Origin of the sequence: Bradyrhizobium sp. JYMT SZCCT0428, assembly GCF_018131075.1 — a bacterium.
GTDB lineage: Bacteria > Pseudomonadota > Alphaproteobacteria > Rhizobiales > Xanthobacteraceae > Bradyrhizobium.
The window spans coordinates 1-108,567 of record NZ_JAFCLS010000029.1 but is presented as its reverse complement, the minus strand read 5'-3'; the positions used below and the strand labels follow the sequence as shown (position 1 = coordinate 108,567).

The 108,567-nt window shown below is 61.2% G+C and carries 128 protein-coding genes, 3 tRNA genes and 1 pseudogene (1 of these 132 only partly in view); 68 read left to right on the top strand and 64 right to left on the bottom strand.

The annotated features are described in order from the left end of the window. The 3 genes in view from JQ575_RS27225 to JQ575_RS27215 are tightly spaced (at most 51 nt apart) and all read right to left on the bottom strand, a layout consistent with a single transcriptional unit that may run on beyond the window. Positions 1-171, bottom strand: the 5' end (the start) of a protein-coding gene (locus tag JQ575_RS27225) for an FAD-binding oxidoreductase (protein WP_409364828.1). The gene continues 1,023 nt to the left of window position 1, outside the view; only the first 171 of its 1,194 coding nucleotides appear in the window; its start codon is at positions 169-171; the stop codon falls past the left edge of the window. A 17-nt stretch (positions 172-188) separates the two neighbouring features. Next, positions 189-449, bottom strand: a complete 261-nt coding sequence (locus JQ575_RS45795) for an FAD-binding oxidoreductase (RefSeq protein WP_212036194.1) — start codon at positions 447-449, stop codon at positions 189-191. 51 nt (positions 450-500) lie between these two features. Beyond that, complete coding sequence (locus JQ575_RS27215) at positions 501-707, bottom strand: hypothetical protein (protein WP_212036193.1); 207 nt, start codon at positions 705-707, stop codon at positions 501-503. A 937-nt stretch (positions 708-1,644) separates the two neighbouring features. On the opposite strand from JQ575_RS27215, the gene JQ575_RS27210 reads away from it, so the two are divergent. Then, positions 1,645-1,968, top strand: a complete 324-nt coding sequence (locus tag JQ575_RS27210; RefSeq protein WP_212036191.1) for a nuclear transport factor 2 family protein — start codon at positions 1,645-1,647, stop codon at positions 1,966-1,968. Between the two features lie 71 nt (positions 1,969-2,039). Here the strand turns inward: JQ575_RS27210 and JQ575_RS27205 are convergent, their stop codons facing one another. Together JQ575_RS27205 and JQ575_RS27200 are read right to left on the bottom strand one after the other, a co-directional pair. Then, positions 2,040-2,363 (bottom strand): hypothetical protein, encoded by a 324-nt coding sequence (locus JQ575_RS27205; RefSeq protein WP_212036189.1) that lies wholly within the window; start codon positions 2,361-2,363, stop codon positions 2,040-2,042. After that, a complete protein-coding gene (locus JQ575_RS27200) occupies positions 2,332-2,664 on the bottom strand; it encodes a hypothetical protein (protein WP_212036187.1) in 333 nt (110 codons plus the stop codon). The genes JQ575_RS27205 and JQ575_RS27200 overlap by 32 nt, the downstream gene beginning before the upstream one ends. Between JQ575_RS27200 and JQ575_RS27195 the strand changes: the two genes are divergently transcribed. Beyond that, on the top strand, positions 2,651-3,886 hold the full coding sequence (locus JQ575_RS27195; protein ID WP_212036186.1) for a hypothetical protein: 1,236 nt from the start codon (positions 2,651-2,653) through the stop codon (positions 3,884-3,886). The two genes, JQ575_RS27200 and JQ575_RS27195, sit on opposite strands and share 14 nt — an antisense overlap. Positions 3,887-4,294: 408 nt before the next feature. Continuing rightward, positions 4,295-4,825, top strand: a complete 531-nt coding sequence (locus JQ575_RS27190) for a hypothetical protein (RefSeq protein ID WP_212036185.1) — start codon at positions 4,295-4,297, stop codon at positions 4,823-4,825. A gap of 333 nt (positions 4,826-5,158) precedes the next feature. On the opposite strand, the gene JQ575_RS27185 is transcribed toward JQ575_RS27190, so the two are convergent. The 3 genes from JQ575_RS27185 to JQ575_RS27175 all read right to left on the bottom strand — a co-directional run bounded on the left by JQ575_RS27185 (position 5,159) and on the right by JQ575_RS27175 (position 5,888). Continuing rightward, entirely contained in the window at positions 5,159-5,452 is a 294-nt protein-coding gene (locus JQ575_RS27185; RefSeq protein ID WP_212036184.1) for a hypothetical protein, read from the bottom strand. 75 nt (positions 5,453-5,527) lie between these two features. Then, complete coding sequence (locus tag JQ575_RS27180; protein ID WP_212036183.1) at positions 5,528-5,713, bottom strand: hypothetical protein; 186 nt, start codon at positions 5,711-5,713, stop codon at positions 5,528-5,530. Then, positions 5,706-5,888: a hypothetical protein gene (locus tag JQ575_RS27175; protein ID WP_212036182.1), complete on the bottom strand. Its 183-nt coding sequence runs from the start codon at positions 5,886-5,888 to the stop codon at positions 5,706-5,708. The genes JQ575_RS27180 and JQ575_RS27175 overlap by 8 nt, the downstream gene beginning before the upstream one ends. 664 nt (positions 5,889-6,552) lie before the next feature. On the opposite strand from JQ575_RS27175, the gene JQ575_RS27170 reads away from it, so the two are divergent. The 4 genes from JQ575_RS27170 to JQ575_RS27155 all read left to right on the top strand — a co-directional run bounded on the left by JQ575_RS27170 (position 6,553) and on the right by JQ575_RS27155 (position 8,200). Then, complete coding sequence (locus JQ575_RS27170; RefSeq protein WP_312016035.1) at positions 6,553-7,032, top strand: RNA ligase family protein; 480 nt, start codon at positions 6,553-6,555, stop codon at positions 7,030-7,032. Positions 7,033-7,118: 86 nt separating this feature from the next. Continuing rightward, entirely contained in the window at positions 7,119-7,331 is a 213-nt protein-coding gene (locus tag JQ575_RS27165) for a hypothetical protein (RefSeq protein ID WP_212036181.1), read from the top strand. 40 nt (positions 7,332-7,371) lie between these two features. Then, a complete protein-coding gene (locus tag JQ575_RS27160; RefSeq protein ID WP_212036180.1) occupies positions 7,372-7,728 on the top strand; it encodes a hypothetical protein in 357 nt (118 codons plus the stop codon). An 88-nt stretch (positions 7,729-7,816) separates the two neighbouring features. After that, a complete protein-coding gene (locus JQ575_RS27155; protein WP_212036179.1) occupies positions 7,817-8,200 on the top strand; it encodes a hypothetical protein in 384 nt (127 codons plus the stop codon). 393 nt (positions 8,201-8,593) lie between these two features. On the opposite strand, the gene JQ575_RS27150 is transcribed toward JQ575_RS27155, so the two are convergent. Further along, positions 8,594-8,680 (bottom strand) — tRNA-Leu (locus JQ575_RS27150). A 333-nt stretch (positions 8,681-9,013) separates the two neighbouring features. Here JQ575_RS27150 and JQ575_RS27145 point away from each other — a divergent pair. From JQ575_RS27145 to JQ575_RS27130, 4 genes are all read left to right on the top strand, one after another. Beyond that, on the top strand, positions 9,014-10,471 hold the full coding sequence (locus JQ575_RS27145) for a ferritin-like domain-containing protein (protein WP_212036178.1): 1,458 nt from the start codon (positions 9,014-9,016) through the stop codon (positions 10,469-10,471). A 25-nt stretch (positions 10,472-10,496) separates the two neighbouring features. Next, on the top strand, positions 10,497-12,014 hold the full coding sequence (locus tag JQ575_RS27140; RefSeq protein ID WP_212036177.1) for a LodA/GoxA family CTQ-dependent oxidase: 1,518 nt from the start codon (positions 10,497-10,499) through the stop codon (positions 12,012-12,014). After that, complete coding sequence (locus JQ575_RS27135; RefSeq protein WP_212036176.1) at positions 12,011-13,114, top strand: NAD(P)-binding protein; 1,104 nt, start codon at positions 12,011-12,013, stop codon at positions 13,112-13,114. The genes JQ575_RS27140 and JQ575_RS27135 overlap by 4 nt, the downstream gene beginning before the upstream one ends. A gap of 196 nt (positions 13,115-13,310) precedes the next feature. After that, positions 13,311-13,748 (top strand): twin-arginine translocation pathway signal, encoded by a 438-nt coding sequence (locus JQ575_RS27130; protein WP_212036175.1) that lies wholly within the window; start codon positions 13,311-13,313, stop codon positions 13,746-13,748. A 45-nt stretch (positions 13,749-13,793) separates the two neighbouring features. Here the strand turns inward: JQ575_RS27130 and JQ575_RS27125 are convergent, their stop codons facing one another. Both JQ575_RS27125 and JQ575_RS27120 read right to left on the bottom strand, forming a co-directional pair. After that, positions 13,794-14,993: an FAD-dependent monooxygenase gene (locus JQ575_RS27125; protein WP_212036174.1), complete on the bottom strand. Its 1,200-nt coding sequence runs from the start codon at positions 14,991-14,993 to the stop codon at positions 13,794-13,796. Between the two features lie 10 nt (positions 14,994-15,003). After that, positions 15,004-15,249: a zinc-finger domain-containing protein gene (locus tag JQ575_RS27120; RefSeq protein ID WP_192734038.1), complete on the bottom strand. Its 246-nt coding sequence runs from the start codon at positions 15,247-15,249 to the stop codon at positions 15,004-15,006. 251 nt (positions 15,250-15,500) lie between these two features. On the opposite strand from JQ575_RS27120, the gene JQ575_RS27115 reads away from it, so the two are divergent. Further along, entirely contained in the window at positions 15,501-16,643 is a 1,143-nt protein-coding gene (locus JQ575_RS27115; protein WP_212036173.1) for a hypothetical protein, read from the top strand. 56 nt (positions 16,644-16,699) lie between these two features. Beyond that, entirely contained in the window at positions 16,700-17,452 is a 753-nt protein-coding gene (locus JQ575_RS27110) for an alpha/beta fold hydrolase (protein ID WP_212036172.1), read from the top strand. Here the strand turns inward: JQ575_RS27110 and JQ575_RS27105 are convergent. Beyond that, a pseudogene (locus tag JQ575_RS27105) lies at positions 17,438-18,820 on the bottom strand (hypothetical protein). The gene JQ575_RS27110 and the pseudogene JQ575_RS27105 sit on opposite strands and share 15 nt — an antisense overlap. 214 nt (positions 18,821-19,034) lie before the next feature. On the opposite strand from JQ575_RS27105, the gene cysE reads away from it, so the two are divergent. Both cysE and JQ575_RS27095 read left to right on the top strand, forming a co-directional pair. Then, a complete protein-coding gene (cysE, locus tag JQ575_RS27100) occupies positions 19,035-19,862 on the top strand; it encodes a serine O-acetyltransferase (RefSeq protein ID WP_212036171.1) in 828 nt (275 codons plus the stop codon). Between the two features lie 109 nt (positions 19,863-19,971). Next, a complete protein-coding gene (locus tag JQ575_RS27095) occupies positions 19,972-20,190 on the top strand; it encodes a DUF3126 family protein (protein WP_192734033.1) in 219 nt (72 codons plus the stop codon). A 123-nt stretch (positions 20,191-20,313) separates the two neighbouring features. Here JQ575_RS27095 and JQ575_RS27090 read toward each other — a convergent pair whose 3' ends face one another. After that, a complete protein-coding gene (locus JQ575_RS27090; RefSeq protein ID WP_212036170.1) occupies positions 20,314-21,027 on the bottom strand; it encodes a hypothetical protein in 714 nt (237 codons plus the stop codon). Between the two features lie 222 nt (positions 21,028-21,249). Between JQ575_RS27090 and JQ575_RS27085 the strand changes: the two genes are divergently transcribed. Both JQ575_RS27085 and JQ575_RS27080 read left to right on the top strand, forming a co-directional pair. Continuing rightward, positions 21,250-21,579, top strand: a complete 330-nt coding sequence (locus tag JQ575_RS27085) for a DUF6949 family protein (RefSeq protein ID WP_212036169.1) — start codon at positions 21,250-21,252, stop codon at positions 21,577-21,579. Between the two features lie 105 nt (positions 21,580-21,684). Then, positions 21,685-22,215, top strand: coding sequence for a gamma carbonic anhydrase family protein (locus JQ575_RS27080; RefSeq protein WP_212036168.1), 531 nt, complete (start codon positions 21,685-21,687; stop codon positions 22,213-22,215). 171 nt (positions 22,216-22,386) lie between these two features. Here JQ575_RS27080 and JQ575_RS46580 read toward each other — a convergent pair whose 3' ends face one another. Then, complete coding sequence (locus tag JQ575_RS46580) at positions 22,387-22,914, bottom strand: hypothetical protein (protein ID WP_409364826.1); 528 nt, start codon at positions 22,912-22,914, stop codon at positions 22,387-22,389. Between the two features lie 35 nt (positions 22,915-22,949). On the opposite strand from JQ575_RS46580, the gene JQ575_RS27070 reads away from it, so the two are divergent. Further along, a complete protein-coding gene (locus tag JQ575_RS27070) occupies positions 22,950-23,417 on the top strand; it encodes a hypothetical protein (RefSeq protein WP_312016034.1) in 468 nt (155 codons plus the stop codon). Positions 23,418-23,881: 464 nt separating this feature from the next. On the opposite strand, the gene JQ575_RS27065 is transcribed toward JQ575_RS27070, so the two are convergent. The 3 genes from JQ575_RS27065 to JQ575_RS27055 form a co-directional block, all read right to left on the bottom strand. Next, positions 23,882-24,769 (bottom strand): dienelactone hydrolase family protein, encoded by an 888-nt coding sequence (locus JQ575_RS27065; protein WP_212036167.1) that lies wholly within the window; start codon positions 24,767-24,769, stop codon positions 23,882-23,884. Between the two features lie 475 nt (positions 24,770-25,244). Next, entirely contained in the window at positions 25,245-25,760 is a 516-nt protein-coding gene (locus JQ575_RS27060) for a hypothetical protein (protein ID WP_212036166.1), read from the bottom strand. A gap of 167 nt (positions 25,761-25,927) precedes the next feature. After that, positions 25,928-26,824 carry an alpha/beta hydrolase gene (locus JQ575_RS27055; protein ID WP_212036165.1) on the bottom strand — a complete coding sequence of 299 codons (897 nt, stop codon included), beginning with the start codon at positions 26,822-26,824 and terminating at the stop codon, positions 25,928-25,930. A gap of 168 nt (positions 26,825-26,992) precedes the next feature. On the opposite strand from JQ575_RS27055, the gene JQ575_RS27050 reads away from it, so the two are divergent. Further along, complete coding sequence (locus tag JQ575_RS27050) at positions 26,993-27,334, top strand: hypothetical protein (protein ID WP_212036164.1); 342 nt, start codon at positions 26,993-26,995, stop codon at positions 27,332-27,334. A 160-nt stretch (positions 27,335-27,494) separates the two neighbouring features. Here the strand turns inward: JQ575_RS27050 and JQ575_RS27045 are convergent, their stop codons facing one another. After that, positions 27,495-28,124 carry a transglutaminase-like cysteine peptidase gene (locus JQ575_RS27045; RefSeq protein ID WP_212036163.1) on the bottom strand — a complete coding sequence of 210 codons (630 nt, stop codon included), beginning with the start codon at positions 28,122-28,124 and terminating at the stop codon, positions 27,495-27,497. A gap of 140 nt (positions 28,125-28,264) precedes the next feature. Here JQ575_RS27045 and JQ575_RS27040 point away from each other — a divergent pair, with 140 nt between their 5' ends. Further along, positions 28,265-28,420 (top strand): hypothetical protein, encoded by a 156-nt coding sequence (locus JQ575_RS27040; RefSeq protein WP_212036162.1) that lies wholly within the window; start codon positions 28,265-28,267, stop codon positions 28,418-28,420. A 34-nt stretch (positions 28,421-28,454) separates the two neighbouring features. On the opposite strand, the gene JQ575_RS27035 is transcribed toward JQ575_RS27040, so the two are convergent. The 3 genes from JQ575_RS27035 to JQ575_RS27025 form a co-directional block, all read right to left on the bottom strand. Then, positions 28,455-29,069, bottom strand: coding sequence for a PilZ domain-containing protein (locus JQ575_RS27035; RefSeq protein WP_212036161.1), 615 nt, complete (start codon positions 29,067-29,069; stop codon positions 28,455-28,457). Positions 29,070-29,165: 96 nt separating this feature from the next. Beyond that, a complete protein-coding gene (locus JQ575_RS27030; protein ID WP_212036160.1) occupies positions 29,166-30,329 on the bottom strand; it encodes a CynX/NimT family MFS transporter in 1,164 nt (387 codons plus the stop codon). A 119-nt stretch (positions 30,330-30,448) separates the two neighbouring features. Further along, positions 30,449-30,817, bottom strand: a complete 369-nt coding sequence (locus tag JQ575_RS27025) for a hypothetical protein (protein WP_212036159.1) — start codon at positions 30,815-30,817, stop codon at positions 30,449-30,451. Positions 30,818-31,034: 217 nt separating this feature from the next. Between JQ575_RS27025 and JQ575_RS27020 the strand changes: the two genes are divergently transcribed. Continuing rightward, positions 31,035-31,733, top strand: a complete 699-nt coding sequence (locus JQ575_RS27020; protein WP_249166917.1) for an enoyl-CoA hydratase-related protein — start codon at positions 31,035-31,037, stop codon at positions 31,731-31,733. Here the strand turns inward: JQ575_RS27020 and JQ575_RS27015 are convergent. Next, the gene (locus JQ575_RS27015) at positions 31,720-32,280 is read right to left on the bottom strand and encodes a PAS domain-containing protein (RefSeq protein ID WP_212036158.1); all 561 of its coding nucleotides are present in this window, start codon (positions 32,278-32,280) and stop codon (positions 31,720-31,722) included. The genes JQ575_RS27020 and JQ575_RS27015 overlap by 14 nt on opposite strands. 525 nt (positions 32,281-32,805) lie before the next feature. Here JQ575_RS27015 and JQ575_RS27010 point away from each other — a divergent pair. Next, entirely contained in the window at positions 32,806-33,600 is a 795-nt protein-coding gene (locus tag JQ575_RS27010; protein ID WP_212036157.1) for a rhomboid family intramembrane serine protease, read from the top strand. Between the two features lie 298 nt (positions 33,601-33,898). Continuing rightward, complete coding sequence (locus JQ575_RS27005; RefSeq protein ID WP_212036156.1) at positions 33,899-34,327, top strand: CBS domain-containing protein; 429 nt, start codon at positions 33,899-33,901, stop codon at positions 34,325-34,327. A 5-nt stretch (positions 34,328-34,332) separates the two neighbouring features. Here the strand turns inward: JQ575_RS27005 and JQ575_RS27000 are convergent, their stop codons facing one another. Next, positions 34,333-35,394, bottom strand: coding sequence for a patatin-like phospholipase family protein (locus JQ575_RS27000; RefSeq protein WP_212036155.1), 1,062 nt, complete (start codon positions 35,392-35,394; stop codon positions 34,333-34,335). Positions 35,395-35,637: 243 nt separating this feature from the next. Between JQ575_RS27000 and JQ575_RS26995 the strand changes: the two genes are divergently transcribed. Continuing rightward, complete coding sequence (locus JQ575_RS26995; protein ID WP_212036154.1) at positions 35,638-36,705, top strand: hypothetical protein; 1,068 nt, start codon at positions 35,638-35,640, stop codon at positions 36,703-36,705. Positions 36,706-36,744: 39 nt separating this feature from the next. Here JQ575_RS26995 and JQ575_RS26990 read toward each other — a convergent pair whose 3' ends face one another. Next, positions 36,745-37,443, bottom strand: coding sequence for a Crp/Fnr family transcriptional regulator (locus JQ575_RS26990; RefSeq protein WP_212036218.1), 699 nt, complete (start codon positions 37,441-37,443; stop codon positions 36,745-36,747). A 653-nt stretch (positions 37,444-38,096) separates the two neighbouring features. Between JQ575_RS26990 and JQ575_RS26985 the strand changes: the two genes are divergently transcribed. Then, the gene (locus JQ575_RS26985) at positions 38,097-38,288 is read left to right on the top strand and encodes a hypothetical protein (RefSeq protein ID WP_212036153.1); all 192 of its coding nucleotides are present in this window, start codon (positions 38,097-38,099) and stop codon (positions 38,286-38,288) included. A gap of 222 nt (positions 38,289-38,510) precedes the next feature. On the opposite strand, the gene JQ575_RS26980 is transcribed toward JQ575_RS26985, so the two are convergent. After that, positions 38,511-39,491 carry a sensor histidine kinase gene (locus JQ575_RS26980; protein WP_409364827.1) on the bottom strand — a complete coding sequence of 327 codons (981 nt, stop codon included), beginning with the start codon at positions 39,489-39,491 and terminating at the stop codon, positions 38,511-38,513. Positions 39,492-39,786: 295 nt separating this feature from the next. Here JQ575_RS26980 and JQ575_RS26975 point away from each other — a divergent pair, with 295 nt between their 5' ends. Further along, positions 39,787-40,161 (top strand): response regulator, encoded by a 375-nt coding sequence (locus tag JQ575_RS26975; RefSeq protein WP_212036151.1) that lies wholly within the window; start codon positions 39,787-39,789, stop codon positions 40,159-40,161. On the opposite strand, the gene JQ575_RS26970 is transcribed toward JQ575_RS26975, so the two are convergent. From JQ575_RS26970 to thrS, 4 genes are all read right to left on the bottom strand, one after another. Continuing rightward, positions 40,158-41,156, bottom strand: coding sequence for an alpha/beta fold hydrolase (locus JQ575_RS26970; RefSeq protein ID WP_212036216.1), 999 nt, complete (start codon positions 41,154-41,156; stop codon positions 40,158-40,160). The two genes, JQ575_RS26975 and JQ575_RS26970, sit on opposite strands and share 4 nt — an antisense overlap. A 1,197-nt stretch (positions 41,157-42,353) precedes the next feature. After that, positions 42,354-42,917, bottom strand: a complete 564-nt coding sequence (locus JQ575_RS26965) for a nitroreductase (protein ID WP_212036150.1) — start codon at positions 42,915-42,917, stop codon at positions 42,354-42,356. 100 nt (positions 42,918-43,017) lie between these two features. Then, complete coding sequence (locus JQ575_RS26960; protein WP_192734009.1) at positions 43,018-43,218, bottom strand: hypothetical protein; 201 nt, start codon at positions 43,216-43,218, stop codon at positions 43,018-43,020. Further along, positions 43,218-45,263 carry a threonine--tRNA ligase gene (thrS, locus tag JQ575_RS26955; RefSeq protein WP_212036149.1) on the bottom strand — a complete coding sequence of 682 codons (2,046 nt, stop codon included), beginning with the start codon at positions 45,261-45,263 and terminating at the stop codon, positions 43,218-43,220. The genes JQ575_RS26960 and thrS overlap by 1 nt, the downstream gene beginning before the upstream one ends. Positions 45,264-45,594: 331 nt before the next feature. Here thrS and JQ575_RS26950 point away from each other — a divergent pair, with 331 nt between their 5' ends. Then, positions 45,595-47,415 carry a caspase family protein gene (locus JQ575_RS26950; protein ID WP_212036148.1) on the top strand — a complete coding sequence of 607 codons (1,821 nt, stop codon included), beginning with the start codon at positions 45,595-45,597 and terminating at the stop codon, positions 47,413-47,415. 111 nt (positions 47,416-47,526) lie between these two features. On the opposite strand, the gene JQ575_RS26945 is transcribed toward JQ575_RS26950, so the two are convergent. Continuing rightward, a complete protein-coding gene (locus JQ575_RS26945; protein ID WP_212036147.1) occupies positions 47,527-47,853 on the bottom strand; it encodes a GrlR family regulatory protein in 327 nt (108 codons plus the stop codon). Between the two features lie 171 nt (positions 47,854-48,024). Beyond that, positions 48,025-49,329: an alpha/beta hydrolase gene (locus JQ575_RS26940; RefSeq protein ID WP_212036146.1), complete on the bottom strand. Its 1,305-nt coding sequence runs from the start codon at positions 49,327-49,329 to the stop codon at positions 48,025-48,027. A 329-nt stretch (positions 49,330-49,658) separates the two neighbouring features. Between JQ575_RS26940 and JQ575_RS26935 the strand changes: the two genes are divergently transcribed. Together JQ575_RS26935 and JQ575_RS26930 are read left to right on the top strand one after the other, a co-directional pair. Next, complete coding sequence (locus tag JQ575_RS26935) at positions 49,659-51,032, top strand: APC family permease (protein WP_212036145.1); 1,374 nt, start codon at positions 49,659-49,661, stop codon at positions 51,030-51,032. A gap of 86 nt (positions 51,033-51,118) precedes the next feature. After that, positions 51,119-52,297, top strand: coding sequence for a hypothetical protein (locus tag JQ575_RS26930; RefSeq protein ID WP_212036214.1), 1,179 nt, complete (start codon positions 51,119-51,121; stop codon positions 52,295-52,297). A gap of 47 nt (positions 52,298-52,344) precedes the next feature. Here JQ575_RS26930 and yidD read toward each other — a convergent pair whose 3' ends face one another. Then, positions 52,345-52,656 (bottom strand): membrane protein insertion efficiency factor YidD, encoded by a 312-nt coding sequence (gene yidD / locus JQ575_RS26925; RefSeq protein WP_212036144.1) that lies wholly within the window; start codon positions 52,654-52,656, stop codon positions 52,345-52,347. Between the two features lie 306 nt (positions 52,657-52,962). Here yidD and JQ575_RS26920 point away from each other — a divergent pair, with 306 nt between their 5' ends. Continuing rightward, complete coding sequence (locus JQ575_RS26920; protein WP_249166915.1) at positions 52,963-53,880, top strand: hypothetical protein; 918 nt, start codon at positions 52,963-52,965, stop codon at positions 53,878-53,880. A 134-nt stretch (positions 53,881-54,014) separates the two neighbouring features. Here the strand turns inward: JQ575_RS26920 and JQ575_RS26915 are convergent, their stop codons facing one another. After that, on the bottom strand, positions 54,015-54,458 hold the full coding sequence (locus tag JQ575_RS26915) for an iron-sulfur cluster assembly scaffold protein (protein ID WP_192734002.1): 444 nt from the start codon (positions 54,456-54,458) through the stop codon (positions 54,015-54,017). A 234-nt stretch (positions 54,459-54,692) separates the two neighbouring features. Between JQ575_RS26915 and folE the strand changes: the two genes are divergently transcribed. Together folE and hisI are read left to right on the top strand one after the other, a co-directional pair. After that, the gene (folE, locus tag JQ575_RS26910; protein ID WP_212036143.1) at positions 54,693-55,397 is read left to right on the top strand and encodes a GTP cyclohydrolase I FolE; all 705 of its coding nucleotides are present in this window, start codon (positions 54,693-54,695) and stop codon (positions 55,395-55,397) included. Between the two features lie 67 nt (positions 55,398-55,464). Further along, complete coding sequence (gene hisI, locus JQ575_RS26905) at positions 55,465-55,914, top strand: phosphoribosyl-AMP cyclohydrolase (protein WP_212036142.1); 450 nt, start codon at positions 55,465-55,467, stop codon at positions 55,912-55,914. A 39-nt stretch (positions 55,915-55,953) separates the two neighbouring features. Here the strand turns inward: hisI and JQ575_RS26900 are convergent, their stop codons facing one another. Beyond that, entirely contained in the window at positions 55,954-56,937 is a 984-nt protein-coding gene (locus JQ575_RS26900) for a tripartite tricarboxylate transporter substrate binding protein (RefSeq protein WP_212036141.1), read from the bottom strand. Positions 56,938-57,226: 289 nt separating this feature from the next. Between JQ575_RS26900 and JQ575_RS26895 the strand changes: the two genes are divergently transcribed. The 8 genes from JQ575_RS26895 (at position 57,227) to JQ575_RS26860 (ending at position 63,420) form a co-directional block, all read left to right on the top strand. Then, the gene (locus JQ575_RS26895) at positions 57,227-58,015 is read left to right on the top strand and encodes a FadR/GntR family transcriptional regulator (RefSeq protein WP_192733998.1); all 789 of its coding nucleotides are present in this window, start codon (positions 57,227-57,229) and stop codon (positions 58,013-58,015) included. Then, entirely contained in the window at positions 58,012-58,458 is a 447-nt protein-coding gene (gene rpiB / locus JQ575_RS26890) for a ribose 5-phosphate isomerase B (protein ID WP_212036140.1), read from the top strand. Before JQ575_RS26895 ends, rpiB begins: the two co-directional genes overlap by 4 nt. 50 nt (positions 58,459-58,508) lie before the next feature. After that, positions 58,509-59,303 (top strand): transporter substrate-binding domain-containing protein, encoded by a 795-nt coding sequence (locus JQ575_RS26885; protein WP_192733996.1) that lies wholly within the window; start codon positions 58,509-58,511, stop codon positions 59,301-59,303. Between the two features lie 8 nt (positions 59,304-59,311). Then, the gene (locus JQ575_RS26880) at positions 59,312-60,118 is read left to right on the top strand and encodes a transporter substrate-binding domain-containing protein (protein ID WP_312016033.1); all 807 of its coding nucleotides are present in this window, start codon (positions 59,312-59,314) and stop codon (positions 60,116-60,118) included. 19 nt (positions 60,119-60,137) lie between these two features. Continuing rightward, positions 60,138-60,821, top strand: a complete 684-nt coding sequence (locus tag JQ575_RS26875) for an amino acid ABC transporter permease (protein WP_192733995.1) — start codon at positions 60,138-60,140, stop codon at positions 60,819-60,821. After that, positions 60,818-61,474 carry an amino acid ABC transporter permease gene (locus JQ575_RS26870; protein ID WP_192733994.1) on the top strand — a complete coding sequence of 219 codons (657 nt, stop codon included), beginning with the start codon at positions 60,818-60,820 and terminating at the stop codon, positions 61,472-61,474. Before JQ575_RS26875 ends, JQ575_RS26870 begins: the two co-directional genes overlap by 4 nt. Further along, positions 61,452-62,207, top strand: a complete 756-nt coding sequence (locus tag JQ575_RS26865) for an amino acid ABC transporter ATP-binding protein (protein WP_212036139.1) — start codon at positions 61,452-61,454, stop codon at positions 62,205-62,207. Before JQ575_RS26870 ends, JQ575_RS26865 begins: the two co-directional genes overlap by 23 nt. 178 nt (positions 62,208-62,385) lie before the next feature. Beyond that, a complete protein-coding gene (locus JQ575_RS26860) occupies positions 62,386-63,420 on the top strand; it encodes a transglycosylase SLT domain-containing protein (RefSeq protein WP_212036138.1) in 1,035 nt (344 codons plus the stop codon). A 25-nt stretch (positions 63,421-63,445) separates the two neighbouring features. Here JQ575_RS26860 and JQ575_RS26855 read toward each other — a convergent pair whose 3' ends face one another. Next, the gene (locus JQ575_RS26855) at positions 63,446-64,678 is read right to left on the bottom strand and encodes a caspase domain-containing protein (RefSeq protein ID WP_212036137.1); all 1,233 of its coding nucleotides are present in this window, start codon (positions 64,676-64,678) and stop codon (positions 63,446-63,448) included. 284 nt (positions 64,679-64,962) lie between these two features. Here JQ575_RS26855 and JQ575_RS26850 point away from each other — a divergent pair, with 284 nt between their 5' ends. Further along, positions 64,963-66,132 carry a DUF2336 domain-containing protein gene (locus JQ575_RS26850; protein ID WP_212036136.1) on the top strand — a complete coding sequence of 390 codons (1,170 nt, stop codon included), beginning with the start codon at positions 64,963-64,965 and terminating at the stop codon, positions 66,130-66,132. A gap of 163 nt (positions 66,133-66,295) precedes the next feature. Here the strand turns inward: JQ575_RS26850 and JQ575_RS26845 are convergent, their stop codons facing one another. From JQ575_RS26845 to JQ575_RS26825, 5 genes are all read right to left on the bottom strand, one after another. Next, a complete protein-coding gene (locus JQ575_RS26845; protein WP_212036135.1) occupies positions 66,296-66,874 on the bottom strand; it encodes an Hpt domain-containing protein in 579 nt (192 codons plus the stop codon). 27 nt (positions 66,875-66,901) lie between these two features. Then, complete coding sequence (locus tag JQ575_RS26840) at positions 66,902-67,447, bottom strand: response regulator (RefSeq protein WP_212036134.1); 546 nt, start codon at positions 67,445-67,447, stop codon at positions 66,902-66,904. 180 nt (positions 67,448-67,627) lie between these two features. Further along, a complete protein-coding gene (locus JQ575_RS26835) occupies positions 67,628-68,407 on the bottom strand; it encodes an NAD kinase (RefSeq protein WP_212036133.1) in 780 nt (259 codons plus the stop codon). Between the two features lie 122 nt (positions 68,408-68,529). After that, complete coding sequence (locus JQ575_RS26830; protein WP_212036209.1) at positions 68,530-70,659, bottom strand: adenylate/guanylate cyclase domain-containing protein; 2,130 nt, start codon at positions 70,657-70,659, stop codon at positions 68,530-68,532. Positions 70,660-70,708: 49 nt separating this feature from the next. Continuing rightward, positions 70,709-71,371 carry a hypothetical protein gene (locus JQ575_RS26825; protein WP_212036132.1) on the bottom strand — a complete coding sequence of 221 codons (663 nt, stop codon included), beginning with the start codon at positions 71,369-71,371 and terminating at the stop codon, positions 70,709-70,711. Between the two features lie 298 nt (positions 71,372-71,669). Here JQ575_RS26825 and JQ575_RS26820 point away from each other — a divergent pair, with 298 nt between their 5' ends. From JQ575_RS26820 to JQ575_RS26810, 3 genes are read left to right on the top strand one after another with little or no spacing between them, the layout of a single operon-like run. Then, positions 71,670-73,265 (top strand): S10 family serine carboxypeptidase-like protein, encoded by a 1,596-nt coding sequence (locus JQ575_RS26820; protein WP_212036131.1) that lies wholly within the window; start codon positions 71,670-71,672, stop codon positions 73,263-73,265. Between the two features lie 40 nt (positions 73,266-73,305). Beyond that, positions 73,306-73,770 (top strand): Imm26 family immunity protein, encoded by a 465-nt coding sequence (locus JQ575_RS26815; RefSeq protein ID WP_312016032.1) that lies wholly within the window; start codon positions 73,306-73,308, stop codon positions 73,768-73,770. Positions 73,771-73,777: 7 nt separating this feature from the next. Beyond that, complete coding sequence (locus JQ575_RS26810; protein ID WP_212036129.1) at positions 73,778-74,107, top strand: hypothetical protein; 330 nt, start codon at positions 73,778-73,780, stop codon at positions 74,105-74,107. A gap of 179 nt (positions 74,108-74,286) precedes the next feature. On the opposite strand, the gene JQ575_RS26805 is transcribed toward JQ575_RS26810, so the two are convergent. The 4 genes from JQ575_RS26805 to JQ575_RS26790 form a co-directional block, all read right to left on the bottom strand. Further along, on the bottom strand, positions 74,287-74,583 hold the full coding sequence (locus tag JQ575_RS26805; RefSeq protein WP_192733985.1) for a HigA family addiction module antitoxin: 297 nt from the start codon (positions 74,581-74,583) through the stop codon (positions 74,287-74,289). Between the two features lie 39 nt (positions 74,584-74,622). After that, positions 74,623-75,240: a T6SS immunity protein Tdi1 domain-containing protein gene (locus JQ575_RS26800; protein WP_212036128.1), complete on the bottom strand. Its 618-nt coding sequence runs from the start codon at positions 75,238-75,240 to the stop codon at positions 74,623-74,625. 929 nt (positions 75,241-76,169) lie between these two features. Continuing rightward, positions 76,170-78,803, bottom strand: a complete 2,634-nt coding sequence (locus tag JQ575_RS26795; protein ID WP_212036127.1) for an EAL domain-containing protein — start codon at positions 78,801-78,803, stop codon at positions 76,170-76,172. 309 nt (positions 78,804-79,112) lie between these two features. Further along, positions 79,113-79,652 carry a lipopolysaccharide assembly protein LapB gene (locus JQ575_RS26790; protein WP_212036126.1) on the bottom strand — a complete coding sequence of 180 codons (540 nt, stop codon included), beginning with the start codon at positions 79,650-79,652 and terminating at the stop codon, positions 79,113-79,115. 328 nt (positions 79,653-79,980) lie between these two features. Here JQ575_RS26790 and JQ575_RS26785 point away from each other — a divergent pair, with 328 nt between their 5' ends. Next, positions 79,981-80,247, top strand: a complete 267-nt coding sequence (locus tag JQ575_RS26785; RefSeq protein WP_211998036.1) for a His-rich protein BRANT — start codon at positions 79,981-79,983, stop codon at positions 80,245-80,247. A 207-nt stretch (positions 80,248-80,454) separates the two neighbouring features. Next, on the top strand, positions 80,455-80,877 hold the full coding sequence (locus tag JQ575_RS26780) for a hypothetical protein (protein ID WP_212036125.1): 423 nt from the start codon (positions 80,455-80,457) through the stop codon (positions 80,875-80,877). Positions 80,878-80,893: 16 nt separating this feature from the next. Here the strand turns inward: JQ575_RS26780 and JQ575_RS26775 are convergent, their stop codons facing one another. Then, positions 80,894-81,418 carry a MarR family winged helix-turn-helix transcriptional regulator gene (locus tag JQ575_RS26775; RefSeq protein ID WP_212036124.1) on the bottom strand — a complete coding sequence of 175 codons (525 nt, stop codon included), beginning with the start codon at positions 81,416-81,418 and terminating at the stop codon, positions 80,894-80,896. Between the two features lie 141 nt (positions 81,419-81,559). Here JQ575_RS26775 and JQ575_RS26770 point away from each other — a divergent pair, with 141 nt between their 5' ends. The 3 genes from JQ575_RS26770 to JQ575_RS26760 all read left to right on the top strand — a co-directional run bounded on the left by JQ575_RS26770 (position 81,560) and on the right by JQ575_RS26760 (position 84,081). Continuing rightward, positions 81,560-82,606: an alpha/beta fold hydrolase gene (locus tag JQ575_RS26770; protein ID WP_212036123.1), complete on the top strand. Its 1,047-nt coding sequence runs from the start codon at positions 81,560-81,562 to the stop codon at positions 82,604-82,606. Positions 82,607-82,937: 331 nt separating this feature from the next. Next, positions 82,938-83,648, top strand: a complete 711-nt coding sequence (locus tag JQ575_RS26765) for an outer membrane protein (RefSeq protein ID WP_212036122.1) — start codon at positions 82,938-82,940, stop codon at positions 83,646-83,648. A 193-nt stretch (positions 83,649-83,841) separates the two neighbouring features. After that, the gene (locus tag JQ575_RS26760) at positions 83,842-84,081 is read left to right on the top strand and encodes a hypothetical protein (protein WP_212036121.1); all 240 of its coding nucleotides are present in this window, start codon (positions 83,842-83,844) and stop codon (positions 84,079-84,081) included. Positions 84,082-84,174: 93 nt separating this feature from the next. Here JQ575_RS26760 and JQ575_RS26755 read toward each other — a convergent pair whose 3' ends face one another. Further along, a complete protein-coding gene (locus tag JQ575_RS26755; RefSeq protein WP_212036120.1) occupies positions 84,175-84,438 on the bottom strand; it encodes a hypothetical protein in 264 nt (87 codons plus the stop codon). 207 nt (positions 84,439-84,645) lie between these two features. Between JQ575_RS26755 and JQ575_RS26750 the strand changes: the two genes are divergently transcribed. The 3 genes from JQ575_RS26750 to JQ575_RS26740 all read left to right on the top strand — a co-directional run bounded on the left by JQ575_RS26750 (position 84,646) and on the right by JQ575_RS26740 (position 86,067). Further along, entirely contained in the window at positions 84,646-84,756 is a 111-nt protein-coding gene (locus JQ575_RS26750; RefSeq protein WP_209851245.1) for a glucose transporter, read from the top strand. 97 nt (positions 84,757-84,853) lie between these two features. Beyond that, a complete protein-coding gene (locus tag JQ575_RS26745) occupies positions 84,854-85,222 on the top strand; it encodes a hypothetical protein (protein ID WP_212036119.1) in 369 nt (122 codons plus the stop codon). Next, complete coding sequence (locus JQ575_RS26740) at positions 85,219-86,067, top strand: alpha/beta fold hydrolase (protein WP_212036118.1); 849 nt, start codon at positions 85,219-85,221, stop codon at positions 86,065-86,067. Before JQ575_RS26745 ends, JQ575_RS26740 begins: the two co-directional genes overlap by 4 nt. 64 nt (positions 86,068-86,131) lie before the next feature. Here the strand turns inward: JQ575_RS26740 and JQ575_RS26735 are convergent, their stop codons facing one another. Both JQ575_RS26735 and JQ575_RS26730 read right to left on the bottom strand, forming a co-directional pair. Continuing rightward, on the bottom strand, positions 86,132-86,542 hold the full coding sequence (locus tag JQ575_RS26735; RefSeq protein ID WP_212036117.1) for a hypothetical protein: 411 nt from the start codon (positions 86,540-86,542) through the stop codon (positions 86,132-86,134). 289 nt (positions 86,543-86,831) lie between these two features. Further along, positions 86,832-87,125, bottom strand: coding sequence for a hypothetical protein (locus JQ575_RS26730; protein WP_212036116.1), 294 nt, complete (start codon positions 87,123-87,125; stop codon positions 86,832-86,834). A gap of 556 nt (positions 87,126-87,681) precedes the next feature. Here JQ575_RS26730 and JQ575_RS26725 point away from each other — a divergent pair. Continuing rightward, complete coding sequence (locus JQ575_RS26725; RefSeq protein WP_192733970.1) at positions 87,682-87,957, top strand: hypothetical protein; 276 nt, start codon at positions 87,682-87,684, stop codon at positions 87,955-87,957. A 41-nt stretch (positions 87,958-87,998) separates the two neighbouring features. On the opposite strand, the gene JQ575_RS26720 is transcribed toward JQ575_RS26725, so the two are convergent. Beyond that, positions 87,999-88,262 carry a hypothetical protein gene (locus JQ575_RS26720; protein ID WP_212036115.1) on the bottom strand — a complete coding sequence of 88 codons (264 nt, stop codon included), beginning with the start codon at positions 88,260-88,262 and terminating at the stop codon, positions 87,999-88,001. A 1,728-nt stretch (positions 88,263-89,990) separates the two neighbouring features. Here JQ575_RS26720 and JQ575_RS26715 point away from each other — a divergent pair. Beyond that, positions 89,991-90,230: a hypothetical protein gene (locus JQ575_RS26715; protein ID WP_212036114.1), complete on the top strand. Its 240-nt coding sequence runs from the start codon at positions 89,991-89,993 to the stop codon at positions 90,228-90,230. Between the two features lie 374 nt (positions 90,231-90,604). Here JQ575_RS26715 and JQ575_RS26710 read toward each other — a convergent pair whose 3' ends face one another. From JQ575_RS26710 to JQ575_RS26695, 4 genes are all read right to left on the bottom strand, one after another. Beyond that, complete coding sequence (locus JQ575_RS26710; protein WP_312016031.1) at positions 90,605-91,558, bottom strand: site-specific integrase; 954 nt, start codon at positions 91,556-91,558, stop codon at positions 90,605-90,607. A gap of 423 nt (positions 91,559-91,981) precedes the next feature. Beyond that, positions 91,982-92,137: a hypothetical protein gene (locus tag JQ575_RS26705; RefSeq protein ID WP_212036113.1), complete on the bottom strand. Its 156-nt coding sequence runs from the start codon at positions 92,135-92,137 to the stop codon at positions 91,982-91,984. Between the two features lie 377 nt (positions 92,138-92,514). Continuing rightward, positions 92,515-92,727 carry a hypothetical protein gene (locus JQ575_RS26700; protein WP_212036112.1) on the bottom strand — a complete coding sequence of 71 codons (213 nt, stop codon included), beginning with the start codon at positions 92,725-92,727 and terminating at the stop codon, positions 92,515-92,517. Further along, positions 92,724-93,287 (bottom strand): hypothetical protein, encoded by a 564-nt coding sequence (locus tag JQ575_RS26695; RefSeq protein ID WP_212036111.1) that lies wholly within the window; start codon positions 93,285-93,287, stop codon positions 92,724-92,726. Before JQ575_RS26695 ends, JQ575_RS26700 begins: the two co-directional genes overlap by 4 nt. A gap of 324 nt (positions 93,288-93,611) precedes the next feature. On the opposite strand from JQ575_RS26695, the gene JQ575_RS26690 reads away from it, so the two are divergent. After that, positions 93,612-94,358 carry a hypothetical protein gene (locus JQ575_RS26690; RefSeq protein WP_212036110.1) on the top strand — a complete coding sequence of 249 codons (747 nt, stop codon included), beginning with the start codon at positions 93,612-93,614 and terminating at the stop codon, positions 94,356-94,358. 383 nt (positions 94,359-94,741) lie between these two features. Here JQ575_RS26690 and JQ575_RS26685 read toward each other — a convergent pair whose 3' ends face one another. The 10 genes from JQ575_RS26685 to JQ575_RS26640 all read right to left on the bottom strand — a co-directional run bounded on the left by JQ575_RS26685 (position 94,742) and on the right by JQ575_RS26640 (position 99,926). Beyond that, positions 94,742-95,566: a hypothetical protein gene (locus JQ575_RS26685; protein WP_212036109.1), complete on the bottom strand. Its 825-nt coding sequence runs from the start codon at positions 95,564-95,566 to the stop codon at positions 94,742-94,744. A gap of 271 nt (positions 95,567-95,837) precedes the next feature. Beyond that, positions 95,838-96,179 carry a hypothetical protein gene (locus JQ575_RS26680; protein ID WP_212036108.1) on the bottom strand — a complete coding sequence of 114 codons (342 nt, stop codon included), beginning with the start codon at positions 96,177-96,179 and terminating at the stop codon, positions 95,838-95,840. 91 nt (positions 96,180-96,270) lie between these two features. Beyond that, positions 96,271-96,432 (bottom strand): hypothetical protein, encoded by a 162-nt coding sequence (locus JQ575_RS26675; protein ID WP_212036107.1) that lies wholly within the window; start codon positions 96,430-96,432, stop codon positions 96,271-96,273. 3 nt (positions 96,433-96,435) lie between these two features. Further along, on the bottom strand, positions 96,436-96,828 hold the full coding sequence (locus tag JQ575_RS26670; protein ID WP_212036106.1) for a hypothetical protein: 393 nt from the start codon (positions 96,826-96,828) through the stop codon (positions 96,436-96,438). Between the two features lie 416 nt (positions 96,829-97,244). After that, positions 97,245-97,436, bottom strand: coding sequence for a hypothetical protein (locus tag JQ575_RS26665; protein WP_212036105.1), 192 nt, complete (start codon positions 97,434-97,436; stop codon positions 97,245-97,247). Further along, complete coding sequence (locus JQ575_RS26660; protein WP_212036104.1) at positions 97,433-98,263, bottom strand: hypothetical protein; 831 nt, start codon at positions 98,261-98,263, stop codon at positions 97,433-97,435. Before JQ575_RS26660 ends, JQ575_RS26665 begins: the two co-directional genes overlap by 4 nt. Next, positions 98,260-98,484: a hypothetical protein gene (locus JQ575_RS26655; protein ID WP_212036103.1), complete on the bottom strand. Its 225-nt coding sequence runs from the start codon at positions 98,482-98,484 to the stop codon at positions 98,260-98,262. The genes JQ575_RS26660 and JQ575_RS26655 overlap by 4 nt, the downstream gene beginning before the upstream one ends. A 345-nt stretch (positions 98,485-98,829) precedes the next feature. Beyond that, a tRNA-Thr gene (locus JQ575_RS26650) sits at positions 98,830-98,904 on the bottom strand. Positions 98,905-99,081: 177 nt separating this feature from the next. Then, positions 99,082-99,435, bottom strand: coding sequence for a hypothetical protein (locus JQ575_RS26645; RefSeq protein WP_212036102.1), 354 nt, complete (start codon positions 99,433-99,435; stop codon positions 99,082-99,084). A 146-nt stretch (positions 99,436-99,581) separates the two neighbouring features. Further along, on the bottom strand, positions 99,582-99,926 hold the full coding sequence (locus JQ575_RS26640) for a hypothetical protein (RefSeq protein ID WP_212036101.1): 345 nt from the start codon (positions 99,924-99,926) through the stop codon (positions 99,582-99,584). Positions 99,927-100,076: 150 nt separating this feature from the next. Between JQ575_RS26640 and JQ575_RS26635 the strand changes: the two genes are divergently transcribed. From JQ575_RS26635 to JQ575_RS26620, 4 genes are all read left to right on the top strand, one after another. Further along, complete coding sequence (locus tag JQ575_RS26635) at positions 100,077-100,796, top strand: dienelactone hydrolase family protein (protein WP_212036100.1); 720 nt, start codon at positions 100,077-100,079, stop codon at positions 100,794-100,796. Positions 100,797-100,847: 51 nt separating this feature from the next. Then, complete coding sequence (locus JQ575_RS26630; RefSeq protein WP_212036099.1) at positions 100,848-101,543, top strand: urease accessory protein; 696 nt, start codon at positions 100,848-100,850, stop codon at positions 101,541-101,543. Positions 101,544-101,759: 216 nt separating this feature from the next. Beyond that, complete coding sequence (locus tag JQ575_RS26625; protein ID WP_192733963.1) at positions 101,760-102,218, top strand: hypothetical protein; 459 nt, start codon at positions 101,760-101,762, stop codon at positions 102,216-102,218. Between the two features lie 49 nt (positions 102,219-102,267). Then, complete coding sequence (locus tag JQ575_RS26620; RefSeq protein WP_212036098.1) at positions 102,268-102,738, top strand: hypothetical protein; 471 nt, start codon at positions 102,268-102,270, stop codon at positions 102,736-102,738. 58 nt (positions 102,739-102,796) lie between these two features. Here JQ575_RS26620 and rlmB read toward each other — a convergent pair whose 3' ends face one another. Further along, entirely contained in the window at positions 102,797-103,624 is an 828-nt protein-coding gene (rlmB, locus tag JQ575_RS26615) for a 23S rRNA (guanosine(2251)-2'-O)-methyltransferase RlmB (RefSeq protein WP_212036097.1), read from the bottom strand. 201 nt (positions 103,625-103,825) lie between these two features. On the opposite strand from rlmB, the gene JQ575_RS26610 reads away from it, so the two are divergent. The 9 genes from JQ575_RS26610 (at position 103,826) to JQ575_RS46575 (ending at position 108,478) form a co-directional block, all read left to right on the top strand. Continuing rightward, positions 103,826-103,911: transfer RNA gene (locus JQ575_RS26610), tRNA-Tyr, on the top strand. Between the two features lie 100 nt (positions 103,912-104,011). Then, entirely contained in the window at positions 104,012-104,215 is a 204-nt protein-coding gene (locus JQ575_RS26605; protein ID WP_212036096.1) for a hypothetical protein, read from the top strand. Between the two features lie 86 nt (positions 104,216-104,301). Continuing rightward, positions 104,302-104,451 carry a DUF5989 family protein gene (locus tag JQ575_RS26600; protein WP_192733958.1) on the top strand — a complete coding sequence of 50 codons (150 nt, stop codon included), beginning with the start codon at positions 104,302-104,304 and terminating at the stop codon, positions 104,449-104,451. A 310-nt stretch (positions 104,452-104,761) separates the two neighbouring features. Continuing rightward, positions 104,762-105,112: a hypothetical protein gene (locus JQ575_RS26595; protein WP_212036095.1), complete on the top strand. Its 351-nt coding sequence runs from the start codon at positions 104,762-104,764 to the stop codon at positions 105,110-105,112. Then, positions 105,112-105,513 (top strand): hypothetical protein, encoded by a 402-nt coding sequence (locus JQ575_RS26590; protein ID WP_212036094.1) that lies wholly within the window; start codon positions 105,112-105,114, stop codon positions 105,511-105,513. Before JQ575_RS26595 ends, JQ575_RS26590 begins: the two co-directional genes overlap by 1 nt. Positions 105,514-105,565: 52 nt before the next feature. Further along, on the top strand, positions 105,566-105,937 hold the full coding sequence (locus JQ575_RS26585; RefSeq protein ID WP_249166913.1) for a hypothetical protein: 372 nt from the start codon (positions 105,566-105,568) through the stop codon (positions 105,935-105,937). Positions 105,938-106,277: 340 nt separating this feature from the next. After that, positions 106,278-106,493, top strand: a complete 216-nt coding sequence (locus JQ575_RS26580; protein WP_212036093.1) for a hypothetical protein — start codon at positions 106,278-106,280, stop codon at positions 106,491-106,493. 12 nt (positions 106,494-106,505) lie between these two features. Then, entirely contained in the window at positions 106,506-106,796 is a 291-nt protein-coding gene (locus JQ575_RS26575; protein WP_212036092.1) for a hypothetical protein, read from the top strand. Between the two features lie 1,247 nt (positions 106,797-108,043). Then, complete coding sequence (locus JQ575_RS46575) at positions 108,044-108,478, top strand: Rap1a/Tai family immunity protein (RefSeq protein WP_409364825.1); 435 nt, start codon at positions 108,044-108,046, stop codon at positions 108,476-108,478. Positions 108,479-108,567: the final 89 nt, after the last annotated feature.

The window sequence follows — 108,567 nt, the reverse complement described above, 5'->3', positions numbered from 1 at the left end:
TAGCCAGCCGACGCCACCGCCAAGCGTAGGGCCGGCGATGCCTGTAGGGGAGACAGCGCCCATCGTGGTGGCCAAGGCGAAAACTTGGCAGTTATGGTCGAATTCCGCGAGCGTCAGCCCCGGCTCGGCACGGGCCGTGCGGCGCACCGGGTCGATGCGGCATCCCTTCATCAGCGAGAGGTCGATCATCAGCCCCCATCGATGACCGCCTTGCCAGAGACGTTGTGGCCCCCGCTGCGCACCGAAACAACAAGCCCGTGCGCTTGCGCAAATCCGACGCATGCGCGGATATCGGCGGCCGTCGCGCATCGCGCGACCAGCGCTGGTCTACAGTCGATCATCGCGTTGAAGATCTGCCGTGCGGCGTCGTAGCCGGTGTCGCCGGGCGTGAGCACGGAGCCCCGGAGCGCTGTTCGAAGCTCTGCCAGTGCTGCGTCTTTGACCGTCATGGGGCCTCTCCGATTACAGTTGCGCACACCGGAGCGTCAGGGAAAAGGGATTCAACCCCCTGGTCCCGGAATGAAGCAGCGCCACATAGGCGTCATACTTCCATCGCGGCTGTCGTAGGACGGCGCCCACCAAACCATCGCGATGCCGCTGAGGTTCGGCTGGTCGATCACGACGGAGTATGGCACGTCGAACCATTGCCCGGGTTCGGTTGGCCGATGGGGATGCATCAGCAGGACTCTATAGCCACCTTTCGCCATGTCCCACTCGGCCTCCGCGTGGTGGCCATCTCCGCTGTCACAACACGCTTCGCCCGCCTTGTTCTTGAGACTTTTGAACCACGTGTAAAGCAACCGCACTCCATCCCGCCATGCGAGCTACGATCAACCGATAGAGACGCGTCGGTCGTCCATTCGAGTTGGTCATGGAAACCTCCGTTTCCCCCAAACCCGCTCTCGTAAGTCATCGAGCCTACGCGAGGTTCAACCGGGAGGCAGCGCCAACAAGAGGTACTCCGTATGACCGACCTGACCGGGAACAAGGGACAATCGGCCGGCCAACGATGGCCATGTTCAATTTGAATTGTGAGCACAATTGAACAGAACTCGGGATGCCGTATGCGCATTTATTGATGGGGCAGGGGGTTGGTCTCGAAGCATCGCGAGAGCAGTTGCCGCGGCGGCCGATCGCCGCGCTGGATTAAGATTAAGCACCGGCAACATCCGGCGTTCAGCCGCGTGATGGAGCAGTCTAACTGAAGGCGGTATCTGTTTGCTCAGGGCTCGAATCTGGCCGCCGACTTTTAGGCAAACCGCTCGGCACCGCCCGTTGTGAACTTCACATAGGTGCCACTCTCGTGCAGCCACAGCCATCCACGCGCGATCGCGAGATCTAGGGCGTGTACTCATAAAATCGCAGGAAAGTCTGCTTGGCTTTAGCCGCCCGCGAACAACAGGACTGCAACTAGGCCAATGTTCATGATGCCGAGAGCGATGATAGCTGCTCGATAGAGGAATTCGACTGCCATGGCATGTCCTCGTTGCGTGTATGAAATCACGCTACACCCGCGGGCATCCAGTGGCTTGTGCCGTTTGTGCCACAAGGGCTCGATACCCGTATTTTTGCGGTATCCCGTTTAGCCGTCGTTCATTGGACCCGCTCAAAATCGCGCGTAGATTATGGCATGTAGGCGAGGAAATGGCTTCCTTTGACCCGATGGCCGCTGCGGTCGATTGGCTTGACGCATATCGCGCGGCCGACCTTTCAATTGTGGAAATGTATTCTGCTGATGCCGCGCTGCAATGCGATTGCAATGGGGCGCAACAGTTGCACGGCCGAGCCGCAATTCGGGCTTACTGGCAACAACGCTTTATCGAAAAGCCAGCCGGTGAACTCACTAATTTGAACCTTTTCGACGGTGGCATCGTCGTCAGCTACCGCGTGTCCGGCGGCGTTGTGAACGCGGTTCTATTTTTCGATGGTGATGGGAAAATCCGGCGCAGCCGATGCAGGCCTTCTTGACTTGCTCGACGTTGCGACTCATTGCCAGACTTAGCCCGGCGGCTCGTTTTCAAATCAGGCACTTGTGAGGATTAGTAATGCGTATAGGTGAGAAAACTTCCGTTGATCTGCTGTCCGTCGCAGTCGATTGGCTTGATGCGTATCGCGCGGGCGACCTTTTCATTGTTGATTGTTATGCTGATGATGCTTCCCTGCAATGTGATTGCGGTCGCAGAAAAGAATGGCACGGTACGGACGCTATCACTGCGTACTGGCGTCAATGGCTCATTGAAAAGCCGGCCGGCGAACTCATCGATTTGCAGTGGAAGGCCAACGATGTTGTTCTCGACTTCCGCGTGCCAGGTGGGGTTGTGCGGGCGACGCTCACCTTTGATGCCGACGGGGCGCTTCTGCATAGTCGGTGCGGCCCGTTGGACCATCAGGTCGCGGCATAATGGCCTGATTACATCGCAATCTCTTTTTCTTCGGCACAAACGCCGATAACGCGATCATGCCCTTCGGCGTGACAACCATCGGGTAGCGGGGCTGCTTTTTCGCGCCCGGTGTGTCTGCAATCAGGCCGGCTCGCGCCAATGCCCATAGAGCGTTGCTGCCACATGGTCCGGTGAGTGTGTAAACGCTGCCGGTGTGCGTTCGATAGACTGCGCCGCGCGCCGCGGCTTGCAACGCGAGATATTGGGCCGTGGTCAAGGTCATCATCGTGCTTCGTGTTACTCTCAGTCCCGGCGAATCACCGAGAGGCTCCCGCGCGCCGCGACTGCTTTCGCTCATTAATCCAACATCGACGGGCTGGACAGTTTTTTTAATGACCAACGAGTTGATGCCCCGATTGGCCCAGTTGACCAGAGTCCACGGCATAATTTTGGACGGCAACGACCTCGTGGTCCAGTGCGCCACGGAGGCAGTGGACCGAGCCGACCTGCAAATGCCCATAGCCGAGGCGTTGAAGCTCAGTGAAGGGCTTTCGCGGCTCCCTTATTCGATCTCGTTAGACACAAACGAATATTCGATGACATACGGGTCAATGCCCCAGTTAGCTCAATTGACCAAGGCGCATGGCGTGGTGGTGTTGGACGACAAAGAAGTCTTGGTCCAATGCGCCACGGCCACCGTCGAGTGGACCGACATCGCAATCCCCATAGAAGAAGCACTGAGGTTGCGCGAGACCTTTCGACGTGTCAGTTCGTTCGTGCCTCGAAAAAAGGGTGAGAAAGGAGAGCCCGAGCGCGTGCTCCGTTTCCCTCGGCCAATCAATTTGCAGGCGATACTTGCGATACAGGGATTTTATTACCGCTCAAATCGCTACATGCAAGCTCTCACTAGAGAGGAGCTGGATCAACGCTTGCACGACGTAGCGGCGAACGTGATGAAGCTTCGCGATGACGGCAAGTACACTTTAATTCAGCCGAAGCGGAATGGAATGCATGCTCCAACGCGCAACATCGACTTTTTGCTCCTCTACACCGAATTGGCTGAGGAATTTCTAATACGGGGACTACTTGATGGCGGTGGGAAATCCACCAACCCGCCGGAAAGGATCAGGCGTTTGTCTGGCGAAAGTTGGTGCCGTCGGCCGGACTGGGAAAATGCTTCGCAGTATTCGCGAGAGAGCTATCTCAATAAACCCAAGATGCTCTTCAAATTCGGCAAGGCGGAACACATACGCCCCCTTTACGAACGGGGCGAGGTGTTCGTCAAACCGGCGTCCTTTTTCAAAGTTGCGGAGGCGCGGCTCGTCAAGATGACGAACTTACGATGCGCTGGTATGATGCAGGCCGGAAGGTGGAGTTTACTACCAGCGACTATTTCTGTTGGAGTTGCGCTTCCGTTTATGATGACCGCTTATTTTGGGATTTCCAGAGTGACGGAAGGCCTGCCGATGCATGTTTGGCGATCCACAACCCAGATAGTTTCATAGAGAGATTTTCCGAAGCCGTCCCGAACGCAGTACGCGTGCGTCTCGCGCCCGTAATTTATTACGATCCACTCGCCATTTCAGACGATCCTGCTGAATTCGCAGCCTATCAAGATGAAGCCATTCAATGCGCAAAGCATTTTCGGTTTGCTTACCAATGGGAGTTTCGAGTTGTCATGACACGGTCTATTCAGACCCCCTTCCAGCCCTTCAAATTCGAGATGGGTCCGCTGCGGGACATCGGGGAGCTGATAGTTGCGCCAAGTTAGAAAAGTAGATCAGTCGACACCCATTTGCGCGCAAACTTCGGCCGCAGCTCCGCGCCGCGCCTGCCGCACACATGCTGCAGACGAAGCCCTTGCCCAATAAACCGAGCACCTCACAAATCCTAGTTCAACGCTCGAGGGTGAAATGAAATCCCATCCCATTAGGGACGAGGCGGTAAACGAGATGACGAGGGCGCTGGGGACGGCATTGATGCACTGGCAACAAATCGAGTTCAAATTATTTCTACTCTACAGAACACTCTGCGGGGGAAGGCATCCCCAATCAAAAATCACAGACACAATCTACGGCGCCATGTCACTGGAGACGAAGATGGTTGCTGTTGCTGCCCTGATAAAACTCAGAGTTTCGGACAAGAAATATATGCAGTCTTGGGACACAGTGGCCAAGGCATTCTTCAAGCAAAAAAAGCTCAGGGATAAAATGGCTCATTGGTCTATTGTAGGAACGCCAGATCAGAAGCGTTCGGGTTATTACTACGCCTTTCTCGCTCCGCCGCTCTCGGACCTTGATAGGATGCTTAAGACTGCCGCCAATCCGGGCAACAGCGAGGCTATTTCGGCGGAAACGCTTTTGCGCCGGTCCCTTGATGACTTCAGCATAGTTACTGCGGCAATAGACCAATTTAGGGACAGCCTTCCGGCGCTCGCTGAATAGCCCCACACGTAGACCTCAACTTAAGCCGCACGTCGTCGGCCCAGCCATCGGCATTGATTTCACGTGGTGGTTGCAGCGAGGATCGCGTCAGACCATCGAAGGTTCCGTCAGTGTGCATTTGATCGTAGCGCCCATCTCTCGCGAGGTGGGCGCTTCGCTTTTACGTTCAGTCTTTCTTTGGTGGAATCGGAGTTGCTGTTAGCATTCGGATCTTCCATTTGCCGTCGGCTCGGCGCGAGGTGACACGCGAAAATCAGGGGGAACTATGATCTTGGTGAGGTCACCGGTGCCTGGCGGCTCCGGCCAAATCCCTTGGCTACCTGCACAGGGCGATCACCGGCCCAGGTCCTTTTTTCGCCAAGTGCGGTGTTGCTCCGGTGAACATAGGCCGGCTTCGACGACATCGCCGAATGGCGCGACGATGCCGCCTACCCAATCGAAGAACTCGCTTTGGCTGAGCTCGGTAACGACATCAGCCAGCAGCCAGATCACTTTGCCTTTGTCGTCGATCCAGTCGTCGAGAAACTCGACGTCGAAACCTTCCTCGATCAGCAGAGCCGTCACCTCGTTCAGGTCATTCGGGTTGTCGATGATGAGCTCGGCGGTCATTCGGTTCAGCATCGGCATTTGCCTTTTGCAAACTCGCGCCACGGTCCTCCTCGAACTCGAGACCTCGAGAGCCGTCCGCTCGAGGATTTGCCCTCACTGCAATTTGGCGCCTGGCGGCGGATGATCCAGATGGACGCGGCCGAGCTCGGTCAGTGTGAATACCGGCTTGCCGTTGCGGAGCTCGCCGGTCCGGCGGATCAGTCCAAGTCGCTCGAGTTCGGCAAAGTTCGGCTGCACCTGGTTGCGGAGCTCGAGGTCGCTGGGTTTGTCGTCAGTCATGTGAATTCCCTTCCGGCTCGAACTCTGGCTCCGGATGCGGCAATCGTTGACGCCCGCGGATCGAACCACAAGCCGCGAGCGTCGCGCACGCCAGACCGCGTTCGGTGAGCATGTTTTTCATGGCGTGAAGGCGACGTATGTCGGCAGGGGTGAAGTCAGAGCGGGGTGTCGTCATCGAAGCGTTCCTTTTATTGAAGACTGGTCACGAAGTGATCGCCGCCGCCTGCCCAACGCGCGCCTGCCTGCCTATCGAGATTGACAAGGAGGTGGCATCGGTAACCCGCTCCGTGAGCAGCCCCGCCGAGCACAAACATCTGCGCGTAGAATCTCTGGCTCAACGACCTGATCAACGCGAAGCCTCTGCGGCCCGAAATACCGGAACACCAGCTTGGCGAATCGGTGCAGAAGCGCTGCGTCGGCCCGAGCTGGGTCCGCAGTGTGTGAACCGAGGCGGCAAACCTTTTCGGATCGAAATTGGCGCTGATCATTGCCCTCCCTCAGAGACACAAGCGGTGGCCCGGACCGCCAGCCCTGTCAGAAGATGAGGATACGGACCGCCTGGCCGTGCGCGGGGCTTTGGGGGCTGAGGCGCACAGTTTCCGCGAATGTATTTGTGAGGCGCTGAGAGGGCCTTTGGCTGCGGATCAAACCACCAAACAGGTTGCGAGTCAACTTAGAGTCAATCTTACGTAGTACGTCCTGCGTACTGAAAAGCGGCAGGGAGGACGGGGTTGCGATCGGTGTCGGCGCTGCCCGACCCGTGGCACCCAGGTTCCCGGCCGACCCGAGTGGATCCATGAAATCAAGCGTGACGGATATCGGTTGAGCGGTCCCCGCGCGTGCGGCTGTTCACCCGAAACGGTCATGACTGGAGTGCGCGCTACCCGCGCATCGTCGAGGCCGCGCCGCGCAATCGGAACAGCTCGTTTGTGATCGACGGCGAGGCGGTGCCGCTCGGTGTCGACGGGATCTCCGACTTCAATGGCCTTCACAGCCGCCGGCACGACTCCGAGGTCGAGTTTTACGCCTTCGACATGCTGGTGAGCGATGGCGAGGATCTGCGCCGACTGCCGCTATCCATGCGTAAGACCAACTTAGCCAGGATACTGGCTCGCCGCGTTGACGGCATCCACCTTGCGCCGTTCGAGCAGGGCGAGATTGGTCCGGAGCTATTCCGGCATGCCTGCTTGATGGGGTTGGAGGGGCTGGTTTTAAAGCACCGAGAGAGCAGCTATCGAGGCGGTCGCTTCGCTCGCTGGATCAAGGTGAAGAACCGGCAGCATCCGGCGTTCAGCCGGGTAATGGAGTCGTTTGGTTGACAGCCCCGCACCGAGCCTTACTCGCCGTGTCTGCTGGCGCTTTGCCGACGCAGGTGTAGGATCAGCGCCTTAAGCTGGAGGGGGCGATGTTTCGACGAAAAGGCAAAGCTGGCGACAGCGTGAAAGAACAACCACCGTGTTGGGATGAAAAGTCGCAAGAGTTGTTTGCACAAAGGGACCGCTTCGACGTTTACATCACGAGCGTTACCAAGCGGACCGGCTTCGGCAAAAGCACCACGCACGACATTGGTGACGATCGCGGCTACGAGATATCCGGGTTGGTGGTGCATCCAAAATAGAGAGCAGAGCTAAACTTCGACGCGAGCGAGGGTGAGTTCGGTGTTTGATTTTACCACACGTATGACCCAACCGGCCGCAACCAAACGGCTACCCTTTCTGGAAATCTGGATCAGCGACCGCGACTACAGAATTCGCGAAGCAATCGCGAGCGCCCATCAGGCTGCCCTCGTCAGCGGGCACAAACGCTCACTTGTCAAATTCTGGAAGCGAAAAGGCGACGGTATTTTCAGAGAGGAATCCGAGGTCGGCTGGTCCTGCGACAGCCGCTATCCATTGGCGGGCATGTTCGTTTGGGAGCGACATGAATCCGTGAACCTTCCGAGATGGGCACTGCCGATGTTAGACGAACGGTTCTCGGCTGAGGGCACGCCGGAATGGTATGAGAAGCCGCCTTAAAGATCGTGGCGCAGTTCCATCACCGCGCGGTGGTAGCTGCTTGTCGCTGTAAAGGTCACGACGGGGGGGCGCAATATGGATTGGACAGTTGTTGTCGTGTTGCTGCTCGCGGGTGGCTTCTTGCTGCGGCGTCAATCGAAGAACACTGAGAAGGCGAAAGCCGCCAACGAGCGGCTGGAGCGGGGATACCCGCCTTTATCGGAACATCAAGGCAGGGATACGGGAGTATCAATTCCGAGAGCGCGAACAGGATTTTTCGCGAGCAAAGGACGGCGAGCTGCTGTTTGAGACCGCCCACCCGTCAGCTTTTGGTGTCGACCACTTCGCAGAAAGCCGCGTCGGTTTCTTTTTCAAAGACACCGAGGAGTTCGGACTCTACGGCTTCTTCGCTGGCAACGATGACGATGTTTACCACAGCTATTACCGCACCGACCGCACCTTCCAAAAAGAAGAAGTGCTGCTGCACGAATGACGTGGATTGAGCAGGGGTCGCGGCCGGTCGTCAAACCTACAGCGTATCGCGGCGGGGCCTCGGTCGACCCAAAAACTTCGGCCGGACGTGGGCGTCGGCCGCACCTGGTGCAGGTGAACTGCTGCTCGATGTCGGACAGGCGGACCTCCTCGGTCCAGCCATCGGCGTTGCTCTCGAAGTGGTGTGAACAGTTGTAATCCCTGCAGTAGATCAGCACGTCACGGACGCCGGATTCACGCATCTCGCCGAAGGTGATTTTGACGAAGTAGGGCACGGTGCGGCGTGAATTTCGCGCTCAATTCGGCAGTGTACGCGCTGTTGACGGCATGTTGACTGTGGGAAATTGAAATTTGAAACGTAAAACAAAATTGGCTCGCAAGTCATTGATTTTATTGGTGCGGGCGGTGGGACTCGAACCCACACGACGTTGCCATCGAGGGATTTTAAGTCCCTTGCGTCTACCAATTCCGCCACGTCCGCTTCAGTCAGAAGATCAGGTACTTAGCGCGTTTGCCGGCGAAGTGGAAATGGGATAATCCGCCCCGGAAACGCGCCCTTCGTTTAAGGGAGCGCGCGGGCATTGGCAAAGCCTCAATGCGGACACCTCGGTCTTGCTTTTGGGGCATCTCAACGTTGTCAAACCTTCCACGGAGTTCAGTCCAGGCAGGTGGCGTGGTCAAAATGCCGCAGAATTGAATTCAATCTTGACGTGTTAAAAAATTAAGCGATACCTTTTTACGTGTCTCATTCCAAAAGTCGGCGCGGTCGGCACCTTCGTTGCCAAGCAGTAGTTGCCCGGTCGGAATAATTGCAATGCGCAGACGCTCGTCACTGCGTTCGATTGAATGGGTTCGGGTGGTCGAGCCTGAACGGACGTTTGGAAGCCGCATTCGGGGTTTTCTCTTCGACACGGTACCCAAGACGTTTGGATTTGAGCTGAAATCTGTACGGGAGAAGCGAGTATCGCCGCTCAGAAATGCAGCACTGCAGAACGCGCCTGTCGTAGCCGCGGCATCTGCAGAAGATGAGGCTCGACAACTATTGCATGCAGCAGCCGAAATCGAACACGCCCTGCTGATTGAGTATCTTTATGCAGCGTTTTCGCTGCAATCCAATCCGAGAAAGACGTTGATCCGGATTGCAGTGCAAGAGATGTCGCACTTGCTGGCCGTGCAGAACTTGCTGCTTTTCCTTGGAGCCGGTCCATATTTCGAACGCCAGGACATCTCGCCTGATCCTGACATCGATCCATTCCCGTTCGGGTTACGAAGTTTCCGTCAGAAGGAGACGGTCGAGCGGTTCGTACTGGCGGAGATGCCCGTTCTGGAAACTCTTGGCGTTGGCGATCAAAAAATCATCGACGAAATCCGAGGCAGGATTGATCCTCAATCGACCTTCAACAGGGTCGGCGTGCTCTATGGACGAATCTACTGGCTGTTTCAAACAGACGCAGCGCCGGAAGGGCCCTGGACAGATGTGAGCAATATGGCCGATATCGGTCCGCTGCCGCAGTGGCACATCGGCAGTTTTCAGGGCGAAGCGACATTTGCATCGACACAAGCTTCGACAGACGAAAAGGGGGTGCGCGCGAACGGCAACGACAAGCAAATCTGGTGGCAAGATCAATCCGCCGGCGGCGCGTTTGCGACGATCGACTCGCGGTCGGCGGCCCTAAAGCTGATTTACGATATCGCAGTTCAGGGAGAAGGGTTGGCGGCTGGCGGCGCGAGTTCGCACTTCGGAATCTTCTTCAACGCTCTGAAGTCACATGACGAACTTGAACCTGATGACTTCTTTGCCGTTCCGGAAAACCCCAGCACGGTCGCTGGGGCAGAACTCACCGACATCTCCGATCCCGTGGCACTCGCATTGTGCGCGCTATTGAACGACCGGTACCAGATCATGTTGGTCGCCTTGACGGCCGCTTTCCATCTCAAGCGCACGGATGAGGCCGAAAACCGGCGACGTCAGGAACTTGTATTCTGGGCGTTTTACGAGATGAAATCCGCAATCACGAACCTGGTTCGTGAGATTGTCGTTCGCCCCTGTAAGGCTGGCGGCAGTCCCAATGACCTTTGCGCCGGTCCGACATTTGAACTAGGCGGTATCGATCTCACAGGCAACATCAACGCGCTGGAGCAGGAGTGTCGGGCACTCCATATCCACGCACGGCAATCGATTGAGGTTCTAAAAGGCCTTGGCTTTGGCGTCGGCGAGGATGTTGTCTCCAAAATCGAAGCCACGGATCGTGGCCGATACCCTGATATTTGAAATCCCGATATTTGAGGAGGATTGAATGGCGAAAGAGCTCAGGATTTACCCGCGCATCGGTATCGCGCGACTCGGCAACCACCCCGATTCGTTTTTTCTCAGTCCCGAAGTCGCCGATATCGGCCCGCTCGAGCTGACGGCTGATGGTTCAATCACTGCCGTTACGGCGCATCGCGCCGACGGTCAAGTCCGGCGGCAGGGGGCTCGCTTCCGGGTTTATGAAGTCGACAGCGATGCCTCCGGCGCCATTACCCAATTCCGCGAGATCACGGCCGACGAGGCTGAAATTGAATGGCACGTCGAACTCGCCAATCAGAAAGCGGCTGCCGGAAGGTTCCGCTCGGAGGATACGCCCGAAGACGACGACATCAAGCGTAATCCGGGGGTTGATTCCGACAAGCTGATTATCCGGCCCCAGTTTCCGGGTATCGCCGGCAAGGACCAGTTTGCTGCAGCGACCAACGCCGGGCAATTCAAGGGCCAGGACGTTTATCTTGGCGAACTGCGCACCGACGGGAAGGGACGTCTCATCGTGCTCGGCGGGCGAGGCCAATCGGCCAGTGTCCCGGCGGGTAAGCCGATCGGCGACGAAGTCAATCCGAGCGGCAACGACTTTGCCAATAACGAATTCTGGCACGATGACGTCTCGGATGGTCCCGTGTCGGCAACGGTAAAGCTTCCAGGAATGCCGGCGATAGAATTGAAGGATGCATGGGTGATCGTGGCGCCACCGGATTTTGCGCCTTATACGCTCGGCGTGGTGACGCTCTATGACGTTGCTTACGACGCTGCCGTGCGGAATGGTCATCTTGCGGCGTCGGCTGAGCCGTCGTTCAAGCGCGACATCCTGCCGATCTTGAAGGCGGTGTCGAATTATCGCTGGGTTTCGAATTTTTCATTCTGGGAAACCTTCCCGATGAACTGGAGCGAACTTGGATCGAAGGCGAATAATGCGCTTCGCCAGGAAGCGCGGAGCAAGCTGGACCAGGTCGCCGGAGGATTGATCGCTAATCTTTCGTTCACGAGAACACAAAGGAGGTGGCTCAATCTGTGGAGGGATGGAACATTCGTCGAGGATTTTGCAGCGGCCGATGTGCCAGGATCGATCAACCCGGAAGGTCTGGACCGTGCAAGCCTGACGCAAGGCGTGGGGGGTGGATTTTTCCCTGGCATCGAGGCAGGCATCATCACGACCTACACGGAGCTTTACCAGGCGCCATTCCGGATAACCCGTGAGCCGTTTGAACATGATGGCCGCGCTTGGGCGCCGTCGCCGGGATTTCTGACGCGCAATATGGCCTGCCCCTGGCAGGCCGACTTCTGGGAATGCAAATGGCAAGGGCCTGATTCGATCTGGTGGCCTGCGCAGCGGCCATTGCACGTAAGGCGGAGTGAAAATCAGGCGACTAAAATCGAATGGGACCGAGGGATCGGTGCGCATCGGGATCTGGTCGAGCATGCGATGGATCTGGGCTTCATTTCGAAGCGCATCGCTGGCAATGACGGGGTATTTGAAACCGAGCGTGCGTTGATCGAGGTGTGAACGCGGCGGTGTTCGATTTTGCCGTCGTTGGTGGCGGACCAGCAGGACTCGCGGCCTGCACGCTTCTGGCTGCTGGTGGCGCCCGCGTGCTGCTGGTCGATGCAGCGAAAGCGGCTGGTTTCAAGGCTGGAGAATTTATTCAGCCGAAAGTCAAATCGTTCCTCGGTCAACTCGCAATCCTGCCCGACGGATGGGCCGGTGTGCATCTGCCGGTTCATGGCTTCGTGAACGGCTGGGCGTCCAACGCGCCGCAGGAAACCGATTTCATCTTCGATCCGAATGGGCATGCGCTGTCGCTGGACCGGCGACTGTTCGAGGAGCAATTGCTTGCCGCAGCCAGGAACCGCGGGGTTGAAACACGACTCGGATGGACAGCGAGGGACATACAACAGGCTGGCAATTCGGGTTGGCGGCTATTTCTGCAGACCGGCAACGATACGGTACGCTGTGATGCGCGATATCTCGTGCTGGCGACAGGCAGGTCCAACATTCCTTTGCTGCGTATCGATCGGAGGAAATTTGATCGATTGACGTTCGTCGCCGTTCGGCTGCCCATACCGGTAGCAGACACCCGGCCATTCATCGAATGCTTCGATCGAGGTTGGGTCTATGCGACGCCCGTACCGGGGAACGCCTGGATCATCTATGTCTTTTTCGACATTCAGCTTGGCCTTCCGTTTCGCCGTTCGCTCGGTTCATTGCGGGAAGAATTGAAGGACTGTTCGCGGCTGTCGAAATTTCTCGACGAGATTCCGGAAGGCCAGAGCGACAAACTCGAATGGTTTTCGGGGACCGCTCATTCCGGGCTGGCAGACAAGACGATCGGGCCGGATTGGTGTCTCCTCGGCGACCTCGCGGAATCGCGCGATCCCTTATCGGCTTCCGGAATTTTCAGTTCTGTTCGCGATGCGTCCCGGATGGCTGAGTGCTTGCTATCCGGCCGGTTGGCTGACAAAGCGCATCAAGAAAGAGATGCTGAGCGTGCGCAGTTGTTCGCCGACTACCTCAGCAACCGTCACCGCTATTATGCAGAAGAAACCCGCTGGAGCGGGTTGCCCTTTTGGTCCGGGAAGGGCGGGTTTGTCGGTGACAGCCCTTAGGTACTCGCCACCGGTCATCCGCTTATACCTCAGAAGATCAGATACTTAGCGCGTTTGTCGGCGAAGTGGAAATGGGATAATCCGCCCCGGAAACGCGCCTTTCCATATGGGGAACGCGAGGCCGGACGCAAAGCCTCAATGCGGACATCTGGTCCTGCTTTAGGCAATCTCAACGTTGTAGGCTTATGAAGGTCCGATGCCCGTATCCTCGTCCCATTGCCGGCGAATTTCGCGTGCCGTAGGCGTGTTGGCGCTGCTCGCGGCAGGGGCAGGGCTCTCCGGCTGTGCCAGCGTGGGCGACAACGTGTCGACGGCTTTTGCCGATCCCGCCAAATACGACCTCTATGAATGCAAGCAGCTCGAGACGGAACGCGTCAAGATTGCCGGGCGCAAGGCGGAACTGCAGGGTCTGATGGCGAAGGCTGAGACCGGCGTCGGCGGCTCTGTCGTGTCGGAGCTTGCCTATCGCAACGAACTCATTGCGACCCAGGGACAATCGAAATTCGCCGAGGAGGCCTGGCGGCGCAACAAATGCCAGGAGTCGCCGCCGGAGTCCAAACCTGCCGCGAGCGCGGCGGCGGCGCCGCCTGCGCCATCCGCAGGCGTCAGGGGATCCCGTCCATCGTCGCGATGACGCGCCCTGCGGAAGTCCTCCCGCGCCATGTGTCGCGTCAGACGTTCACGCCCGCCAGTCGTAAATCCAGTCCTGCCGCGCCAGCATTCGCCTTGGACCGAGCGACTTGATCGCAAGATCGCGCGCGAGCGCCAGCGGTCCTGTCAGATGATAGATTTGACCTGACCGCCGCGCGGCGCGCTGAACCCTTAAGACGCGGTCGCGGCGCTGCCTTCCGTAGCGCTTCAGGGCCGCCGGGATGCCGGCGGTATTGTCGCCGGAGCTATCGCTCAAGGCTTTCGCCAGCACCGCGGCGTCCTCGATCGCCATTCCCGCGCCTTGCGCGGCGAACGGCAGCATCGCATGCGCGGCATCGCCAAGCAGCGCGATCGCGCCGTCACTCCAGTCGCCGATATCGGGCACCGTGAACAGCGCCCATCGCCGCCATTCTTCGACGGCGCCGATCAGCATTCGCGCGGTCGCCGGCCATTGCTGCGAGAACGCCGCCTTGACTTCATTAGCCTCGCCCGGTGCGCTCCAGCCCGGCCTGTTCCACGTCCCCGGCACGATGGCGACGACATTGATGTGCCGTCCGCCCGAGATCGGATAGGCGACGAGATGCGCTCTTGGTCCCATCCAGAGTTGCACCCGGGGCGAAGTATATTCGCGCGGCAGCGCCGTCGCATCGAGCGTGCCGCGCCAGGCGATCAGACCGGAGAATTGCGGCTGGACCTCCGGGAACAAATGATGCCGGACCGCCGACCAGATGCCGTCGGCGCCGATCAGCGCCACCGCCAGTTCCTGTTGCCGCGCATTGCCGCGGCGCTGCACGACCGTCAGTCCCTTAGCGTGCGCGGTGACATCCTCGAACTGGCAGCCAAGCCGCAATTCGATGTCGGGACTGTGGTCGACCTGGGCCTGCAGCGCCGCCTGCAGGTCGGCGCGATGCACCACCCAATAGGGCGCGCCGGCACGAAAATTCGCGGCCTCACCGAGCGGCAGGCGGGCGATCTCGCCGCCGTCCCGGGCACTCATGATGTTGATGGATTGGGGTGTCACGGCGCGCGGCGCGAGCCGCGGCTGCAGACCGAGTTCAACCAGGACGCGGCTGGCGTTGGGCGACAGCTGCAGGCCGGCGCCAGCTTCCTCCAGCCGCTCGGCCTTTTCCAGAACGACGATGCGAAAGCCTTGCTTTGCGAGCGCCAGCGCCGCGGTCAGTCCTCCGATCCCGGCACCAGCGACAACGATGGTGCGCGTAACCGCCACGGCGGACCTGTCAGGCGACTTTGTCTTTCAGCACGCATTCCGGGGGGCGCGCTTCGCCGGCTTTGAGATCGGCGGCAAACCGGTACAGCGTCGAGCAATAGGGGCAGATGATCTCGTTGTCGTTGCCGAGATCGAGGAATACATGCGGATGGTCGAACGGCGGATTGGCGCCCACGCACATGAATTCCTGCGAGCCGATCTCGATTACCGAGACGCCGGCGTCGTTGTGAAAGTGCGGGACGACATGATCGGACATCTTGTTTCACCTTGGATAGCAATGACGGACGGACGCAACCAACGCGATGCGGCGGCCCGAAATGCCGCGCACCATACTGACGGGTTCCGTTGATTCCTAGAGCCCAGATTCTTGAAGGTCGCCGCCGCACATTTGCTCATGCAAATTCGACACAATCTTGTCGTCCCAGAGAAGCCCTTCTTTCGTCGGGGACGTTGTGTCGCAAATGCGGCACATTATGTTGAGGGCAGCGAAAACCCAGGTTTTGCAGGATGAAGCGGGCAGGGCTCAGTTTGGCGGTGGCGGGCATGGCGGCAACTATCGCCGTGGGTGCGGCGCTATGGCCACACGCGCGCGACGCTTTTGCGATCCTGGCGGCGCAGGACGAGCCGTCCGAATTGGCCGATCTGAGGATCAATTCTGCCCTGCGGAACAACCCGGCGCTGGTTGCAGAAAATATCGAGGCCGCGCTGGCGGCAGGCGATGCCGATCTTGCCGGCAGCTTTGCCGAACTTGCGCGCGACAAGAACATCGCCATTGGCGAAGAGCTGTCGCAGCGCGTAAACGAGGCCGTCACGGACGCGGACTCAACCTCGCATTTTGCTAAACGTTTCGCGGTCGGTCTCATCACCGGCAACGCCGAGGATGTCGCGAGCCTGTCGGGCACGGTGGCCGGCGATCTCTTCGTGTTCGGCGATATCCGCGACGTGGTGCGCGAGAGCAAGCATCTGGCGATGGGCGAGGATACCGATCATCTGGTGCTGGGACTTGCAACAGTGGGCCTGGCGGTGACGGCGGCGACCTATGTGTCGGTCGGTGGCGCGCTACCGGTGCGTGCCGGGCTGACCATGGTCAAGGATGCCCGCAAGGTCGGGCGCCTCGGCGAGGGGCTGATGCTATGGGCCGGCCGCTCGGCGCGCGAGGTCGTCGATGGGCCGATGCTGCAGAAGGCGGTCGCCTCCGGCTCGGTGCTGCGGCCAGGCCAGACCGTCAGCGCGATCAAGGCGGCGTTCCGCGCCGAGAAGGCCGGTGCGCTGGTCCGGCTGGCCAAGGACGTCGGCCGCATCGGAGAGAAGGCCGGTACGCGCGGCGCGCTCGACACGCTGCGCATCGCCGAGGGCCCGAAGGATATCGCGCGCGCCGCACGGCTCGCGGAATCCAAGGGTGGCCAGACCCGGGCGATCCTGAAACTGTTCGGCCGCGGCGCACTGCTGCTGGCGGCCGGCGCATTCAATCTGTCGCTGTGGGTATTCAGTGCGCTGCTGGCGCTGTTCGGCTTCCTGTCGTCGATCAAGGCAATCACCGAGCGCGCCACCATGGCGTATCTGCGCCGCAAGAAGGCGAGACGGCAGCGAGAGCAGGCGGCGGCGTTACTTCCCGGTCCGGCTCTGGCGGGCGCCGCCACCTGCGGCTAGAGTTGCGATCGTTTTTCGATCGCGCAATTTGAACTCCCCAAAAAACGGAATTAGCGATGCCGAGTTTTCACAACGGCGATGTCGAAATTGCCTATCTCGACGAAGGCGAGGGCGATCCGATCGTTCTCGTACACGGCTTTGCCTCGAGCAAGAACGTGAACTGGGTCTATCCGACCTGGGTGTCCGAACTGAAGAAAGCCGGGCGCCGCGTGATCGCGCTCGACAACCGCGGTCATGGCGATTCCGGCAAGCTGTACGACGCCGCGAGCTACGAGATCGCGATCATGGCCGGCGACGTCATCGCGCTGCTGGATCATTTGGCAATCGAGCGGGCCGACGTGATGGGCTATTCGCTGGGATCGCGGATGACGGCGGTGATGGCGCTCAGCCAGCCGCAGCGGCTGCGCTCGGCCATCCTGGGCGGCATCGGGATTGGGATGATCACGGGCGGCGGCCCCGGCGAAAACGTAGCCCTCGCACTCGAGGCGCCGTCGCTGGACGACGTGACCGACCCGGTCGGGCGGACGTTTCGCGCTTTTGCCGACCAGACCCGTTCCGACCGCCGCGCGCTGGCGGCCTGCCTGCGCGGCTCGCGGCGCCTGATGACGCGGGATGAAGCCGCCGCTATAAGGGTGCCCGTGCTGATCGCGGTTGGCACCTCAGACGAAATCGCAGGCTCGGCGCAGGCGCTGGGCGAGATCATTCCGGACGCCGAGGTGCTGGATATTCCGAACCGCGATCACATGCGCGCGGTCGGCGACAAGGTCTACAAGGCCGGCGTCATCGATTTCCTCTCACGGCGAAGCTGAGCCTTCGCGTGGGTCCTCGCCGAAAAATTGCCGCGCCGCTGCGATCAGCACCACGAAGGTCGCGACCCACGCCATGCGCGCGCCATAGCGGTCATGCGGGCCTGATATCACGGCGCAGATAAAGGCGTTGCCAAGCACCGCCAATGTAACGGTTCCTGCGAGGAGCGTGAGATCATCGAACGGACGCCGCCGCAGGCCGCGGCCGAACACGATTACGGCCAGCAGCATCGAGACAAGCGCCACCGGAACGTGGAGACGGTTGATGGCGGCGAAGTCGAGCCGCCAGCGCTGCTGGTTCGCGGCGCGCATCGCCTTGACCTGCGTTGGGATATAACGCTCGATGATCCCGTAGGTGTGGCCGATCCATTCATTGGTGCCTTCGCCGGTCGCGACATGGACCAGTTGCCGCGCGGTTCCGGTGACCGCCGCCTCGATCTGCCGTGCCGGATATTCGGCCAGCGAACGCAGCACGATGAAGCTCATCTCGTCGCCCAGGCCCTTGAAGCGGCCAAGCGTGTTGAACATGCTGTTGCCCCACAGAAATTGATCGGCCGTTGCAGGCAACTGGTCGCGATAGGGACAGAGCTTCAACTGCTGCTGCGGACAATGCTCCTTCAGGTAACGCGCGACGATGCCGTCCTGCAGCATGCGTCCGAAGGCGACGCCGTAGCCGCCGGGCGTCCACGCCACTTTCCCAGACAGCGCGAAATTCGCCGCCAGCAGCATCGCCGCGCCGGCGACGAGGGTGAGGCTGCCCTGCATCAGTCCGGAAACTGTCATCCGTCCGCGCGAAAACGGACGCACGATCCACCCTACACAACACAGCCCGAGCAGCACTGCCAGCGTGGCGCTGTGCGAGGCCACGGCGAACGCCGTCAGCGCGAACAGCGAACATTTTTCGATTGTCGAGGTCCGCTCGCCCAGCGCGACCAGGATGAAGAGCGACAGCACCGACAGGCCGGCGTAGAGGTCGGTCAGCAGCGTGCTCGCGAGCCACGGCAGCGCGGTGGCCACGGCCAGCACTAGGCTCATTGCGAGCAGCCGCAAGGGCTGGGCGATTTCGAATGCGCGCAGCGTCAGCTGCAGGATCCACAATGTTGCCAGCGCCTGGATTCCGAGATTGATCCAGAACGCGGAGTCTTCGCCGAAATGCAGATAGAGGCCGAACACCGTGGAGCGGCTTGGCACGAGATAGCCTTCATACCAGCGCGCCAGATAGCCGCCGGTATCCTATTGGAGCAGCGGGTAGCCGTTCCACAGGGCAGGGGCGAGCAACATCAGGGGGATGACGATGGTGGCGGCCCAGACCAGCCGTGAATCGGCCGTCCGCGCGCGCAAAATCTGCGTATTGATGTGACTTCCCCCCAATTTCGGCCAGCTTGCCCGGAATGGCCGGGGGGCCGAAATTCACCAATAGTCGGACCTTACCCGGCTTGATTTCCTGAAATCGCCAACCACTTTGAACTGACTCTATTCGATCCTGGGGCGTTCGGCGGGGGTTTACTCTGCCGGAGCCTGCCCCGGGACAGCCATCACTCCGCCGTGCTATAACGCCAGGCGAAACAAGCCGAGAGAAACCCCAATGGCAGTGCATCAGGTCAGTCCGCAGGGCTCGAAGCTGGCCGCGCTCGATCCGATCTGGGATCGCGTGCGGAACGAGGCGGAAGACATCGTTCGCCGCGAGCCGGAACTGGCGTCCTTTATCTACTCGACCGTGCTGCATCACGAGCGGCTGGAAGATGCGGTGATCCACCGCCTGGCCGAGCGGCTCGATCATTCGGCGCTGTCGGGCGATCTGATCCGCCAGACCTACGACGAGGCGCTGCGCGACGAGCCCGATTTCGGCAATGCGTTCCGCGCCGATCTGGTCGCGGTCTATGACCGCGATCCTGCGACGTCGCGCTTCATCGATCCCTTGCTTTACTTCAAGGGCTTCCACGCGCTGCAGACTCACCGGCTGGCGCACTGGCTGTACAAGCGAGGGCGCAAGGATTTCGCCTATTACCTGCAGAGCCGGGCGTCCGCGGTGTTCCAGACCGACATCAACCCGGCGGCGACCATCGGCCGCGGAATCTTCCTCGATCACGCCACCGGTTTCGTCTGCGGTGAGACCGCTGTCATCGAGGACGACGTTTCGATCCTGCACGGTGTCACGCTCGGCGGCACCGGCAAGGAGAACGAGGATCGTCATCCCAAGATTCGCCACGGCGTGCTGATCGGGGCCGGCGCGAAAATTCTCGGCAATATCGAGATCGGTCACTGCGCGCGCATCGCCGCAGGCTCGGTGGTGGTCAAACCGGTACCGCATAACGTCACCGTCGCGGGTGTTCCGGCCAAGATCGTTGGCGAGGCCGGCTGCGCCGAGCCGTCGCGCACCATGGACCAGATGCTCAACGCGATCGGGATCTGATTTTCAAGCACTTTCTGACCTGTCGATCTCGTGAAGATACGGCTGGCGGTCTGCGCCGTCTCGGCCTAAAACTCCCCGGAAACCTCAAAATATCCGATTGGAGACCGCCGTGGACGTTCAGGAAGTCAGGAAGCTCGACGCCTATCTCAAGCGCGTATTCGGCAACCAGAAAATTCGCGTGGTGCCGCGCCCGAAAAAGGATGATTCCGCCGAGGTCTATATCGGTGAGGAGTTCATCGGCGTCCTGTTCGTCGACGACGAAGACGACGATCGTTCCTTCCAGTTCCAGATGGCGATCCTCGAGGAAGACCTGGTCGATCAGGGCTGATTTCGGAGAATGCGTAGGATGGGTAGAGCGAAGCGAAACCCATCGCCGCACCGGCACTCGCTGTGATGGGTTTCGCTTCGCTCTACCCATCCTACGAAGTCAGCAAAGCCGGCGTTTGCGCCGCTATCCCTTCGGCCCCTGCAATTGCGCCGTCAAACGGTTCATCGCATTGGCGACGTCGCGCCATTGCGATAGCCAGCTCCGCGGAAATCTGAATGTAAGGTCGGCGCCGTCGACACGGCGCTCGCTCAGGCACATTCCGGGCGTCACCCCGTCGCGCGTGCAGCGCGCGCTGAGGCTTGGCGCGCTGGCGGTGAAGAGATCCTCGTTGGCATAGGGTGAGCCGTCGCGAAACGCGCGCATCGTAAGTCCGTCGTCGATCGGCGTTGCGGCCTGCTCCAGATAGCGCGGATAGATGGTGCGGACCCGGACGTCGGGCGCCAGTGTGTCGTGGTGCGCCGAGATCGACAGGAAGATCCGGTCGATCGGCTGCACCTTCTCTTCGACCGTGTCGGCGCTGATGTGCTTCGGTAGCTCGGGCGCTTCGAGCGAAGGGAATGTGAAGTTGAGATCGACGCGTTCCTGTGGACCGGAATGGCGCTGGATTTTCCTGCGGATCGCCGACGTCGGCACGTTGAAGAGGGTGCCGCCCACGCTGACCGGTAACCGCGACGGCGCATTGGCTGCACCATTGCCCCAGGTCGGCCACAAGAGATAGGCCACCAGCCCGATTGCGCCGGCGGTGATGGTCGCCGCCACCACGATCAGGAGCATGTGCGAGCGCGGGTCTTTTCGCGTGTCGCGGGCGATGTGCTGGGCCGTCGAAAGCAATGTCATGAAAGAAGTATCGGTCGAGTTCGAGGCTGAGGCCGAATCACCCGGCGAATATGCCACGGGCGGCGGGATTTCCGTATGATTTCACCGGCATCGGGCAAGCGCGAGCCATGCGCAAACGGGATTGTGGCCTTCAGCTGTTAACCTTTCCTTAAGGATGCTGTGGCGGCGGGTCCCCGATTTTGCGAAAGCAGGTCGCGGTTTGCTCTGTAGCGGATGTGTTCCATGTCGCCCGATGCGTTGAATTCCCTGTTTTCCCTTTGCATCGGTTTTGCGCTCGCAGGCGCGTTGACCAGCGGCTACCAGGCCATGGCGGCGCGGCCCGCCGGTTTCGGGCTGCTCGGGGCTGGCGTGGCGCCGAAGACGTTCGCCGCGGTTCCGTTCCTGGTTTTTGCCGCCCCCTTCATCATCATGCGTAATACGCTGCGCGGCGCCAGGATCGAGCGCCGCCGCTTCGAATTCGTGATGATGGCGACCGTGCTCGCGGGCTTCTGGAGCCTGATGTCCGGCACGTTCTTCCTGATGACGCTGCGGGCCGCAGGTCTGTTCGCTTAGCGCCCTGTTCGCCTAGAGCCTGTTCGCCTGAGGCGTATCCGGCCCTTTGCTTGATCATGCGCTGGCGGCTGTGCCAAGGTCTCTACAAACGGAGACCTGATCATCATGGCGATCTACGAACTTGACGGGCAGGGGCCCGATCTTCCCGCGGACGGAAACTATTTCATCGCCGATACCGCCACCGTCATCGGCAAGGTGCGTCTGAAGAATGGGGCCAGCGTGTGGTTCGGCGCGGTGCTCCGCGGCGACAATGAGTGGATCGAGATCGGCGAAGGCTCCAACGTGCAGGACAATTCGACCTGCCACACCGACCCCGGCTTTCCGCTGACGATCGGGAAAGACTGCACCGTCGGCCACAACGTCATCCTGCACGGCTGCACGCTCGAGGATGGCGCGCTGGTCGGGATGGGCTCGATCGTGATGAACGGCGCGAAGATCGGCCGCGGCAGTGTCGTCGGCGCGGGATCCGTTATTACTGAGGGCAAGGAATTTCCCGAGCTTTCCCTGATCATCGGATCGCCCGCGCGCGTGATCCGCACGCTTTCGCCCGAGCAGGCGACCGCGATGGGACGTGCGGCGAAGTCCTACGCCATCAACGGGCCGCGCTTCAAAAAGGGTTTGAAGAAGATCGGCTGAACACAGCGTCAGGTATCTTCGGATTCGCTTGCCTCGGCCGCGCCGGCAATTTGTTCGTGGCCGGCTGCCCAGAGCGCATGCTGTTCGCTGCCGTCCTGATATGGATTGGCTTCGGCCGGGATATTCGCGCGCGCGGCGCGCTGACCCTGCTCGAACGGATCGGGATCGTCGTCACGATGTTGCCTTCCGGGCTTTTGATTTCTTCTGTTTTGGAATTTTTTCAGTTTTGGCGCTGGAAAGTCTTGCGCTCTTGCGAAGTGCGTCCTTGAGATCGATCGGGATGCCGTGCTTCTTCAAAACGTCAGCAAAGGCTTCATCGGCCAGTTCCTGAATCGTCGCCATCCGGTCGCGTCCAAGCTGGGTCAGCTTGTCGAACGTGTCGTCGTCGAAAGCGATCAGTTTGCGCAAGCGTCCTCGGCTCCGGCAACGTGGCGGATACGTTTGCATAATGGTCCGCGCCCGAAATCGTTCCGGCCGAACAAGCCTGTTTCGCCGTCGTTGAACCAAAAAGGAGTTCTCGATGACCAAACCAACCGCACCATCCAACAGGAAAACAGGACTATCGACCGCAAGGTAAAAAGCATCTGCCGGGGCTGCTGGAACGTTGCACGTTGCCGGTCGCGCAGAAGTGAGACAACGAGCCGCGCGATTGCTGAGAGCCCGTCCTAGATTTGTGGTGGGAAGCAGAATGTTTTCCACTCGCTTGCAGCGAGTTCTCAGCAGGAGAATGTGTGATGTTGCACAAAACGATGATCGCCTTGTTCGCGGCCGCGTCGGTCGCCATGCTGGTGCCGGACACAGCTTCGGCCCGCGGCGGCTTCGGTGGCGGAGGGTTTCGCGGTGGCGGCGGCTTCCATGGCGGTGGCTTCCAGGGCGGCGGTTTCCGGGGCGGCGCTATTGGCATAGGCGGCGGTGGGTTTCGCGCTGCGGCGATCGGCGGTGGTTTCCGTACGGCGGCGCTTCCCGTAGCGGCTGGATTTCGCGGCGGCAACTTTGCCGGATTCCGCGGCGGCTACCATCACGGCTTCCGGCATCGTGGATTTCCCCTTGCCGCTGCAGCCGTCGTCGGCGCCGGCCTCGGCTACGGGCTCTACGGACCGTACGGCTATTACAACGGCTATGATGACGGTTACCCGTATTACGCCATTACGGCTACGATTACGGCGATGGCGGCTGCTACGTCGTTCAGCAGCGCGTGCTGACCCCCTATGGCTGGCGCCTCCAGCCGGTTCAGGTTTGCAACTAATCCCGGCCTGGCGGGTTATCGGGATGATTTTCGCGGCCCCGGTGTTTTAATCACCGAGGTCGCGTTTGGTTTGATGGTACGTCGCTTGCATCACCTTGGGGATGCTGAACATGCTCTCAGTCCCGGCTTTGACGTTGGTGCTCCTGGGTGTCGTTGTCAGTCTGGGAGCGGCCGTCGTCTGGATACTCTGGGAAATCGAGCAGACGGTATCCAGGCCGCATCGCAACAGCGATCGCGTCGGATAGGCCGTCTGTTGGAATAGCGCGCAGCCATTTGCTGCGCGCCATTTTTCACGTCTGTGGTTTGCCCGCAGGTATTCTTAGAGTTTTGACGCGTTTTCTACCGCAGATAAGTCTACGCAATCTGCGTAAACCAGATTGCTATGCGAACCGGTGTCCACTTCGCTCGAAAACGCTCTAGCTAGCTCAGCACGCCGTATTTCTTGAACCAGGCCTGCATCTGCGCCCACGCGTCGTCGGCAGCTTCCTTGCGATAGCTGGCACGGTAGTCGGCGTGGAAGCCATGCGGGGCGCCCGGATAAATCTTGAACTCGGCGGTCTTCTTGTTCGCCGCCAGGGCGGCCTTCAGGGCTTCCACGGTGGCGACGGGAATGCCGCTATCGGCTTCACCATAGAGACCCAGCACCGGCGCCTTCATCTCGGGCGCGAGCTGCGTCGGGCTCTTCGGCCAGAGCGGGTTCGGCGGATCGACCGGCGGGCCGTAAAACGCGGCGCCCGCCTTCAGCGTGGGACTATGGGCGGCGTATTCCCAGACCGTCCGCCCGCCGCGGCAGAACCCGATGATGCCGAGCCGCGAAGTATCGCCGCCCTGCGACTTTGCCCATGCCACCGTGCTGTCGAGGTCGGACAGCAACTCAGCATCCGGTTTCGAATTCACGATCGGCAGCAGTTGCGGGATGTCGGTGACCTTGGTGAGATCGGTGCCCTTGCGGAAATAATAATCCGGCGCCACCGCGAGCACGCCGAGCTTGGCGAGGCGCCGCGTCACGTCCTTGATGTATTCGTGCAGCCCGAAAATCTCCATCGCCACCAGCACGACCGGCGGATTGGCGGCGCCTTCGGGACGGGCGAAATAGCCGGGCATCTCGCCGTCGGTCACCTTGATCCGGGCATCGCCGGCGTTGAGGCCGTTGGTGTCGGTCTTGATGATGTCGGCCCGCACCGGCCCGGCGGCGAGCGTGTAGCCGGCCGTGACGGCGGCCGTCGCGGTCATAAAGCCGCGGCGGGAAAACGGCGCCACTTTTGTCAGTCCGATGGCATCCTGGGTCAGCAGGGTTTCGGCGCTCATGGGGGATCTCCGTGCATGGCGTCTTCCGATGTAAGGGGCATCCCTTCGCATACCGAAAACGCATCAAAAACAAACGAGTAGGGCGCGGCTCTCATGTATCAGAACCGCTCGGGCTCAAGGGAGGCGCATTCAGCAAACAATGCCGGCCAAAGGCAAATCACCTGCCTGCGAGGTTCGATTTGATCGTGGGTTTCGGAAGCGCCGGGGCGAGGGATGAATGGGGGTAAAAAAACAAGGCCGTCGACGCAGTATACCGTCAACGACCTTGCCAGCCCCGGATATTGAAATCGGCTCACGCCATCCGGTGAACTGCAGCATGCAGGAGATTCCCGCGGCCATATGTGAAGCAGTTCACACTCGGAACACAAAATTGGCAGGAAGGCGGGTTTTTGGTGGCATGCGGCCGGGCATGACGGACCAGGCTAAACGCGTCACGGCTTTGCGGGACGGTCCTGGACCGCGTCCGGGACGGGCGTCAGCCGTTCGACCTGCCGCGCTTGAGGGCGCTCTTGTTCGCGCGCGGCTTTGCCGCGTTGGATTTCCTGACCGACCGTTTGCGGGTAGAGGGCGCGGCGGCCGGTTCGGCTGCCTGCGCGCTCGCGAACGATTGCCGCAAGCCGTCGATCGATTCCGTCAGGGTGCCGACCTGTTCGGAGAGCTTTCTGGTATCGGCCTGCTGCGCGGCTAGCAGGCGGCGCACCGTCAGCAATTGATCCTGGACCACCTGGAGCTGATCGATCGATTCCTGCTGGGTGGCTTCGAGGCCCTTGGTTTTCTCGACCAGCTGCTCGGACGCCTGCGCGGTACGCGCCTGCAATTGCCTGACCGCAACGACGCGGTCGGTTTCGGGCGCGGTGCCGGTATAGGCGCGCCACAGCGTGATCGAACCTATTCCAAGCACGACGATGACGAGGGCCGCAGCGCCGATCGCGATCGGCTGGCCACTGATGCGCGCGAGCGCACTGGTGTTCCGGGGAGCGGGTTCGATCATGAGACTCAAAATCCGGACGTAATTTCAATGCCCTCGATTACCACAGGCTTGGCGGCGCCGAAACCCGGGATTCACCTAATCGAGACGGGATTCCGGGTAAAACACTAACAATTCCGGGCTTTTGCCCTGCAAAATGGCTTGGATGGCCAGCGCGGCCTGCACACGCTCTACGACGGTCCTTGCAGACGCGCGCGGACAAATTGCCCCGCCTTCGCCAGGGCGTGGCGACCATCCGCCAATCTCGCATTCCAGACCGGCCACGCGTGGATCATGTGCGGCCAGATTTCGAGGCTCACCTCGACGTTTTCAGATCCGGCGGCGGCCGCCAGCCGTGTAGCGTCCGCCAGCAGCGTTTCCGCCGAGCCGACCTGGATCAGGAGCGGCGGAAAGCCGGCTAGATCCGCAAATAACGGCGAGATCAGGGGATCCCGGCGATCGAGCGGCGGCGGCGCATAGGCGTCCGCGAGTTCGATGAGATAGGCCCGGTGGATCAGCGGGTCGACCGCATCCTTGGTGTCGAGCGTGGTGCCCGACATCGTGAGGTCGGTCCAGGGCGAGACCAGCCATGCGCAGCCGGGCAGTTGCTCGCCGGCCGCGCGCAACCGGCCGATCAGCCCGAGCGCGAGATTACCGCCGGCGCTGTCGCCACCGACGGCGATGTTTGCCGCCGGCAGGCCTTGCTTGCGCAGGAAGCGCCACGCCGTCAGCGCGTCCTCATGGGCGGCCGGGTAGGGATGCTCGGGCGCGCGCCGGTAGTCGATGGCGAGCGTGCGCAAGTGCGCCGCGCGCCCGGCTTCCGTCACCATGCGGCGATGGCTCAGTATCGAACCGGAGCAATACCCACCGCCGTGAAAATACAGCAGCACGCGCGACGGGTCGCTGCCTGGCGCGAGCGTCCACTCGCCGGGCACGCCATCGCAGTCGACGGCGTCACATTTCACATCAGATGCGATCGGCCAGGTCGATCCGACTTCGTCCAAACGCTGGCGCCGTTCCGACCAGCCGACCGGTCGCGGTTTCGAGCCCAGCAATGCGCGGATGGCGTCGATCTCGTTGTGGGGCACGGTTGGTTCCTCCGAAGCGCGCCATCATCTCACAGCTGGCGCAGCACAAAAAGTTGCGGCATGCCTTGGGCGAGGGCGATCGTAGATCACTTGAAAAGCCGTTCCACGACGCGCAATCTTGCCGGCACCTCTCCTGGGTCCGACGTTGCCCGATGGCCGGCATCCATCATGATCAGGAATGGAATCTATCTGGCGACCACAAGGTTTCAGGACGGCGTGGACGCCTACAACCGACACGTGATGGTGCTGCGCGACGGCACGATGCGTGGGGGCGGTGGATTTTATTATACCGTCGGCAACTACACCTGCTCCGACGGAAGGTGGAAGGGTGAAATGACCAGCCGGGAGCATTCGCCGATTGCCGGTACGTTTCCCTGGGCAGGAAAGGAAATCAGCATCGGATTTTCCGGAACCTATTCCGAGGAAGGTGCTGAGTTCGACGCCACGGCATTGGCTGGCAAGCGAAGCTTTCGATTCAAATCGATCTACCGGCTGCTTCATGCCGATTGAACGCGAGCTACTTCCTGAAATCAAATGCGGGCGAAGCGTCCTCAATCCCCCAAAAAAGTTGCGGCCAGCCTTTGGGGGAAGGCTGGCCGCGCGCGAACCGGTCTGGGACGGGGAGGGGTGGGGATGTGACCGGGTCGCGGGTTCGTAAATTCCTGTTTCGTTAGCGATCGCGAGAACTGGCGGTGGCGACCGCGGGGCGGTTGTCACCGAGCGACACCCACAGATTAGGATCGCTCTGCGACTGACGCTTGACGAAGCGGTAGCCGGTCTCCGTCCAGGCGAGGACGCTTTCGTTCTGGTTGTCGAGCACGAATTCGCCCTTGTCGGTCTTGACCGTCAGCACTGCGTGGCCTTCGCCCTTCTTGTCGCGCACCACCGTGATCAGCAGCGCCTCGCGCGGCCAGCCGGCGTCGATCAGCATCTTGCGCTTCAACAGCACGTAGTCCTCGCAGTCGCCGTAGCCGTCCGTCGGCAACGACCATTTCTCGATCACACCCCAATGATCCATGTCGGTGATCGGCTTGATGGTCTCGTTGACCCACTTGTTGACTCTCAGCAAATCTCGCCATGCCGTCTGCGACAGCACGATGTCCCGCGGCTGTGATGCGCCGCCGCGGCAGTCGCCGGGATTCTCGGCGCAGAATTCAACCCAGCCGATCGGCGAACGCGTGGTATCGCCAAGGCTGGCATAGAGCGCGTCGCCGGCTTTCGCCTGATAACTCGTAGAGACGCTCATCCCCAGCAGGATGGCGGCAACCGCCAATCCTTTCCCCTGTCCCCTGAACAACATTGTGGCCCCCGTTTCTTGTTGGGACCATGTTTCGCACAAATGATTTGCGCCGCCGCTAAGTCAGCCAAGTACATTTGACGTGAATACAAGTAAAAACTGCGGCGAATTCGATCTATACTTGAATCGAATTCGACTAAAATTTGAAACAACTGCAATTGATTCAAATTTTACGCATTAACGCGCCGGGCGCTGCCGCAGCGGCAGTTGTGGTTGCAAAAGCCGCCGGCGTTAACCTGATCTGGCGGGCGTCAGAGCGCACAAAGGCGGTATCCGGCAACGCGGATACCGCCTTTTGAGGTCGGAAAATCGGGGATTTGGGCGGCTCGCGCTTTACCGCGCGCTAACCGCGTCTTCGAGCGTCTCGGCACTTTGCTCGTGGACGAACTCGAGCGCAAAGCCTTCTTCGAGATTTCGCACCACCCGGGACTGGACCTTGCCCAGCATCACGAGCGATTTCAGCGGCGGGCGGTTTTCCGCGGCAATCGCCGCACCCGACGCCGAGAGGTCGATGATCCGGCAGGTCATCTTGCTGCCGTCCTCGAGCGTGAGCAGCGCGATCGGGTTGCGCGGCACGATACGGTCGTGGCGGCGGTCTTCCGGCAGATTGAGAATATCGCGGTTGGCGAGCCAGGTGAGCTGGGCCGCGAGCTTGTCGCGTTTGCGCGCGGTCGCCCCCACGGTCATGGCAAAACCATTGTCGATGATGCGGGTGATCTTGCCCTCAACCCGGCCGATATGGTCGAGATAGGCGATCACGCGGTCGCCGACATTGCCGATGCCGGGCGCCAGCAGGGCCAATCCGCCCGGCGACATATTGATGATCTGGCAGGGAAACTCACGCCGGTCCGGCAGCATGTAGCGGCCGAGCAGGTGGACTTTCACGCGCTGGAAGCGCCGTCGCTCTTCAGCGACCGGGACAGTGGATTTTTTTTGCGCAAACGACATTCTTCGCCACCCGACGTCCGGTCCTTCGGCGTCAGGAAGACCCTAAGGCCGACAGGGTTAATGATGTGTTATCGTCGGTTGCATCAAGTATGTGCATCAAGCTGTGTGTGTCCGTGCCGCCGCAATCCGGTTGAACACCCAGAGCAGCAGCGGGCACAGCAAAATCATTGCCGCGCCGAAGTCGAATGCGGTGGCAGCGGTCCCCGACCATTTGGCGAGGCTGCCGCCGGCAAACGGCCCCAGCATCATCGCCGCATAAAAGATCGTGTAGAACAGGCCCATGCCGATCGCGCGGGTGGAAGGCTGCAAAACCTGCGGAGGCAGGCTCATGATCGGCCCCGACGGCGGCGCGCAGGCGAGGCCGAGCGCGACGATTGTCAGCAGCACGGCACCGGAGCGTGGCAGTATCAGCATCAGCAGCGCGAACACGATGCATCCGCCGACCAGAACAGTCTGCGGCCGCTTGGTGCGGTCCGCCAGAAACCCGCCTGCCGGGCCCGCGAGCGCCGCCAGCCACAGCACGATGCTGATGGTCGATCCTGCAGCTGCGATCGACCAGCCGCGTTCGACCAGCAGCAGCGGTCCGAAGCTGAAGATCATCGCAAAGCCGATGTTGTAGATGCCCCAGAGCAGGCCCGCGACGATCACCGCGATCGTTGCGTTGCGGTCGAGACGTGCGGGAGCGCCGGAGACCGCAGCCGCGCTCGGCGGCGATCGATAGCCAGCGGCAAGAAGAATGATGCCCAGGCCGATCAGGGCAGCGACCGAGAAGTACACCGCGCTCACGCCCCAGGCGGTGCCGATGGCGGGCAGGGTCAGCAACGAAAGCGCAATGCCGGCCGGCCATGAATTGATGAAGATCGCCATCGCGGTTGCGATCTCGCGACCGGTGAACCAGTCGGCGACCATCTTGGTCATCTGGACGTTGAGCAGCACGCCGCCTGCGCCCGCGATCAGCCGTCCGGCCATCTGCACGGTCCAGGAATCCGACAGCGCCATCGCAAGGTTGCCGATCAGCATCAGCGCGAGCGCGGCGAACACTGTTCTCTTGTCGCCGAACCGTTGCCCGATTGCGCCGCCCGGCAACGCAATCGCCACGCCCGGCGTGAAATAAAGGCCGATCAGCAATCCGATATCGGCAAGGCTGACGCCGAATTTGGTGCCGAGCAGCGGCGCGACCGCGGCCACGCTCTGAAACTGGAAGGCCATCGTGAGGCGAACCACGAACAGGATCGCAAGAATACCCCAGCGATTGCGCAATGCCGCACTCCCGGAAAAAGCCTCACCTTCCAGAGTTGCTGCGCAAGCTCGGGCCGCGCCCGGCCTATGTCAATGCGCGCACGAATTTCAGGCTGGGAACGCCGCCCGATGCGGTGCAGCTATTTCTGGACCAGCTGATTGAGATCCCGCTTGATCGAGTTCAGCAGCGACTCCAGCCGTTCCTGCCTGAAGGCGGGTTGCTCCGGCAAGACAGCTTGAACGGCCGGCTCCGCGATGGCGGCTTGAACGCGCTTCTCGGTAATGTCGGGCTTCTCGATGATGACGGGCTTTTCGGGAAATACAGGCCTAACCGCTTGAACTTTACGGGCAGGCCGCTCCGGAAACACCGATCGAACGGGCTCTTCGGCCTGCGCACCGGCTTCGACGAACTCGCCGTGCAAAACATCCTCGCGCCGTCCCATCAGCCACAGGACCGCCCAATACGAAACCGCCAGCAAAATCACGCAGAAAATAATGATCTCAAACATCGCTCACGTCCAATCCGGTCAGTATCCCGGTAAAGGCGGTTTTCGGTCAAGACCGCTGAAAGCGATTGTTTGTCAGTGCGTTGTTTCGGTACCATCATGCTTAATGTCGGGCCCGGCAGGGCCGGCCAAGTTAAGGGAGGGATGCGATGCCGGGAGTGAAGCGGGACCGCGACGACGCCGTCGGCGTGCTGACACTGGACGAGCCTGCGACGTTGCGATGACGCCCGATCTGTTAGCCGATCTCGCGCTCGCGATCGGCGAGATGACCGAGGATCCCCGGGTACGGGCGCTGGTCCTGACTGGCGCCGGACGCGGCTTTTGCTCCGGGCAAAACCTCAAGGCCGCCGCCATCCTCGGCGACGACATCGTCGACGGCGTGATGCGGTATTATTGGCCGGCCTTCAAGGCGCTGCGTGAATGCAAAGTGCCGGTCGTGGTGGCGGTCAATGGTGTTGCGGCCGGCGGCGGCTTCAGCCTCGCGATGGCGGGAGACGTGATCGTCGCGGCGCGTTCGGCGAGCTTCATTCAGGTCTTCAGCCGGATCGCGCTGGTGCCTGATCTCGGCTCGACCTGGCTGTTGCCGCGCCTGGTCGGCCGGCAGCGTGCGCTCGAACTGATGCTGACCAACGAGCCGCTATCGGCCGAGATAGCCAAGGAATGGGGGCTGGTCCGGGAAGTGTTCGATGATGCCGCGCTTCAGGGCGGCGCGCTGGCGCTGGCGCGCAAGCTCGCGGATGGTCCGACGCGGGCGCTGGTTGCGACACGCCGCCTGATCGAGGAGAGCGAACACGCAAGCTATGCCGATCAGTTCCGGCGCGAAATCGAGACGCAGGCCGACATTCGCAAGAGTGCCGATGCGCTGGAAGGACGCAACGCGTTTCTTGAAAAGCGCGCCGCGCGGTTCAGCGGCCGGTAATTCCTTCGTACACCATGAAGCCGCGTGCGATGGCCAGCTTGCGCAAGGCGCGGGGAACGAGTTTCTCCGGCCGGTGCAGATAGCGCCACGACGTCAGCTTGAAATCCTTCAGCGTGCCGAGATCGTCCTCGAACGGCGCCAGCAGGCCGGTGACGCTGATCGGCGCGTGCGCGCGGTTGTTGAACGGCAGCAGCAGTAGTTCCAGATGCGCAGTCCGGCCGTCTTCCGACGTCGCGGTGATGCCGGCGACGGCGGCCAGCATCTCTTCGGCGACGTAAGTCACGATGTCCTCGATCTCGCGGCGGCTCTCATCTGCGAACAGCGCGGTGAAGCTGCTGTCCTTTGCGTCGCGGCCGAGCAGGGCGCAGACCCGTGTTCCGGCGACGCGGAAGGGGAAGCCGGCTTCGCTTTCGTACCCCAGCACGAAGATGTCGCCGAGCAGTTCGCGTACCGCTGATGGTTCGATCTCGCTGCGGTCAGGTGCCCGCGCGTGGCCGCGTTTTGCGTCCCAATAGGCAAAAAACTGACGGCTCGATGGATGTTTCATACGTTGGCCTTGCCCCCGCCCGTGGCAGGGCGGCACATATCTGTCCCGATTTTGCTCACGTGCTGTCCCTTCTGTGTTGTGCAGGACAGGCTGTGCAGCGTCCATGCCGTGGACGCGATTTGGCCGCTTTGGCCGCGGCTTTGCGTTGTTAACGTTAAATTAACTATGAGATTGGCGATCCCGTCGCGGCCTGCGTAGAGTGGAACGCATCGGACCCGGCCGGCTTATCTCGAGCCGACCGGCTCGGTTGGTACACAGGTGGCGTCAAACAGTTTGGTCGTCGCGCGGGGAGGGGTGGGGATGTTCCCCCTAAGCTCCAGGGGCGCGAAAAGATCGGCGACGAGGGAGGATGTTCTCAGCATCCTCCCTTTTTCTTTTTTGGCACAGCAGTTTCGTGTCCCGGACGCAGTGCAGCGCCTTTGATGGTTCGGACGTTTGTGCACTTGCACCGCGCGGGGAAAGCCGCCTATCTGGGCCGATTGTTCCCCAAAGCCGCTCTAAAAGTCTCTAAAGGTCCTTGGCCCCTTGGAATCCCAGCCTGAAACCCAGCTTGAAGCCCCGGAAGGTCCGCGCGAGCCGATCCTGACCCTGCCGGGTGCGCTGACGGCCTATGTCGCGCTGATCGCGGTCATTCACCTGCGGGTGCTGCTGCCGCCGGAACTCGAGAACTGGACCATCGACGTCTTCGGTTTCATTCCGAAACGCTACGATTCAACGCTGCTCAACATCGATTTTCCCGGCGGCACGGGCGCCAAGGTCTGGACCTTCGTCACCTATTCGCTGCTGCACGCCAATCTCACCCATATCGGCTTCAACGTGCTGTGGCTGTTGCCGTTCGGCAGCGCGCTGGCGCGCCGGTTCGGCCCGGTCAGGTTTTACGTTTTCATGGCCGTGACGGCCGCGGCCGGCGCGCTTGCGCATCTGCTCACGCATGAACACGCGATCGCGCCGATGATCGGCGCGTCGGCGTCGGTGTCCGGCACCATGGCGGCCGCGATCCGCTTTGCCTTTGTGAAAGGGAGCTTTCTGTCGTTCAGCCGCGGCGACGCGGATGAAGCGGCGAAGGTGCCGGCGCTGTCGCTCGGACAGGCCTTTCGCGACACCCGCGTGCTGGCATTTCTGGCGGTGTGGTTCGGCGTCAACATCATCTTTGGCGTCGGATCGATTGCGATCGGCGCCGACGGCGGCACCGTGGCGTGGCAAGCGCATATCGGTGGATTTCTCGCCGGCCTGATGCTGTTTTCGCTGTTCGATCCGGTGCGGCGGATGGCAACGCATGCTGCAGATGCGTCATCGCCTGACGAGGCCGACCGCGTCTGATCGTCGCTTGCGGCGCACCGCGATTTCATCCATCATCTTCACATGTCGTGACACAAGACAAAGCCCGCTGCCGTGCAGGACAGCTGAGCTAGAGCATGATCCGGAAAAGTGGACACCGGTTTTCCGAAAGATCATGCTCAAACAAGAAAATGGATCGGGATGAAATCATCCCGATCTAGACACCGCGCCTGAAACGAACGCTCTTGAAACGAGTACGGCGCGGAACTGTTGATTGAAGACTCGCGAACAAGTCGACCCCCCAAACCAAAAGGGGTGCGCACCGATTCAGGAGGCGGCAATGACGGTACGTGCAATTCTCGATTCCAAAGGCCATGACATCCTGAGCGTCGAGCCGGACGCCAAGCTCTCGGCCGCGGTCAAGCTCCTGGGCGAGCGCAGGATCGGCGCCGTGCTGGTCATGAACCAGGGACGCCTCGAAGGCATCCTGTCGGAACGCGATATCGTCCGTGTGCTCGGCGAGCGCGGCGCCAAGGTGCTGGATGAGCCGGTCAGCACCGTGATGACGCGCAAGGTCGTCAGTTGCCGGGAACAGGACACGGTCAGCGGCATCATGGAAATGATGACGCTCGGCAAGTTCAGGCATTTGCCTGTGGTCGAGGAGGGCAAGGTGGTCGGCCTGATCTCGATCGGCGACATCGTCAAGCGCCGCGTCCACGAATATGAAGCCGAGCAGGAAGCGCTGCGCGACTACATCAAGACCGCCTGAACCCCCTATTCTTTTTCCGGTTCGGCCTTTTCGGCGGCCGCGGCGGCATTAGCCGCTGGCGGCGCCAGAATGTGGATCGCTTCCTGGATGGAATCGATCGCGCGCTCGGCGGCGCGCGCGCCATGGGCGATCAGATCGTCGGCGCGGTGAAAATCGAACAAGCCGATCTTGGCGACACGGGGCGAGATCAGAAGATCCGGCGGATCGCCTGCCAGCCGCGCGCGGGTGATGCGGTCCTGCATGATGTTGAAGGCGTCCACCATGACGGTGGAAATTCCCGGCCGTCCGCCGCCGCCGAAGAACTCGCGCTTCATGGTGCGCTCTGCCGAGAAAAACCTTCCGAAACCGCGCTTTGCTGGTTCGGCTTCAGGTACTGCCTCAGGTACGACCGAGACGTTAAGGTCCGCTGCCGCGCCATGGGAATAAATCGTTGTTGCGTGGGTGAAGATGTCGCTGGAGAGATTGGCGGCGATGACGATCTCCGCGCCGAGGGCGCGGGCCGCCGACACCGGAACCGGGTTGACCAGCGCGCCGTCGACCAGCCAGCGATCGCCGATCAGGACCGGCGAGAATATTCCCGGCAGCGCGTATGAGGCCTGCATCGCGTCGATCATGCGGCCATGGGTCAGCCAGATCTCGTGGCCGGTGCGCACTTCGGTCGCAACAGTGGCGAATTTCACCGGCAGGTCCTCGATCAGGCCCTGGCCCATCGTCGTCTCGAGTTGGGCGGCAAGCCTGCTGCCGCCGATCAGGCCGGAGCCGTTGAGACGGATATCGAGATAGCCGAAAATATTGCGCGGCTGCAGGCCGCGCGCCCATTCTTCCACCTTTTCGAGATTTCCGGAGGCGTAGCCGCCGCCGATCACCGCCCCCATCGACGTTCCCACCACGACATTGGGGTGGATACCGTGGGCAACCAGGGTCTTGATGATACCGATATGGGCGAATCCGCGCGCGGCGCCGCCGCCCAGCGCGAGCCCGATCACCGGCCGGCGGATGCTGCCGAGCCCTACCTCGTCGCGGCCGTCGGAGCCCTTTTGGCCGCGGCCCATCCAGTTATCCAACACGAAAAACTCTCCTGCGGCTCAAGCATATTCGCCGCGGCATGGCCGTACCAGAATCATGTCAATCAATTCCCCAAAACTCCCAGCGCATGGTTTATGCCCGGCCAAAGCGGCCCAGGCAGGGATTATGACTGGACCACGACCGCGGGATCAACTGCCGGTTCCTTGGTCCGGGGGGCTTCGGGCAGCTCTTTCGGGCTACTCTGCAGGCTTGAATTTGCCGCGTTTTCAGTGAAAAGCATGGCGATGACTTGGCGAGGCAATGGCATCGGCGGGGACGGGGGCGCATGGCGGCTTTTCCCGCGGCTTCTGCTTGCCCCAATGCTTGCCTTGGTGTTGCTCGCTTCCAGCCCGGCTTCGGCCCAGATGTTCTCCGATCGCCCGCCGCCGGTGCCGCCGGGTTCGATTCCGGATGCGCCGTCCGGCCCTGCAATGAACCTGGCGCCGCCAGGTTCGATTCCAACCCTGCCGCCAACGCTGACGCAGCCGACCCTGGTGCCGCCGTCGATCGCCACCGTCCCGCCAGCGGCGCCGCCGCCGGGCGCCGCGACGCCCGGCCAGGCCGTGCTGTCCTTGACGGCGCGCTACGGCAAGGATTTGCCGGTCATCAACAGCGGACTGGTGTGGCGGGTGTTCGCCGACAAGCCGGACGATAACGGCACGTTCCGCCTGATCCGCGAGGACCGCGGTGCGACCCCGAACATCGTGCTGCCGCCGGGCAATTACGTCGTGCACGTCGCGCTCGGCCTCGTCAGCGCGGTGCGGGCGGTGAGCCTGAAGTCGGAGACCGATCGCGAATCCTTCGTGCTTCCGGCCGGCGGCCTGCGCATCGAAGGCCGCGTCGGCACCTCCAAGATTCCGCCGAACCAGATTTCGTTCGCGATCTATAAAGGCAGCCAGTTCGACGGCGCCGAGCGGACCTCGCTATTGCCCAACGTCGCCGGCGGCGACGTCGCGCTGCTGCCGGAGGGCACGTATTACATCATCTCCAACTACGGCGACGCCAATTCCGTTGTCCGTTCCGACATCCGCGTGCAGGCGGGCAAGCTGACCGATGTGATCGTCACCCATCGCGCCGCGGTCATCACGCTGAAACTGGTCAGCGACAAGGGCGGCGAGGCGCTCGCCAACACCGCCTGGTCGGTCATCACGCCGGGCGGCGACGTCATCAAGGAATCGATCGGCGCGTTCCCGCGCGTCGTGCTGTCCGAAGGCGAATACCGCGCCATCGCCAAGAACGAAGGCAAGGTGTTCGAGCGCCCGTTCAACGTGGTGAACGGCGTTGACGGCGAGGTCGAGGTCGTAGCGCGCTGATCGCTTGCTTCGTTGAAGGCGTAATCCGCCATTTAGAGCCTATTGGGATGGCTCGTCAGCTCTTTGTAGCTGAGGCTTCTCATACAAGACTGCGTTCAGCAAAGAGCGGTGCACCTCGATCTTTCCATTGTAGCTGATCAATCCCAGCTTGCGAAATTTGTTCAGGAAGTAGCTCACCCGGGATCTGGTTGTTCCGATCATTTCCGCCAACGTTCCTTGATTGATTGAAGCATCGATTGGCGTCGGCTTTTCATTTTTCCCGAAATTGGCCAGCAAAAGAAGCAGACGTGCGAGCCGCTTCTCGCTCGAATTGAAGAGCTGGTCGATCAAATCCTCTTCAATGCGGTTGCTCCGGGTCACCAGGAAAGTCACGAAAAGTTCTGAAAATCTGGGCTCCTTGCGGAGCGCCCCCAGCATCGCCTTCCGCGTTATTGAGGTGATAACGCACTCCTCCAACGCCCTCGCGGTTCCAACGCGGAACGCCTGACCGTTCAGGCATCCCTCGCCGAAAAACTGCGCAGGGTCCAAAATGCTGACGACCGCTTCTTTGCCCTGCTCGGAAACAACGGTCACCTTGACCTTGCCCGATTGGATGTAAAAAATCCGGTCAGCTTCTTCGCCTTGAGCGTAGATGATCCGGTTTTTACGATACTTCTGTATCGTTTTCCCGGTCCCGACTTTGGCTAGAAAAGCCTGGGGATCGAACTTTCGCTTTGCAGACTTCACAAGCCCCTCCATTGGACCGGCGAAACCTAAATATTGAAAATCGTGTGTTGTGGTCAATATTGACCAGCGGACCAGTTTCCAGGGGGCCAGAATCACCCCGTCAGAGCCGGTGTCCGGCAACGTGTCGTGCATCCGTCTGATCCAAAAGGGATGCCTTACATGCCCGGCGCCCATGCGCTTCCAACCGGTCCGCCGCTTAGCGCACTCGAGCGCCTGCGCTGTCAGCACTGCCAGACCCGCACGAACCTGACTGGCATTGCGTCCGGCCCAGCGGGTTACGAACTCCGCACGTTCGAGTGCCCTAGATGCGATCGTGTCCAGCGAACCTTGGTGGTCAGCGACCCCATGAGCGGCGACGTGACAGGGTGGCTTGGCGGCGAGCTTAAACCCCCGGAGTAAACTTTTGCAATCTCGCGGAAGATCAAAAATGGCCGCTCAAATTGCCCTTTCGCCATCCCGGGTCCTTTCAAGCTCCCGATGCCACCGTTGCCGGGGCGCTACCACCGTGCGGCGAATCACGCCTTCGGGACCAGGATACGAGCACTGGATGCTGTGCTGTACGGACTGCGGCCACATCCATCAAATGCAGGTCCTATGCAGCCTGCCGCAATCGGAACGCCTGGATTGGTTTGACAACGATTTGGACTTATCGAATTGAGGCCCGCATGCGTAACAAGACCAAGGTTACATTCTTGACGGCGGACCATCTGGATGAGCAGGCAGACGCGCGCGCCAGCGAGGCACATCAATTGCCTGAAGGAGAGGCGAGACAGAATGCACTTCGTAACGCCGCACAGTTGAGGATGTACGCCACTATGAAGCGCGCACTCACACCACAAACCGCCAAGTCGAAATAACGCGGATCAGGAGAGTTGCTGAATGTCGGATTTTGACCCGAGATGATCCAAATCCTGAATTCGGAGCGAGTCATAGCACAATGAGCGATGCGCCTTCCGACGCGCTGCGTTTCTTCCGGCGCAAACCGGTGAGAACCTCCATCGAGGTGGATCGCTTCCATTGGCGGCGCCTTCAGTTCAAGCCCAGGATCGTTTTTACACAGTCTGGACCCAAAGCTGACGTCAGGCCTTGAGCCGGTCTTTGGTCATGTGAAGCGTCACGATAATGCCCTCCGCGCTCCAATCGCAGGAAATTGAGCCGCCAAGCTGGATTGTCATGGCACGGTTGAGCATTTTGCTTCCATATCCCCCCTCACTAGCGGGGGCGGCGACTGGCGGGCCGCCACGTTCAGTCCAGACTATTAGTACGTCCGTATCATGGGCGGCGCAGGCGATATCCAGTGTGCCGGTTGGTGACGACAGAGCGCCATACTTCAGCGAATTGGTGGCGAGTTCATGGACAACGAGGGCGAGTGTTGTAGCCGCCTGCTCGCCCACGCCCATGCGAGGGACTGAGACCCGGACGCGACCGCTGAATGCTCCCATGTCGTCATATGGTGCAAGCAGTACCGTCAACAGGTCACCAAGAAGTGCGGCTTTTCCTCCCTGACCCGGAAGCGGACGAACAAGATCATGGGCGCGACCTAACGCGGTCAGCCGATGCGTCAGTTCTTTCGCCATTTCGGCCGTCGTCTTGGCGGACCGCGAAGTAATGGCCGTGAGACCGGATGCAATGGCTAGTAGATTTTTCACCCGGTGGCTCATCTCCCCCGCCAGCAACTCATGACCTTCCTCGGCTTGCTTACGTCCGGTGACGTCCAGGAAAATCCCGTACATGATGCGACCGACGATATCCGCATCGTTGCCCTGGCCTCGGGCCGACACCCACCTGACCTCCTCGCCGACCATGATGCGGAAGTCGATTTCATAAGCGCCGATGATGGCGCGCGTGGCCGCGAATGCCGCTTTCACCCTGTCGCGGTCCGCCGGATGAACATGCGAAGAAAGGTCGTCAAACGTCACGGATCCACTGAGCGGGACGCCCCAAAGATCGAAAGCTCTTTCGTCCATCGTGAATCGATTGGTATCCACGTTCCAGGACCACAACGCGACCCCCGCAGCAGCAACAGCCAAACGTAATTGTTCCACATCCCAAACTGGCAGGCCCGACTTCTCCAGGGGGCTCTTGGAGAACGTCGGAAGAGGCACCGCCTCAACCAGGCTATCACCTTGCGCTTCCATGTTTTTTCCCAAGCGATGTGAACTTTGTCGGGCTCGGTCGATTAGACCGGCGCCAACGACGATCCCGGCTGCACATGCCGAGTTAGAAATTCGGGATGATCTGCGAAATCGCAGCCATCGGAACCAACTCCGTCGACCTCAAATGGTTCGAATATATGTTCGGCTCCCGACATAGATCATGGTGTAACGCCGACGCTCATTAGTGGAAAAAAGACCGATGATTTCAGATGCGAAACGTGCGGTCATCCTTATCGTTGAAGATGAATTGCTGATCCGGTTAAACGCCGTCGAAATGATCGAAGAGGCAGGATTTGAAGCCGTCGAAGCGGCGAGCGCAGATGAAGCCATTGCAATTCTTGAACGTCGCTTGGACATCACTGTCGTATTCACCGATATCCAGATGCCGGGCAGCATGGATGGTCTCAAGCTTGTTGCCGCGGTTCGGGACCGTTGGCCTCCGATTTTGATCGTGGCCACTTCAGGCCGAGCCAAACTTGGTATCGGTGATTTGCCGGAGGGCAGCCGTTTTTTGCCAAAACCTTACAGCCCTGCCGAAATCACCGAAACCCTTCGTCAACTGATTGCGGCCTAAAGGCCGCTGCCGGCAACTTCGTTTATCGCAGCCATCACCTCGCCCGTCGCTGTCTGGTGAATCATGTGGCCGGTTCGAGGAACGCGGTGAAACGCGCTCTGCGAAACGTCGGAATGCAACCGGGCCGATTGTTTGTCGATGTCGATCAGCCGGTCGTTTTCGCCGGCGATGATGACGACTGGCATTTTGAGCTCGGCATACTTGTCCTCGAAATGGAAGGCGTCCGGAATCATGAGCGCCGACTCGGCGGCCGAAGCGCGGATCTGCGAAGGACGAAGCGCCATCTCCTTCGGGAACTGCTGGAACTTGGCAGGCGCCGACTTGGGTCCGAAGATCTTCGCCATCATGAGCGGCCACATCAGCCTGCTGATCATGGGCGACAGCGTGTGGCCCATGATATCACCCACAACGGGGACAGCCGGGGCGGACAGGGCCACGACGTCGGGACGCAGGGTGGGATAGTAGTAGCCCGAGGCGAGAACCAGGCCGCGCACCATGTCGGGAAACTTGAGAGCCAGGGCGACCGCCACCGATGCACCCCAGGAGTGCCCGAGTACGATTGCCTGTGACACGCCGAGCCGCTCGAGCGCGCGCCGGATCAATTGGGCTTGGGCATCGGGCGTCCACACGACATTGCGCGGTCGGCTGCTGTGGCCGAACCCGGGACGGTCGATGATGATGACCCTGTAGCTCTTGGCGGCTAGGTCGACCAGCCCACTGGATTCGAAATCCTGGATCATGCTGCCGTTGCCATGCAGAAGCACCAGCGGCTCACCCGAACCTCTTTCCACGTAGTGCAGACGGACACCGTCCACATCGAGGAACTGGCCGGCCGGCGGATTGTCGTGCTCTGCCTTCTTCGCCAGATGACGGTTCAGAAGCGCGGTCGCCGCCAGCGCTCCTGCCGCAACAACTGCGGCCACCGCATAGGAATGTCCCGCTGCAACGTTCCGGTTTCGCCTGACGGAGGTCGGAAGCCGGCTTAATCGGTTCATCGGGGTCATGCTCACACCATGGGTGCCTGCACGAAACGTCGGCCACCCGACAAATGTTGCAGTGTGCGTTAAACCGCCCGCAGCACGGATCGTTCCTCAACCGTTTGAGAAGTCGCGGCTTCAGGCGCATATGCAGCCGACCGGTAAGATCGACCATGTAACCCAGTGCAATCAACCGGGCGCCATGGGCGGCGGGCATCGTCGGCGCAGAGCTATTTACAGCCGCGTTAGCGACCATAAGCAGGAGGCAACTCTTTACGGGTCAGCAGTGTTGCTTCCAAGGCCCCAAGGCCATGGTTTGAGTATGAACGGCTTCGCCGATCCCGCTCGATCAATTTTGCTCTGATCGCCGAACAAAGGCCGCCACAGTTGGCCCGGCGTCCTTCACCGATAGCGTCATAAAGCGGACGTCCGCTGGTTGTTCGGATCAATAAGTTCATCCCGCATTCACTGCGAGTTGCGTCGCCTTGCTTGCAAGCGCAATCTTGCGGTCTGCGCGCGACAAATCAACCCGACGGGCAAATCAGTTCTGATTTACGGAAATCATGTCAAGTCAAAAGATTCCGAAAATCAAAAATATTCCTGTTGCCAATCGGCCCAAATCAGTGCGCATCTATCGCCATCCCGTCCTATCAAGAGGGGCGTCGGCCGTCGTCACGACGAGGGACGGGGATGCGGTGGACGCTGAAGTTGCGATTGACGGTCGCGGCTGACGCGTACGGCGAAAGCGTGTGGTCCTGGCGCCCGTAACGGCGTCAAGTCCTGCGGGAGCTAACGCTTCCGAGGGACGACGGTGGCAATAGAGACCGTCTCACCGGGGAGAGCGCGCCATAAGCTGTAAAGCCATTGCGCAGGGAATGTCGGATGCTCTCCGCTGCCCTGTATGCTCGTGTGCAGCATTCTTATGCACAATCGCACACGAGACCGCGGGTGCAGCGCGCATCCGGCATTCCCTGCGCCCTCTGATTTCGAGGGCAAGGAAGTTAATTGCAAACCTCGGGCGCAATGCGCCGCGAGAATGCGAAAGTGTATCTTCCGTCATTGCGAGCGCAGCGAAGCAATCCATGACGCCACGCAAAGAAAGAATGGATTGCTTCGCTGCGCTCGCAATGACGGGAGTGGCTGTTTGAAATTTGAATCCGAAAATTGGACCCGTTCCGATTCAACTGAAACGGAGATGGCTCCGGCCGATGACTCCTAAAACCGCGTCACGATATCCGACAGCGCCGGGCGAGGGCGGTCCTCGGCGGGTTTTGACGGCGTGCCGATATGGATGAAGCCGGCAAGTTTCTCATCCGGCTTCACGCCGAGCCCTTCGAGCACGTCGCGGTCGAACGCGAACCAGCCGGTCAGCCAGTTGGCGCCGTAGCCGAGCGCGGTCGCCGCGGTGACGATGTTCATGGCGCTGGCGCCGGCGGACAATTCCTGTTCCCACGCCGGCACCTTGGGGTGCGGCTTCACAAAACTCACCACGGCGATGACCAGCGGCGCGTCCATCAGCCGGCGCTTCTCCATCTCGATATCGGCTGCCGGCGCGCCCGGATTCTTCCGCGCGAACACGGCTGCGATGACGTCGCCGGCGCGAGCGCGGGCGTCGCCTTCGAACACGATGAAGCGCCACGGCGTCAGCTTGCCGTGATCGGGCACGCGCGAACCGATGGTCAGGATGGTGTCGAGTTCGTCGGCCGAGGGGCCGGGGCCGCTCATCTCGCGCGGTTTGATGGAGCGGCGGAGTTTTAGCAGTTCAAGGGCATCGGGCACGAGCATCTCTTTCGTCGGACAGGATTGGGCAATGGCCTACCACGCAGATAGGGAGGCAAGGAGGCCACCGAAAGCCAGTTTAGATCGATTGTGACGAGCCTTAAGGCTTGCGGGGCGGCATCTTCGCCGCCCGTTCCAGAAGATCCTTCCCGAGGTCTTCCAGGATCTCCCGCGTGGCCAGGAACAGGCTGTGTCCCTGCTCGGTTTCGATCGCCAGCGCGACCACCGTTGGCCGGTTGGGATCCGGGATCAGCTGGTAAGCCCGGATCGGAAAGGCGGGAAGCTCCTGCTCGTCGGTCATCAGGTCTCGAGCCTGGCGCGCTTGACGTCCGGCGGGGTGGCTTCCTCGACCAGCGCCGCCAGCGCCTCGTCGGTCGGCATCACCTTCTGGCCTTCGCTGCCGAGCCGGCGGACCGAGACCGAATGGCTCTCGGCTTCCTTCTTGCCGACGACGAGGAGCGCGGGGATCTTCGCCAGCGAGTGCTCGCGGACCTTGTAGTTGATCTTCTCGTTGCGCAGGTCGATCTCTACGCGCAGGCCCGCGCGCCGCGCCGCGGCGGCGACCACCTTGGCGTATTCGTCGCCTTCGGAAGTAATCGTGGTGACGACGGCCTGCACCGGCGCCAGCCAGAGCGGGAAGTTGCCGGCGAAATGCTCGATCAGGATGCCGATGAAGCGTTCCATCGAGCCGCAGATCGCGCGGTGTACCATGACCGGCACCTTCTTGGAGCCGTCGGCATCGATGTAGAACGCGCCGAACCGCTCCGGCAGGTTGAAGTCGACCTGCGTGGTGCCGCACTGCCAGTCGCGGCCGATGGCGTCGCGCAGCACATATTCGAACTTTGGTCCGTAGAACGCGCCTTCGCCGGGATTGATCGCGGTCTTGATGCGGTTGCTGCCGCTGGCCTGGATTTCCGACAGCACGGTGGCCATCACGCGCTCGGCGTGATCCCACATCTCGTCGGTGCCGACGCGCTTCTCCGGCTTGGTCGAGAGCTTTATGGTCAGCTCACCCTCGAAGCCGAAATCCGCATAGGTCGACAGGATCAGGTCGTTGATCTTGAGGCACTCGTCGGCGAGCTGCGCTTCGGTGCAGAACACATGCGCGTCGTCCTGCGTAAAACCGCGCACGCGCATCAGGCCGTGCATCGCGCCCGACGGCTCATAGCGGTGCACCACGCCGAATTCGGCGAGCCGCAGCGGCAAGTCGCGGTAGCTCTTTAGGCCGTGCTTGAAGATCTGCACATGGCCCGGACAGTTCATCGGTTTGAGCGCAAACCAGCGCTTGTCCTCGGCCTCGTCGCCGGCGGATTGCGCCGCGAACATGTTCTCGCGGTACCAGTCCCAATGGCCTGATGTCTCCCACAGCACCTTGTCGAGGATCTGCGGCGCGTTGACCTCGCTGTAGTCGCCGGTCAGGCGGCGGCGCATATAGGCGATCAGCGCCTGGAACACCGTCCAGCCCTTCGGGTGCCAGAACACCACGCCGGGGCCTTCCTCCTGGAAGTGAAACAGGTCGAGCTCGCGGCCGAGCTTGCGGTGATCGCGCTTCTCGGCCTCCTCGATCTGCTTCAGATAGAGGTCGAGGTCTTCCTGCTTCGCGAATGCCGTGCCGTAGATGCGCGTGAGCATCGGGTTGTTGCTGTCGCCGCGCCAATAGGCGCCCGCGACCTTCATCAGCTTGAACGCATTGCCGACCTTGCCGGTCGAGGTCATGTGCGGCCCGCGGCAGAGATCGAACCAGTCGCCCTGGAAATAGATCTTGATCGGCTCGTCGCCGGGAATGGCGTCGACCAGTTCGACCTTGAAGGCTTCGCCCTTGTCGCGGAACACCTGTTTGGTCTTCTCGCGCGACCAGACTTCCTTGGTGAAGGGTTGGTCGCGCGCGACGATCTCGCGCATCTTCTTTTCGATCGCGGCGAAATCTTCCGGCGTGAACGGCTCGTTGCGGAAGAAGTCGTAATAGAAGCCGTTCTCGATCACCGGGCCGATGGTGACCTGCGTGCCCGGCCACAGCGACTGCACCGCTTCGGCGAGCACGTGGGCGGCGTCATGCCGGATCAGTTCCAGCGCGCGGGGGTCGTCGCGGTTGACGAACTCGATCCTGGCATCGCCCGAGATCGGATCGTTGAGGTCGGCGACCACGCCATCGAGCGCCATCGCGACCGTGCGCTTGGCCAGCGACGGCGAGATGCCCTTGGCGATCTCGAGCCCGGTAATACCTTGAGGAAATTCGCGCCTGGCGCCATCGGGGAAGGTGAGGGTGATTTTTTGCACGGGTTCGGCCGGTTTCAAGTTCGCAAGGCCAAATTGGAATCCCGGTGCGGGTGCATTGCTGTCAGGCATTGGCGTCTCCTTGAGCTCACTCCTGCGAACGAGCGCAGGTAAGCGGGAACAGGCGGTATAGCAGGGGATTCGGCTCCTGCAATCGGGCAATATCAAGAAAATCGGCGGCCCGATCCCTGCGATGACACGTATCCCGCTCCTGTGAGGTCTCTTGCTGGCGACCTGTCCGCCGCCGAAAACCACCGTGCAGGCGATCGGCGCGCGTGACGGCGTCGCGTCGCGCTGACGCGTGAGATGCAAGCGGGCACGACGCCAAAGTTCCACACGGCGCCATCGTGACAAGACCAGGTTCGCGTGCTTCTCTCGCCCGTGGGGAATCCGAGGGGGCATCGTGAGGGTAGGCAATACCGCGGCCTATGCCGCTTTAGCGGCGCTTCAGTTCGCGGCCGTGGGGCTGGCATCGCCGGACAATGCGATCGCTCGCGAGCAGCCAAGCGGCTGCAAGGTCGGTCCGCTGAAGAGCAACAGCGAACTGGATGACCGTGTTGCCGCCTGCACGATCCTGATCGATTCCAGCCGGTCCCCGGCGAAGCTGGCGCTGGCGCTGTCGTACCGCGCGCAGAGCCTCCTCAACCAGAAGAAATGCGACGCGGGCTTTGCCGACCTGATGCGCGCCAAGGACGTCTCGCCCTCCAGGAAGAGCTCTGCCTATTACGATCTGCATTTGTGGATCTCGTACTACTGGCAGCACTGCAAGGGCGATTTCGATCGCGGCATCGAGGTGCTGAACGAAGCCGCTGCGATTCTGCCCCGCGATCCCGCGGTCTATAACCAGCGGGCCAACATGCTCAGCGACAAGGGGGACTACGCGGCGGCGCTTGCCGATATCAACAAGTCGATCTCCCTGATCAACAATGACCCCTATCGCGCCTCGGCCTACAACAACCGGGCGCTGATCCTGAAGACGATGGGGGAGTATGAAAAGGCGGCCGCCGATTTCGGCGTTGCGATCAAGCTTGCGCCCAAGAACGCCAAATATTATGCCAATCGCGGCGATGCCTGGCGTCGCACCGGAAACCTCGAGCGTGCGTTGCAGGACCAGGACCGCGCCATCGAGCTTTACGCCGGCGGCCCCGGCATCGCCCTTGGCCTGACGCTGCGCGGCGAGACGCTGCGTTACATGGGCGAATACGACCGGGCGCTTTCCGACTTCAACCAGGCTGTCCGGATCGAACCGGACTTCGCGCCGGCGCTCACCGGCCGCGGACTGACGTTCGAACGCACCGGCGATCTCGAGCGCGCGAAATCCGAGTTCCGAACGGCGCTGTCGATCAGCGAGAATTCCGGCCGGGGCGACCTGTCGAAATCCGCGCGTGAAACGGCCGAGGCGCGTCTTGCGGCGCTTTCCTCCGGTGTGCCGCAGCCGACCATCCTTCCGGTCCCCATCAGGGCGGCCTCGACGAATTCGGTGCCGACCCCGCCCGTTGCCGTCCCCGTCGTGGCGCCGGCAGCGGCCAAGGCGACGGCGGCAAAACAAGGCCGCCGGGCCGCGCTGATCATCGGCAATTCCGCCTATAAATCGGTAAGGGCGCTCGAGAACCCGGGCCGTGACGCGGAAAAAATTGCGAGCACGTTGCGCGCGATCGGCTTCGACAGCGTCACGGTCGCCATCGGCGTCACGCGCGAGAAGATGACCGAGGCGCTGCGCACGTTCGCGGCGGCCGCCGACAAGTCCGACTGGGCGATGGTCTATTATGCCGGCCACGGAATCGAGGTGAATGGCGTCAATTACCTGATACCGGTCGATGCCAAACTGGCATCCGGCCGCGACGCCCTGTTCGAGGCCATGCCGCTGGATCAGGTGATGGCGGCCATCGACGGCGCCAAGAAGCTCAAGCTCGTGATGCTCGATGCCTGCCGGGACAATCCGTTTGCGAATGCATCAACGGCAACTTCGCCGACGGCTGCCGCCGCGCCGGCGCCGGCTTCGAACGAAGGCGACACGCGCGGCGCGAAGACGCGGTCGGTCGGCCGCGGGCTCGGCGAGGTCAAGGTGCAGGGCGCATCGCTGGTGGTCTACGCGGCCAAGCATGGCGAGACCGCGCTGGACGGCGAGGGGACTATTCGCCGTTTGCCGTCGCGGTCGTGCAGCGGATCGCGACGCCGGGCGTCGAGATCAACAAGCTGTTCCGCCTCGTCCGCGATGACGTGATGGAGGCGACCGCCGGACGGCAGGAGCCGTACACATATGGTTCGCTACCCGGACGCGACGACTTTTTCTTCGTGAACAGGTGACCCGCAAGAGGGAGCCTAAAGAGGGACGCTAATCCGCCATCCGCGTCAGCACGGCCTTGAAGGTGACGCCAGGCAATTGCAGGGCGGTGCCTTCGAAGTCGATCATGCTGCCGTTGTCGGCCCCCTTCAGCGTCAGCGTGACCATGTCGGTCCCGAACAGCGGCTTGAAGGCAGGATCGGGGTTGTGGCGTTGCGTGCTGATCTTGACCTGAATGCCGTCGCCCTTGTCGGTGTAATTGCCGATGAACGCGAATGCCGAATTGCCACCCCGAAGCTTGCCGCCGCAGGCGTAAATCACGCCGGTGCCGGTTCCATGAACCGTATGAAATTCAACCTTGCATAAGCCTTCTTGCAAAATCCATCCCCGGAAGTTGTATTCCCCAATGGCTACACCCTATGGCTCGAGCCCATGCCAAACAATGCTGCACGCCCTAAATCGTCGGGCCATCAACATCACAATTCGATCAGCGGAATTCAGCGGTATGATGGGAAGGTGGAAGTGATGTCAGCGCAAAGCTGCGACCGATTACCGGTTCGCGGGTGACGGCGCGCTGGCGATCCGGGTCAGCTGTGGCGAAGCCGCCATCTTGACCAGCACGTCCTTGACCGGATGCTCGGTCCAGGCCTGCGTGACGTAGCTGCGATGGGTGATGCCGTCCCGCGTCTGCACGAACACGACGCTGCCGGGCCGCAGCGGCCCGTCCATGTTCTCGGTGACGGTGATTCCCTTGTCGCGCAGCATCGACATCAGTTCCTGGTCCCGGCGCTTGGTGTAGCGGGTGTAGGAGCTGACGAAGAAGCCGGAGCGGTTGTTCGCGATCCAGCTGGCGAACTTGTCGAGTTCGCCATAGACGGCGTCGAGCAGGAACACGCCGCGGACGCGGTTGGTCGCGCCACCGACGTCGAGGCTCCAGGCGGTCGGCAGGAAGCCGCCGCTATAGCCGACAATTACGATCGGCATGTTGGCGAACGCCTGCGCCGATTTCGGATCGCCGGTGAGGCGGGCGAGGTGGGTCGCCGACTCGTCCATGAAGCGTTTGAAGCCGCCGGGCTGCCAGAACTTGCCGGCGCTGGAATCGGCGGCGTTCACCGCCAGCTGCGGCGCCAGCAGCACGGCGTTCACACCGGAATCCGAAATCTGCTGCGGCACCAATTGGCGGTCGCGGACATCGCGTTCCAGCGTCGCGCCGTTGCCGTGGAAGAACACCACGATCACGCCGGGCTTGCGGACGTCGAAGGTCTCGGGGACGTGCACCAGCACGCGGCTGTCATTGTAGGTCTCATCCTGCCAATAGACCCGGCCGCCATAGCTGCGATGGCCCTTGCGATCGCCCTTGGTGATGTTGAGGAACGGCGCCTCGGAGCGCGGATTGGTGCCGAAATAGGGGAAGGCGGAGGATTTCATGCTGACCAGCGTGGTCAGTTCTTCGCGCTCGCTCTGGCGCGGAAGCGTCAGCGTGGGATTGAGCGAGGCGACCCTGACCGGCTCGGTTCGCACCTTGCGTTGCGCCGGGGCCAACGCAACTTGCTGCTGTACCTGTTGTAGGCTTTCGCTGGCGGTCGGGAAACGGTCGGCGAATCGCGGCTGCGGGAAGCGGTCTTCAAAACTGTCGCCGGCGGTGGCGTGGGCGTTCGCTGCCAGCATGTCCGCGCTGGGCGCCTTGCCGCATTGAACTAGGACAAAGGACAGGGGTGCAAAAAGCGAAGCGACGGCGACCCAGCGCCAACGACGAGGATGGGCATGCCGGGGCTGAGCATGGCGCTGCGTCGCCGGGGAAATCACCCGGTTCGCGCGATGATCTATCTGGAATTTCGGATCCGCTCCGACCATCCACCCCGTGCCCCAAGGACCACCTGAGAACCACCCAAGATCCACCGTTAACCGGCGTACCTCGATCGTGTTTAGGCGACGTTAAGCTTCCGGAGAAAGCTCCCCACATCCGGAAGTCCCGAGGAGACCATCCAATCGTGTCCTGATTGTGAGCCCCCGCCATCTTGTTTTCGCAATGTCGGGGTGCACTGCAAAGGCCGAAGAGATCGTTGGGTATCTGGATACCCAAATCTCTGCCTGATTTAAATCGTTGTTAACGCTGCTTGAATTGGGCGGCGCCAGCCTGCACCATGAGGGTTCAGGCGTGCGGCGCTGAAGGTACGGTCGAAATGGCGGCATCAGAAACGGGCAGCGCGGCATGGTCCGGCCCGCGTCCCGGCGGCGGCTCGACCATTTCGGTCGTGGTAGCGATCTCCATCGTCGTTGCCGACATGGTCGGCGTTGGCGTCTTCACCAGCCTGGGATTTCAGGTCAAGGACATCCCTTCCGGCTTCTCGATCCTGTTGCTGTGGACCGTCGGCGGTATCGTCGCGCTGTGCGGGGTGTTTGCCTATAGCGAGCTCGGGGCGATGTTTCCGCGCTCGAGCGGCGAGTACAACTTTCTCGGCCGCGCCTTTCACCCGGCCTTCGGTTTTGTGGCGGGCTGGGTGTCGGCGACGGTCGGTTTTGCGGCGCCCGTCGCACTCGCCGCGATGGCGTTCGGCGAATACGGCAAATCGGTCTTTCCGGACGCGCCACCGCTGGCACTCGCCATCGGCGTGGTCTGGCTGGTGTCGCTGGTGCAGCTCACCGGCGTCAGGCACTCCAGCACCTTCCAGTTGATCGCGACCATCCTCAAGGTGCTGCTGATCGTGGCCTTCCTGGTCGCCGGATTTCTGATGGCGACGCCACAGCCGTTGTCGTTCGCGCCGTCGGCGTCCGACTTCTCCCACATCGTCAGCGCGCCGTTCGCGATCAGCCTGGTGTTCGTGATGTATTCGTTCTCGGGCTGGAATGCGGCGACCTACATCATCGGCGAGGTGCACGATCCGGAGCGCAACGTGCCGCGCGCGATGCTGACGGGGACGCTGATCGTGCTGGTGCTGTATGTGGCGCTGAACGCGGTGTTCCTGCACTCGGCGCCGATCGACAAGCTGGCGGGCCAGCTCGACGTTGCCCGCGTCTCCGGCAGTTACATCTTCGGCGAGTTCGGCGGCCGCATCGTCGGCGCGATGATCTGCTTCGGGCTGATCTCCTCGATCAGCGCGATGATGTGGATCGGACCGCGCGTGATGATGACCATGGGCGAGGACATTCCGGTGCTGCGCCCGTTCGCGCGCCGGTCGACCGGCGGCGCGCCGGCCTGGGCCATTCTCTTTCAGCTGACGGTGGCGAGCCTGATGCTGTTCACGCGCAGTTTTGAAGCCGTGCTCGAATTCATCCAGTTCGCATTGTTGTTCTGTTCGTTCTTCACCGTGCTCGGCGTCATCAAGCTGCGCATCACGCATCCCGACCTGCCGCGACCCTATCGCGCCTGGGGATACCCGGTCACCCCGCTGGTATTCCTGCTCGTGACCGGCTTCATGATGTACTATCTTTTGACCGAACAACCGCTGCGGGTGTTCCTTGGTGTTTTGATCATGCTTTCAGGGCTTCTGATTTACGCCGTTTTCCGAAAGCGGGCCGATCCGGGCCCGGTGGCCGCGTCTGCGGGCAGCGAATGAAGATGCACGCCTCGTTGAAAATTGCCTCGTTGAAAATTGCCGCGGTGAGAATTGCCTCGTTGAGAATCGTAGTGCTGGTGGCCGCGATGTTGATCGTGGTGATGTTGCCCGCGCGTGCCGCCGACCCGGCAACCGCCGACGATACCGCCAGGTTTCTCGCCGGCATGATGCCCTCGGCCGACTCGCCGCTGATGCCGCTGACCAGGGAGCCGGCCTGGCAGCGCCACGCCAAATTCTTCGACAATGCGTTCGCGCAGCTCGAGCAACGGCAATTGTCGAAGATCCGCGCCTGGGCGGACAGCAATCTGGCGGCGCCGCGGCCGACCATGTTCTACATGTTCTCGGGGCCGGACTTCCTCTATGCCAACGCGTTCTACTCAAAGGCGTCGACCTATGTGCTGAGCGCGCTCGAGCCGCCGGGCTCGGTGCCGGATCTGACGAGACTGCCGCGCGGCGGCGTCGGCGCCGCGCTCCACAGCGTGGAACGTTCGCTGAGTTCGATCCTGAGCTTCAGCTTCTTCATCACCAAGCAGATGAAGACCGATCTGAGTGCCGGCCAGATCAACGGCACCTTGCCGGTCCTCTATGTGTTCCTGGCGCGCTCGGGCAAGACCATCCGCAGCGTCACGCCGGTGGCGCTGGACGACAAGGGCGCGGCGTATTTCGGCAACGAGAACCCCGGGCCGAACGCGGTGCGCGGCACGCGCATCGTCTTCGCCGGCAGCGACGGCGCGGAAAAGACGCTGTATTATTTCTCGACCGATCTTTCCAATTCCGGCGTCAAGGTCACGGGCTTCCTGAAGTTCTGTTCGACGCTGGCGCCCGGCAACAGCCTGATCAAGAGCGCGTCCTATTTGCTGCACTTTGGCAATTTCACCACGGTACGTGATTACATCCTCGCCAACAGCGCCACCATCATCCAGGACGATTCCGGCGTTCCGCTTCACTACTACAGCCCGAAGAAATGGCGCTTCTTTCCGTTCGGCCGTTATGCCGGCCCGATCGACGAGTTCCCTGGACGATATCAGCAATCCTATGCCGAGCTGTTCAGGCGCGCGCAGCCGATGGATTTCGGTATCGGCTATCGCTGGCGCACGCATGAATCCAACCTGCTGCTGTCGGTCAGGTTGCCCGACGACGGCTCTGGCAGCCAGGAGACGTCATCGGCCGAGCCGCCACCACCGCCGCCGCCGCGTCCCAGAAAGCCGCGTCCGCCGGCGCCGATCGAACCGCAGCCGAGAGGCGGGTTCTTCTTCTGGCGCTAGCTCGTTCGGCTTGATTTCAATGTGTCGTGTTCACTCATCACGCAGCGCTACGGCGCGTTGACGCCCCGCCATCGGCCGTAGCGCCACGGCAGATACCATCGCGCGTCCGGCGGTTTTACGATCGGGACGTTGTCGATGCCGGACGTGCCCCAGGGCTGACAGCGTAATATCCGCGCCAGCGTCATCCATCCCCCGCCCCAAAGACCGAAGCGCTCGATGGCCTCGTCGCCATAGACCGAGCAGGTCGGCAAATGCCGGCAGTTGTAGCCGACCAGCGGCGACAGCGTGTGACGATAAATCCAGATCAGGCCGCGCCCCGCGTTGCGGGGCAGGCGCCGGACCGTCGTGGCACAATCCATGCAGTGTGATTTGGTGCAATGTGATTTTGTGCACTGTGATGACGGCATGAATGACTGTTCCATATGGCTTGCCCGAATGATCTCCGTACTCTTGCGGGGTTCCACGGTAAGGAACTGAACATACGCAGATATTTACGCCACAGTTGGAAATTATCCGATGGTTTATTGGCGATGCAGCAAAGGTACTATGGACGCTCGCAAGGCGCACGGTTACCTTTTTCATAACGCCAGCATGACAGAATCATGTGGCGTTGAAGTGGGGCCATTGCCGTTGCTCGCCGTTAGGGCTTGGGGGAAGGAACCAAATTGAGGTTTGTGACGTCGGCTAAAATTCGCGGCCTGGCGCTGCTCGGTGCCACCGCCCTTTGTATCGCATTGCCTGGCGAGATCACGACGCCGGTCAACTCGGCGCACGCCGGCGTGTCCCTCGAAGAACGCAAACTGCCGATGCACTTCAAGTGGGTCGCATGCCAGCCGGACTGCAAGGGCTGGGTCTCCGCCGTCGGCATCGTCACCGCGGACAGTCCCAAAGCATTCGAAGAGTTCGCGCGCGATCGCCAGCTTGGCGGCGCCACCATCGTGCTCGATTCCAGCGGCGGTTCGGTCAACGATTCCATTGCGCTCGGCCGCAGGTTCCGTGCCCTCGGCGCGCTGACGACGGTCGGCACCACCGTGCGCACGCAGACGGCGCAGGGCGAACGCGTTCATGTCGTTCCGGAAGCCTATTGCGAGTCGATGTGCGTGTTCCTGCTGCTGTCCGGCAAGACGCGTTATGTGTCGCCGGCCTCCCATGTCCGCGTGCATCAGATCTGGATGGGCGATCGCGCCGACGACGCCAAGGCGGCAAGCTACACCGCGCAGGACCTGATGATCGTGGAGCGTGACATCGGCCGGCTCGCCAAGTTCACCTTCGACATGGGCGGAACCGGCGATCTGTTGTCGCTCGCGCTCAGCGTGCCGCCGTGGGAAGATCTGCACAAATTGTCGGCCGCCGAATTGCGGCTGACCAACCTCATCACGACTGACGCCGCGGCCGACGTGCTGCCGCGTGACTCATCGACGCCGGTTGCCGAACTGAAGTCCAAGCCGACGCAGGATCGCTTCGTCAGCTCCGCGGTCGAAGAGCAGGCGCCCGTGCATCCGGCGAAGTCGACCAAGACCGCCGAAGCTGCGGTTCCCACCGGTGGCACCGCCGCGCCGGCGCAGACTCAGCCGCAGAAGTAGCTTCAATACCAGCCGTCATTCCGCGGCGATGCGCAGCATCGAACCCGGAATCTCGAGATTCCCCGATGCGCAATGCGCATCTGAGGTTCACGCTTCGCGTGCCCCGGAATGACGGAGAGGGTTTTCTGCTGCGCCTACGCCGGCTGCTTCGCCCTGGCCTCGATCTGGCCGATGGCATCGACCACGGCATCGAAGGTCAGCATGGTCGAGGCGTGGCGGGCCTTGTAGTCGCGCACCGGCTCCAGCAGCGCGATGTCGGCCCATTTGCCCTGCGGCGGCTGGCCGTTTTCCTTCAGCATCTTGCGCACGGTCTCGCGCAACTCGCGCAGCTCGCTCGCGGTCGAGCCGATGACATGGCTTGCCATGATGGAGGAGGAGGCCTGTCCGAGGGCGCAGGCCTTCACGTCATGGGCGAAGTCGGAAACCACCGGCCCGTCCATCTTGAGGTCGATCTTGACGGTGGAACCGCACAGTTTGGAATGGGCGGTGGCGCTGGCGTCGGGGTCGGGGAGGCGGCCCAGACGGGGGATATTGCCGGCCAACTCGATGATGCGCTTGTTGTAAATGTCGTTCAGCATGGAGCGAGGTCTCGGGCCCGTGGGCGGAACCGCCCTTGGCGGCAGGGTTTCACCGTCCTATATATGGACGGTCATGGCGGAAATACAGTCCGGCCATATTGCCACGGCGGCCTGATTGGAAGCCAATTCTACCCCGGTGGTGCTAGGTTCAAGGGGACTCAGGCGTCCGGCGGCGAAGCCGCCCCGTCTGCCCGGTGACACTCCGGTCTGAAGGACCGGTCGAACGGAGAAGACATGGACGCATTGATCAAATCCCTTCGTCCCAGCAAGACTGAGGTCAAATCCCCTGACGTGGCCCCGGACACCCGTCCCGCCGAACTCGATCCCGCCGAATTCCTGGCCGCCGCCGTCCGTGCCGATCAGCCGCGCCCGTCGCGCGCCGAGGCCGAAGCGGCCGTCCATACGCTGCTCAGCTATATCGGCGAGAACCCCGGTCGTGAGGGCTTGCTCGACACCCCGCGCCGGGTCGTCGAGGCCTTCGATGAACTCTACCAGGGCTATCACCAGTGCCCGGCCGAGGTGCTCGACCGCACGTTTGGTGAAACCGCGGGCTATGACGATTTCGTCCTGATCCGCGACATCGAATTCACCTCCCAATGCGAGCATCACATGATGCCGTTCTACGGCAAGGCGCATATCGCCTATACGCCGGTCGAGCGGGTCGTGGGGTTGTCGAAGCTCGCGCGCCTGACCGATATCTTCGCGCGCCGCCTGCAGACGCAGGAGCATCTCACCGCGCAGATCGCAGCCGCGATCGACGAGGTGCTAAAACCCCGCGGCGTTGCCGTCGTGATCGAGGCGGAGCATACCTGCATGTCGGTGCGCGGCGTCGCCAAGCACGGTGCGATGACCTTCACCAGCCGCTATACCGGCATGTTCCGCGACAATCCGGCGGAGCAGGCGCGTTTCCTGTCCATGGTGCGAGGACCGGCCCGGTAACCTCGCTTTCCTTTATTTTGACGCGTTTTCTTCACGCGAACCGGTATCCACTTCGCTCGAAAACGCTATGGAATTCGCGAGGCCCACCGTGTCCACATCCGCAGATATCAACGACCGCGAGGAAGGGCTGGCGTTCCAGCCCAAATTCGACGCGTCGGGTCTTCTGACCTGCGTGGCGACCGATGCTGCGACCGGCGACGTGCTGATGGTCGCGCACATGAACGACGAAGCACTGCGCAAGACCATCGCCAGCGGCGAGGCCTGGTACTTCAGCCGCTCGCGCGGGCGCCTGTGGCGCAAGGGCGAGAGCTCCGGACACACCCAGCGCGTGGTCGAGATGCGGATGGATTGCGATCAGGACGCGATCTGGATTCGGGTCGAGCAGCACGGCGCGGCCTGTCACACCGGCCGGCAGTCGTGCTTCTACCGCGCAGTGACGACGGGCGATGGCGGCACGCAGCTGTCGTTTGTCGATGCGGACCGACTGTTCGATCCGAACGCGGTGTATCGAAAATAGTCCGTTGTTGCGCTGGCGGCCTCATCGGCCGCTCGGTAATCACTCCGATGGCTTGACGCCAAGATCGCGCAGGATACCGAGCATCACATCGCTGTCGCGCTTGAAAACACGGGCTGTCGTTTCAAGATTGGCAGGCGAACTCAGAATGAAGTTGGTCAGCATCTGCTGGACCTTGGAGTCGGATCCGGCCTGTATCAACAGCTCCGAGATCCGCTGGACGATATCCTGCGGTGTTCCGGTTGGTACGGCGAAGGTGGTGAATGCGCGCAGGTCGTAGAAGTCGCCGACGGCGCCCTGTTCGGTCATTGTAGGCGTGTCCGGATAGGGTGGCAGGCGGCTGCCTACCACGCCGATCAGGTTTCCGGTTCCCGCCTGGATGACGGGTGCTGCTGCGGCATAGCTTCCCGCCGCGCCATCCAGCGTCTGCCCCGCGATGTCATTCCACATCGGCGCCTCGCCGCGATATTGGATGACCTGAAATTGAATGCCGTATTGCTTCGCCATTGTCGCTATGAGGACGTGCGGCGTCGAGCCCACGCCGTACGATCCCCAGTTCAGGCTGCCGACTTTTTTTCCATACTCAATGAACTCGCGAAGATTTTTTGCTCCGGTCTTCTTCGCCGCCACCACCGGCCCCCCGGCGCCGCTGACCATCGTCAGATAAATGAAGTCTCTTTCGGGATCGTAGGGTAGGTCTTTCACCGTAAGACGGTTTTGGATGAGTGACGAAGAAATCGTGCACAGGATGGTGGTACCGTCAGGTTCTGCGCGTTTGGCTTCCGCCACGCCGATGACGCCGCCTGCGCCGGCCTTGTTCTCGACGATGACCGTCTTTCCCACCTGCCGTGCCAAATAGTCGCCGAAAGCGCGCGCGATGCCGTCCGTCTGGCCGCCCGCCGGATACGGCACGAGAATGCGAATCTGGCGCGTGGGCCATGAGGATTGCGCCTCGGTCCTCACGGACGGGGCGCACAACACCGTCGCCGAACCAGTCACGAACGTTCGCCGTGTCAGCTTTTTCATTTTCCTGCCCTGTTGGTTTCTTGTCATTCGCCCGGTTGTGAACCCCCGGGCGGGAGGCAGAAGTAGCACGGGACGCGCCATCCTGGCTTGGTGGCGAAGTGTAGCGGCGATGTAGTTCAGGCGAGGCTCGTTGAGGCTTGATATTCCGCGCGGTGGATTGTGTCCGCTTGGGTCAAAGCTTGTCCGGCTCGAACGATTGCTTTTAGCGCCAACGCCAAATCGAGAGCTTGACGACGCCATCTGGTCTGCTTACTGGTCTTACCAAGGTAAGATCAGCGAAGGAATACGGGTGGAACTGAAGCGAGCAGACGAGGGCGAGAAGGGATTCGAGAAGGTGTTCGCCTTCTTGCGCGACCGCTTGCTCGCCGGCTCGCTGAAACCCGGCGATCGGCTGGTCTCCGAGCGAGATCTGGCGATTCAACTCGGCGTAGGTCGGCCGCTCGTTCGCGAAGCGCTGCGGGCCCTCACGATGCTCGGCATTGTCGAGATCAGGGATCGCATCGGTACTGTCGTGACGCGACCGGACGTCTCAGTCCTCAATGACTTCTTCACCTTCGCGCTCGCCCAACAGGCAGACATGCCTGATGACGTGATGCAGGCCCGCGTCGCGATCGAGTGCCAGGCGATCAGGCTCGCCTGCGAGCGCGCTGATATCGCCGATTTCGAACGCCTGCAGACGGCACTCGGCAAGATTGCGGAAACGATCGACAAGGCCGACGCCGGAGGCGTCGCCGATTACGAATTCCACCGCACAATCGTGCTGGCGTCGCATTCGCAGACGCTGGCCGTGCTTCACAATTCGATGGCGGGCCTGCTGACGCATGTGCATCGCAATCGCCGCGAACTCGTGCAGGCGTTCCCTTCGATGAAAACCTATCTGATCGACGATCACCGGCGCATCTTCGAGGCGATCGTCGCCCGCGATCCGGACCGCGCCGATGCAACGCTGAGAAAGCATTTTGAAATCGGCAACGAATACCGAAGGCGCGCCATCATCGGTGAAATAGGCGGCATCACGGCCTCGTCGGCGGCAAATCTACAACCGAAGAGACGAGCGAACAGCAGGAAGACCACATGAAGATTGTCGTAGGTTCGGATCACGCGGGCTTTCCCATGAAGGCGGACGTGCTGGCCTTTTTGAAGGAGGGCGGCCACGAGGTGCTGGATGTCGGCAGCTTCGATCCCGCTCCGGTCGACTTCCCGGATATCGCACGCAAGGTCGCTTCTGCCATCACGACGGGGCAGGCGGAGCGCGGCCTCATGGTCTGCGGCACGGGCGTCGGCGCCTCGATTGGCGCGAACAAGATGAAGGGAATTCGGGCCGCCGTGTGCCACGATGTCCATTCCGCACACCAATGCGTCGAGCACGACGACGTCAACGTCATGTGCATCGGCGCCCAGATTGTCGGTCCCTGGCTCGCCAAGGATCTGATCGCGGCCTATTTGGGCGCGACGTTCTCTACATCAGAGGAATTCCGGCGTCGGGTGGCCAAGCTCGCGATCATGGACAACGAACGCTAGGACGCCAGATAAGTAAAAACGCCAAGAAACAAGACAAACGGGAGGAGGCAATGTTGAAAAAGATTGTAGCTTCGACGGCACTCGCCATCACAGCCATGGTAGCCGCCATGTCCCTCGGACACGCGGACGCGCTGGACGACATCAAGAAAGCCGGCAAGATCCGTATCGCCATCGATCTTGGCGTGCCGCCCTATGGCATGACGGATGACAAGCTGCAACCGACCGGCCTCGACGTCGACACGGCACGGCTTCTCGCCAAGGATTGGGGACTCGAGTTCGAGCACGTGCCAACCACCGGTGCCACTCGAATTCCAGCACTTCAGACCGGCAAGGCCGATCTCGTGATCTCGAGCCTCTCGTACACGGCGGAGCGTGCGAAGGTCATCGATTTCTCGTTAGGCTATGCCGTGCTGCGAACGGTCATCGCGGCCCCAAAGTCCGTCTCCGTGAAGTCGCTGGCCGAGCTCGACGGGAAGACGGTTGGCACGGTGCGCGGCACGACGCACGACACGCAGCTGACGAAGGAGGGGCCGAAGGGGATGAAGCTGGTCCGCTACGAGGATGACGCCACCGAGACGCAGGCCTTCCTCAGTGGACAGGTCGATATCTTCTCGACGGCGGAAATGATGGTCCCGCAGATCGACAAGAAGAACCCGGCGCGGCAGGTGGAGCTGAAATTCGTGCTCGACAACTTCAAGCTGGCTGTCGGCGTGAAGAAGGACGAGAAGCGCCTCGTGGACGAGGTCAACGCCTGGATATCAGCCAATCTCAAGAACGGTAAGCTCAACGAGCTGAACAAGAAGTACTTCGGTGACAATCTGCCCGATCTCATTCTGAAGCAGTAGGACCAGCCATGACCAATATGATCTCTCGCCGCCTGATCGCAGGTCTGGCGCTCGCAGCCCTGTCGCTATCATTTGCATCGGCACAGGCCGATACGCTCGATAACATCAAGAAGGCGGGCAAGGTCCGGATCGCCATCGACACGGCCATCCCTCCGTTCGGCATGACGGATGACAAGCTGCAACCGACTGGATCGGACGTCGATACTGCGCAGCTTCTCGCTGGGGATCTCGGGGTCGCCCTGGAACTCGTGACCACCACGGGTCCCACGCGCATTCCGATGCTGCAGACCGACAAGGCGGACCTCGTCGTCTCCACGCTGTCGATCACGCCCGATCGCGCCAAGGTGATCGACTTCTCGATTCCCTATGCCGATCACCCGTCGGTCGTGGCGTCGCTGAGCGCGGTCCCGCTCAAGGAGATGTCCGACCTGGCTGGCAAGAAGGTCGCCGTCGTGCGTGGCACGACGCAGGACAGCGACCTTACCCAGCAGGCGAAAGGCGCCCAGCTGGTGCGCTACGAGGACGACGCCACGATGGCGCTCGCATTCGCGTCGGGCCAGGTGGACATCCTCGCGACGGCGCGCTCGCTGCTGCCGGCGATCAGCAAGAAAAACCCGGCACGCACGGCCGAGTCGCGGATCACCATGCAGACGTTCTACCTCGCCATCGGCATGCGCAAGGAAGAGCCCAAGCTGAAGGAGTGGGTGAACGGCTGGGTGAAGGACAACCTTCAGAACGGGAAGCTCGGCGCGATTTACAAGAAGTATCATGGCGTCGACATTCCGGTGGAGCAGTTGCTGAAGGCAGCCAACTAAACGGCAGGACCGGGCGGCGATGCTCTACAAGTTCGACTTCTCGTTCCTGCTGGAGAAGTGGCCGGCCTTCCTGAACGGCGCCTGGCTTACGATCCAGCTTACGGTACTGTCGATCGCTCTCGGCTTCGTCGTTGGCACGCTGTGCGCGGTCGCCCGGGTTTACGGCGGGCGTCCGTTGCGGCTGCTGGTCGGCTTCTATGTGGAGCTGATCCGCAATACGCCGCTGCTGGTGCAGATCTTCATCGTCTATTTCGGCCTGTCCAGCATGGGCCTCAAACTCTCGGCCGAAACATCTGCCGTCATTGCGCTCGTGGTGAATATGGGCGCCTATACGACGGAGATCATGCGGGCGGGCATACAGTCCGTCCACCGAACCCAACTCGAGGCGGCGGATTGCCTGGGCCTGACGCGGCTTCAGTCGATCCTGCACGTCGTTCTCTTGCCGGCCATCGAGCGGGTCTATCCCGCACTCTCCAGCCAGTTTGTACTTCTCATGCTGGCATCGTCGATCACGTCGCAAATCTCGGCCGAGGAGCTGACCGCCGTCGCCAATAACGTGCAGTCCGATACGTATCGTAGCTTTGAAGTCTACATCATTGTCGCGGTCATCTATCTCGCTCTTTCCCTTCTCTACAGGCTGGCGTTCAAGGCCATCGGCCTCGTGATCTTCGAGCGTCGCCGGCGGCTGGGCACCGCCCTATGATCCAGCTCAACGCTCACCACATCTGGTATCTCGTCACAGCAGCGCAATGGACGGTGCTGCTGTCGCTGATCGCATTTGCGGGTGGCGCCCTCGTCGGCCTGCCGATCGCGCTGATGCGGGTCTCGCCGAGCCAGGCGCTACGCATCGTCGCCGGCGGGTACATCCAGCTCATCCAGGGCACGCCGCTTCTGATCCTACTGTTCCTGACCTATTTCGGCCTCGGCATCCTCGGCTACAAGCTGGCGCCATTGGTCGCGGCCGGTTTGGCGCTGACGTTGTATGCCGCCGCCTTTCTTGGTGAGATCTGGCGTGGCTGCATCGAGGCGGTGCCGCGCACGCAGTGGGAGGCTTCGGATTGCCTCGGCCTCGGTCGCTTCCAGCAATATGCCTATGTGATATTGCCGCAAGCCGTCCGAATAGCCATTCCGCCGACCGTGGGCTTCATGGTCCAGATCGTGAAGAATACGTCGCTGGCTTCGGTGGTCGGATTTGTCGAACTCGCGCGCGCCGGCCAGATCGTCAACAACTCGACCTTCGAGCCCTTCATCATCTTCTGTATCGTGGCCGCAATCTATTTTGCGATGTGCTACCCGCTGTCGCTGGCCAGCCGTTTCCTCGAAAGGAGAGCCAATGCAGGCCGCGCCAGCCACTAGCGCCACCGTCGTTCAGGTTACAGGCGTGGTGAAAGAGTTCGGGACGTTGCGTGTTCTCGACGGTGTGAGCCTCGAGGTGGCGCGTGGCCAGACCGTGGCCATCGTCGGCCGCAGCGGATCCGGCAAGAGCACGCTGCTGCGTTGCATCGCGGGACTCGAGACGATCCAGGCCGGCAAGATCGAAGTTTGCGGCCATGAAGTCGGCCGGCCCGGCAAGGCCGCTCGCGCCCAGTTGCGCCACGATGTCGGCATGGTTTTTCAGGGCTACAATTTATTCCCGCATCTCACGGTGCAGCGGAATATCACGTTGGCGCTGACCTTGGTGAAGAAGCAGCCAAAGGACGCCGCGCAGGCCAAGGCTGCCGAAGTGCTGCGACTCGTCGGGTTGACCGACAAGATCAATTCCTATCCCGAGCAGTTGTCCGGCGGGCAGCAGCAGCGGGTCGCCATTGCGCGTTCGCTCGCTCTGTCCCCCCAGGTCATGCTTTTCGACGAGGTGACTTCGGCGCTTGATCCAGAACTTACCGCAGAAGTTCTCGCCGTCATGGAAGATCTCGCGGCACGCGGCATGACGATGATCACCGTCACCCATGAAATGGGCTTCGCGCGCAAGGTCGCAAACCAGGTCGTTTTCATGCATCGAGGAAAGATCTGGGAGAGCGGACTGACCTCGGAACTGTTCGCCCGGCCGCAGACCGCCGAATTCAAGCAGTTCATCTCGAGCGAGCTGTAGCCGAGATGCCGGCTGAAATCGTGGCGCGCCTTCGCCAACAGCGCATCCTGGAAAGACCCGGGCATCTCTTTAACCTCCCGTTAACCATAACTGTCCCAGTGTGGCTCACTATTGGGCGCTGATTGCGATTTCGCACAGGCCGCGCGGTCGTTTCGCGGGGAGCGGGGCACCAGGAAACATGTCGGTCGACACATTGAACGCCACGGCAGGTGTCGATCCCACGCGCACGAAGATCGCGGGCTCGATCAAGCAGGCTGCCTCGACGACCGGCACGAGCTTCGAATACCTGCTCACCACCGCCAAGATGGAATCCAACTTCAACCCGAAGGCGGCGGCGACCACCTCGTCGGCACGCGGGCTGTTTCAATTCATCGACCAGACCTGGCTCGGTACCGTCAAGGAAGCCGGCAGCCAGCTCGGCTATGGCAAATATGCCGACGCCATCACCAAGAATCCGTCCGGCAGCTATTCGGTCAGCGACCCGACCGCGCGTGCGGAGATCATGAAGCTGCGCGACGATCCGCAAGCCGCGTCGTCGATGGCGGGGGTGCTGACGCAGTCGAACAGTTTCAAGCTGACAGGCAAGATCGGCCGCCGGCCGAGCGACGCCGAACTCTATATGGCGCATTTCATGGGCGTCGGCGGCGCGGGAAAACTGATCTCGAACGCCGAGGACAATCCGCGGGCCTCCGCGGTGCAGATGTTTCCGGCCGCCGCCGAGGCCAACCGCTCGATCTTCTACGATCGTTCGGGCCGCGGCCGCAGCGTCTCCGAGGTCTATTCGGTGCTGAACTCGCGCTACGCCAGCGCCGCCAGTTCGCCGGCCACCCGCACCGCGATGGCGGCCGTCGGCGGTGACCTGCCGCGCCGCGTGACCGTCGCGAGCGCCACGCAAGCGACGTCCGCGACTCAGGCTACACCCGCGATCGATAACGCGGCCTATCTGTCGAGCTTCCCGGATACCCGCAGCGTGACGCCGGTCGTCGCGACATCGCAGACCGCCTCCGCGCAGCCCGAGCCGATCTTCCGCTCGCTGTTCCAGGCGGGCGAACGCAGCCAGCCGATTTCGCCTGCGGTGCAGGAATTGTGGGGCAGGGGAACCTCGGTCGCCTCGGCTACGCCGACGCCGTTGGTATCGGGGCAGAAACCGGAAGTCCGCGCGCCGGGCCGGCTTGATCTGTTCAGCGATCGCAACGGCACGTTCAGCAGCTAAGGCTGCTCAGCACATAGACCGTGGGCTACCTCTGTGCCGACAGCGTCTTGCCTTGCTCATAAAATATCTTGCCGCCGTCGGGGCCAAACCTGATGCCGTATTCGAACGACGCGGTGCCTGCGGACTTCTTGCCGTTCGATGGATTGGAATGACTGAATTCCAGCGTGCCACTGATCTGGCAAACCGATCTCGCCTGGTCGCACGAGGTTCGTATCGTATCCATCTGCAGCCGGTACGATCGGTTCGGCCAGTTCTTGACGTATCTCTCCTTGTCCTTGAGGACTTCGTCGCGAGCTGTTGATTTTCCATAGTAATCAATTCGCTCGTCGAGCGACCGACGGGCGTAGTTCATGAAATCGGCGGCGCTGCCCTGCGACTGCTTCATGTCCTCGATGACAAAGGCGGTCGCGCGCTGCTCCAGCGCAGGATCGATCGCAACAGGCCGCGGCGGCGCAGACGGCGCCACGACATTCGGCGGCGGCGCTGCGACCGGCGCGTTCGGTGTCGTGCTTGCGAAATAGAACGAGCCATCGATCGGCGAGGACGAAACCCAGGGCTGCTGCGATCCGCCGGTCGCGCGTTTCACCTGCAGGCCGACCTGATTGAAGGTCTGGAAGATGTCGAGCCCCGGCTTCTGGATCGCCTGCGCCAGCGCCGACGTATAGGGGCTGTTGCTGCCGGTGCCGTCGAGCGCGACGTTGCCGGGCTGGGTGGCGTAGGACAGCAGCGTTCCCTCGGGCGCGCGCAGTTGTGCAAGCCCGCTCTCGGTGCTGCGCAATCCGCGCCCGCCAAACGGATTGTTGCGGCAGGCATCGAGGATCACGAGGTTCAGTTTTGTCCCCGATCCCTCCATCTGCCGGAGCACGAGGTTGACGTCGACCATCTGGAAATCGACATCGGCCTCCTTCACCGGATTGGCTGATGTCGGAACCAGATAATTGACGTTGCGGACCTGCACGCCGTGGCCGGCGTAATAGAACAGCGCGACGTCGGCGCCGGTGAGCTCGTTACCAAACGTCTGGATCGCGCGATCGAACGCCGGCTTGTCGAGATCGATTTGCGCCCGTCCGCCGACCAGGATGAAGCCGACCTTGCGCAACGTCTCGGCGATCAACGCCGCATCGTTCCTGGGGTTGGCGAGCGGGCTGACGCTTTGGTAGTTGGAATTTCCAACCACCAGCGCAATGCGCTTCTCCGCCCGGCAGTTCACGGTCGAAAAGACCAACAGCAATATCGACAAAACAAAAATTGAGCGCATGCCTACGCCTCGCCCAGTGGAAATATCAGGGGGTAGTTAGGCAAGGATTGGCGCCTCTTGTCGAGATGGTTCGCGTCAAGAGAACGCGCCAAATCCGGGCGGTTTCGGTGGTCGGCGGCGGGGCGCTCTATCGGCCCATTTCGTGATCCGCGCGAGTTCCCTTAACGAAACGTCAATAATCCCAAACGTTTATGGTGAACCCTTTGTTAAGCGTCATGGTTTATTTTCTATGACAGTGGCACCGCGTCACGGTGTCGTTTCGGGTTGCGTAGGCCGGCTAGACCATGATCGTTCGGCAGTTCATCAGTTGGATACGTACCGCTCCGGCAGGCGAGCGGGCAGAGGCGACGCGGTCTTTGGCGCGGGCCTGGTTGATTTCCGATCTCACCGAGGACGACCGCGCCGCCGCCGAGGGTGCGCTGCTGATGCTCCTCGACGATCCATCCCCGCTGGTCCGCCAGGCGATGTCGCAGGTGTTTTCGCGCAGCGCCGAGGCTCCAGCCGCGATCGTGCAGGCGCTCGCGCTCGACCAGGCTTCAATCGCGCTGCCGGTGCTCGAACATTCCCCGCTGCTGATCGACGCCGACCTCGTCGACATCGTCGCGACCGGCAACAGCGAGACGCAGTGCGCGGTCGCCCGCCGGGTCAATCTGCCGCCTTCGGTATCCGCCGCGATTGCCGAAGTCGGCTCGCCGGCCGCCGCCCTCGAGCTGATCGAGAACGCCTATGCGGAGCTGGCGCCATTTTCCTGGGACCGCATCGTCGAGCGCCACGGCCATCTCGCCGCGATCCGTGAATCGATGCTGGTGCTGGAGGGATTGCCGTCCGCCACGCGCTTGGCGCTGGTCGCCAAATTGTCCGACACGCTGGCGCAATTCGTCGTCGCCAAGAACTGGTTGAGCCCGGACCGGGCAGGGCGGCTCGCCTCTGAAGCGCGCGAGCGCTCGACCGTGAACATCGCGGCGCGTTCGCGCGGCGAGGACATGCAGGGCCTGGTGCAGCATCTGCGCGCCACCGGCCAGCTCACCGCCGGCCTGATCCTGCGCGCGCTGCTGTCAGGCAATCTCGAACTGTTCGATGCCTCATTGGCTGAATTGTCCGGCCTGCCGCACGCCCGCGTCACCGCGCTGCTGCATGACCGCGGCGGCGCCAGCCTGCAGGCGCTGTTGATCCGCGCCGGCCTGCCGGAATCCACCTTCGCCGCCTTCCGGATCGCGCTCGAGGTCAGCCACGAGACCGGTTACGTCGACACGCCAGGCGGTGCGGCGAGATTGCGCCGCCGCATGGTCGAGCGCGTGCTGACCCATTGCGAGACCGACCGCAAGGCCGCCGAGCCGCTCTTGATCCTGCTGCGCCGTTTTGCAACTGAATCGGCCCGCGAGGAAGCCCGCCAGTTCTGCGACGAGCTGGTGGCGGAAGAAGCGATCACGCACGACGATCTGATCGCGGCGTAAGCCGACTCTCCAACATCAAATTCGGTGTCGTCCCTGCGAACGCAGGGACCCATACTCCGCGGCTTATCCGGTGGAGTGATGTGGTCGCTATTTTTTCCAGCAATGGAGGACGGTGGTTATGGGTCCCTGCGTTCGCAGGGACGACGAGTCGATAAAGCCCGCCTCACTCCACCGGAATAATACTCGGCGCCAAAATCGCTTCGAGATGCTCGGGGCGGTCGCGGTTGGCGTGGGTCAAAAATTCGTCGGTGATGCCGCGGAGCGAACGGCTGAGCACGCCGGCGGTGGCGGCGGTGTCGAGCTTGGTGCGCTCACGGACGATGGCCTGAATGGCGTTGATGTGATGCCTGATCAGATCCGACGGCACCTGGTCGAGATCGGGCGCGTGTTCGATGATGCGGCACAGGCTCTCGGCGGCGGCGCCCGCGGAGGGAAAGCCGAATGTCGCAGCATCTCCCTTGATGTCGTGGGCGGCGCGAAACAGTTCCTCGCGGGCGTCGTCGGTGAAGCCGCTGCGCAGGATGGCGGCGTGGGCGGCGGAAAGCCGGTCGGCTTCGATCGCCATCCAGTTCTTGAATTCACCGGATAGCCCGGCCAGCGCTTTTTCGGCGCGCCCGACCGGATCGTCGAGGTCGGATTCGGGAACGCGCAGCAGCACCTTGCGCAGCGGATTGGGCTGCGTGATCACGTGGTGATCGGCGAAGCTCGTGACCTCCAGCTTCCCGGGTTTTTCCTTCGCCATGATGGGTTCCTCGCGGTGTGTCGCGCGTTAGACGCTGGATCGCGCCTTGTCGAGCAGCGACGGCTGCTGCATCACTTCCATCTCGCCGCCGATGCGGCGTTCGGGGCCGATATAGGCATTGTTGGTGTTGCGCCGGCGGTCCGGGCCGAAATAGGTCTTGGTCTTGATGAACGGCCGCGGGTTGGCGACGACGTTGAGGATGCGCTGATAAAGCCCCTTGGCCGAGATAGGCTTAGCTAGGAATTCGGTGACGCCGGCGTCGCGCGCGACCGTCACGCGGCGTTTGTCGGAATGGCCGGTCAGCATGATGATCGGCGCGTAGGGGTTGCCCTTGGAGTCCGGCTGCCGGATCATCTGCGCCAGTTCGAGCCCGTCGAAGATCGGCATCGCCCAGTCGGTGATGACGATATCAGGGACATAGTGGGTGTACATTTCGAGCGCGGTGGCACCGTCCTCAGACTCATAAGCCTCGCGCGCGCCGAACGAGTGCAGCAGCGTCCGCAGGATACGGCGCATATGCGGGTTGTCGTCGCAAATCAGAAACCGCAGCTTGTTGAAGTCGATGCGATACATGGTCCGGCCCTAAGCGCATACCGGGCAACACGGTACACCCGGCGTTAACCATATCGCGGGGCCGGTTAACGAATGGTTGCGAAAGGGGTGCGGCGGGGGCTGTGGCGGCAGCTTATGTCACCGCTCCATCAACACGTCGTCCCGGCCTTGAGCCGGGACGACAGCCTAATCGGGACGACGTTAGTGTCCGAACTGCTCGCGCAGGATGCGTTCTTCGAGGCTGTGGCCGGGGTCGAACAGCATCCGCATCGAGATCGACTTGTCGGACAGCACCTCGACACGGCGGACGTCGCGCACTTCGTCATGGTCGGCCACGGCTGCGACCGGACGCTTGCCGCCCTCGAGCACTTCGATCACCACGAAGGCGGTGTTAGGGAGCAGGGCGCCGCGCCAGCGGCGCGGCCGGAACGCGCTGATCGGGGTCAGCGCCAGCAGCGCCGCGTTGATGGGAAGGATCGGTCCCTGCGCCGAGAGGTTATAGGCGGTAGAGCCGGCCGGCGTCGCCACCAGAATGCCGTCGGCGATCAGTTCGGCCATGCGTTCGTGCTCGTCGATCAGGATGCGGACATGCGCGGCCTGATAGGTCTGGCGAAACAGGTACACTTCATTGATGGCGTGATGCAGATGCACCTGATCGTGAATATCGGTCGCGCGCATCAACAGCGGATTGATCAGCGTCTCGCGCGCCGCGGCCAGCCGGCCATGCAGGTCGTGCGTGGAGAATTCATTCATCAGGAAGCCGACGGTGCCGCGATGCATGCCGTAGATCGGCTTGCCGGTCCGCATGTACCGGTGCAGCGTTTCCAGCATCAAGCCGTCGCCGCCGATCGCCACCAGGATATTGGCCGTATCCGGTTCGTGATTGCCGTAAAGCCCGACCAACTCCGCCAGTGCCGCCTGCGCCTCGGCGGAAGCGCTCGCAACGAAGGCGATGCGGTCATATCGCTTGGGGCTGGCCATCGGATTACGGGCTCATGGTGGCGCCGGATTGCGCCGCGCTCGTCTATACACCTTGGCGGCGCTTGTCGAGATGGAAGGGCGCCTCGCCCGGGATGGTAACCCGAGCCGAAGGGCCGGAGCGGCTATTTCTCCTGCAGGGTTCGGATCGGGTCCCAATCCTTATCAGGCGGATTTTCAGCCAACTCCCGGGCGCGCTGGCAAAACAGCGCTGCCGGCCGGTCGGTGTCAGCCGAACGCTCGAAGCATGTTGCGGCAAGCTCGAATTCCCGGGCCCGCCAATGCGCAAGTCCGTCGGCGTAATGAGCGATCAGCGCCTGCCGGGAAGCGCCAAGCCCGGTCGAGAGCGCCAGCAATTCGTAGATTTTCAGCGCCTGGTTGCGCCCCTTGACTCTGATGGCGTCGAGTTCGCGCCAGGCGAAAGCGTCGCCGGCAAGGGCCACCGTCGTTTCCGAAGCGATGACGGTCGTGCCGTAGAATTTGTTGGCGCCCTCCAGCCGCGAGGCGAGATTCACCGCATCGCTCATGACCGAGTAATTGAAGCGCCGCCGCGACCCGAAATTGCCGACCAGCGCCTCGCCGGAATTAATGCCGATCCGCTGCGCCAGCTTGTGTTCGTGAAAGAGCGCCGAGGAGGCGTTGAGCTCGGCTAACTTTGTGCAGCAGTCCAGCGCGGCGCGCGCCGCATTGGCGGCATGGTCGGGGTCGTCGGCCGGCGCGCCAAACACCGCCACGACGGAGTCGCCGATATATTTGTCGACATAGCCGCCATGGCTTTCGATGACGTCGGTCATGACAGAAAGATATTCGTTCATCAGCTCCATCAGGCTGTCCGGCGACATCTTCTCGGCGATCAGGGAAAACCCCTCGATGTCGGAAAAGAACACCGTCACCTCGCGGGTCTCGCCGCCAAGCTCCGGCAGTTTGTTCGACGACAGCATCCGGTTGATGACGTGCGGGGCGAGGTACAGCGCAAAGCTCTTCTGCAGCAGGCGGCGATCCTTGTCGGCGACGACAAAGCGGAAACCGATCGTCGAGGCCAGCGCCAGCAGGCTGGCGAGGAACGGCTCGGCGACCGGGAGCGCCAGCGCGTGGTTGAAGGCGAGGGTGGCGCCGGCGATGCCGGCCACGACCATGACCGCCCAGGCCGTCGCCGCGACGAGCGGTCTGAGCTGCCACGCGGCAATGGCCGCCAGCGCCGCGAACAGGGCTGATATCAGGAAGCGCGACAGCGGTCCCGGTTCGACCACCGCGTTGCGCGAGATCAGGTTGTTGACCGCGGTGGCGTGGATATAGACGCCGGCGATCGTACTGGTCCTGAAGGCGGCGGAGACCGGCGTGCTCTCGGCCGCGCAGCGCGGCGTGCGCGCGCCCTCGATGCCGGTCGCAAAGCGCTTGGATGTCATGCGCCGGTCCTCGATATCGAGAACGGTGCCGAAGATGACGACCTTGCCGTCGAACCAGCGCCGAAAATAGTCCTTGTCGTCCTTGACCGCGCAGTTGCGCAGATCGGCGAACGAGAAGGTCGGAATGTCGGCCGCGCCGCCCTCGAAATTCAGCGTCAGCGTGTTCGGTACCCGGCCCGGGATCCGGTAACCGCCGAGTGTCATCCGGCCATTCTGGTCGAATTCGGGAGCCGCGCCGATCGCGCGCGCCGCCAGCTCGACCGCCATCGAAGGCACTTTCGCGCCGTTGATGGGGAACGTCAGCGGCATGCGCCGCACCACGTCGTCATGGTCGGTATGAACGTTGAGGGGCCGGATGTTCTGCTGCTGCCGCACCGCGATGCGCTGTCCGGCCGAGGGCCTGACCGGCTGGTTACCGCCGAGCGTTTCGCCCAGCACCACCTTGCCGGTGGTGGCCGCGCCGGCCAGCGCGCGCAGGAAGTCGCGGTCGAAGCCGCGCACCTTCGTGCCCAGCATGTTGTCGCCGAACGGGATCTCCGATTGCTCGATCGATGTCGGGATCACCACATCGAAGCCGGCGACCTTGGCGCCGCCTTCCAGCGTCGCGGCCAGCACGCGGCCGATCTCCCCGGTCCAGGTCAGCATCGGCGAGCCCTTGAACGGGGCGGTGCGCAGGCTTTCCTCGTCCATCGCGATGACGACCGTCGGAGAGGCCGCCGGATCCTGCCTGCGGCCAAAGACTTCCCAGCGCAGCGCGGTGAGGATATCGAGCGAGAGCCCGCGGATCGGCCTGACCGCCGGAGAAACCGAGGCCGCCGCGCAGACCAGCGCGATGGCGGCGATCACCATCTGGTTGCGCGTGCTGCGCCTGATTCTCAAGCGCGGAGGTCCGGCACGCCTAGTCCAGCCGCAGCAGCCGGCCGACGATCGGCGTCGCGCCAGGTTGAGCCTGGGCGTCGACCCGGAACACGATTTCCGACGATTTGAACGAGGCGGCGTACAGACCGCCGGGGACCAGTGCGACGTTCTCGCCGGCGAAATCGACGAACTTGCCCTTGAGCTGGGTGCCGCCGAGCGCGATCTGGTGACGCTCGCCGGCGAGGTCGAGCCGGCGCACCACCAGCGTGCCGCGGCCTTTCGCCTGCACGAACGGCGAGGCGCCGTAAAGCGTGAGCTGCGGCGCGGGCAGCGAAGTGGTTGTGGCGCTGCGGAGCAGGGTGGCGGCGACGGCGCTGGTGTCCTTGGTGGTGGCGTTGGCCTGGTTGGAATCGCAGTTCGTCTTCTCCGCCTTGAGGACGGCTTGATCGACGATGCTCTCCTCGTTGCCGACGACGACGGTGCCGGCGCCGCTGATGGTCTCGCGCCGGCAGGACTTCAAATAGCTGAGCACGACGGAGCCGCCGTCGGCGATCTTGATGACGGACCGGGCCGTCACATAGTCCATGAACTCGGCGCCGGTCACCTTGCCCTTGATGTCCTCGACCACCGCAACCGGTGAATCCGCCGCGGCGGGAGAAGCCAGCGTCAGCAGGCCGAGGCAGGCAACAATCGCACGTTTCATTTTGGTCCCCATTGGAAAGCGCAGGTTCTTTAGTCTCGCCAGCGCCAAAATGGTTTCATGGATGAATCAAAAAATAATTGGCCGGTTCGCCGGCGGAACCGACCGATATCACCTAACGGTCGGCGAGGACAACCATGCCGAAGCCACGGATTCCGCGTCATTCCGATAGCTTTCACGCAATACTGTCGGGATTGTGATGCCAGCGGATTTCGTCCTGTTGTAGCACAGCTCTTCTGTCGCCATCCCAGGCTGAAATCCGCGGCGCAACGGAGCAAGCGACTTTAGGGAGCAGGACGTCATGGCTTTTCGCTTCACCGCGCGGCGTCATATGCAACTCGCCATCACGCTTGTGATGCTGTCTTGCGTGGCCGGCGCGCGCGCCCAGGACGCAAGCCCGACGGCCGTGCAGCAGCAACCCGCCGCGACGCCGACCCCGGGTCAAGCGCTTCCGCCGCAACCGCCGCAGGGCCAGAAGGGCGGGGGACGGCGCGGCGACGCCGCTACCCCGCAGCCGGTCTCCGATCAGCATCGGCTGCCGCCGGATTCCACCACCAAGCAGACGCTGGCGCTGCCCGGGCGCACGCTGGCCTTCACCGCGAACGCAGGTTCGATCCGGCTGTTCGACGAAAAAGGCGAGCCGCAGGCCGACATCGCCTACACCTCCTATCAGCTTGACGGCACCGATCGCGGCACGCGGCCGGTCACGTTCCTGTTCAATGGCGGGCCGGGCGCTTCCTCGGCGTGGCTGCAGCTCGGCACTGCCGGACCGTGGCGGCTGTCGATTACGGGCGATGGCGCGGTGGCTTCCGCTTCGCCCGAGCTTGTGCCCAACGCCGAGACCTGGCTCGACTTCACTGATTTGGTCTTCATCGATCCCGTGAGCACCGGCTACAGCCGCCTCGTCGCGACGGGCGAGGACGCGCGCAAGCGGTTCTTCAGCCTGGATGGCGACGTCAGTTCGATCGCGCTGGTGATCCGGCGCTGGCTCGAAAAATACGACCGGCTGCTGTCGCCGAAATACGTCACCGGCGAAAGCTATGGCGGCATCCGCGGCCCGAAGATCGTCCGCAACCTGCAGACCCAGCAGGGCGTCGGCGTACGCGGGCTGATCCTCGTCTCTCCTTTGCTCGATTACCGCGAATTTTCCGGCTCCAGCCAGCTGCAATACGTCCACAGGTTACCCACCATGGCCGCGGTGGCGCGCGAAGCGAAGGGCCCGGTGAAATGGTCCGATCTCGCCGACGTCGAACGCTACGCGCGCGGCGAGTTCGTGAGTGACCTGCTCAGGGGGCAGGCGGACGCCGAGGCCACCAACCGGCTCGCCGACAGGGTCGCCTCGTTGACCGGCATCGATCAGGCCGTGAGCCGCCGGCTTGCCGGACGCTTCGAGGTCGGCGAATTCCGCAGGGAGTTCGACCGCCGCAACGGCCGGGTGACCGGACGTTATGACGCGTCGGTGTCGGGCTTCGACCCCTATCCGGATTCGGACTCCTCGCATTTCGGCGATCCCTCCGGGGATTCGCTGATGGCGCCCCTGACCAGCGCCGCCGTCGATCTCACCACGCGCAAGCTGAACTGGCGGCCGGACGGCTCGTATCATCTGCTCAACGGCAGCGTCCTCGGTTCCTGGGATTTCGGCCGCGGACCCGCCGAGTCGGTTTCCCAGCTGCGGCAGACTCTCGCGCTCGACCCGAAGATGAAACTGCTGGTCGGCCACGGCCTGTTCGATCTCGCCACGCCGTATTTTGCCTCGAAGATCATCCTCGACGGCTTGCCGGCCTTCGCCAGCCCCGCTCGCGTGAAGCTCGTCGTCTATCCCGGCGGCCACATGTTCTATTCGCGCGACGCCGCGCGGCAGGCGTTTCGCGGCGAGGTTCAGGGGCTGATGAAGTGAGGGCTTCGATGAACGTGGTTCGAAAATTTGCTTCGGGCGAGTGTGCGCGGTGACATGTTCATATCCTAATGGCTCGGTGTTCATCGTTCCCTTGGAAAGGGGCGGAGCCGCCAGGGGGGTCGTCGCGCGAACTGCATCCGAGGGGAGGTTGCTGTTCGGCTACTTCTTCGGTCCTCGACTCCCATCGAAGGCAAAGGCAGATCTCGCTGGTCTCGAACCTGGGAATGCTGTGCTTCGCCTGCGGTTTGGTGATTTGGGGCTACTCAAGGGCCTCTGGCCCGTAATTGGAAAGCTGCCCGACTGGAACCCTGCGAAGTGGCCGATGTCTAGCGCCGTTAGACGCGATCCATTGGGGATACGCAGGCCCGTACTGGTAAGATATGACGACAACGATCCGAGCAAAGTATTGAGCGAAGAGATCTTGGAAAACGATAACGATCTACCCAGTGACGGCTTGGCGGGCTATGGCTTCGTGGAAGCCAAATTGAGTAAGATGTTGGTGTGAGATTTCAATGGAACATGCGGTTATTGCGCATCTCATATTACGGGAAGGCTCGTTCGGGTCAGGCCGCGAGCGTGAAGCTGTCGCTGATCTGGCAGACGAGCTTCAGCGCGCGATCGAAGAACGAGGTGTTGGCGAGTTCGATGGCGAGGAGTTAGGCGAAGGACGTTGTGTTCTTTTTATGTATGGACCCGACGCTGATCAGCTGTTCGAAGTTGCAGAGCCGATACTCAAGGCAGCCTCGTTGGCACACGGTGGCGTTGCGATAAAGCGTTACGGTGACGCAAGGGACCCCGACGCTGTTGAGGTCAAAAGTACATTTGTGACCGCCTTCAGCTAATCCACCCTGCGCAGTGAGCGCCAATCCCGGATATTGAACTGCGCTTTTCCGTACCTATATAGCTTCTGTGCGGCGGCGCCTCGCGCCGCCGCTGCCCTTCTTGGGCGTTTCCTCCCTAGACTTGGGCCGCTTGTTCATTCAAGCGGCCCTTTTTCGTTTGCGTGGATGTGCCGTAATTCTCACGCCGCCTTGTAGGCCGCGATTTTCTTGATCTGCGGCGCGAGCGCGTCTTCGGCCGTTTCGAGATCGAAGCGTGCCTGAATGTTCATCCAGAACGCCGCGCCGGTCTTGAAGAATTTCCCGAGCCGCAGCGCCGTGTCGGCCGTCACGGGCTTCTCTTCGCGCGCGATGCGCTCAATACGGGTGCGCGGCACGTGCAGCGCGGCCGCAACCGCGTAAGGTGTCAGCTTGAGCGGAACAAGAAATTCCTCCCGCAGGATTTCGCCGGGATGAACCGGCGGAAGCTTCTTTGCCATGTGCGAATTCCCGTTACCCCATCTACGGACCTAGAGGCGTCAGGTTATGTTGATGCGGACCGGCGTGCCCTGAGGAACGCTTTTCGTCTTCACGATTAGCTTGCCCATGAGGTGCCAGTAAACATCCAGATTGGATAGCTCTAGATTATCAAGCTCGTCCGCCCCACCAAGGAACAGCGGCTTCCTATACCCCACGCATTGTGTATAGCCGGGCTGGCTTCCCCCGCTGGCCAGCCAGCTTTGATGGAAGTCGATGGCGAGCGCTGCGTCTCCGAACTCGATCAACTCATCGTCGTGGAAGGTCTGAAGGCTGGAAGCTATTTCCAAGGCCTCGCCGGTGCCAGGCTCGAACATGACGACACCAGGTTGTCCCCGTTCGAGCCTCTGTGTGTCCACGGCAAACGCGCGGCCCAACCAGTCATAGCCGAAGCAAATGATCCGCCCGGCAAACTCGGGAAAGGCCAGAGAAACACGTGCCTTCCATTCATCCAAGTCGGTTGCGCGGATCACCCGATACCAACCGCGTCTGAACGACGCGCCTCCGAACCTGCCAATCAATTCATTGAAGGCGAGCACGTCTGACTTAACGGTCGCCCCTTTACCCTCGGAGACTCGGCTGTGGTCAAGCGGAAAATTCCGTTGGAACGCTTCAAACATCAACGATCTCCGAACTTCACTCGTCAATCGCCGCATTATGCGCATAGATGCACTTAATCGACCATCGGTTTAGTGGGTGTCAGCGTCATTGCGCAATTCTCAGGCCGCCTCATAATGTTGAGATGCAGCGAGCAGGTGCGACAAAACAACCCGACGGGCAAGTCGGTGCTGATTTTCGGAAATCGTGTCAAGTGGAAAATTTCTGTAAATCAAAAATATTTCTGTTGTCTGCCGACCCAAATCAGTGTGCATCTATCGCCACCCCGTCCCACTCAGAGGGCGTCGGCCGTCGTCACGGACGTTGGGCGGGTTGCGGTGGACGCTGGGCTCACGTCTGACGACGGCGTGGATCGAGCGTACGGTAAAACCGTGTGGTCCTGGCACCCGTTGCTGGTGTCAAGCTGTCGGAGAAGCGTGAGCTGAACCGTCAGCGACGGAGTCAACCAAGAACTCGTCTCCGGGGAGATCACGGCATAAGCCGTAAAGCCATTGCGCAGGGAAGGCCGGGTGTTCTCCGCTGCCCTGTATGCTCGTGTGCAGCCTTTTTAGTGCAAATCGCACACGGGACCGCGGGTGCAGCGCGCACCCGGTCATCCCTGCGCCCTCATGTTCGAGGGCAAGGAGATTTCTGGCAAAGCTCGGGCGCGTTGCGTCGCGAGAATGCTGAGGTATGTGCTTGAGCTTGGCGACAAATGATTCCCCGTCATCCCCGCGCAACGGCTGCGCCGTTGTCGCTGGAGGTGCGAGCGCAGCGAGCCTCGAAGGATGAATCGGCCACAGTCGGGCCGTCGTCCTTCGAGGCGCGCAAGAGCGCGCACCTCAGGATGACGGATCTGAGAAGGCGCGCGGCGATATGGATTGCTTCGCTTCGCTCGCAATGACGCGGACAGGGCTACGTCCCGCCGATGCTGTGGGAGTTTGCGGATATCTTACGAGTTCGTGCCGGAAGCGGCGCGCGGCGAAGCCTCGGCCAGCGATCGTCCGACGTGCCCCAGCATCCTGCTGGCCTGCGCGGCGCTATGGTCGAGCAGCCAGCGGCCGAACGCATCGGGCGACAGCGCCCGGGCGTAGAGAAATCCCTGCACGACGTCGCAGCCAAGTTCGGTCAGCAAATTCAGCTGCCCGTCGCTTTCGACGCCTTCCGCGACGACGGTGAGATGCAGGCTCTGGCCAACGCGAACCACCGATGTCACGATCGCCAGCGCGCTGGGGTCGCTCTCGACATCGCCCATGAAGCTGCGGTCGATCTTCAACTCGCGGATCGGCAGATGCGCCAGCCGGCTCAGGCTCGAATAGCCGATGCCGAAATCATCCAGCGACAGGCCGACCCCCAGGTCGCGAAGCGCATGCATCGTCTCGATCGCAACCGAGCGCTCGTTCATGATCACGCCTTCGGTGATCTCGAGCATCAGCACTTCCGGCGGCAGGTCATGGTCTGCGAGAATCCCGACGACCGTTGCGGCGAGGTTCGGGTTCTGGAAATTGATCGGCGACAGATTGACCGATACGCAGGGGATATCCACGCCGGCCGCGCGCCATTCCGCCATTTGCCGGCAGGCCTCGCGGAGCGACCACATGCAGATCTGTTCGATCAGTCCGCACTCTTCGGCGAGCGGGATGAACTTCGAAGGCGAGACTTCGCCGAGCTCCGGATCATACCAGCGCGCCAGCGCCTCGACGCCATAAATGCCGCCGTCGCTGGTCCGGATCTGCGGCTGATACTGCAATTGCAGAACGTCGTTGGCGAGCGCGCGCCGCAGCGCCGCGCTGTGGGCCAGCCGCTGTTCGGCCAGCCGGTCCATGTCGGCGCTGAAGAAACGAAACGTGGAGCGGCCGGCCTGCTTGGCCTTGTACATGGCGGCATCCGCCTGCTGGATCAGCGTATCGATATCGGTCGCGTTGTCCGGATACATGCTGATGCCGATGCTGGCGGACATCGCGACCTGCTTGGCGCCGATCTGAATCGGATTGACCAGGGCCTCCGTCATCCGCGACGCCATCAGCGAGGCTTCGGCCGCGTTGCGGTTCGGCAGCACGATCACGAATTCGTCGCCGCCGAGCCGCCCCAGCATGTCGCCCGGCTGGATCTGCGCGCGCAGGCGCTGGGCAAATCCGACCAGCAATTCGTCGCCGGCCGAGTGTCCGAGCGTATCGTTGACGTCCTTGAAATTATCGATGTCGAGAAACGCCAGCGCAACGTGTCCACCGCCGGCGCAGGCATTCGTCGCCTCGAGGATCAGATCGCGCAGGCGCGCGCGGTTCGGCAGGCCGGTCAGCATGTCGTAATAGGCGAGCCGCGCGATCTGGGCGCGGGCCTCCTTGCGCTCGATCGCGAGCCCGCCGAGATCGACGCAGGCGTCGACGATCCGCTGATGCCAGCGGCTGGGCGCGCGACATTCCCGATAATAGAACGCGAAGGTCCCGATCACGCGGCCGTCCTTGCCCTTGATCGGAGTGGACCAGCAGGCGCGCAGGCCAACCTCGAGCGGTCGGGTCTTGAACGGCTGCCAGCGCGGGTCGGTGTCGATGTCCTCCGCCAGCACCGGCTTGCCGAAATAGGCCGCGGAGCCGCAGGAGCCGATGTTTGGACCGATCGCGACGCCGTCCAGCGCCCGCGAATAGTCCTCGGGAAGGCTGGGGCCGCCCAGCGGGTGAACCAGTCCGCCGGCGTCGATGTGCAGCAACGAGGAGACGACGTCAGGGGCGATCTCTTCGACGCGCCGGCAAAGTCGGTCGGCGATGTCGGCGATCGGGATTTCATCGGCCAGCGCGCTCATGATCAGCTGCTGCAGCGAACGCAGCTGCTTGGTCTCGGTGATGTCGGTCAGCAGCGCGAACATGTAGTTGGACCGTCCGCGCCCGTCGCGGAATGTCTTGACGTTGGCCGAGACCCAGATCTCGTCGCCGTTCTTGTCGTAGGCGAGGACTTCCTCTTCGCCGCCGGCTTCCTCGCCGACCCAGCGTCGCAGCCTGGCCAGGGTCCTGCGGTCGGTACAGCGGCCCACCAGCAGTTCGCCTGCAAACCGGTCCTTCGCCTCTTCAAGCGAGTACCCGAACATTCCCGTAAACGCGGCGTTGGTGTAGACGACCCTCAGATTGTGATCGGTGACGACAACGGCGCGGCTGGTCCGGTCGGCGACCAGCGAGAGCAGGGCCAGCCTTTCACGCCGGGCGACCTCCTTGGTGATGTCCCGCACGAATGCGATGGTGCGGCACTGACCGTCGATCTCGATGTTCGAAAGCCACAGCGCCACGCGAATTCGGCTGCCATCCTTGCGCGCGATCGTGATCTCGGCGTTGCGTCCATTTGGAACGTCGTTGCGGCTCACCTGGTCCGAGGCGGGCGTCGCGACATGATGATGTTGCAGGTCCTTGAGCCCGAGATCGCCGACATGGCGGCCGAGCGCTGCTGCGCGGTTCAGCCCGAAGATCAGTTCGGCCGCGGCGTTGCAATAGCTGACGTGAAGATCGCGATCCAGGATCAGCACGGCGTCGTTCGCCCGCTCAAGCGCGGCCAGCAGAACGTCCGGCGTTTCGGCCGCGGGGTAATCGCCTGTGCTCATCATCCAACCCTGATGCGCGCCTGGAACCCATCGGGGCCTTGGTCCGGTGGGGCGGCGGCGTCATTTTGGTGAAAAGCCTAGGCGAGCATGGGTGTTGAAATGGTTCTTCGATCCCGCCTTGGCTGGCGGAAAGAGATCATCCTTAAGGATTCGCTAATAAATAGCCGAGGCAACCGGCCTCAGCGGCCGGCCTGCAGCGCAATTTCCGCGTGCGTGGTGCAAAAAGGAAAGGTGCCGACCGCGGACTGCGTCGGCACCCGTCCATTTTCGTATTCTTGCTCGTATTCCTGCCGCGAGGCCGTTAACGGCTCAGTAAACCAGACCGGTTCCCGGCGGCTTTTCGAGGGCCGCGGCGAGCGAGCGGTATTCGTCACTCGATGTGCCGGCAAGCGCCGCGATCTTGTTCAAGTGGTATTGCGCGGATTCGCGGTTGCCCTGTTCGACCTGCCACAGGCCGTAATATTGCCAGGTCTTGACGTGGTTCGGATCGGCCTTGAGCGCGCGCTCGTACCAGATCTGCGACACCTTGTAGTCGCCGAGCTGGCGATAGGAATAACCGATCAGATTGGCGACCGCGGCGCTGTCGTCGCGGCCGAGCGCCTTCAACTGTTCGATCGCCGAGGCGTAGTCGTGGCGATCGTAGATCGCGGCATAGGCGGCGCGATAACCGGTTGCAAATGCGGTTTCCTGCGCGCTCGGGCGCACTTCGCTCGATCGCTTCTTCTTTTTGTCGGGCGGCGGCGGCGGATCGCTGTCGGGTGCGGCGTAGACCACGCTGACGACGGGAGCCGCCGTCAGCGCCAGCGTCAACATCGCCAGCGTCAGAAGTCTGATAGCAAGTTTGGTCATGCGTCTCTCCAGTTGAACAGATCAAGAAACCCGACTTCGAGAAAATCAGTAGAAAAGGACGGTGCCACCAGGCGATCCTATACCGAAGCTCGCTGATTTGAACACCTGGCGGTTGGGAACATTCCCGCCCCTTTGATGCCATTCCCGTGATTTTTGCGCTGCGGCCCTATGGCGCCGGGAACATGACGAAGATGTCATGCAGATGAACGAAGTCCGGTGTCGCGCTTCACGACGGGTTCAGCGCGTGGTCGCTAGCGTCGTCTGCATGATCAGCGAGGGTCGGTCACGTGGCCGGAGAGTCCTGCGATCCATGGAAGAGGAGACAACCATGTTCAAGACCATTTCCGCAGCGCTGCTTGCCGTATCGGTTCTCGCCGCACCCGCGCTGGCCGGTTCGCCCGGCAAGACCATGCACGCGCCGATCAGGGCGGAGCAGGCGAACGCGAAGTTCTTCAATGCCAATGCGCGGATGGGCCGCCATCACCACAAGCATTATCGCCACCATCATCGCCACCACAAGCACATCGGCTTGCTGAAGACGCACACCACGCCGAAAGTCGTGATCAAGCACGTTCCGCACGGCAAGCGCGGCTGATAACTGAGCCGCGGGCGCGGTTCGATCCCCATTCCCCCGACGCGCCGGCGGGTATCAGGCCAACCCACGCGCCATTGCTTCCCCAATGGCCGTGGGTTGGAGCCGTTTTCAGCGGTCCGATCCGGGCGCGATAACCGAGTTGCGAATTCCATTTCGGCGCCGCCCGGTCTAAGAGATAGCCTCGGGGGCAGGTGGAAGACTTAACGCTTGGGGACATCAGCAAAATTTGCGGCGATCCTGTTGCTGCCGATCGTGCTCGCGGCCTGCGCGGGCAGCGATGAGGGCAGGAGCATCACCTATACCGACGATCGCGGCGTCTCCAATCAGCCGTTTCCCAACAATTACAAGGGCGAGATACTCTCGTTCATGAAGACCTATCTCAACAATCCGGTCGGCGTGCGTAACGCCGCGATGGCGGAGCCGATACAACGCGTCGTCGGGGGACGGCTTCGTTACGTCAGTTGCCTGCGCTTCAGCCCGCGCGATTCCGACGGCAATTACGCCGAACCGCGCGAACGCGCGATACTTTACGTCGACGGCCGGCTCGATCGCATTATTGAAAACGCCAGCGAGCCCTGCGCCGGTGCGGTCTATGCGCCATTCCCCGACATGGAAAAGATGACGCGGTAGCGCTCCGCGCTCAGGATTACGCGCGTTGCTTTGCCGCCGCGGGGCTTGCCGGCGCGCCGTTCGGCGTATCCTGCATTGATTTGAGCAGGTTGTTGCGCACCGTGACCACTGCCTTCTGCAGCTTGGGGAATTCCTCCGGCGAAAGCCCGGAAGCCTTCACCAGATTTCTTCCTCCGAGTTTTTCGCGCAGGCCCCGCCCGGCCTCGGTCAGGCTGACCAGCACCTGGCGCTCGTCGGCGGCATCGCGCTGCCGGCGCAGGTAGCCCATGGTCTCGAGCTTCTTCAGGATCGGGGTCAGCGTGTTGGATTCGAGAAACAGCTTTTCGCCGAGACTTGAAACCGTCTGGTTGTCGTTTTCCCACAACGCCACGATCGCAATGTATTGCGTGTAGGTGAGGCCGAGTTCATCGAGAAGCGGTTTGTAGGCCCGGCCAAAGGCGAGGTTGGCCGAGTAGACCGCAAAGCACAGAAAGTCGGCGAGCTTGGGATCCGATGGCCGTGGATCCGAAGCCGTTGGGTTCGAAGGCTTGGTCGGTTTCATCCTGATGCTCCCGGACACCTGATCGTGACGTCAGGTGAGCATATATATCGGATACGATTAAATCGGAAGGGTTGACTTCAGGATCAATAATTATATCGTATCCGAATTAATCGTACTCGATGTACATCCAAGGAGACCCAAATGTCCGACAACATCAACCTTGGTCGCCGCCGTTTTCTTAGCGCCGCGGCCGTGACGCTGGCAACCGCCCAGGTGGCTTTGGCCGGTCCGGCCGTCGCGCAGTCCGGTAACGCCAAACCGGTGAGTGCGGTCAAACCGGGCGCGCACACGTCGTTTCCTGTCATCAAGCAGGTCAATGCCGGCCTCCTCAATGTCGGATACGCCGAAGCAGGGCCCGCCGATGGTCCCCCGGTCATCCTGCTGCACGGCTGGCCCTATGACATTCACGCCTTCGTCGATGTCGCGCCGATCCTGGCCTCCGCCGGCTTCCGGGTGATCGTGCCGCATCTACGCGGCTACGGCACCACACGGTTTCTCTCCAGCGACACGCTCCGCAACGGTCAGCAGGGCGCACTCGCCGTCGACGTCATTGATCTGATGGATGCGCTCAGGATCGAGAAGGCGGTTGTCGCCGGGTTCGACTGGGGCGCGCGGACGGCGGACATCGTCGCGGCGATCTGGCCCCAGCGGGTCAAGGCGCTGGTCGCGGTGAGCGGCTATCTGATCGGCAGCCAGCAGGCCAACAAGGCGCCGCTGCCGCCGAAGGCCGAGCTTTCGTGGTGGTACCAGTATTATTTCACCACTGAGCGCGGCCGGGCCGGCTATGAGAAATACACCCGCGATTTTGCCCGGCTGATCTGGCAGACGGCTTCGCCGAAGTGGAATTTCGACGACGCCACGTTCGAGCACAGCGCGGCCTCCCTCGACAATCCCGATCATGTCGCGATTTCGATCCACAATTATCGCTGGCGGCTCAGTCTGGCCGAGGGCGAGGCGAAATATGACGATCTGGAGAAGCGGCTTGCCGCATTCCCGGTGATCTCGGTGCCGTCAATCACCCTCGAAGGTGATGCCAATGGCGCCCCGCACCCTGATCCTGCCGCCTATGCCAAGAAGTTCTCAGGCAAATACGCGCACCGCCTGATTACCGGCGGTATCGGGCACAATCTGCCCCAGGAGGCGCCGCAGGCGTTTGCCGAGGCGGTGATCGAGGTTGCCGGCTATTGAGCCGGGACGGGCTTCCGGGAGCCTGAAACAGGGCATCCCGGAAACCCCGAATGGCGCACTTTAGCGGAAGGGTCCCCGGCCGAAAAGATGAACGGAATTCAATCACTTTTTGGCGACCCTTGAACCTTACCTTAGTTATCTCCGACATCAACAAAGCGGGATACCCACCGGTTAACGCTGGAAAAAACCTTATATGCGAGGGAACTAAAGCGCTTTGTTGCCGCGCCGTCACAGTTGAGCACCTTCAGGTGCTCCGGCATTGCCGCAAAGCAACCTAATTGAGGTCACGTTGTTTGGCTTGATGACGGAACGTTAGTCACGGGGAATGAAGATGAAAAAGATTTTGCTCGGCGCTGCCGCGCTGGCCGTAATGGCGGCTCCTGCTTTCGCGGCGGACATCCAGCCTCGCCCTTATACCAAGGCGCCGGCCTACACCGCGCCGGCGCTGGTCTATAACTGGACCGGTTTCTACATCGGCGGCCACGTCGGCGGGGCCTTTGCGGGTACCGACTCCCTGCAAAGCAGCGACGCGCGCTTCCTCGGCGGTGTGCAGGGCGGCTTCGACTACCAGTTCGCGCCGAACTGGGTGGTGGGTGCCGAAGCCCAGTACAGCTGGCTGAGCGGCAATAATAGTGGTGCGCTGTTCCCGGGCGGTACGCTCGTGACTACCAGTACCGACCAGCTCGGCTCAGTGACCGGCCGGGTCGGTTACACTTGGGGTCCGGCGCTGCTCTACGCCAAGGGCGGTTATGCCTGGCGGGACGGCAACAATCTCGGTGTCACCGTGGGCGGCCTGCCGGCGGGCTTCACCACCAGCGGCAACCGCAAGGACGGCTACACCGTCGGCGGCGGTCTCGAATACATGTTCGCGCCCAACTGGTCGGCCAAGGCCGAGTACCAGTATTATGATTTCGGCAAGACCACCTTCACGGCTGGCCCCGCCGACATCACCGGCCAGAGCTTCCGGAACGACGAACACACCGTCAAGGTCGGCGTGAACTACCGGTTTGGCTGGGGTGGCCCCGCGGCCTCCAAATACTGATACGGGCTGCTACGTAACCAGACGAGAAAGGCCGGCGGGAAGCCGGCCTTTTTGTTTTCAGAAGGCGCTGCAGGAGGGCACGAAGCGCTATCCGCAGCTGTTGGCAGCCCGCAAAAAAATAATTTTCGCGGTGCACGCAACTTTTTGTCATCTTCGGCTATTATGGTCCAGTCGGCTGGTTGGACAATCAAACATGCGTGCTTTTGCGTTAGGGCTGATATTTTCCGCAGCGTCGCTGCCATGCCTTGCCCAGACTGTCCTGAAATCAGAACCGCTCATCCTTGCTCCCTATGAAATCGCCTTCGTGCAGGACGCCAACTGTCCGGTTGGGAAGGTGCTCAAGGTGACCGGCGCGATCAGGGGACTGAACCGCCGCAAGGCTTGCGTCGTGCTCGCCTCGGAACAGGCTTCTCTGGCAGCCGCGACGCCTTAAGAAGGCGGTCGTTCGATTTTTTACTCGGGCCGTAAGGCTGGGCGGGTCCCCTGCGGCCTCTATCTCCGTCAGCAATACCCGCGAAGCGGCCGATCAGGCCGCTTTCGAACCCAATTGCAGCACCGAACGGGCGTCGCGCTCGGCCTCGGCCTTGTTGCGCGCCGGATCTTCGTCCGGGTCCGGCTGGCAGGGCTTGATCTCGTAGTCATTGTCCAGCACCGGCCGCGGTTCCTGCCTCTCCTCATCCGAAACCGCATCGACCACGAGCCCCGACTGTCGGGCCAGCCTCCAGACATCGGCCTCGGTCGGATAGGCCTTGCTCAACTTGGCCTCTTGGCAGAACAGCGCGTAGGGCATGCGTGGGGGCTCCAGCAAAAACGGTCAACGTTGCAGCCCCATTTGGGTTTCAGGCTTGGCTGCTATGCCGTTCTTTCAGAGCTGGGAAGGCCAAAATGGCTCGTTTCGGCCCTTTTTTGGCAGAGTCCCTGAGTCGTAAACGAGTCATGAATCCCGCGAAAAAGAATCCCCGAGACTCCTCAGCTAGAATCGCTGGATGTTTCGGCCATGAGAACGATCCTCCAGACTCACTCCTGCGAGCGTGTCCAACTCACGCTCACGGTCGCGCTGCTGGTGGCCTGCGCGGCCAATGTCGCGCTGGTCTACGCCTGGCTCTAGGCCGGAGCGATTGACGGCGCGCTCGATCCAACCATCATGCAACACAACAAGGTCGGACCGTTAAGGCGGCCCGATAACATCGTGGGGTGGGACGGCAATGATCGAGACGCTGCAGGCGCGGGTCAATGGCGATACGGGATTGGTCCGGCGCGGACGGTATTTGACGACCAGCTTTCTGCTCGAAGTCGGCCAATCGGCCTTCCTGATTTCGATCTATGAGGGGCGCATCGTGTCGGTGACGCCAGGTCCCTTCGTGATGCCGTCATCTGCCTTTGCGCTTCGCGCCTCCGAGGAGGAATGGAAAAAGTTCTGGAGCGAGCGCCCGCCGCCGGGCTCCAACGATTTGCTGGCGCTGATCAAGCGGCGCGTGCTGAGGGCCGAAGGCGATCTGCAGATCTTCATGGCCCATCTGCGTTACTTCAAGGAAGCACTCGCCAAGCTTCGCGCCACGGGAGCTGGCGCATGAGCGCGAGGTTCGAGCCAATCGTCGGCCGCTACATGCATCTGGAATTGTTCGGCCGGCCGCACCGCATCTATGTCGAGCAAGCGGGCGAGGGCGCACCGTTACTGTGCCTGCACACCGCGGGCAGCGACGGCCGGCAATACCGCGCGCTGATGAACGATGCGCGCGTCACCTCAAAACATCGCGTCGTCGCCTTCGACATGCCCTGGCACGGCAAATCCTCGCCGCCGGCCGGCTGGCACGACGAGGAATACCAGCTCACCTCGGCGCAATACACGACCATGGTCCTAGAAATTTCAGCGGCGCTCGAGCTCGACAAGCCAATCCTGATCGGCTGCTCGATCGGCGGCCGCATCGCGCTGCATCTGGCGCTCGAACACCCCGAGCGCTTTCGCGCCATCATCGGCCTGCAGGCCGGCGCGCATGTCGATCCGTATTACGATTTGAACTTCCTGCACCGGCCGGATGTGCATGGCGGCGAGGTCTGCGGCGCCATCGTCTCCGGACTGGTGGGCCCCGATGCGCCGGAACGTGAGCGTTGGGAAACGATCTGGCACTACATGCAGGGCGGGCCCGGCGTCTTCAAAGGCGATCTCTATTTCTACAAGCTCGACGGCGACATCCGCGGCCGCGTCGCACAGATCGATACCAGGCGCTGTCCGCTGTTTCTGCTGTCCGGCGAGTATGATTACTCCTGCACCCCGGAGGAGACGCTGGCCGTGGCCAACAGCATCAGAGGTTGTGAAGTCACCATCATGAAGGGGATCGGCCATTTCCCGATGAGCGAAAATCCGGAGCTGTTTCTGACGCACCTGCTGCCGGTGCTGGAGAAGATCGGCAGGGCCTAAAGGGTCTTCAAGCGAAGTGGATTCCGGTTCGCGTCAGGTCAAACAAAAAGACCTGAGCGAGTGGCTATTTACCCAGCGGCGGCGGTGCGGTGTCTTCGCGCAGCGCGGCGTGGACCTTGGCCATGGTGGCGCTGCAATAGGCCTCGCGCTCGCGGTTGAAGCGTTCCTGATGCGCGCGGAAATTGGCGACACGGGCGCGGATCTCGGACTGGAAATCGACCTTGGGCTCGGGACGTGCGCTCTGGACCGGCTTCGGCGGCGCGACGGAGATGGTTTCGCCCAGCATCGCCTCGATGTCAGGCATCGACACCGCGGGCGTGGGTTTGGGCACGTCAAAGGGTGCGGGCGCTTCCGGGCTGACGAAAGAGGCCGGATTCGCGAGGAATTGCGCGGCGTCCGGCTTCTTCCCGGTCACCGATTGCACGAATGCCATTGTCTGCGCGATCAGGAGGTCGCGTTCTTTCATCCATTTCATCGCACACCTCAGCCTAAATCATTCCAGCAAAAGGCCTTTGTGGAATCAAGTGCAAGTGTTGAACTTGGCTAATGAAGGCATTCGATTTGCCGGCGAGGTGACAAAAGGGCGACACATACCCTGCGTAGCGCCTCCGCCAGCGGGTGCTATCGGGGCGCCGCAGGGCCCAGACACAAAATGGCGAAAACAACCCCATGCAAAGTAGAATAGGCAACCCGCACGCACGGGTGTGCCTTGCGTAAGGCATGAGGAAAGAGCGTCGGCCGTCACAGCCGGACGCTCTTCCTGATTAGCGCTCGCGTGGATTGGTGTTGGGCACGAACGGCGCGCCGATCACCCGAACCGGCGTTTGGTCGACAAGACGGGCCGGTTGCCGTGTCGTCGGCGAAGCCGCGACGGTGGACGAGGGCGAAGACGTCGCGGCGGCCGACGACGAAGACGTCGCGGCGGCGGCATAGACCGGCCTTTGTTGGCTCACAGCGGAGGCGGGCTCCCAAAAGCCGGCGGCGCCTGCGATCACACCACTCACCAGCGTCACGCCGGTGAGCAACACCAGATTGCAGTTTTCTTCCCGAATTCTCATGCAGAAAAAACGTGATCGGCCGGGGTTGGTTCCGGGAGGCCACGGGAACCCAAAATGCCGCAGGCTTCGGATGGAACAAAGATTAAATGTGCACTTCGTAACACAGGGCTCGGAACGATTCCCGCGTTGCAACGTAAGGTCTGCGGGCAGGCAAGCGGGAGAAAGCAGCGGTGGTGGGCAGGCAGTATCTGACGCGTCAGGCAACTACGCTCCTCAAATTCGCACGGACAGTCACGGACCCGAACGTGGCAGCGGGCCTGGTCGAGAAGGCCGCCGATCTCAAATCCCAGGTCGATGATCCGAACCGGTCGGACAAGAGTCCGAGAGCGCCGGATGTCGAGCGGACCAGCAGTCGATAACGCAGCTACGCCGACATGCAGGAAGGCCGCATAGTCTGCGCTCGCAAGCGGACGTGCGATCACATAACCGCCATCCGGAACTCCGTTGAATCATCGGAACAGGACTCCGTTTCCCAAAACCGCAAAAATTAACCTGCGCAAGTTCCCGCAACAGGCTCGCTTGGCAGGCGTTAGCCCGGCAACGGAAAGGAGCGCATATGCGAAAGATAGGATTAACTCTCGCAGCCGTTGCCGCGCTTGCGACAACCGCTGTGGTCAACTCGCCGGCCGAGGCCCGCGGCGGGCGTAACGCGGCGATCGGCTTCGGTGTGGCCGCAGGCGTGCTGGGCGCGGCCGCGGCAGCCAATGCCTACAACAACGGTTACTACTATGGCCCGAGATACGGCTACTATGGCGGTGGGCCGTATGCCTATTACGATGATGGCCCGCGATACTATCGCCGCCACTATCATCGCCACTACCATCATTGGTAACGAAGAGGCCCGGAGCAATCCGGGCTTTTTCTTTGCGCTGGTCAGATAAACAGCTTGGCGACGGCCAGCACGATCAAAGCAGCAATGCAGAGATACATCAGGCCGAATAGGCGCCGGTCCTGTTTGGCGTGCCGTTCGGAAATCTTACCAGTCATGAAATCGGTAAATGGATCTTGCACGGTGGCCCTCTGAAGCAAGGCCGTACAGGTTCTGATTTGCGATTCTCCGTCAAGAGTCGCTTGAGATTTTTTGATGTTGCGGTCTGCATAAAGCGGCTCGCAGAGCACGGCGCCAAAACTGTTCACTGTGAATAGCGAGGATAACGGGAGTCTCGCCGTGGCTGTGAATATCGAGGATTGAGGGCAGAAAAGCTACTTGGGTGTCTGACAGTTCGAAGCGCGCTCTTCGGAACCGTATTCGTCAAGCCGTTGTTCGGGAGGTGCCATGTTGAAATATAATGGTGTCAGCTCTCCGGCTGCTTATATCTGCCATGTGGTTTGCTTCTTTATCGGTTGGGCAGCGCTCGCGCTTTCACCCTCAATCGGGTGAAAGTCGATCACTCCGAAGGGCCGAGCTGGAAACCATTTTCAAGATTGCCAGACGGCTGGCCTGCGATACGGCGCTGGATGCTGATGTAAATGGCGCAAGCGTTGTTGTCGTATATGTGCCTTTGAACGCGACTGGTTCCGGTTGAGAGGATTGGACTCCCAATCTTCGGTTTATAAAACCGTCCCGCATTCAATTATATCAATACCTTACGGCGACCGTGACCTATTGTCGGAAAATGTCATTTTTTGTGAACAGTTTGACAAGGCCGCTATCCAGAGCCAGCGCGTTAGGTTAAGTGACCCAAGGTTGGGACAACCCCGGAGTGATCATGACAACAGTGCAGGCCATTGCATTTGGGGCCATGCTAGCTTGGACCCCAGCGCTTATCATAATGGCGTTCTTGTTGTGGGATGTTCCCGACCTCGACGAGAAAGAATAGCCTCGTTGCGTCGCCGGTGTCGCCGCGCGTCGCCTTGCCGTCGACCTGACAAACCATTTCCATTTTCGATCGAAGTCCTGGACCACGCTGAACTCAATGCGCCGATACGCCATGAGTCAGCGTGGCTGCAAGTCGTGCAAATTGGTCGTCCCCCAGTTTGGCTTGCGTACTGCGCGGACCAGGGCGCGCTTCACGAAGCCCGGTATCATCGAGTTCGGCGGACCCACAATCGCGTGTCTCATTCGTAACCAGTCCGGCGCACAGCCCAGCAAATTGGGAAGAGTTTAGTCTTTGTGTTCGGTCCAGCTGCGTTCGCCGCACTGACATTCAAACATTCGTACCGTCAAGCCACGGGTTGGGTCCATCATCTTGTGAACCACTTTGGGCTGCGCGCCACACCTGCACCTGCGATGCTCGCGCTTCTCCGGTCCTGAGAGTTTATCGTTGCTTAAGTCGTCCATTACTCACCCCGCCAAAGGTGAGTCAGTAAGTTGCTAACTGCGCTTTGGTTCCCACGCGCTCGCGGAAAAATGCGCATCACCCGAATGGGTTATCATTCAAGTAAAACCACTAACGGTGAGGCCGCAACCGTTAAGCAAACAAACGCGCGCCGCCCGGTGTGTACTCGCGAAAGTCCCGGACTCTTGCAGCCACAGCCAGCCGCCGCGCGGTCGCGAGATCGTTCCAACAGCTTCCGCGCGGCCTCTCAGGACCGGAATAGGGGCGGTCGGCACTTGGCTTCATGCGTGCTGCGAATCTATGCGCTGGCGCCGATACTCGACGAAGTCGGCTTCCGTGCATCGTGATCGGCGCAACCAAGGAGGCCGCCAACCGAGGTACTCCAAACTAGTTCGGAACGATCAACCGAGTTGCGGTAATTTGGCTAACCGTAGGCTGCCGTTTTCCGCGTTGCCCACGGTTGGAATGGCGGCCCCAACTCAGCCCCCAGCCCCGAGGTTGGGGCCGCTTCTCAGCGGCATTGCAAATGGAAGAGGCCGCCAACTGAGGCGGCCAACAAGGCGAACCATAGAATGCTGATGCCATCATGGCCGCGCGCTTTGCTGTTTTTGAAACGAGGCAAGTTGCCGCCTATTCCCCACACGGTGAGTGTATGAGCTCCAGCGAAAAAGCGGCCGTCAAGGTGCCAGTGGCCCGCGGCGGCCAGAGGCGAGAGCGAGTGATCGTTGGGGTGGCCTTCTTTGTTCCTGTTGTCCTTGCAATGGCAGGTTGGTTCTACCTACTCAGCAAGCTCCTTGCGAAGACCTACGACTGGCTGTTTGCATGATTGCAGCGGAGCGCGCCGCGCTCAGCCATTGGTCGATTGGGTATTCTTGCGCCGGCTTTGCTGCCCAATGAAAAAGGCCGCAGGCGTTGCGCGCTGCGGCCCGTCCGGGAAAATTGATTGTCAGTGCAATGACAATACTCCCAACCCCGGTAGCGTCGAATCTGCCGCAAGACTTGCGAGCGGGGGAGTCTTAATTGGTGTTCCGAGAAGCGAAACATCCTGGATGTTGCTAGGCGGTGACAGTTCCTCGCACCGCTCAAGAGACACTAGTGCCGGTTGAGAGGATTGAACTCCCGACCTTCGGTTTACAAAACCCATTTCCATGTGATCTCCAAAATTCAAGTTATGCCTGTTTTGTAAGGGGTTTAGTGCTTCTAGCCTGTATCAACCGCTGCTCTTGTTCCTGTTTTTGGTCCTGATGCCTCCCGGCCGAACATCGCGATTTGCTTCTCTTCTGGGGTGAGATAGGCGAGATACATTTCCGTCGTCTTGATCGATGTGTGGCCCAGACGCTGCTGCAAAACGTAGATAGATCGGCCACTTTTCAGCCAGTTGACGGCGTGTACGTGGCGCAGATCGTGGAAGGTGAAGCGCCGGAACTCCTGGTCCTGTTTTTGGGCCTGTTCCGCTACTGCTTTCACCACCCGCTTGAAGTTGCTCGAGACCTGCAAAAACGGCTTGGCTGGCTGCTGCCCTCGAGACCGTCCCTTGGCTATCCGGCGGTGCCAGAACAGAGCCTTCGTCTCGAGCGAGGCGGGCAGGGAACTGAATAGCTCGAGTCCAAAATCCTCCCCATCGTCCTCGAGGTCGATCACCCGCAGCTTGTTCCGCTTGCCGATGACGGTCAGTTGCTTCCGGGCCTTGTCGAGGTGTCGGCGCTGGCTCTTGGCGAGCTCGTCCAACCGAGCGCCGGTCTTAACCGCAGCACGGATCATCTCAGCGAACAGGCCGGGCGCCCGAGCAATGACCATCTGAATATGCCCCGGATCCGGCAATACGATCGGGTCGCGGCGCTCCTGGAGACGGGATTTCCGGCGGCCTCCGGGCTTTAGCCACGCCATGACCGGGTTCGATTCCATCCATTCTTCGTCGACGCAATACCCGCAGACGCTCGAGAGGGCGGTAAGGTCGCGCTTGATTGTGGCGATCGTTACCTTGATCGGGTGCTTTTTCCCGACCGGGACATAGGGAATATCTCGCCGGGACTCGACGATGGCGCCAATCAGCTTCTTGTCGATCTGGTCTAGGTAAAGGCCCTCGAGGTACGGCTGGAGAACCGCCAGCGAGGACGTGTAGCGTGTCAAAGTCTTGCCGCCGACTTCGTTCACGATGTATAGGCCCCACGCCTCCATCGCTTCCGCGAACGTTCGGCGCTGGTCTCCGTACCGCTGCGCCGCTACTACTCGAGCGCGTTCGGTTTTGCGGCGGCTAGCCGCAACCTTTGGATCGTCTGTCCGTAATGACCATTTGATGTCGCCGCCGCTGGTCTGTATCCGACCGTAGAGTGTACCGTTGCGCCAGAAGCAGCCCTTAGGGGCCTTGCGTGGTTTGCGCTTTGGCGTGTCTGTCGTTCCTTTTCGGAGACAAAGGCGTCCAGGAGGGTAATATCAAACGACCAAACGCCGCGCATTTTGGCGGCGCCGGGGATTTCGCCACGAGCGGCCATATCCCGGATTGTACGCGGCTCCTCGGCCAGCCGGGATACCGCGCCATCCATTTTGCAGCGGTTTCTCGTGCTGCGGGGAGACATTTTACGCGGCCTTCTCAGCCTGGCGCGGCTTGGTGTGAACCTTGATCGTGCCGTCCGGCTGGATTTCGATCACTGAGATTTCCTCGCCGGCATTGCGTGTCCCGGCGATCACGCGCTTAAGATCGGGCAAGTGGAATGATGGCGGCTTCCGCGTCATGGTACGTTTCCTCCAATAAAAAACCCGCGATGGACGGAGTCCATGCGGGTGACCAGTTCGGGGCGGTGTGATGGTGGGTAGCCAAGAGTAGCAACAAAAAAACGCCCGGCGGGGTTGCCCCTCGGACGCGATTCTCACTTATACCTAGGAATGCACCATAACCGTTACGGTTACGCAACCCCCTAAGAGTGGGATTTCGCCTGTTCACAAAGAATATCCTATTTTTCTAGTGTTTGCTGGCTCTAGAGCCTGTGGATTGCCTTCAGGGGGCGATGCGCACCGCGGACAAAACAGCCCATGTCACTCCCGGTGCCCGCGCGCTTCGCAGCTTCGACATTTTGTCGAAGTTGATCAAAAGTGCCCGCCGGGCTGCTTTCTCAGGCCGATCGGTCCGAGCAATCAGTTACGACATTTTGTCGTAGTTGAACGACGATCTGTGCCGCCTTAACCGGCTCTGGCTCGGTCAGAAAGCCGCGCACAAGTCGCTCAGCCGCGCGGAGAACGAGCAATGCGTCCTCCGGGTCGTTGGGCAACGCCGCGACGACTTGGATGGCGTGTACTCGGTGCTCGTGCTGTTCCTTCGCGGTCATGCCGTCCGCCCTTCGATCGTCGTCACGTTCGACGGGATGGTGGCGAGATCTAGTGCAACCTCAACATTTTGTTGAGGTTGCGCGAGATCGACAAGACGGCTGTCCGGCAAGCGCGCATTGGCTTCAGTTACGACATTTTGTCGTAATGGACCGTGCTCTAGATCGCTGCCATCTTCGTCATCGACGTCTGGCTCGTCGTCAACGTCCGGCTCGTCGTCGCTGGTGTCGAGTTCGCAATCGGACAACCAGCCGGCGCCGCTACCGCCGGCCCCCCAGCATGTCTGATCGTCGGCCCGGTCAGGCGAACCGAGGCTAGGCTCTTCGTCGTCTACCTCCTCGTCGTCGCTGTCGGGCTCAAGGTCCGGGTCTAGGTCGCTGGCATCTAGGAAGGCTAGCAGGCGTTCGATCTCGTCAGCCGCCTTGGTGCGAAGCTTACAGACCCTTTCGCGCTTCCTAGCCTGTGCAGCCAGTCGAGCGGCTAACGTTTCCTGTGAGGGCGCTGGCGGGGTTGCAGACGTGTTTAGAGGTGGCGTGCTAAGCACGCTGTCAGCCTGGGTCATTTGGATTCTAGTCCTGTTTGGCTCGGGTTAGGCCCGGCGCGGGAGCTACTACCTTCCCGCCGGGCTGCCCTTTATGTTATCATAGCCCATGGTCAAATCAAGTTATGATAACATAGCAAAACCGGTCAGAAAGCGATCTGCCGTGACCGGTACACTCGTTGGTGTTCGGCTCCAGAGCGCTCAGATAGAGGCCATTGATGCTTGGGCCGCCAAACAAGAGCCGCCGGTAACCCGCCCTGAGGCAATCCGAGGCATGATTGACGCGATGCTTCGTATCCTATCCAAGGAACGGGGAGAGACGTTAGCCAAGAAGGTGAAGGCGAAATGACTGTCAGCGACGTTTGGACAGCCATTTATCCTTGGATCGTTGCTGGCTTCGGGGGCTTCGTCGGCGCAGCCCTTCTTCTACCTACCAAACTTGGCGAAGCGCTTTTTAGTTATCGGCTCGGAAAAGCCCTTGAAGACTTCAAAGCTGAGCAGAGTCGCGAACTAGAAAGGCTCAAAGAACAACTCAGCCACGTTGGCGACCGGGGCAAGCGCTCCAATGAGATGGAATTCTCATCAATCGAACTTGTGTGGAAAGCATTCGTGAAAGCCTGGCTCTCAACGAATACCTGCGTAAGCGGTTCGACGAGAATTCCTCTCTTCGCTAGAATGACGGAAGATGAGGTGAAATCGTTTGCATCCTCATCCGGCTTGAGTGAGCGAGATCAGAAATCTCTCATGAGTGCGACGGACCGAGAGAAAGAATATTTGACGATTGAGAAATGGCGAATGGTTCGTGAGGCTGAGGTCGACATTTACAAAGCGCGCCTCACGCTTCGTGAACTGCGAATATTCATGCCCGAGGCGATCACAAATGAATTCTCTGAAGCTATTGAGCGAATGTCCGGAGCGCAGGTCGAGAGACGACTGAGCTTAGAGAATCCTCACATTCCATCATATGATTTCGGAAAAGCGTCAGTTGACTGGGTAAAGGATTGTACTCCTGTGTTCGAGCAACTTGCGAAAGCCGCCAATGCGAGGCTTTTCCGACAGGAGCGGATGCGTGATGAAGAAAACCGAGGCTGAACCCGCTCACGAACCGTGACCAGTCTGATTCTCCGCGGTGCCGCCGCAAAAGGCTGGGCTCCAACTCGTCCGTGTCACACGGGCCGTCGTCGATCTGCTCCTCGAAGCTCCGTGGCGCGTAGGGGGCGGACTCGTCCAAAAGTCGCTCCTGGCGGGCAAGTCCGGCCGGGATAGTCGCACCGGCCCGTCAATGCGCGCTACGGGGGTCGAAGGCGAGGCAACTGTGTTCTCGTCGGCGCCGGCTATCAGATAAAACAGCGTTCCAATGTGGATCCGCCGGGATGATCAGCTTGGCAAGTTCGCTAACCGGGCTGCGCACCGCCCCTGTAGGCGACGCGCTTAAAACATAAGCGCAATCGTGTTTGGCGGAATGCTTACCAACTCTATAGGTCTGGGATTTTCCCCTTTGGAGGCTCAGCTTTGCGTTTGGTCTCTGCAAGCCACTCTGAATAGCGGCGCGCCTCTTGAGCCGCCTGGTTGAAATCGGTCATCTTGACCGTCAAAGATTCTGAGTGATCGGATTGACCCACCAAGACAATAACAGCCGTCAAAAAGGTGTCGCAGAACCTATTCTCCAAAGCTCCATCTCGAAAACGATCGTAGAGAAAATATTTTTGATACCTACCGTTCTTAGCATCGGTTAAGAGGAGTATTGGAAGACTCGGTTCAGCTTTATAGCAATTGTGCTCACTGATCCTGGTAAGAGGTGCAAAATCGGCAAACGTCTTGAGTGTTGATGACGAAAGCCACGTCAGATGGATATAGTTTCTCCGGTCGGACTCGAACGGGTCCCTGGACCGCGAGTTGGACCTGCGTGACGGCGTTCCATATTTTTCTGTCAAAACCTGCACTAGTTCATTAGCGCTCGGGGGCGCACCATTGGGAAAAACCGTTTTCCTTTGGATTGCCATTACCTTGCTTGCGGGAATTGGCGCTGACATAAGAGCCGAAAGACCGTCTTTGCCTTGGTTGCCTTCGGCTCCTGATAGATACCAAACGTAGCTCTTTTGCGAAATCGGATCGCTGTCGGTCACCTCTTTCAGAGTCAGATTTCGCTTTTTTAGAACGGTTACTGCTTCGTCATAAGACATGCCAATTTTAAGTCCGAGCACATCTCGTTCAATTTGCTCTTCTGCAAGGGCGAGCGGAGAGCTTGCGAGGACTATAAGCGAAAACCACATGCCGGCCGATGAATGCAGATATCGCAATTTCTATCCCCACGGTTGTTGGTGCGTTTAAGGCAAGCACACAGTATGCCCGAAAAAGGCACCTTGACTTCGCTTGGCGGCGCTCAACCCAAGTTAATGACTCGCTCCGTCCACATGGCGAAACCCGATCTACGGAAACGATCACGTTCCAACATCGTCAGTTCTACGCCTCCATGTTCTCCGAGTTCTACCGTTCCACTGGCGGGCGGTTGCTAAGGGTGCGCCGATGAAGTGCGATCAGCCGGTTCTCGCATCGCCCTACTCGGACCTATTAATTTAAGCATCTTTCCAAAAATGGCGTCATGGCACCGTTGCTTAAAAAAAGCCCGTTTTCGATACGAACATATTTTCCGTCTGGCGAGCGACCATCGATTGTCCTTATTTTAGAGCCTACCTTTTGCAAGATAATAACGTTCGAAGCCAAAGCTTCCTCCCCACGAAGCGCGTCCACGTTGTTTATTTTGTATTCGACTGGCTTAGTCGTGACTTTGATTTTCTCGTCCGTTATCCTCACTGCACTTTCGACTTCTTTTTTGTGAAAGATTGTCCGATTTTCTAGACGGTGCATCGAAACAAAGGCGGCTGGGCCAAGCGTAGGAGCGGTGTAGGTCATGCGAAAGCCAACTTGCCTCTCTACATCCTTGCCACAGTCGGTCGACCATGTGCCGGTTAGACCAGAATTGTTGAGAGCTTCCTTAGTGGATTCAGCAGATGCCGCGGTCCTCCGCCTCTTCCTGTGAAAGCAAGCCCGCAGCGATTAACGCCTCGGTGACCGCAACATCGTCGACTTCAACCCGCAGCACGATCTTTCCGCAGGCAAGCCGGCGCCGATGCGCGCGCTGGCGATCGGCGTTGGTTTTAGCCAATCGTTAAACCAGCGGCGTTTCACGCTTCGCGGCGCCCGGCTTGCCCGGTTCTGGTCCAGGATCCAGCAGGCTTCCGAATGCCCAAGGATTGCGCCAATTCACAGAATTGAGTCCGACAACTGATGCCTGGACCCGCATAAGATCAATTGACGGTCGCTCTTTCCGCCCTTCGACGGCGATTTCAAATATCGCTTCAAGTTTCGCCGCCGCAAATAGACGCGCTTCCGGAGGCCAGATTGGATCTCCAGCGATTTGGAGTAGCCGATCAAGATCATGCTGGTCGTAGACGCGGTCGATCGCGTGCCTCACCGCCTCCAGCCGCTCTGGGGATTGCTGGTCGTGAAGAGCGACGCCGCGGTAATGACCTATAATCGGTATCTGGTCTGCTTCCGTCATGCTTTTCCTCCTCGCAGGATGCGCAGCGCGTGCCTAGAAACGGCGTCTCCACCGTGCTGTTGGTCTTCGGGCGGTTGCCCGCTCCGGCGCTCATCGGCGATCAAGGCCCGCGCCGCGGCCACGCGCGCTGATGCTGGCGCGCTATCATCCGCCGCAATTGCCCGAAGCACTTCGATTGGATCCACTTGCGACAAGTCCACCTCAGCCAAAGCGGCCTTGCTAGCCACCTTGCGGCTTGGTCGCCCTGGCTTGCGCTTAGGTTTGTTTGCCATCTTGAGTTGTCCAATAAATGAGTTTCTGGGAAAATTCCCGGCGCGCGTAGAATCCCTCGGTGCCACCAAATGCGGTGAAAAAGGTAATGGTGCCGGCCGGGACCATGACGCCCCCCCCATCAGTTCACCGGGTGAGGCCTGTGGTCACGCCGCGTGACCAGCGCCGCGAGCGGCCGCGGCGATGGCCGAGGCCAGTTCCAAGGCGCGATCCATGGGGATGATGACGCGAACATAGAGTTCACCATCGAGAGCAGGCCATTCCTGGCAGAGCACAAGATCGCCTCCAGCACCCCGGAAGACCTCTGGCATGAGGGCCAAGTCGGACACCGCGGTCATGCTGCCGCTCCCGCTTTTTCGGCGACTACGACCCGAATGACTTTCACCGCTGGCACGAGCGCCGAACAACAGGCGAGAAGCGCCGGCTCGTAGTCTGACTTGACACGCGCGGCCCCATATTGAGTGGGAACCTCTAGCGTGAGCGTGTCACCTACAACGTCTGTGATGACGGCCTTGCCAAACCACGACCTGGCCGCGTCTGGCCCTAATCGGGCTTCTAGCGATGGTCCCAGGCTCCCCAGCGCGTCAGCAATCTCAGGACGGCGGGTGCGAGGAATGAGGCAAGGTACCGAACACGGCGGCAGTGGTTCGTAGTGAGCGCTGGTGCGCGGCCGCCTTTGACGGCCGCCGCGCGGGCGCTCCTGATTATAGGAATGATTAAGTAATGATTTGTCGGAAGCTGGCTTCCTATTCTCCGACGCTAAATTTCCTCTTTTCGTGCGCTCTACTTCCTCATTTATGAGGAAGCCAGCTTCCTCATTTCCATCGATGGCGGAGAGCCAGACGGAATGCACCTCGTATCCAAATGAGGAAGCTGTCTTCCTATTTAGGATCAGCCGGCAGACATTTGTCTGGTTCGGCCCGTGGTTGGTTACGACGTCAAGGTGGCCCCGATCCTTAAGCAGTTTCGTCAGCGTGCGGATCGACCGTGCGGACACGCCTACCGCCTTGGCGAGCCTCGCCTGGCCAGCGAACGCCTTCATATGATCGCTGCTCATGTGCTGCTGGTACACGAAGGCCAGCTTGAACGCCGCGGCAGGCAGGGCCTCGTCTTCAACGACCTGACGGAACCAAGCGAAATAGATAGCCGTAAGCTCTTTGCTCATGCGCGGTACCTCGCACCGAGAAAGTCGCTGAGGGCTAGGCATCCGGCCTCTGCTTGCGCGATGTCGGGGAAGTGGTGCTTTGACAACCACGGCTGCAGCCCGCCGCGATTCGCATATGAGACGACGTACTTCAGTTCACCATTCGCCGGGTCGCGGACGATGGTGACGTAGACGGTGCCGCCGATTGCGCGGGTGATTTTTTGGTGAGTCATCAGGGTCATCAGCGCGGCCCCGCTGCATAAACGAGTTGTGCGACCGCAGCGGCGAATTCAACGGTCAGACCGAAGCGAGCGGCGAGCCAAGTCGCTTGCCGTGAACCCCTGGTCTCGCTATTCTGGAAGTCTTCGATGGGATTGGAATTGCGATCGGGGCCGCCTGGCAGGGCGGCCTTTCGCGTTTCTGAATCAGGATGCATATCGCGCCTCCCGAAACGAGAAGCGCGTGGAACGGGAGACGAACAGATGGTCCTGATTTCGGGACTGGTAAGACCGCTGTTCCCCGCCGAGTTTGCCGACTTTGCCGACGTCAGAAAAGCGCGAGAAACCTAGTAAATAAGCGGTTTTTAGTGGTGCCGGTTGAGAGGATTGAACTCCCGACCTTCGGTTTACAAAACCGCTGCTCTACCGCTGAGCTAAACCGGCGAATTGAAGCGATGGCGGGCCAGCCAGGATCACGCGCGAGGTTCCACCAATCTTCGGCGGTCGAATACCAGACTTGCCCAGAAAGGGCCAGCACCTCGAAAGCCGCCCCTCATCCCGCCTGCACGTAAAAAAGGCGGCCCCAAAAGCCGCCTTTTTCCGGATCTCGATCCGCTTGTTCTACTGGCAGATGTGCCGCCGACCGTCTTCGCCGCGGAACAGGGTGCCGGGGATGCAGACAAAGCCGTTGCGGCGGGCATATTCCTCGCCGCCGATCGGTTCGGCTCCGATCGCGGCCGTGGTGCCTGCAGCGCCGCCGACCACGCCGGCTACGAAATTGCCCGGCCTTAAGCCGCTGCGGTCATCCCAGCGGTTGTAGCTGTTCTGCCAGTTGTTGCCGTTCTGCCGATAGGCCTGATCCGTATAGGCCTGACGCTGATAGTTATTGGTGTTCGTGACCTGCTGCGCCATGGCCGGGCCCGCCAAGGCGGATGCGATGATCGCAGCCGTGCCGAGGATTTTGATTATTGTCATATGGTTCTCCTTTTCGTGACGCGAGTTTTCTCGTGACACCAGTTTTCGTCACGCCAAGCCAGGTCCGGGGTGCAAGGTCGTTCCGTATTTTCCCTGGCTGCAATTCAATTCGGCGTTATTGGCCCCAACTTACCGATCACGCCTCGTCAGCAGGGGCGCCAGCGTCCGTCGGGGCCCATATAAGTCGCGTCGGGTTGAACGCCGCAGGCAGGACGCAGGCTCTGCGGGCGTTGGACGGGATAGGCATAGGAATCGTCATAGGCCGGCCCGCCGTAATAGGCGTAGGAATCCCTGTTGCGGAACGGGGCGGTCGCAATCGCGCCCGCTGCGCCAACCGCACCACCGACGACACCGGCCGCGACTTCGCCGGGCCAGAAGCCGGACGATCGATGGCGATAGTTGTAATCATTCGTCCACTGCTGCGCCATCGCAGGTGTCGCAATCGTCGCCGCCAGCAATGCCGTTGCGCCCAGAAGTTTCAGCTTTGTCATTGGTTGCTCTCCGCAAAGGTTGTACCGGGCCAACCGATCGCAGAGCTCGATGTTCCGATTTTGGGTTGTGCTGCGTTCAAACCGGTGTGATGTTCCTGTTCCCGCATTTTGAAGCGTCCCCAAAGAACGAAGTGAACTTCAAGAGAACTTATGCCGACGCGTGACCTCGATTACCGCTGCGACGACGTCAATTTGCGGGGCTATCTCGCCTGGAACGACAATGCCGCAGGTCCGCGGCCGGGCGTGCTGGTGTTTCACGAGGGACTGGGGCTCGGCGAGTTTGCGATGGGGCGCGCGCGGCGGCTTGCAGACCTCGGCTATATCGCGCTCGCCGCCGACATGTTCGGTGACCGCCGGCAGGCGAGCAATCTGCAGCAGGTCGCGACGCTGGTCGGCGGCCTGCGCGCCGAGCCGGAAAAACTCCGCGCCCGCGGCCGCGCCGCGCTCGCGGCGCTGGCGGATTTGCCTGATGTCGATACCAGCCGGCTCGCGGCAATCGGGTTCTGCTTCGGCGGCTCGGTAGTGCTGGAGCTCGCGCGCGAGGGCGCCGATCTCAAGGCTGTGGTTAGTTTCCACGGTGTGCTGGCGACGAAAATGCCCGCGCAACCCGGCCGCGTGAAGGCCAGCGTGCTTGTCTTGACCGGCGCGGAGGATCCGCTGGCGCCACCTGATCAGGTCACTGCGTTCGAGGACGAGATGCGCGAGGGTCACGTGCGCGACTGGCAGGTCATCAGTTATGGCAACACGCTGCACGGTTTCACCAACCCCGCCGCCGACGGTTCGATGATGCGCACCGCGCTCTACAATGAGCAGGCCGACCGCCGCTCATGGGCGGCGATGCGGGGACTGTTTGATGAAGTGTTGACCTGACAAGAACAGTTGATTGGTGTTTGATAAGCGCTTGTAGCGCGCAGGGGGCATATGTTCGGAATTCTGGGGCTTGGGTTTTTGCTGGGCATGCAACATGCGCTCGAAGCCGATCATATCGCCGCCGTCTCCAGCATCGCCGCGCGCCGCAGCCGTGTCGGTGACATCGTCAAGCACGGGCTGACCTGGGGGCTCGGCCATACGCTGACGCTGTTCGTCTTCGCAGGCGCAGCCATCTTGCTCGGCCGCGCGATCCCGGAAAGCGTGGCGCGTCCACTCGAGGCCGCCGTCGGCATCATGCTGGTCGGCTTAGGTGCGCATGTGCTGTGGCGGCTGTGGCGCGACCGCGTGCATTTTCACAAGCACGGCCATGGCGACGGCACCGTGCATATTCACGCCCACAGCCATGCCGGCGAAACCACGCCGCATCTGCGCACCGCGCACGCCCATGAACATGGTTTCCGCTGGCGCACGTTGCTGGTCGGGTTGATGCATGGCATGGCCGGCTCGGCTGCGCTGCTGGTGCTGACGGTGTCGCAAGCGTCGAGTGCGGCGGCCGGGCTCGGTTATGTCGCGCTGTTCGGAGTCGGCTCGATGATCGGCATGGGCGCATTGTCCACCGTCATCGCCGTGCCGCTCGCGCTGTCCGCGCGCTGGCTTACCTGGGCCAATCGCGGCCTGCAGGGCGCCGTCGGTATTGTCACGATCGCCATCGGCGCGACGACCCTGGTCGAAAATTTGTTCGCCTGAGATTTTCGCTCTCTCTCGTCATTCCCCGATGCGCAATTGCGCATCGGGCAATGACGAGAGAGAATGCCCCGTTAACAATTGCTGATCAGGTTCGCTCGCAATTGAACGGCAGCGGATGCTGACGCGTTAGCCTTACCGGCAGTTTGGTCCGGCCCCTTAACCCTTGGGGGTGCCCGTTCGATTAGATTGCGGTCAGAGGAAACGGGATCCCGTGCGATGCGCATTGGCGTGACACTGGCAATTCTGATGGCGACGACGTCGACGGCCCTGGCCGGCGGCGGCTTTGAGATCGTGATTCCGGGTCGCCCCGGTGTTCCCGTCATCATCAACGGCGTCGATGCATCCTATTCGGTGGTCGAGGGCGACTGGGGCCTCCTCAGGGGCACGCATGTGCAGCCGACCGTCTATGGTGGCCGCTATGTCGATCCGGTTCCGCGTGTCGGTCATTATTATCCGAGCGCGGGTCATCTGCCCGGTTACGGCCGTCTGGAAATCGAGCCGCCGGCAAATCGAAGGTTGCCGCAGCCGGCCGAAAGCTATCACCAATCCTGGTCTGCGCAGTCGGCGCCGCTGCCGGCGCAATCCAACGTGCCGGTCAATCCGCCCGAGATCATCTACGCACCGCAGGAAGACCGGCGTCGTCGGCATCCCACGGGGCTGCTTCCACGCCCATAAAACCACGCCAACAAGAACACCAACAGGCAAACACCTACAGGAGAGAGTAATGCGTCATCTGATTTCAGGACTGGTCGCGGCCGTCGCCGTGATGGCCACTGCGCCCGCGATGGCCTGCGGTTATACGAGCTGCGGTTACGCTGCGCCCGTCGTCTACGCGGCGCCGGTCGTTGCGACCTATACCTCGGCGGGCTGCAATCCCTGTGGCGGCGTGGGTTGGGGTTATGCCCGGCTCGCCGATCCCGTGCAGCAATATTACTACGTCAACCAGGGCCCGACCTATTCCGGTCCCGGCGCCTGGGCTCCGGCCCGCGTCTATCAGGAAGACACCGTCGTCGGCTATCGTCCGTATTACGGCTATGGCTACGGCAGTGGCGTCGTAGCCCCGCGCGCGTACGGCTACCGCTACGGGTACCGTTCGGGCTTCCGCTATGGCTACGGCGCCCGTTACGGTTATGCCGGACGTTATGGCTACGGCGCTCGTTACGGCTATCGCGGCGCGCGCTTCGGCCGTTACTGATCCAAACTTCGAATCAAAACGAACGCGCCCGTTCGCATCATGCGAGCGGGCGTTGTTTTTATTTCATCAATCCCAGCCTGGAGGCGCCGATATAGAGCGCCAGCACCGCGGCGTTCGAGACGTTCAGGCTCTTGATCTGGCCGGGCATGTCGAGGCGCGCCACAACGCTGCAGGTCTCGCGCGTCAATTGCCGCAAGCCCTTGCCTTCGGCGCCCAATACCAACGCCAGCGGTTGCTGTAGTGCGACAGCGCCGAGGTCTTCGCTGCCTTCGCTGTCGAGGCCAACGGTCATGAAGCCGCGGTCGTTCAACTCGTTCAGCGCGCGGGCGAGATTCTGCACGGTCACGACAGGCACCATTTCCAGCGCGCCGGACGCCGACTTCGCCAGCACGCCGGTCGCCTCGGGGCTGTGACGCGCCGTCGTGACGATTGCCTTGACCGCAAATGCCGCGGCCGAGCGCAGGATGGCGCCGACATTGTGCGGATCGGTGATCTGGTCGAGCACGAGCACGATGCCCTCCTGATCAAGCGTATCGATATCCGGCGAGGGCAGGGGATCGGCCTCCGCGAGCAGGCCCTGATGCACGGCATCGGGGCCCAGCCGCTGGTCGATCGCGCTCGGCCGGACCAGTTCCGGGGGCACGCGGGTGTCTATATTCTCGTCGGCCAAGCGCCGGGCGGCGTTCTCGGTCAGAAATAGTTTGCGGATCTGGCGTTCCGGATTGGCCAAAGCCGCCGCAACCGTATGCCAGCCATAGAGAATCGCCGGCCCGTCCGGGCTGGTGTCCCGGTCGCGCCAGGCCGGGCGACCGCCCGGTTTCCGGCCTTTTTCGAAGGGTTTGCCGCCGCCACGGCGGAACGGCGGTTTTCGGTCGCGATCGCTCATGGGCCAGCTTGTGTCACGGGATCCGGATTATGGCAATTTGGCCCCTTTGGGGGTGCTTTTGGAGGCTTCCCTTGGTTGACTTTGCCATGGCCCTTCGCCCATAAACGCGCCGACCGGGAGCGCGCCATCGGCTCCAGGTATTAACGTCATCCATGGCCTGTCCGCCGCCATCAAGCGGTTGGGTTTGCGATGCAGTTAAACGGGGGAGTGTCCCGAGTGGCAAAGGGAGCTGACTGTAAATCAGCCGTCTTATGACTTCGAAGGTTCGAGTCCTTCTTCCCCCACCAATAAAATCAATAACTTAAGACCATTTTGGGAGAGCGCTTCTCGGAAAGCCATCCCCGGGGTAACTCCCTGGGTAACGCTCAAGTCCACGAGGAGATCCAAATGGCCGACCCAGCGAAGTTTTCCATCATGACGTTTCAGCGAAAGCCGGGTTTGTGGCGCGCTTCAATAACCCGAACCGACCGACGCCCGTGCATCGCTTCCCGGACAAACGGGAAAGATATATTGAGCATCGTAACACCAGCGGATTCCGGCTCCGAAGATGCCGCGGGCGAGGCGGCCAAGGCCGTCATCAAGAAGCTCTAGCGGGGGGCGGCCGGGGCACTCAGTCCTAGCCCTACGACACCGCACCGTTAATCTTCTTCGCGCGCGGCTCATCCAAGGTTTGAAACATGCGGTTCGTTGCCGAGCTTTGGCAGTTCATGCGATTCCGGAAGAAGTTCTGGCTGCTACCGATCCTGATCATGATGGTCGTGCTCGGCGGACTTGTGGTCCTCACCAAGGGCACAGCGGTCGCACCTTTCATCTACACCCTATTTTAGTTGGTGAAGCGTCCAAATTTCCTGTGCACGTGCCCTGATCGCTCCCCGCGATTGTTCGCTTGCGCACTTAGAAGGACTCCAATTTCTCAGCGCGCTCCCTATCTTCGGATCATAGTTTGTTGCGTAAGGTCAATTGCCATGAGTAACCCAAAAGCTGTGAGATACCGCCGGCTAGCCCTGGTCGAACCTGACCCGGACAAAGTGAGGCTCCTCCACAAACTTGCTGAAGAAGCCGAGCAAGGAATCCTCGTGACAGCAGATTGGAGGGTCCCCCGCGCGAAACCGACTGAGAAATTAATATTGCAGACAAATGCGTAGCTCCGACGGCCTACACAGCCGCAAGCATAATGACGAAGTGCAGTTCTATGCCTTCGATATGCTGGTGAGCGACGGCGACGACATCCGGAAGCTACCGCTCACCATGCGGAAGACGAACCTCGCCCGGCTGCTTGCGCGGCGGATGGATGGCATATTCCTGTCCGACTTCGAGCGAGGCGAGATAGGGCCAGAGCTATTCCGACATGCCTGCCTCATGGGCTTGGAGGGTCTGGTCTCCAAGCTGGACGATCGACCGTACCGGCCGGGCCGGTCACCTAACGGGGTGAAGGTCAAAAACCCCGCCTCTCCCGCCATGCTGCGGGCCAAGGATGCGTTCTCCTGATGGATGGCGATAAGCCCCAGTTGTCGCGCCGACGCTTTCCTGAGGCTCCTAGCGAGACATGGCACCTTTGGTATGACGACGTGCATGTTGGGACGATAGCCAGAGCGGAGGGGCTAAGGGGCTTCACCTATTGGACCTGGGACTGCGGCTTCAGCGTTAACGGCGCCAGTCGCGACCACCGATCCGGCGCAGCCGCGACCTATGAGGACGCGCGCGTGGCCTTCCTTGCCGCCTGGGCCGAATACCTTCCAAGGCGAACACCAGAGGACTTTGACAACTGGCGCCATGAAGCCGCATGGACGGCTGAGAAATACGCCCGATGGGAACGCGGCGAACGCAGCGCGCCGCCATGGCCACTGCCCGGTTTCGTCTTCCGAGCGGCGAAGAACCCGCCGGCCTGAACCGCGCTCTTCTGTTCGGGGGTTTCGGGGTCTTTGCGGCTTGATAATCTCGATGACCGTGTTCTTACGGGTCGCAACTGGCAAGCCGCTTGCGATGGATGCTTCAACTGTTCGGCATAAAACTCTTGATGTGCCGAACTCAGACATTCGGAGCACGCCCATGAACATGCAGCCCCATTTTGACACAACGCGCGAGATCATCGTAATTCGTAAGATACTAGCTGATCTCGTTCGCACGCTTCAGCTGATCGAATCCGACATCGAAGCCGAAGAAAAGCGCGCCGGAATTTCCGACCAAGCTGACGCCAAGTATCCGATGCTGGCGAGGTCGCTGATCGAGCGGCGAGACAATCTCAGGATGACCATTGCCGGCCTTGAAGGGCGTCTTATCCAACAGCACGAACAGGTACTCACTGCGGCTTAGCGCTGGCTCCTGCACAGGGCCTTGCTGTCGCTGTCGGCATAAACCGGCCGAGGTGCCCCAAGCAGCAGAAACAGCTTCCCCTCGGCTTGCTATTTTGTTATACAAAAAGTATGAAGAAAGCAAGGACTGTTAAACAAAAAGTCATTGGTCGGCCACGGACTGGCACCACTCCATTAATGGGTTTTCGTGCCGATCCGGCTACGCGCGCGTCAATCGTCAGATGGGCAGAAAACCAGCCCGATATGCCTTCCTTGTCCGAGGCAATCCGCCGGCTGGTACAGCTAGGGCTGAAGGCGAAGGGGAAATAAGGAAGGGGCTGATTGTCCTAAGGGAGGTGACGATGGACGGAAAAATATTCAACAGCGAAGGACAGTACGTCGCTGCCGTCATTGCAAACGCAATTTATGACCTATCCGGAAGGAAGCTGTATAAGCTCCGCCGTCAAAAAATCTACAAACTAACGGGCGAATTCGTCGGACATCTTAACTCTACCGGTGCTGACAATCGGCTCGCCAAATCGAGCGACCGCTTGTTTCCCAACGCCCCCGCGCCTTAAGGCGAAGCGGAAATGACAGACGACGAGGCGCATAAGGCTGAACCTGACTCCCACGTCAATTTCAACGCACCGGCCATCCTTCGGAAATGGCCTTCCCTTAACAACCAGCGGCGCACCGAGAGCACCGGTCCATACCTGCTGATCGACGGCACCCTGGACGACTGCATTCGGGAGTTCATGGCCAAGCCCGAATCCACTCGGCATTTGTATGAAATTCAGACAGCGCCGCAGCCGCCACTGGTCACCGAGATCCTGTTGTCCGAGCACGTCGCTGAACTCGCGCGACTTCGGGAGTTTCTTTGATGCCCCGACAAGCGCCATTAGACAGAGGTTTTGCGATCGTGCCGGAGAGCGGGCTGAAGGCGAAGGGGAAATGAACGAGCTAGAGCCGGATACCTGGCGGTCGCAAAATGGCTTTGGTTCGGGGCGGCGCTATTGGCAATGTCAGTAATCGCGGCAATCGTGACCAAGTTTCCGATCTAAGGCATTGCCAAGCAATGTCGGGGCGGCTTTCGCCCGCGGCCTTTGAGACGGGTCAAATTAATTCTCCATCCGCCGACGGTTCATTTGGTTCAACTCGAGTCCAGCCCAGATAGTCATAATAGCCGGACCATCGGTAAATCTCGGCACCGCAATTCCCGCATTGAAAACTTCCTAATCTACTGGGCGAGCGCCGCTCTTGCACGGCGCGGTACACCAAGCCGCACTTCGGGCAGGCAAAAATTACCGTAGTACTAGTGCCGAGGGGCATCTAACCAATATGCGCGCGGCGGCCTCGAGATGTCCACTCCGACGTTTCTAGGCCCGATGAGATCAGCCACAAGGGCGACCAACTTGCGGATGCCCAAATGAAAGGGCCCCAGCCGGGGCTTGGCTGGGGCCCCATTCCATATCGCCCCCTCCAAGGCGGGGCACGATGCCCAGAAACTCACCATTCGATATGGCCCATCCTGTGTCCTAATTCGGAATTGTGAGTGTCCTAATTAGGACAGCACCACCTCCCGCGATGCACTGAAGCCGACTTCGACGAGCACCGACGCCAGCGCGCCTGGACGGCTTGGAAATACGCCAAGCAGGCCGCTGGCCTGCCGCTGCCGACGCAATCAACCAGTGGACAGGCGCGGTGTTTCTGTGGCGCCGCGATCACTAACGCGGGCGTCGGCCGGCATTTCGGGAAGTCCATATGACCGAGCTGCCACCCGCGTGAATTCCCCGGCCGTTTGGAACGCTGGCCCGGCGCGGGAGTTTAAAATTTCACTCTAAGGCCGTTTTTGTCGTGGAGTAAAATTTTGAGTAACGCGCAAGATAATAGATTGGACGTCGGCACTCATTTTAAGATGAGTGAGCTGGGAGGCGCTCAATGCCCGGAACTGGCCGGGCAAACTGGGATCGTTGTCGAGATAAGCCATTACAACACGGGCGTTACCGTTGTTCGATGGCGCTAGCAGACCGACCGCCCTGCACAAGGATTTTATCACCCCGATCTCGCGCTAGCGGATCGGCATCGGCCGCAGCGCCGTCACCTCGGGGCTCCCATCGGGGCGTTCTTTATGCCGGAACGAATCAGCCCGCGCCCGCTTGAATCCCGGTTCTGTTGCGTAGGAGTTTGTGTGATGGGTAGGTCCACCCTTTCGAAACTAAGCCTGTGCGGAATTGCTGTCATCGCGGCCCTGATGTTGAGCGGTGGATCAGTACGTGCCCTCGATGGTAATTATAATACAGCGAACACTGTCATGCCCGGGTGCCGGTTAGCTCTATTACCAACAGCCAGTAATGACCCTTTTGACCAGGGATTTTGCATGGGTTTGGTCTACGGAATAACCTTCAACTCAGGCGATGCATGCAGCATCCCACCTTCCGTCACGCGGGCGCAAGCGGTACGAGCCGTCGTGCAGTACATCGATGCCCAACCTGCGAAAATGCACGAAAGTTTTGCTAAATTAGCCGATGCGGCCATAACGGCCACATGGCCGTGCATGCCTTAGAAATTTGGTCCAGGCCGAGCCGGCGTCGGAGCCGGTGCATCGGGGCACTTGGAATGGTGCTTGTTAAGCGTGCCCAACCTGGGGATAGG

Bases quoted from the DNA above. Each gene is read 5' to 3' on its own strand.
- JQ575_RS45795 (WP_212036194.1), bottom strand. From the start codon at position 449: ATGACGGTCAAAGACGCAGCACTGGCAGAGCTTCGAACAGCGCTCCGG.
- JQ575_RS27215 (WP_212036193.1), bottom strand. From the start codon at position 707: ATGGCGAAAGGTGGCTATAGAGTCCTGCTGATGCATCCCCATCGGCCA.
- JQ575_RS27210 (WP_212036191.1), top strand. From the start codon at position 1,645: ATGGCTTCCTTTGACCCGATGGCCGCTGCGGTCGATTGGCTTGACGCA.
- JQ575_RS27205 (WP_212036189.1), bottom strand. From the start codon at position 2,363: ATGCAGAAGCGCCCCGTCGGCATCAAAGGTGAGCGTCGCCCGCACAAC.
- JQ575_RS27200 (WP_212036187.1), bottom strand. From the start codon at position 2,664: ATGACCTTGACCACGGCCCAATATCTCGCGTTGCAAGCCGCGGCGCGC.
- JQ575_RS27190 (WP_212036185.1), top strand. From the start codon at position 4,295: ATGAAATCCCATCCCATTAGGGACGAGGCGGTAAACGAGATGACGAGG.
- JQ575_RS27185 (WP_212036184.1), bottom strand. From the start codon at position 5,452: ATGCCGATGCTGAACCGAATGACCGCCGAGCTCATCATCGACAACCCG.
- JQ575_RS27180 (WP_212036183.1), bottom strand. From the start codon at position 5,713: ATGACTGACGACAAACCCAGCGACCTCGAGCTCCGCAACCAGGTGCAG.
- JQ575_RS27175 (WP_212036182.1), bottom strand. From the start codon at position 5,888: ATGACGACACCCCGCTCTGACTTCACCCCTGCCGACATACGTCGCCTT.
- JQ575_RS27165 (WP_212036181.1), top strand. From the start codon at position 7,119: ATGTTTCGACGAAAAGGCAAAGCTGGCGACAGCGTGAAAGAACAACCA.
- JQ575_RS27145 (WP_212036178.1), top strand. From the start codon at position 9,014: ATGCGCAGACGCTCGTCACTGCGTTCGATTGAATGGGTTCGGGTGGTC.
- JQ575_RS27140 (WP_212036177.1), top strand. From the start codon at position 10,497: ATGGCGAAAGAGCTCAGGATTTACCCGCGCATCGGTATCGCGCGACTC.
- JQ575_RS27130 (WP_212036175.1), top strand. From the start codon at position 13,311: ATGCCCGTATCCTCGTCCCATTGCCGGCGAATTTCGCGTGCCGTAGGC.
- JQ575_RS27120 (WP_192734038.1), bottom strand. From the start codon at position 15,249: ATGTCCGATCATGTCGTCCCGCACTTTCACAACGACGCCGGCGTCTCG.
- JQ575_RS27115 (WP_212036173.1), top strand. From the start codon at position 15,501: ATGAAGCGGGCAGGGCTCAGTTTGGCGGTGGCGGGCATGGCGGCAACT.
- JQ575_RS27110 (WP_212036172.1), top strand. From the start codon at position 16,700: ATGCCGAGTTTTCACAACGGCGATGTCGAAATTGCCTATCTCGACGAA.
- cysE (WP_212036171.1), top strand. From the start codon at position 19,035: ATGGCAGTGCATCAGGTCAGTCCGCAGGGCTCGAAGCTGGCCGCGCTC.
- JQ575_RS27090 (WP_212036170.1), bottom strand. From the start codon at position 21,027: ATGACATTGCTTTCGACGGCCCAGCACATCGCCCGCGACACGCGAAAA.
- JQ575_RS27085 (WP_212036169.1), top strand. From the start codon at position 21,250: ATGTCGCCCGATGCGTTGAATTCCCTGTTTTCCCTTTGCATCGGTTTT.
- JQ575_RS27080 (WP_212036168.1), top strand. From the start codon at position 21,685: ATGGCGATCTACGAACTTGACGGGCAGGGGCCCGATCTTCCCGCGGAC.
- JQ575_RS27070 (WP_312016034.1), top strand. From the start codon at position 22,950: ATGTTGCACAAAACGATGATCGCCTTGTTCGCGGCCGCGTCGGTCGCC.
- JQ575_RS27065 (WP_212036167.1), bottom strand. From the start codon at position 24,769: ATGAGCGCCGAAACCCTGCTGACCCAGGATGCCATCGGACTGACAAAA.
- JQ575_RS27060 (WP_212036166.1), bottom strand. From the start codon at position 25,760: ATGATCGAACCCGCTCCCCGGAACACCAGTGCGCTCGCGCGCATCAGT.
- JQ575_RS27050 (WP_212036164.1), top strand. From the start codon at position 26,993: ATGATCAGGAATGGAATCTATCTGGCGACCACAAGGTTTCAGGACGGC.
- JQ575_RS27045 (WP_212036163.1), bottom strand. From the start codon at position 28,124: ATGTTGTTCAGGGGACAGGGGAAAGGATTGGCGGTTGCCGCCATCCTG.
- JQ575_RS27035 (WP_212036161.1), bottom strand. From the start codon at position 29,069: ATGTCGTTTGCGCAAAAAAAATCCACTGTCCCGGTCGCTGAAGAGCGA.
- JQ575_RS27025 (WP_212036159.1), bottom strand. From the start codon at position 30,817: ATGTTTGAGATCATTATTTTCTGCGTGATTTTGCTGGCGGTTTCGTAT.
- JQ575_RS27020 (WP_249166917.1), top strand. From the start codon at position 31,035: ATGACGCCCGATCTGTTAGCCGATCTCGCGCTCGCGATCGGCGAGATG.
- JQ575_RS27015 (WP_212036158.1), bottom strand. From the start codon at position 32,280: ATGAAACATCCATCGAGCCGTCAGTTTTTTGCCTATTGGGACGCAAAA.
- JQ575_RS27005 (WP_212036156.1), top strand. From the start codon at position 33,899: ATGACGGTACGTGCAATTCTCGATTCCAAAGGCCATGACATCCTGAGC.
- JQ575_RS26995 (WP_212036154.1), top strand. From the start codon at position 35,638: ATGACTTGGCGAGGCAATGGCATCGGCGGGGACGGGGGCGCATGGCGG.
- JQ575_RS26990 (WP_212036218.1), bottom strand. From the start codon at position 37,443: ATGGAGGGGCTTGTGAAGTCTGCAAAGCGAAAGTTCGATCCCCAGGCT.
- JQ575_RS26985 (WP_212036153.1), top strand. From the start codon at position 38,097: ATGCGTAACAAGACCAAGGTTACATTCTTGACGGCGGACCATCTGGAT.
- JQ575_RS26975 (WP_212036151.1), top strand. From the start codon at position 39,787: ATGATTTCAGATGCGAAACGTGCGGTCATCCTTATCGTTGAAGATGAA.
- JQ575_RS26970 (WP_212036216.1), bottom strand. From the start codon at position 41,156: ATGAACCGATTAAGCCGGCTTCCGACCTCCGTCAGGCGAAACCGGAAC.
- JQ575_RS26960 (WP_192734009.1), bottom strand. From the start codon at position 43,218: ATGACCGACGAGCAGGAGCTTCCCGCCTTTCCGATCCGGGCTTACCAG.
- thrS (WP_212036149.1), bottom strand. From the start codon at position 45,263: ATGCCTGACAGCAATGCACCCGCACCGGGATTCCAATTTGGCCTTGCG.
- JQ575_RS26940 (WP_212036146.1), bottom strand. From the start codon at position 49,329: ATGGTCGGAGCGGATCCGAAATTCCAGATAGATCATCGCGCGAACCGG.
- JQ575_RS26935 (WP_212036145.1), top strand. From the start codon at position 49,659: ATGGCGGCATCAGAAACGGGCAGCGCGGCATGGTCCGGCCCGCGTCCC.
- JQ575_RS26930 (WP_212036214.1), top strand. From the start codon at position 51,119: ATGTTGATCGTGGTGATGTTGCCCGCGCGTGCCGCCGACCCGGCAACC.
- yidD (WP_212036144.1), bottom strand. From the start codon at position 52,656: ATGGATTGTGCCACGACGGTCCGGCGCCTGCCCCGCAACGCGGGGCGC.
- JQ575_RS26915 (WP_192734002.1), bottom strand. From the start codon at position 54,458: ATGCTGAACGACATTTACAACAAGCGCATCATCGAGTTGGCCGGCAAT.
- folE (WP_212036143.1), top strand. From the start codon at position 54,693: ATGGACGCATTGATCAAATCCCTTCGTCCCAGCAAGACTGAGGTCAAA.
- hisI (WP_212036142.1), top strand. From the start codon at position 55,465: ATGGAATTCGCGAGGCCCACCGTGTCCACATCCGCAGATATCAACGAC.
- JQ575_RS26900 (WP_212036141.1), bottom strand. From the start codon at position 56,937: ATGAAAAAGCTGACACGGCGAACGTTCGTGACTGGTTCGGCGACGGTG.
- rpiB (WP_212036140.1), top strand. From the start codon at position 58,012: ATGAAGATTGTCGTAGGTTCGGATCACGCGGGCTTTCCCATGAAGGCG.
- JQ575_RS26885 (WP_192733996.1), top strand. From the start codon at position 58,509: ATGTTGAAAAAGATTGTAGCTTCGACGGCACTCGCCATCACAGCCATG.
- JQ575_RS26880 (WP_312016033.1), top strand. From the start codon at position 59,312: ATGACCAATATGATCTCTCGCCGCCTGATCGCAGGTCTGGCGCTCGCA.
- JQ575_RS26875 (WP_192733995.1), top strand. From the start codon at position 60,138: ATGCTCTACAAGTTCGACTTCTCGTTCCTGCTGGAGAAGTGGCCGGCC.
- JQ575_RS26870 (WP_192733994.1), top strand. From the start codon at position 60,818: ATGATCCAGCTCAACGCTCACCACATCTGGTATCTCGTCACAGCAGCG.
- JQ575_RS26865 (WP_212036139.1), top strand. From the start codon at position 61,452: ATGCAGGCCGCGCCAGCCACTAGCGCCACCGTCGTTCAGGTTACAGGC.
- JQ575_RS26860 (WP_212036138.1), top strand. From the start codon at position 62,386: ATGTCGGTCGACACATTGAACGCCACGGCAGGTGTCGATCCCACGCGC.
- JQ575_RS26855 (WP_212036137.1), bottom strand. From the start codon at position 64,678: ATGCGCTCAATTTTTGTTTTGTCGATATTGCTGTTGGTCTTTTCGACC.
- JQ575_RS26850 (WP_212036136.1), top strand. From the start codon at position 64,963: ATGATCGTTCGGCAGTTCATCAGTTGGATACGTACCGCTCCGGCAGGC.
- JQ575_RS26845 (WP_212036135.1), bottom strand. From the start codon at position 66,874: ATGGCGAAGGAAAAACCCGGGAAGCTGGAGGTCACGAGCTTCGCCGAT.
- JQ575_RS26840 (WP_212036134.1), bottom strand. From the start codon at position 67,447: ATGTATCGCATCGACTTCAACAAGCTGCGGTTTCTGATTTGCGACGAC.
- JQ575_RS26835 (WP_212036133.1), bottom strand. From the start codon at position 68,407: ATGGCCAGCCCCAAGCGATATGACCGCATCGCCTTCGTTGCGAGCGCT.
- JQ575_RS26830 (WP_212036209.1), bottom strand. From the start codon at position 70,659: ATGGTGATCGCCGCCATCGCGCTGGTCTGCGCGGCGGCCTCGGTTTCT.
- JQ575_RS26825 (WP_212036132.1), bottom strand. From the start codon at position 71,371: ATGAAACGTGCGATTGTTGCCTGCCTCGGCCTGCTGACGCTGGCTTCT.
- JQ575_RS26820 (WP_212036131.1), top strand. From the start codon at position 71,670: ATGGCTTTTCGCTTCACCGCGCGGCGTCATATGCAACTCGCCATCACG.
- JQ575_RS26810 (WP_212036129.1), top strand. From the start codon at position 73,778: ATGGAACATGCGGTTATTGCGCATCTCATATTACGGGAAGGCTCGTTC.
- JQ575_RS26805 (WP_192733985.1), bottom strand. From the start codon at position 74,583: ATGGCAAAGAAGCTTCCGCCGGTTCATCCCGGCGAAATCCTGCGGGAG.
- JQ575_RS26800 (WP_212036128.1), bottom strand. From the start codon at position 75,240: ATGTTTGAAGCGTTCCAACGGAATTTTCCGCTTGACCACAGCCGAGTC.
- JQ575_RS26795 (WP_212036127.1), bottom strand. From the start codon at position 78,803: ATGAGCACAGGCGATTACCCCGCGGCCGAAACGCCGGACGTTCTGCTG.
- JQ575_RS26790 (WP_212036126.1), bottom strand. From the start codon at position 79,652: ATGACCAAACTTGCTATCAGACTTCTGACGCTGGCGATGTTGACGCTG.
- JQ575_RS26785 (WP_211998036.1), top strand. From the start codon at position 79,981: ATGTTCAAGACCATTTCCGCAGCGCTGCTTGCCGTATCGGTTCTCGCC.
- JQ575_RS26775 (WP_212036124.1), bottom strand. From the start codon at position 81,418: ATGAAACCGACCAAGCCTTCGAACCCAACGGCTTCGGATCCACGGCCA.
- JQ575_RS26770 (WP_212036123.1), top strand. From the start codon at position 81,560: ATGTCCGACAACATCAACCTTGGTCGCCGCCGTTTTCTTAGCGCCGCG.
- JQ575_RS26765 (WP_212036122.1), top strand. From the start codon at position 82,938: ATGAAAAAGATTTTGCTCGGCGCTGCCGCGCTGGCCGTAATGGCGGCT.
- JQ575_RS26760 (WP_212036121.1), top strand. From the start codon at position 83,842: ATGCGTGCTTTTGCGTTAGGGCTGATATTTTCCGCAGCGTCGCTGCCA.
- JQ575_RS26755 (WP_212036120.1), bottom strand. From the start codon at position 84,438: ATGCCCTACGCGCTGTTCTGCCAAGAGGCCAAGTTGAGCAAGGCCTAT.
- JQ575_RS26750 (WP_209851245.1), top strand. From the start codon at position 84,646: ATGAGAACGATCCTCCAGACTCACTCCTGCGAGCGTGTCCAACTCACG.
- JQ575_RS26745 (WP_212036119.1), top strand. From the start codon at position 84,854: ATGATCGAGACGCTGCAGGCGCGGGTCAATGGCGATACGGGATTGGTC.
- JQ575_RS26740 (WP_212036118.1), top strand. From the start codon at position 85,219: ATGAGCGCGAGGTTCGAGCCAATCGTCGGCCGCTACATGCATCTGGAA.
- JQ575_RS26735 (WP_212036117.1), bottom strand. From the start codon at position 86,542: ATGAAATGGATGAAAGAACGCGACCTCCTGATCGCGCAGACAATGGCA.
- JQ575_RS26730 (WP_212036116.1), bottom strand. From the start codon at position 87,125: ATGAGAATTCGGGAAGAAAACTGCAATCTGGTGTTGCTCACCGGCGTG.
- JQ575_RS26725 (WP_192733970.1), top strand. From the start codon at position 87,682: ATGCGAAAGATAGGATTAACTCTCGCAGCCGTTGCCGCGCTTGCGACA.
- JQ575_RS26715 (WP_212036114.1), top strand. From the start codon at position 89,991: ATGGCCGCGCGCTTTGCTGTTTTTGAAACGAGGCAAGTTGCCGCCTAT.
- JQ575_RS26705 (WP_212036113.1), bottom strand. From the start codon at position 92,137: ATGACGCGGAAGCCGCCATCATTCCACTTGCCCGATCTTAAGCGCGTG.
- JQ575_RS26700 (WP_212036112.1), bottom strand. From the start codon at position 92,727: ATGACCGCGAAGGAACAGCACGAGCACCGAGTACACGCCATCCAAGTC.
- JQ575_RS26695 (WP_212036111.1), bottom strand. From the start codon at position 93,287: ATGACCCAGGCTGACAGCGTGCTTAGCACGCCACCTCTAAACACGTCT.
- JQ575_RS26690 (WP_212036110.1), top strand. From the start codon at position 93,612: ATGACTGTCAGCGACGTTTGGACAGCCATTTATCCTTGGATCGTTGCT.
- JQ575_RS26680 (WP_212036108.1), bottom strand. From the start codon at position 96,179: ATGACCTACACCGCTCCTACGCTTGGCCCAGCCGCCTTTGTTTCGATG.
- JQ575_RS26670 (WP_212036106.1), bottom strand. From the start codon at position 96,828: ATGACGGAAGCAGACCAGATACCGATTATAGGTCATTACCGCGGCGTC.
- JQ575_RS26665 (WP_212036105.1), bottom strand. From the start codon at position 97,436: ATGACCGCGGTGTCCGACTTGGCCCTCATGCCAGAGGTCTTCCGGGGT.
- JQ575_RS26660 (WP_212036104.1), bottom strand. From the start codon at position 98,263: ATGAGCAAAGAGCTTACGGCTATCTATTTCGCTTGGTTCCGTCAGGTC.
- JQ575_RS26655 (WP_212036103.1), bottom strand. From the start codon at position 98,484: ATGACCCTGATGACTCACCAAAAAATCACCCGCGCAATCGGCGGCACC.
- JQ575_RS26645 (WP_212036102.1), bottom strand. From the start codon at position 99,435: ATGACAATAATCAAAATCCTCGGCACGGCTGCGATCATCGCATCCGCC.
- JQ575_RS26640 (WP_212036101.1), bottom strand. From the start codon at position 99,926: ATGACAAAGCTGAAACTTCTGGGCGCAACGGCATTGCTGGCGGCGACG.
- JQ575_RS26635 (WP_212036100.1), top strand. From the start codon at position 100,077: ATGCCGACGCGTGACCTCGATTACCGCTGCGACGACGTCAATTTGCGG.
- JQ575_RS26630 (WP_212036099.1), top strand. From the start codon at position 100,848: ATGTTCGGAATTCTGGGGCTTGGGTTTTTGCTGGGCATGCAACATGCG.
- JQ575_RS26625 (WP_192733963.1), top strand. From the start codon at position 101,760: ATGCGCATTGGCGTGACACTGGCAATTCTGATGGCGACGACGTCGACG.
- JQ575_RS26620 (WP_212036098.1), top strand. From the start codon at position 102,268: ATGCGTCATCTGATTTCAGGACTGGTCGCGGCCGTCGCCGTGATGGCC.
- rlmB (WP_212036097.1), bottom strand. From the start codon at position 103,624: ATGAGCGATCGCGACCGAAAACCGCCGTTCCGCCGTGGCGGCGGCAAA.
- JQ575_RS26605 (WP_212036096.1), top strand. From the start codon at position 104,012: ATGGCCGACCCAGCGAAGTTTTCCATCATGACGTTTCAGCGAAAGCCG.
- JQ575_RS26600 (WP_192733958.1), top strand. From the start codon at position 104,302: ATGCGGTTCGTTGCCGAGCTTTGGCAGTTCATGCGATTCCGGAAGAAG.
- JQ575_RS26595 (WP_212036095.1), top strand. From the start codon at position 104,762: ATGCGTAGCTCCGACGGCCTACACAGCCGCAAGCATAATGACGAAGTG.
- JQ575_RS26590 (WP_212036094.1), top strand. From the start codon at position 105,112: ATGGATGGCGATAAGCCCCAGTTGTCGCGCCGACGCTTTCCTGAGGCT.
- JQ575_RS26585 (WP_249166913.1), top strand. From the start codon at position 105,566: ATGACCGTGTTCTTACGGGTCGCAACTGGCAAGCCGCTTGCGATGGAT.
- JQ575_RS26580 (WP_212036093.1), top strand. From the start codon at position 106,278: ATGGACGGAAAAATATTCAACAGCGAAGGACAGTACGTCGCTGCCGTC.
- JQ575_RS26575 (WP_212036092.1), top strand. From the start codon at position 106,506: ATGACAGACGACGAGGCGCATAAGGCTGAACCTGACTCCCACGTCAAT.
- JQ575_RS46575 (WP_409364825.1), top strand. From the start codon at position 108,044: ATGCCGGAACGAATCAGCCCGCGCCCGCTTGAATCCCGGTTCTGTTGC.